Origin of the sequence: Actinoallomurus oryzae (assembly GCF_039541955.1) — a bacterium.
Classification (GTDB): Bacteria; Actinomycetota; Actinomycetes; order Streptosporangiales; family Streptosporangiaceae; genus Actinoallomurus; species Actinoallomurus oryzae.
The window spans coordinates 516,154-630,635 of the sequence record NZ_BAABHF010000019.1; the positions used below are offsets into that span (position 1 = coordinate 516,154).

At 71.6% G+C, this 114,482-nt stretch carries 102 protein-coding genes, 1 pseudogene and 2 riboswitches (2 of these 105 only partly in view); of the genes and pseudogenes, 57 read left to right on the plus strand and 46 right to left on the minus strand.

The features are described 5' to 3' along the window. On the minus strand, positions 1-655 hold the 5' portion of the coding sequence (locus ABEA10_RS16565) for an NADP-dependent oxidoreductase (protein ID WP_345464430.1). Its footprint begins 269 nt before the window's first position; only the first 655 of its 924 coding nucleotides appear in the window; the start codon lies at positions 653-655; its stop codon lies off the left edge, out of view. Between the two features lie 157 nt (positions 656-812). On the opposite strand from ABEA10_RS16565, the gene ABEA10_RS16570 reads away from it, so the two are divergent. After that, positions 813-1,676 (plus strand): helix-turn-helix transcriptional regulator, encoded by an 864-nt coding sequence (locus ABEA10_RS16570; RefSeq protein ID WP_345464433.1) that lies wholly within the window; start codon positions 813-815, stop codon positions 1,674-1,676. A gap of 27 nt (positions 1,677-1,703) precedes the next feature. Here the strand turns inward: ABEA10_RS16570 and ABEA10_RS16575 are convergent, their stop codons facing one another. The 4 genes from ABEA10_RS16575 to ABEA10_RS16590 all read right to left on the minus strand — a co-directional run bounded on the left by ABEA10_RS16575 (position 1,704) and on the right by ABEA10_RS16590 (position 6,382). Continuing rightward, positions 1,704-2,714 (minus strand): ABC transporter permease, encoded by a 1,011-nt coding sequence (locus tag ABEA10_RS16575; protein ID WP_345464436.1) that lies wholly within the window; start codon positions 2,712-2,714, stop codon positions 1,704-1,706. Beyond that, a complete protein-coding gene (locus ABEA10_RS16580; protein ID WP_345464439.1) occupies positions 2,711-3,679 on the minus strand; it encodes an ABC transporter permease in 969 nt (322 codons plus the stop codon). The genes ABEA10_RS16575 and ABEA10_RS16580 overlap by 4 nt, the downstream gene beginning before the upstream one ends. A 90-nt stretch (positions 3,680-3,769) precedes the next feature. After that, complete coding sequence (locus ABEA10_RS16585) at positions 3,770-5,308, minus strand: sugar ABC transporter ATP-binding protein (RefSeq protein ID WP_345464442.1); 1,539 nt, start codon at positions 5,306-5,308, stop codon at positions 3,770-3,772. Between the two features lie 9 nt (positions 5,309-5,317). Then, positions 5,318-6,382 carry an ABC transporter substrate-binding protein gene (locus tag ABEA10_RS16590; protein WP_329238699.1) on the minus strand — a complete coding sequence of 355 codons (1,065 nt, stop codon included), beginning with the start codon at positions 6,380-6,382 and terminating at the stop codon, positions 5,318-5,320. A 189-nt stretch (positions 6,383-6,571) separates the two neighbouring features. On the opposite strand from ABEA10_RS16590, the gene ABEA10_RS16595 reads away from it, so the two are divergent. The 3 genes from ABEA10_RS16595 (at position 6,572) to ABEA10_RS16605 (ending at position 12,451) form a co-directional block, all read left to right on the plus strand. Next, positions 6,572-9,082 (plus strand): LamG-like jellyroll fold domain-containing protein, encoded by a 2,511-nt coding sequence (locus ABEA10_RS16595; RefSeq protein ID WP_345464446.1) that lies wholly within the window; start codon positions 6,572-6,574, stop codon positions 9,080-9,082. Between the two features lie 51 nt (positions 9,083-9,133). Then, positions 9,134-11,581: a beta-L-arabinofuranosidase domain-containing protein gene (locus tag ABEA10_RS16600; protein WP_345464448.1), complete on the plus strand. Its 2,448-nt coding sequence runs from the start codon at positions 9,134-9,136 to the stop codon at positions 11,579-11,581. Between the two features lie 468 nt (positions 11,582-12,049). Continuing rightward, the gene (locus ABEA10_RS16605; RefSeq protein WP_345464452.1) at positions 12,050-12,451 is read left to right on the plus strand and encodes a TetR/AcrR family transcriptional regulator C-terminal ligand-binding domain-containing protein; all 402 of its coding nucleotides are present in this window, start codon (positions 12,050-12,052) and stop codon (positions 12,449-12,451) included. A 17-nt stretch (positions 12,452-12,468) separates the two neighbouring features. On the opposite strand, the gene ABEA10_RS16610 is transcribed toward ABEA10_RS16605, so the two are convergent. Together ABEA10_RS16610 and ABEA10_RS16615 are read right to left on the minus strand one after the other, a co-directional pair. Then, the gene (locus ABEA10_RS16610) at positions 12,469-12,954 is read right to left on the minus strand and encodes a carboxymuconolactone decarboxylase family protein (protein ID WP_345464454.1); all 486 of its coding nucleotides are present in this window, start codon (positions 12,952-12,954) and stop codon (positions 12,469-12,471) included. A 47-nt stretch (positions 12,955-13,001) separates the two neighbouring features. Continuing rightward, complete coding sequence (locus tag ABEA10_RS16615) at positions 13,002-13,553, minus strand: carboxymuconolactone decarboxylase family protein (RefSeq protein WP_345464457.1); 552 nt, start codon at positions 13,551-13,553, stop codon at positions 13,002-13,004. 98 nt (positions 13,554-13,651) lie between these two features. On the opposite strand from ABEA10_RS16615, the gene ABEA10_RS16620 reads away from it, so the two are divergent. After that, positions 13,652-14,569: an RNA polymerase sigma-70 factor gene (locus tag ABEA10_RS16620; RefSeq protein WP_345464460.1), complete on the plus strand. Its 918-nt coding sequence runs from the start codon at positions 13,652-13,654 to the stop codon at positions 14,567-14,569. A gap of 12 nt (positions 14,570-14,581) precedes the next feature. Here the strand turns inward: ABEA10_RS16620 and ABEA10_RS16625 are convergent, their stop codons facing one another. After that, positions 14,582-15,598, minus strand: a complete 1,017-nt coding sequence (locus tag ABEA10_RS16625) for an NAD(P)-dependent alcohol dehydrogenase (RefSeq protein ID WP_345464463.1) — start codon at positions 15,596-15,598, stop codon at positions 14,582-14,584. Between the two features lie 86 nt (positions 15,599-15,684). Between ABEA10_RS16625 and ABEA10_RS16630 the strand changes: the two genes are divergently transcribed. Next, complete coding sequence (locus ABEA10_RS16630) at positions 15,685-16,257, plus strand: TetR/AcrR family transcriptional regulator (protein ID WP_345464466.1); 573 nt, start codon at positions 15,685-15,687, stop codon at positions 16,255-16,257. Between the two features lie 120 nt (positions 16,258-16,377). Next, a pseudogene (locus ABEA10_RS51125) lies at positions 16,378-16,827 on the plus strand (zinc ribbon domain-containing protein); the annotation flags it as partial. A 273-nt stretch (positions 16,828-17,100) separates the two neighbouring features. On the opposite strand, the gene ABEA10_RS16635 reads toward ABEA10_RS51125, so the two are convergent. Next, the gene (locus ABEA10_RS16635) at positions 17,101-18,624 is read right to left on the minus strand and encodes a sugar ABC transporter ATP-binding protein (RefSeq protein WP_345464469.1); all 1,524 of its coding nucleotides are present in this window, start codon (positions 18,622-18,624) and stop codon (positions 17,101-17,103) included. Positions 18,625-18,799: 175 nt separating this feature from the next. Here ABEA10_RS16635 and ABEA10_RS16640 point away from each other — a divergent pair, with 175 nt between their 5' ends. The 3 genes from ABEA10_RS16640 (at position 18,800) to ABEA10_RS16650 (ending at position 21,433) form a co-directional block, all read left to right on the plus strand. Further along, positions 18,800-19,768, plus strand: coding sequence for a hypothetical protein (locus ABEA10_RS16640; RefSeq protein WP_345464472.1), 969 nt, complete (start codon positions 18,800-18,802; stop codon positions 19,766-19,768). A 26-nt stretch (positions 19,769-19,794) separates the two neighbouring features. After that, complete coding sequence (locus ABEA10_RS16645; protein ID WP_345464475.1) at positions 19,795-20,478, plus strand: helix-turn-helix domain-containing protein; 684 nt, start codon at positions 19,795-19,797, stop codon at positions 20,476-20,478. A 64-nt stretch (positions 20,479-20,542) separates the two neighbouring features. Further along, positions 20,543-21,433, plus strand: coding sequence for a hypothetical protein (locus tag ABEA10_RS16650; RefSeq protein ID WP_345464478.1), 891 nt, complete (start codon positions 20,543-20,545; stop codon positions 21,431-21,433). A gap of 51 nt (positions 21,434-21,484) precedes the next feature. On the opposite strand, the gene ABEA10_RS16655 is transcribed toward ABEA10_RS16650, so the two are convergent. Then, complete coding sequence (locus ABEA10_RS16655) at positions 21,485-22,369, minus strand: NAD(P)H-binding protein (RefSeq protein ID WP_345464481.1); 885 nt, start codon at positions 22,367-22,369, stop codon at positions 21,485-21,487. 83 nt (positions 22,370-22,452) lie between these two features. On the opposite strand from ABEA10_RS16655, the gene ABEA10_RS16660 reads away from it, so the two are divergent. Then, on the plus strand, positions 22,453-23,016 hold the full coding sequence (locus ABEA10_RS16660) for a TetR/AcrR family transcriptional regulator (protein ID WP_345464484.1): 564 nt from the start codon (positions 22,453-22,455) through the stop codon (positions 23,014-23,016). A 13-nt stretch (positions 23,017-23,029) separates the two neighbouring features. On the opposite strand, the gene ABEA10_RS16665 is transcribed toward ABEA10_RS16660, so the two are convergent. From ABEA10_RS16665 to ABEA10_RS16685, 5 genes are all read right to left on the minus strand, one after another. Continuing rightward, positions 23,030-23,836, minus strand: coding sequence for a DeoR/GlpR family DNA-binding transcription regulator (locus ABEA10_RS16665; RefSeq protein WP_345464487.1), 807 nt, complete (start codon positions 23,834-23,836; stop codon positions 23,030-23,032). 72 nt (positions 23,837-23,908) lie between these two features. Beyond that, on the minus strand, positions 23,909-25,192 hold the full coding sequence (locus tag ABEA10_RS16670; protein ID WP_345464490.1) for an alkaline phosphatase family protein: 1,284 nt from the start codon (positions 25,190-25,192) through the stop codon (positions 23,909-23,911). A gap of 145 nt (positions 25,193-25,337) precedes the next feature. Continuing rightward, the gene (locus ABEA10_RS16675) at positions 25,338-26,144 is read right to left on the minus strand and encodes an MBL fold metallo-hydrolase (RefSeq protein ID WP_345464493.1); all 807 of its coding nucleotides are present in this window, start codon (positions 26,142-26,144) and stop codon (positions 25,338-25,340) included. Between the two features lie 122 nt (positions 26,145-26,266). Further along, the gene (locus tag ABEA10_RS16680) at positions 26,267-26,827 is read right to left on the minus strand and encodes an ester cyclase (RefSeq protein ID WP_345464496.1); all 561 of its coding nucleotides are present in this window, start codon (positions 26,825-26,827) and stop codon (positions 26,267-26,269) included. 115 nt (positions 26,828-26,942) lie between these two features. Then, complete coding sequence (locus tag ABEA10_RS16685) at positions 26,943-27,605, minus strand: HAD family hydrolase (RefSeq protein ID WP_345464499.1); 663 nt, start codon at positions 27,603-27,605, stop codon at positions 26,943-26,945. A 98-nt stretch (positions 27,606-27,703) separates the two neighbouring features. On the opposite strand from ABEA10_RS16685, the gene ABEA10_RS16690 reads away from it, so the two are divergent. Then, positions 27,704-28,792 carry a baeRF2 domain-containing protein gene (locus tag ABEA10_RS16690; protein ID WP_345464502.1) on the plus strand — a complete coding sequence of 363 codons (1,089 nt, stop codon included), beginning with the start codon at positions 27,704-27,706 and terminating at the stop codon, positions 28,790-28,792. Between the two features lie 47 nt (positions 28,793-28,839). On the opposite strand, the gene ABEA10_RS16695 is transcribed toward ABEA10_RS16690, so the two are convergent. The 5 genes from ABEA10_RS16695 to ABEA10_RS16715 form a co-directional block, all read right to left on the minus strand. Next, on the minus strand, positions 28,840-29,016 hold the full coding sequence (locus ABEA10_RS16695) for a DUF3099 domain-containing protein (protein ID WP_345464505.1): 177 nt from the start codon (positions 29,014-29,016) through the stop codon (positions 28,840-28,842). Continuing rightward, positions 29,013-30,110, minus strand: coding sequence for a baeRF2 domain-containing protein (locus ABEA10_RS16700; RefSeq protein WP_345464508.1), 1,098 nt, complete (start codon positions 30,108-30,110; stop codon positions 29,013-29,015). The genes ABEA10_RS16695 and ABEA10_RS16700 overlap by 4 nt, the downstream gene beginning before the upstream one ends. A 33-nt stretch (positions 30,111-30,143) precedes the next feature. Then, complete coding sequence (locus ABEA10_RS16705; RefSeq protein ID WP_345464511.1) at positions 30,144-31,490, minus strand: vWA domain-containing protein; 1,347 nt, start codon at positions 31,488-31,490, stop codon at positions 30,144-30,146. After that, on the minus strand, positions 31,474-32,334 hold the full coding sequence (locus ABEA10_RS16710) for an AAA family ATPase (RefSeq protein WP_345464514.1): 861 nt from the start codon (positions 32,332-32,334) through the stop codon (positions 31,474-31,476). The genes ABEA10_RS16705 and ABEA10_RS16710 overlap by 17 nt, the downstream gene beginning before the upstream one ends. 81 nt (positions 32,335-32,415) lie before the next feature. Further along, positions 32,416-34,179, minus strand: a complete 1,764-nt coding sequence (locus ABEA10_RS16715) for a serine/threonine-protein kinase (RefSeq protein ID WP_345464518.1) — start codon at positions 34,177-34,179, stop codon at positions 32,416-32,418. A gap of 129 nt (positions 34,180-34,308) precedes the next feature. On the opposite strand from ABEA10_RS16715, the gene ABEA10_RS16720 reads away from it, so the two are divergent. The 4 genes from ABEA10_RS16720 (at position 34,309) to ABEA10_RS16735 (ending at position 40,169) form a co-directional block, all read left to right on the plus strand. After that, positions 34,309-35,028 carry a Clp protease N-terminal domain-containing protein gene (locus tag ABEA10_RS16720; RefSeq protein WP_345464521.1) on the plus strand — a complete coding sequence of 240 codons (720 nt, stop codon included), beginning with the start codon at positions 34,309-34,311 and terminating at the stop codon, positions 35,026-35,028. Positions 35,029-35,088: 60 nt separating this feature from the next. Then, positions 35,089-36,210: a 5-methyltetrahydropteroyltriglutamate--homocysteine S-methyltransferase gene (locus ABEA10_RS16725; RefSeq protein WP_345464524.1), complete on the plus strand. Its 1,122-nt coding sequence runs from the start codon at positions 35,089-35,091 to the stop codon at positions 36,208-36,210. A gap of 592 nt (positions 36,211-36,802) precedes the next feature. Continuing rightward, positions 36,803-38,323 (plus strand): hypothetical protein, encoded by a 1,521-nt coding sequence (locus tag ABEA10_RS16730; protein WP_345464527.1) that lies wholly within the window; start codon positions 36,803-36,805, stop codon positions 38,321-38,323. Positions 38,324-38,576: 253 nt separating this feature from the next. Further along, entirely contained in the window at positions 38,577-40,169 is a 1,593-nt protein-coding gene (locus ABEA10_RS16735) for a serine/threonine-protein kinase (protein ID WP_345464530.1), read from the plus strand. Positions 40,170-40,319: 150 nt separating this feature from the next. Here the strand turns inward: ABEA10_RS16735 and ABEA10_RS16740 are convergent, their stop codons facing one another. Further along, positions 40,320-40,658, minus strand: coding sequence for a MerR family DNA-binding transcriptional regulator (locus ABEA10_RS16740; protein ID WP_345464534.1), 339 nt, complete (start codon positions 40,656-40,658; stop codon positions 40,320-40,322). A 57-nt stretch (positions 40,659-40,715) separates the two neighbouring features. Continuing rightward, positions 40,716-41,159, minus strand: a complete 444-nt coding sequence (locus tag ABEA10_RS16745) for an ATP-binding protein (protein WP_345464537.1) — start codon at positions 41,157-41,159, stop codon at positions 40,716-40,718. Positions 41,160-41,393: 234 nt separating this feature from the next. Between ABEA10_RS16745 and ABEA10_RS16750 the strand changes: the two genes are divergently transcribed. Beyond that, positions 41,394-42,284: a helix-turn-helix domain-containing protein gene (locus ABEA10_RS16750; protein ID WP_345464540.1), complete on the plus strand. Its 891-nt coding sequence runs from the start codon at positions 41,394-41,396 to the stop codon at positions 42,282-42,284. After that, complete coding sequence (locus ABEA10_RS51130; RefSeq protein ID WP_425550910.1) at positions 42,271-42,384, plus strand: DUF397 domain-containing protein; 114 nt, start codon at positions 42,271-42,273, stop codon at positions 42,382-42,384. Before ABEA10_RS16750 ends, ABEA10_RS51130 begins: the two co-directional genes overlap by 14 nt. Before the next feature lie 170 nt (positions 42,385-42,554). Here ABEA10_RS51130 and ABEA10_RS16755 read toward each other — a convergent pair whose 3' ends face one another. Beyond that, the gene (locus tag ABEA10_RS16755; protein WP_345464543.1) at positions 42,555-43,691 is read right to left on the minus strand and encodes a helix-turn-helix domain-containing protein; all 1,137 of its coding nucleotides are present in this window, start codon (positions 43,689-43,691) and stop codon (positions 42,555-42,557) included. 30 nt (positions 43,692-43,721) lie between these two features. Then, a complete protein-coding gene (locus ABEA10_RS16760; RefSeq protein WP_345464546.1) occupies positions 43,722-44,444 on the minus strand; it encodes a hypothetical protein in 723 nt (240 codons plus the stop codon). Between the two features lie 130 nt (positions 44,445-44,574). Between ABEA10_RS16760 and ABEA10_RS16765 the strand changes: the two genes are divergently transcribed. Both ABEA10_RS16765 and ABEA10_RS16770 read left to right on the plus strand, forming a co-directional pair. Beyond that, positions 44,575-44,973: a pyridoxamine 5'-phosphate oxidase family protein gene (locus tag ABEA10_RS16765; RefSeq protein WP_345464549.1), complete on the plus strand. Its 399-nt coding sequence runs from the start codon at positions 44,575-44,577 to the stop codon at positions 44,971-44,973. Positions 44,974-45,086: 113 nt separating this feature from the next. Then, complete coding sequence (locus tag ABEA10_RS16770; RefSeq protein ID WP_345464552.1) at positions 45,087-45,671, plus strand: GNAT family N-acetyltransferase; 585 nt, start codon at positions 45,087-45,089, stop codon at positions 45,669-45,671. Positions 45,672-45,683: 12 nt separating this feature from the next. Here ABEA10_RS16770 and ABEA10_RS16775 read toward each other — a convergent pair whose 3' ends face one another. After that, positions 45,684-47,114 carry a gamma-aminobutyraldehyde dehydrogenase gene (locus tag ABEA10_RS16775; protein ID WP_329238841.1) on the minus strand — a complete coding sequence of 477 codons (1,431 nt, stop codon included), beginning with the start codon at positions 47,112-47,114 and terminating at the stop codon, positions 45,684-45,686. Between the two features lie 89 nt (positions 47,115-47,203). Here ABEA10_RS16775 and ABEA10_RS16780 point away from each other — a divergent pair, with 89 nt between their 5' ends. Further along, positions 47,204-48,430, plus strand: a complete 1,227-nt coding sequence (locus ABEA10_RS16780) for an RNA-guided endonuclease InsQ/TnpB family protein (protein WP_345464559.1) — start codon at positions 47,204-47,206, stop codon at positions 48,428-48,430. 83 nt (positions 48,431-48,513) lie between these two features. On the opposite strand, the gene ABEA10_RS16785 is transcribed toward ABEA10_RS16780, so the two are convergent. From ABEA10_RS16785 to ABEA10_RS16810, 6 genes are all read right to left on the minus strand, one after another. Then, positions 48,514-49,320 (minus strand): ABC transporter permease, encoded by an 807-nt coding sequence (locus ABEA10_RS16785; RefSeq protein WP_345464562.1) that lies wholly within the window; start codon positions 49,318-49,320, stop codon positions 48,514-48,516. Positions 49,321-49,384: 64 nt separating this feature from the next. After that, complete coding sequence (locus tag ABEA10_RS16790; protein ID WP_345464565.1) at positions 49,385-50,275, minus strand: ABC transporter permease; 891 nt, start codon at positions 50,273-50,275, stop codon at positions 49,385-49,387. A 10-nt stretch (positions 50,276-50,285) separates the two neighbouring features. Beyond that, positions 50,286-51,488, minus strand: coding sequence for an ABC transporter substrate-binding protein (locus ABEA10_RS16795; protein WP_329238850.1), 1,203 nt, complete (start codon positions 51,486-51,488; stop codon positions 50,286-50,288). Between the two features lie 110 nt (positions 51,489-51,598). After that, positions 51,599-52,657, minus strand: coding sequence for an ABC transporter ATP-binding protein (locus ABEA10_RS16800; RefSeq protein ID WP_345464570.1), 1,059 nt, complete (start codon positions 52,655-52,657; stop codon positions 51,599-51,601). Positions 52,658-52,665: 8 nt separating this feature from the next. Further along, positions 52,666-53,841, minus strand: coding sequence for an ABC transporter substrate-binding protein (locus ABEA10_RS16805; protein WP_345464573.1), 1,176 nt, complete (start codon positions 53,839-53,841; stop codon positions 52,666-52,668). 51 nt (positions 53,842-53,892) lie between these two features. Further along, positions 53,893-54,723 carry a sirohydrochlorin chelatase gene (locus ABEA10_RS16810; protein ID WP_345464576.1) on the minus strand — a complete coding sequence of 277 codons (831 nt, stop codon included), beginning with the start codon at positions 54,721-54,723 and terminating at the stop codon, positions 53,893-53,895. A gap of 412 nt (positions 54,724-55,135) precedes the next feature. Here ABEA10_RS16810 and ABEA10_RS16815 point away from each other — a divergent pair, with 412 nt between their 5' ends. The 15 genes from ABEA10_RS16815 (at position 55,136) to ABEA10_RS16885 (ending at position 75,314) form a co-directional block, all read left to right on the plus strand. Beyond that, the gene (locus ABEA10_RS16815) at positions 55,136-57,922 is read left to right on the plus strand and encodes a sensor histidine kinase (RefSeq protein WP_345464579.1); all 2,787 of its coding nucleotides are present in this window, start codon (positions 55,136-55,138) and stop codon (positions 57,920-57,922) included. Further along, positions 57,922-58,326, plus strand: a complete 405-nt coding sequence (locus tag ABEA10_RS16820) for a roadblock/LC7 domain-containing protein (protein ID WP_285632749.1) — start codon at positions 57,922-57,924, stop codon at positions 58,324-58,326. The genes ABEA10_RS16815 and ABEA10_RS16820 overlap by 1 nt, the downstream gene beginning before the upstream one ends. A 135-nt stretch (positions 58,327-58,461) precedes the next feature. Beyond that, entirely contained in the window at positions 58,462-58,824 is a 363-nt protein-coding gene (locus tag ABEA10_RS16825) for a DUF742 domain-containing protein (RefSeq protein ID WP_329238865.1), read from the plus strand. After that, a complete protein-coding gene (locus ABEA10_RS16830) occupies positions 58,805-59,419 on the plus strand; it encodes a GTP-binding protein (protein WP_285632744.1) in 615 nt (204 codons plus the stop codon). The genes ABEA10_RS16825 and ABEA10_RS16830 overlap by 20 nt, the downstream gene beginning before the upstream one ends. A 268-nt stretch (positions 59,420-59,687) precedes the next feature. Continuing rightward, on the plus strand, positions 59,688-60,254 hold the full coding sequence (locus ABEA10_RS16835) for a nucleotide exchange factor GrpE (RefSeq protein ID WP_345464587.1): 567 nt from the start codon (positions 59,688-59,690) through the stop codon (positions 60,252-60,254). A 1-nt stretch (position 60,255) separates the two neighbouring features. Beyond that, positions 60,256-61,839: an Hsp70 family protein gene (locus ABEA10_RS16840; protein ID WP_345464590.1), complete on the plus strand. Its 1,584-nt coding sequence runs from the start codon at positions 60,256-60,258 to the stop codon at positions 61,837-61,839. Between the two features lie 179 nt (positions 61,840-62,018). Next, entirely contained in the window at positions 62,019-64,631 is a 2,613-nt protein-coding gene (locus ABEA10_RS16845; protein WP_345464593.1) for a coiled-coil domain-containing protein, read from the plus strand. Positions 64,632-64,698: 67 nt separating this feature from the next. After that, positions 64,699-65,847 carry a TRAFAC clade GTPase domain-containing protein gene (locus tag ABEA10_RS16850; protein ID WP_345464596.1) on the plus strand — a complete coding sequence of 383 codons (1,149 nt, stop codon included), beginning with the start codon at positions 64,699-64,701 and terminating at the stop codon, positions 65,845-65,847. After that, positions 65,847-68,120: a GAP1-N2 domain-containing protein gene (locus ABEA10_RS16855; protein ID WP_345464599.1), complete on the plus strand. Its 2,274-nt coding sequence runs from the start codon at positions 65,847-65,849 to the stop codon at positions 68,118-68,120. Before ABEA10_RS16850 ends, ABEA10_RS16855 begins: the two co-directional genes overlap by 1 nt. 4 nt (positions 68,121-68,124) lie before the next feature. After that, positions 68,125-69,828, plus strand: coding sequence for a TRAFAC clade GTPase domain-containing protein (locus tag ABEA10_RS16860; RefSeq protein WP_345464602.1), 1,704 nt, complete (start codon positions 68,125-68,127; stop codon positions 69,826-69,828). Between the two features lie 44 nt (positions 69,829-69,872). Continuing rightward, on the plus strand, positions 69,873-70,802 hold the full coding sequence (locus ABEA10_RS16865; RefSeq protein ID WP_345464605.1) for an NADP-dependent oxidoreductase: 930 nt from the start codon (positions 69,873-69,875) through the stop codon (positions 70,800-70,802). A gap of 496 nt (positions 70,803-71,298) precedes the next feature. Continuing rightward, positions 71,299-71,447, plus strand: a riboswitch (cyclic di-AMP (ydaO/yuaA leader). Next, positions 71,446-72,408, plus strand: a complete 963-nt coding sequence (locus ABEA10_RS16870; protein WP_329238888.1) for a CHAP domain-containing protein — start codon at positions 71,446-71,448, stop codon at positions 72,406-72,408. It overlaps the preceding riboswitch by 2 nt. 338 nt (positions 72,409-72,746) lie before the next feature. Next, entirely contained in the window at positions 72,747-73,502 is a 756-nt protein-coding gene (locus ABEA10_RS16875) for an SDR family NAD(P)-dependent oxidoreductase (protein ID WP_345464611.1), read from the plus strand. A gap of 31 nt (positions 73,503-73,533) precedes the next feature. After that, a complete protein-coding gene (locus ABEA10_RS16880) occupies positions 73,534-73,902 on the plus strand; it encodes a MerR family transcriptional regulator (protein WP_345464614.1) in 369 nt (122 codons plus the stop codon). A 243-nt stretch (positions 73,903-74,145) separates the two neighbouring features. Further along, positions 74,146-74,301: riboswitch (cyclic di-AMP (ydaO/yuaA leader) on the plus strand. A gap of 68 nt (positions 74,302-74,369) precedes the next feature. Further along, entirely contained in the window at positions 74,370-75,314 is a 945-nt protein-coding gene (locus tag ABEA10_RS16885) for a C40 family peptidase (protein ID WP_345464617.1), read from the plus strand. A gap of 133 nt (positions 75,315-75,447) precedes the next feature. Here ABEA10_RS16885 and ABEA10_RS16890 read toward each other — a convergent pair whose 3' ends face one another. After that, positions 75,448-76,779 carry a class II 3-deoxy-7-phosphoheptulonate synthase gene (locus ABEA10_RS16890; RefSeq protein ID WP_425550911.1) on the minus strand — a complete coding sequence of 444 codons (1,332 nt, stop codon included), beginning with the start codon at positions 76,777-76,779 and terminating at the stop codon, positions 75,448-75,450. Positions 76,780-76,946: 167 nt separating this feature from the next. Between ABEA10_RS16890 and ABEA10_RS16895 the strand changes: the two genes are divergently transcribed. The 3 genes from ABEA10_RS16895 (at position 76,947) to ABEA10_RS16905 (ending at position 80,996) form a co-directional block, all read left to right on the plus strand. After that, positions 76,947-77,633 (plus strand): pyridoxine/pyridoxamine 5'-phosphate oxidase, encoded by a 687-nt coding sequence (locus tag ABEA10_RS16895; RefSeq protein WP_345464621.1) that lies wholly within the window; start codon positions 76,947-76,949, stop codon positions 77,631-77,633. A gap of 124 nt (positions 77,634-77,757) precedes the next feature. Then, positions 77,758-79,086, plus strand: coding sequence for a tetratricopeptide repeat protein (locus ABEA10_RS16900; RefSeq protein WP_345464624.1), 1,329 nt, complete (start codon positions 77,758-77,760; stop codon positions 79,084-79,086). A 164-nt stretch (positions 79,087-79,250) separates the two neighbouring features. After that, a complete protein-coding gene (locus tag ABEA10_RS16905) occupies positions 79,251-80,996 on the plus strand; it encodes a substrate-binding domain-containing protein (RefSeq protein ID WP_345464627.1) in 1,746 nt (581 codons plus the stop codon). A 9-nt stretch (positions 80,997-81,005) separates the two neighbouring features. On the opposite strand, the gene ABEA10_RS16910 is transcribed toward ABEA10_RS16905, so the two are convergent. Next, positions 81,006-82,130: a DegT/DnrJ/EryC1/StrS family aminotransferase gene (locus ABEA10_RS16910; protein ID WP_329238912.1), complete on the minus strand. Its 1,125-nt coding sequence runs from the start codon at positions 82,128-82,130 to the stop codon at positions 81,006-81,008. Between the two features lie 100 nt (positions 82,131-82,230). Between ABEA10_RS16910 and ABEA10_RS16915 the strand changes: the two genes are divergently transcribed. After that, positions 82,231-82,968 (plus strand): M50 family metallopeptidase, encoded by a 738-nt coding sequence (locus ABEA10_RS16915; protein ID WP_329238915.1) that lies wholly within the window; start codon positions 82,231-82,233, stop codon positions 82,966-82,968. A 3-nt stretch (positions 82,969-82,971) separates the two neighbouring features. Here ABEA10_RS16915 and ABEA10_RS16920 read toward each other — a convergent pair whose 3' ends face one another. The 4 genes from ABEA10_RS16920 to paaI form a co-directional block, all read right to left on the minus strand. Beyond that, positions 82,972-83,592, minus strand: a complete 621-nt coding sequence (locus ABEA10_RS16920) for a COG4315 family predicted lipoprotein (protein WP_345464633.1) — start codon at positions 83,590-83,592, stop codon at positions 82,972-82,974. A gap of 121 nt (positions 83,593-83,713) precedes the next feature. Continuing rightward, positions 83,714-84,292 (minus strand): COG4315 family predicted lipoprotein, encoded by a 579-nt coding sequence (locus tag ABEA10_RS16925; protein WP_345464636.1) that lies wholly within the window; start codon positions 84,290-84,292, stop codon positions 83,714-83,716. A 230-nt stretch (positions 84,293-84,522) separates the two neighbouring features. Beyond that, entirely contained in the window at positions 84,523-85,551 is a 1,029-nt protein-coding gene (locus ABEA10_RS16930; protein WP_345464639.1) for a hypothetical protein, read from the minus strand. 64 nt (positions 85,552-85,615) lie between these two features. After that, positions 85,616-85,996 carry a hydroxyphenylacetyl-CoA thioesterase PaaI gene (paaI, locus tag ABEA10_RS16935; RefSeq protein ID WP_329262830.1) on the minus strand — a complete coding sequence of 127 codons (381 nt, stop codon included), beginning with the start codon at positions 85,994-85,996 and terminating at the stop codon, positions 85,616-85,618. Between the two features lie 114 nt (positions 85,997-86,110). On the opposite strand from paaI, the gene ABEA10_RS51135 reads away from it, so the two are divergent. The 5 genes from ABEA10_RS51135 (at position 86,111) to ABEA10_RS16955 (ending at position 91,711) form a co-directional block, all read left to right on the plus strand. Next, positions 86,111-86,194: a putative leader peptide gene (locus ABEA10_RS51135; RefSeq protein WP_425550916.1), complete on the plus strand. Its 84-nt coding sequence runs from the start codon at positions 86,111-86,113 to the stop codon at positions 86,192-86,194. Between the two features lie 146 nt (positions 86,195-86,340). Beyond that, entirely contained in the window at positions 86,341-88,044 is a 1,704-nt protein-coding gene (locus ABEA10_RS16940; protein ID WP_345464642.1) for an ABC transporter substrate-binding protein, read from the plus strand. Between the two features lie 100 nt (positions 88,045-88,144). Beyond that, the gene (locus tag ABEA10_RS16945) at positions 88,145-89,098 is read left to right on the plus strand and encodes an ABC transporter permease (protein WP_345464645.1); all 954 of its coding nucleotides are present in this window, start codon (positions 88,145-88,147) and stop codon (positions 89,096-89,098) included. Positions 89,099-89,105: 7 nt separating this feature from the next. Then, positions 89,106-90,095 carry an ABC transporter permease gene (locus tag ABEA10_RS16950; protein ID WP_345464648.1) on the plus strand — a complete coding sequence of 330 codons (990 nt, stop codon included), beginning with the start codon at positions 89,106-89,108 and terminating at the stop codon, positions 90,093-90,095. Beyond that, a complete protein-coding gene (locus ABEA10_RS16955; RefSeq protein ID WP_345464651.1) occupies positions 90,092-91,711 on the plus strand; it encodes an ABC transporter ATP-binding protein in 1,620 nt (539 codons plus the stop codon). Before ABEA10_RS16950 ends, ABEA10_RS16955 begins: the two co-directional genes overlap by 4 nt. A 379-nt stretch (positions 91,712-92,090) precedes the next feature. Here ABEA10_RS16955 and ABEA10_RS16960 read toward each other — a convergent pair whose 3' ends face one another. Further along, a complete protein-coding gene (locus ABEA10_RS16960; protein ID WP_329238937.1) occupies positions 92,091-93,269 on the minus strand; it encodes a homogentisate 1,2-dioxygenase in 1,179 nt (392 codons plus the stop codon). Positions 93,270-93,330: 61 nt separating this feature from the next. On the opposite strand from ABEA10_RS16960, the gene ABEA10_RS16965 reads away from it, so the two are divergent. The 3 genes from ABEA10_RS16965 to ABEA10_RS16975 are packed head-to-tail and all read left to right on the plus strand — an operon-like array spanning position 93,331 to position 95,771. After that, positions 93,331-93,846 carry a MarR family winged helix-turn-helix transcriptional regulator gene (locus ABEA10_RS16965; protein ID WP_425550912.1) on the plus strand — a complete coding sequence of 172 codons (516 nt, stop codon included), beginning with the start codon at positions 93,331-93,333 and terminating at the stop codon, positions 93,844-93,846. 10 nt (positions 93,847-93,856) lie between these two features. Beyond that, entirely contained in the window at positions 93,857-94,273 is a 417-nt protein-coding gene (locus tag ABEA10_RS16970; protein WP_345464655.1) for a hypothetical protein, read from the plus strand. A 58-nt stretch (positions 94,274-94,331) separates the two neighbouring features. Next, positions 94,332-95,771, plus strand: coding sequence for a flavin-containing monooxygenase (locus ABEA10_RS16975; protein ID WP_345464658.1), 1,440 nt, complete (start codon positions 94,332-94,334; stop codon positions 95,769-95,771). Positions 95,772-95,812: 41 nt separating this feature from the next. Here ABEA10_RS16975 and ABEA10_RS16980 read toward each other — a convergent pair whose 3' ends face one another. After that, complete coding sequence (locus ABEA10_RS16980; RefSeq protein WP_345464661.1) at positions 95,813-96,046, minus strand: hypothetical protein; 234 nt, start codon at positions 96,044-96,046, stop codon at positions 95,813-95,815. A gap of 129 nt (positions 96,047-96,175) precedes the next feature. Here ABEA10_RS16980 and ABEA10_RS16985 point away from each other — a divergent pair, with 129 nt between their 5' ends. Then, the gene (locus tag ABEA10_RS16985; RefSeq protein ID WP_345464664.1) at positions 96,176-97,333 is read left to right on the plus strand and encodes an RNA-guided endonuclease InsQ/TnpB family protein; all 1,158 of its coding nucleotides are present in this window, start codon (positions 96,176-96,178) and stop codon (positions 97,331-97,333) included. A gap of 62 nt (positions 97,334-97,395) precedes the next feature. Here ABEA10_RS16985 and ABEA10_RS16990 read toward each other — a convergent pair whose 3' ends face one another. Next, the gene (locus ABEA10_RS16990; RefSeq protein ID WP_345464667.1) at positions 97,396-98,643 is read right to left on the minus strand and encodes a D-alanyl-D-alanine carboxypeptidase family protein; all 1,248 of its coding nucleotides are present in this window, start codon (positions 98,641-98,643) and stop codon (positions 97,396-97,398) included. A 125-nt stretch (positions 98,644-98,768) separates the two neighbouring features. Between ABEA10_RS16990 and ABEA10_RS16995 the strand changes: the two genes are divergently transcribed. From ABEA10_RS16995 to gap, 5 genes are all read left to right on the plus strand, one after another. Beyond that, entirely contained in the window at positions 98,769-99,503 is a 735-nt protein-coding gene (locus ABEA10_RS16995; protein ID WP_345464670.1) for an SDR family NAD(P)-dependent oxidoreductase, read from the plus strand. Positions 99,504-99,635: 132 nt separating this feature from the next. Beyond that, complete coding sequence (locus ABEA10_RS17000) at positions 99,636-100,421, plus strand: serine protease (protein ID WP_329238951.1); 786 nt, start codon at positions 99,636-99,638, stop codon at positions 100,419-100,421. Between the two features lie 96 nt (positions 100,422-100,517). Next, positions 100,518-103,754: a glucodextranase DOMON-like domain-containing protein gene (locus ABEA10_RS17005; protein ID WP_345464674.1), complete on the plus strand. Its 3,237-nt coding sequence runs from the start codon at positions 100,518-100,520 to the stop codon at positions 103,752-103,754. A 36-nt stretch (positions 103,755-103,790) separates the two neighbouring features. Then, the gene (locus ABEA10_RS17010) at positions 103,791-104,738 is read left to right on the plus strand and encodes a GlxA family transcriptional regulator (protein ID WP_345464677.1); all 948 of its coding nucleotides are present in this window, start codon (positions 103,791-103,793) and stop codon (positions 104,736-104,738) included. A gap of 186 nt (positions 104,739-104,924) precedes the next feature. Beyond that, positions 104,925-105,932 (plus strand): type I glyceraldehyde-3-phosphate dehydrogenase, encoded by a 1,008-nt coding sequence (gene gap, locus ABEA10_RS17015; RefSeq protein ID WP_345464680.1) that lies wholly within the window; start codon positions 104,925-104,927, stop codon positions 105,930-105,932. Here gap and ABEA10_RS17020 read toward each other — a convergent pair. Next, a complete protein-coding gene (locus tag ABEA10_RS17020) occupies positions 105,889-106,902 on the minus strand; it encodes an Lrp/AsnC family transcriptional regulator (RefSeq protein ID WP_345464683.1) in 1,014 nt (337 codons plus the stop codon). The two genes, gap and ABEA10_RS17020, sit on opposite strands and share 44 nt — an antisense overlap. A gap of 107 nt (positions 106,903-107,009) precedes the next feature. On the opposite strand from ABEA10_RS17020, the gene ABEA10_RS17025 reads away from it, so the two are divergent. Further along, positions 107,010-108,386, plus strand: a complete 1,377-nt coding sequence (locus ABEA10_RS17025; RefSeq protein ID WP_345464685.1) for an MFS transporter — start codon at positions 107,010-107,012, stop codon at positions 108,384-108,386. Here the strand turns inward: ABEA10_RS17025 and ABEA10_RS17030 are convergent. The 3 genes from ABEA10_RS17030 to pdhA form a co-directional block, all read right to left on the minus strand. Further along, positions 108,377-108,694 carry a GroES family chaperonin gene (locus tag ABEA10_RS17030; RefSeq protein WP_329238977.1) on the minus strand — a complete coding sequence of 106 codons (318 nt, stop codon included), beginning with the start codon at positions 108,692-108,694 and terminating at the stop codon, positions 108,377-108,379. The genes ABEA10_RS17025 and ABEA10_RS17030 overlap by 10 nt on opposite strands. A 63-nt stretch (positions 108,695-108,757) precedes the next feature. Further along, on the minus strand, positions 108,758-108,991 hold the full coding sequence (locus ABEA10_RS17035; protein ID WP_329238980.1) for a hypothetical protein: 234 nt from the start codon (positions 108,989-108,991) through the stop codon (positions 108,758-108,760). 184 nt (positions 108,992-109,175) lie between these two features. Beyond that, positions 109,176-110,234, minus strand: coding sequence for a pyruvate dehydrogenase (acetyl-transferring) E1 component subunit alpha (gene pdhA / locus ABEA10_RS17040; protein ID WP_345464689.1), 1,059 nt, complete (start codon positions 110,232-110,234; stop codon positions 109,176-109,178). A gap of 329 nt (positions 110,235-110,563) precedes the next feature. Here pdhA and ABEA10_RS17045 point away from each other — a divergent pair, with 329 nt between their 5' ends. Together ABEA10_RS17045 and ABEA10_RS17050 are read left to right on the plus strand one after the other, a co-directional pair. Beyond that, on the plus strand, positions 110,564-111,997 hold the full coding sequence (locus ABEA10_RS17045; RefSeq protein ID WP_345464691.1) for a selenium-binding protein SBP56-related protein: 1,434 nt from the start codon (positions 110,564-110,566) through the stop codon (positions 111,995-111,997). Between the two features lie 13 nt (positions 111,998-112,010). After that, positions 112,011-112,652, plus strand: a complete 642-nt coding sequence (locus ABEA10_RS17050) for a hypothetical protein (RefSeq protein ID WP_345464694.1) — start codon at positions 112,011-112,013, stop codon at positions 112,650-112,652. 103 nt (positions 112,653-112,755) lie between these two features. Here the strand turns inward: ABEA10_RS17050 and mgrA are convergent, their stop codons facing one another. After that, the gene (gene mgrA / locus ABEA10_RS17055; RefSeq protein ID WP_345464696.1) at positions 112,756-113,781 is read right to left on the minus strand and encodes an L-glyceraldehyde 3-phosphate reductase; all 1,026 of its coding nucleotides are present in this window, start codon (positions 113,779-113,781) and stop codon (positions 112,756-112,758) included. A gap of 332 nt (positions 113,782-114,113) precedes the next feature. Next, positions 114,114-114,482 carry the 3' end of a LacI family DNA-binding transcriptional regulator gene (locus ABEA10_RS17060; RefSeq protein WP_345464699.1) on the minus strand. Its footprint extends 597 nt past the window's final position, so the window shows 369 of its 966 coding nt (coding positions 598-966); its start codon lies off the right edge, out of view; it ends in the stop codon at positions 114,114-114,116.

The following is a 114,482-nucleotide window of genomic DNA, read 5'->3' on the forward strand; positions in this document are numbered from 1 at the left end:
CGGCGCCGAAGGTGTCGATGAATGCGTCGATCTTCCCGCCGTCGGCGGCGGCCCTGATGCGGTCGGCGACACCCTCGCCGTAGCTGACCGGGATCGCTCCGTGCGCGGCGAGCCACTCGTGGTTGCCCTCGCTCGCCAGGCCGATGACGGTCGCCCCGGTGTGGCGCGCGAGCTGGACCGCGATCGAACCCACTCCCCCGGCGGCGCCGGAGATCACGACCGTGTCGCCCGGTCCCGCCGCGACGGCCCGGACCGCCGCGTACGCCGTGGTTCCCGCCACGTACAGCGTTCCGGCCTGTTCCCACGGGACGTCCGCCGGCCGCGGGATGAGGTCGGCGGCCTCCACGACGACGAACTCGGCGTGACTCGCGCGGTTGTCCGTGAAGCCGATCACCTCGTCACCGATCGCGAACCCCTCGACTCCCGCACCGGTCTCCGCCACGATCCCGGCCAGGTCGCTTCCCTCACCGGAGGGGAACGTCGCGGGCCAGCGGTCGTGGAGCGCGCCGGTACGGATGTGCACCTCCCCCGGGTTGATCGCCGCCACGACGACCCGTACGAGGACCTGTCCGGGTCCGGGGACCGGCCGGTCGACCTCGACGACCCGCAGCACCTCGATGCCGCCGTACTGCTGGAACCTCACTGCCTTGGGCATTCCGAACTCCTCGATGCTCCATGCCGGTCCGTCCGGCATGTCCGTCGACGATGCTGCCGGGGTTCCGGGGCGGATACGAGCGGACGGTCTTCCCTAGGATCGGCGGTCCTTGGCTGCCCGTGCCGGTGCGGCGCACGGGCTCGGCGATGATGGGGGGATGGACATGGACCGCGCTGAGCTCGCCGACTTCCTGCGCCGCCGCAGGGGGCGGCTGCGGCCCGAGGAGGTGGGTCTGCCGGCCGGCTCCCGGCGCCGTACCCCCGGACTGCGGCGGGAGGAGGTCTCCCAGCTCGCCGGGATGTCCGCCGACTACTACATGCGCCTCGAACAGGCCAGGAGCCCCCAGCCCTCGGCCCAGATCCTCGCCTCGCTGGCCCGTGCGCTGCGGCTCACCGACGACGAGCGCGACCACCTCTACCTGCTGGCCGGGCACCGCCCGCCCGCGGGCCGCATGGCGGGCGACCATGTGCGGCCCGGTCTGCTGTACCTGCTCGACGAGCTCAAGGAGACCCCGGCCCACATCACCAACGACCTCGGCGACCTGCTCGCGCACAACACCATGGCCGAAGCGCTCCTCGGCTGCATCTGCTCGGTCCGCGAGCAGGACCGCAACTTCGTCTGGCGCTGGTTCACCGACCCCGCGATCCGCCGGATCTACTCACCCGACGAACGCCGGGAGCACAGCCGCGCCTACGCCGCGGACCTGCGCGCCTCCATCACCCGGCGCGGCGGCGACGCCGCCTCCACCCGGCTGGTCGCCGATCTCCAGGCCGCCAGTCCCGAGTTCGCCGCCCTGTGGGAGCTGCACGAGGTCGCCGTACGGCGCAACAGCCGTATCCGCGTCGACCACCCCACCGTCGGGCCGGTCGAGCTCGAATGCGAGACGCTCCTCAGCCCGGCCGAGGACCAGATGCTCGTGATCTTCACGCCGCCGCCGGGCACGCCCGCCCTCGACAAGCTGAGCCTGCTGCGCGGCCTGAACCACGACGAGTTCGCCGCCGCCGACCCGGCACGCCGCTGACGCGCGGACGGAGCCCGAGCCCACGCGTCAGCGCAGGCGCTGGACCCTGCTCAGGTAGGTCTGGACGACGACCACCGCCGCGAGGAAGGCACCGCTGACCACCTGCTGGTACGACGAGGACAGGTCGCCGATCTGGTTGATGAGGTTCTGGATCACGCCCAGCAGCAGGACGCCGGCGACCGTACCGCTCACCGAGCCCGCGCCGCCGGTCAGCAGCGTGCCGCCGATGACGACCGCGGCGATCACGTCGAGTTCCATGCCGGTGCCCAGGATCGTCACGCCCGAGGACAGGCGGGCCGCGTTCAGGGTGCCCGCCAGGCCCGCGAGCAGGCCCGACATGACGTACACCGCGACCTTCGTCCGGGTCACCGGGACGCCCATCAGCTCGGCCGCGTCCTCGCTGCCGCCGATCGCGTACACGCACTGGCCGAACCTCGTCCGCTGGAGCAGCACCGCGCCGGCGACGAACAGGGCCAGCGTCAGGTAGACCGGGTACCCGATGCCGAAGACGCTGCCCTGGCCGACCCGGGCGATCAGCGCGCCGTGCGGGATCAGGTACGTCGTCGAGCCCTCGCCCGAGATCGACAGCAGCAGGCCGCGCGCGCCCAGCAGGCCGGCCAGCGTGACGATGAACGGAGCGAGGCGCACCCGGGCGATCAGCAGGCCCTGGACCAGGCCGAACGCCCCGCACACCACGAGCGGCAGCAGCAGCGCGGCCAGCGATCCCCACCGCACCGCGTACGCGGCCAGCACCCCGCCCAGCGCGAACACCGAGCCGACCGACAGGTCGATGCCGCCGGTGATGATCACGAAGGTCATGCCGAGGGCGACCATCGCCAGGAACGAGGAAGTGATCGCGATGTTGCCGAGGTTCGCGCCGGTCGGGAAGCGGTCGAACGCGAACGAGCCGATCGCCACCAGCAGGACCAGCACGGCGGCGGCGCCGTGCCGCTGGATCAGGCCGAAGGCGCGCTCGCGGCCGGTGGGCCCGGCGGCGGGTTCGGTGACGGCCGCGGTCGCGGTCATGGATTCGGTCATCGCCGGCCCGCCCCTCGCGCGGCGTACACGGCCGCAAGAATGATCACTGCCTGCACCATCTGCGCGACCGAGTCCGCGAGGTCGTGCTTGATGAGCGTCGCGCGGACGAGCTGGATCAGCAGCGCCCCGGCGACCGTGCCCAGCACGCGGACGCGGCCGCCGGTCAGCGGCGTGCCGCCGACCACGACCGCGGTGATCGCCGACAGCTCCATCAGCAGGCCCAGCGACGACGGGTCGCTCGCCTGCAACCGGGCCGTGGCGAGCGTGCCGGCCACGGCCGCGAGCAGGCCCGACATCACGTACACGAGCAGCAGGACGCGCCGTACGGGCAGGCCCGACAGCTCGCTCGCCGTACGGTTGCCGCCGATGGCCACCAGCCGCCGGCCGAACGTCGTGCGGCGCACCACCGCCATGACCACGACGGTGAGGACGACGGCGACCACCACCGGCAGGGGAACGCCGAGCATGCTGGAGGAGCCCAGGTCCAGCAGCGTCTGATCGTGGATGTCCTTGAGCTGCCCGCCCGCGACGACGAGCGCGATGCCCCGGCCGCCGACGAACAGCGCGAGCGTCGCGACGATGGGCTGCACGCCGACGAACGCGACGAGCGAGCCGTTGACCAGCCCGACCGCGACGCCGCCGAGCAGCCCGGCCACGACGGCGGGCACGACGCCGTACCCGAGATAGAGCGGGATCAGGGCGGCGGTGAGCGCCATCACCGAGCCGACCGACAGGTCGACGCCCTCGGTGCCGATCACCAGCGCCATGCCGAGCGAGACGATGACGACCGGCGCCACCTGGACGAGCTGGGTGCGCAGGTTCTCCAGCGACAGGAACCGCGGGGTGATCGCGATGTTGACGAGGACGAGCGCGGCGATCGCGGCGTACACGCCGTAGTCCTGCAGCCACGCGAGCAGGCGGCCACGGTCGAGCCGCGAGACGGGTACGGCGGCGGTGTCGGTCATCGTCCCAGGCCTCCCCCGGCGATATCGGTCATCGTCGCGAGCCTCTCCCGGCGGTGTCGGTCATCGTCACGGGCCTCCCCGCGGTGTCGGTCATCGGCTCACGCCTCCCCCGGCGTCGGCGATCGTCGTCATCACGCGTTCCTCGGTGAGGTCGCCGCCGCTGAGCTCGCCGACGACCGCGCCGTCCTTCAGCACCACGACGCGGTCCGAGCCCTCGACCAGTTCCTCCAGGTCGGCGGAGATCAGCAGCACGCCCAGCCCGTCGCGGGCGAGTTCGTCGATCAGCGCCTGGACCTCGGCCTTGGCCCCGACGTCGATGCCACGCGTCGGTTCGTCCAGGAGCAGGATCTTCGGCTCGGTGGCGAGCCAGCGCGCGAGCAGGACCTTCTGCTGGTTGCCGCCGGACAGCTCGGCGACGCGCTGGTGCGGTCCGGCGGCCTTGATGCGCAGCCGCCGCATGAAGGTCTCCACGATGCGGTCGATGCGCGCCTCGGAGACCAGGCCGGCGCGGGACAGCCGGGGCAGCGCCGCGAGCGCGATGTTCTCGCGCACCGACAGGGTGCCGATGACGCCCTCGGACTTGCGATCCTCGGGCAGCAGGGCCACGCCCGCGCGGATCGCCGCGGCGGCCGAGCCCCGGCGCAGCGGCGTGCCGGCCACGGTCACCCGCCCGTCGTCGAGCGGCAGCGCGCCGGCGATCGCCTTGGCGGTCTCGGTGCGGCCCGCACCGAGCAGGCCGCCGAGGCCGACGACCTCGCCGGGCCGGATCGCGACCGACACGCCGTCCAGGACGTGCCGGCGGGTGAGGCCGGACGCCTCGACGACGGGGGTCTCGCGCGCCGCGTCGTGGCCACCGGAGAACCGGGTGACACCGCCCGCGCGGACGTCGGACACCGGACGCCCGAGCATCAGCGAGACGAGCCGCAGCCGTTCGAGGTCGGCGAGCGGGCCCTGGTGGACGACCCGGCCGTCACGCAGCACGGTGACACCGTCGCAGATCCGGTACAGCTCGTCCAGACGGTGGCTGACGTAGATCACCGAGACGGCCCGCTCGCGGAGCCGGCGGACGACGCCGAACAGCGTCTCCACCTCACGGGGTTCCAGGGACGACGTCGGCTCGTCCATGACGACCACGCGGGCGTCGACGGAGACGGCGCGGGCGAGCGCGACCATCTGCTGCACGCCGACGCCCAGCGACCGCAGCGGGCGGCGGACGTCGACGTCGATGCCGTACGAGGCCAGGATCCGCTCGGCCTCCCGGTGCATGCGCCCGACGTCGAGGGTGCCGAACCGGCGGCGCGGCTCCCGGCCGAGGAGCAGGTTCCGCGCCACGCTCAGCGCCGGGACCAGCCCGATCTCCTGGTGGACCGCCTGGATGCCCGCGCGCTGGGCCTCCAGGGGACCGGCGAAGTCGGCGGGCCGCCCCGCGAGGCGCATCGTGCCCTCGTCGGGGCGGTACACGCCCGTGATCACTTTGATCAGTGTGGACTTGCCCGCGCCGTTCTCGCCGACCAGCGCGTGCACCTCTCCGGGGGCCAGCTCCAGCGAGACCCGGTCGAGGGCGAGGACTCCGGTGAAGCGTTTGACGACGCCGCTCACCTCGAGCAGCGGACCCTCCTCATCCGGCACGGACACCCCTTAGTAGGCCGACGAGACGGACTGCTTCGCGTTGGAGGCGTCGTACTCGCGGTCGGAAATGATCACCTTCTGCGGGATGGCCTCGCCGTTCAGGAACTTGGTCAGGGTCTGGAAGGCGAGCGGCCCGAACCTCGGGTTGGACTCGATGACCGCGGAGATCCAGCCGCCCGGGATCTGCGACACCGCGTTGCGGGTGCCGTCCACCGACACGATCTTGATCTGGCCGGCCTTCTTGCCGGCGCCCTTGAGCGCGGTGACCGCGCCGAGGGCCATCTCGTCGTTCTCGGCGTACAGGCCGTTCACGTCCGGGTTGCTCTGGATGAGCTGCTCGGTGACCTGCTGCCCCTTCTCGCGGGCGAAGTCGCCGGTCTGCTGGAAGGTGATCTGGATGCCGGGCGCCTTCTGCTTCAGCTCGTCCTTGAAGCCGTTGGTGCGGTCGGTCGTGACGTTGTTGCCCGAGGCGCCGAGCAGGATCGCGACCTTGCCCTTGCCGCCGAGCGCCTTGATCATTTGATCGGCGGCGCGCTTGCCCTGCGTGTAGAAGTCCGACCCGATGAAGGTCACGTAGTCCTTGCAGGCGGTGGCGTTGATCTGCCGGTCCACCGTGATGATCGGGATGTGCTTGGCGGCGGCCTGCTGGAGCACCGGCTCCCAGCCGTCGGAGTTGAGCGGGGCGATGACCAGCGCCTGCGCACCCTGGGCGATGAGCTGCTGCACGTCGCTGATCTGCTTGTTGAACTGCGACTGGCCGTTCGTCGTCTTGAGGTTCGCGATGCCGAGCTTCTTGGCCTCGCTCTTGATCGACTGAGTCTCCGCGATGCGGAACGGGTTGGCCTCCTTCTCCGACTGCGAGAAACCCACCACCCCGCTCTTGAGGTCGAACTTGTGAGCGCCGAACTTGTCGATCGTGCACGTCGGCACATTGCCGGCCGGAGTCTGGGCCACCTGCTGCTGGCCCGCGGTGTCCTGGGCGCCGGCCTGCTTGTCGTCCTCGGACTTGGCGCAGCCGGCCGCGGCGAGCGTGAGGAGGGCGACGAACGCTGCCGCGCGTACGCGATGGGTCATGGGGCTGTCCTTCCAGGGTGAGGACGAGATGCCGGTATTGAGCCATTCTCGATCTCGTTCTGTCAATACCGATCGCAAGCTGACCGCAAACCGATCTGAATATTGCATTTGTGATCGGAGGCGTTCATGCTGCATCTGGCCCCGCGTGCCTCTCGCCGGCGCTGACCACCGGCAGATTGGAGCCTCCTCTTGTACGCGCGCAGATCCTCCCGGCGGACCCGTCCCCGGGGTCCGGCCTCCGTCATCGTCCTCGCTCTCGCGCTGGTCACCGCCCTCGCCGCACCCGCCGTGCCGGCCGGAGCCGCGGCGGACGCGCCGAAGGCGCAGACCCAGCTCACCACGCCCTGGACCCACGAAGTCTCGCCGACCAACGCGCTGCCCGACTATCCCCGGCCGCAGCTGACCCGCGCCCGCTGGCAGAACCTCAACGGCACCTGGCAGTTCGCCGAGGCCTCCGCCGCCGGCCAGGCGCCGCCGACGGGACAGACCCTGCCGGAGAAGATCCTCGTGCCGTACCCGGTCGAGTCGATGCTGTCGGGGATCCAGAAGCACGTCGACCACATGTGGTACCGCCGGACCTTCACGGTGCCGCGCTCCTGGCACGGCGACCGGCTGCTGCTGCACTTCCAGGCCGTGGACTACCAGACGGCCGTCTACGTCAACGGCACCAAGGTCGCGACGCACACCGGCGGGTACGACTCCTTCTCCGCCGACGTCACCGGCGCGCTGAAGGGCAGCGGCCCGCAGGAGCTCCTCGTCGCCGTCGACGACACCACCGACATCGACGGCCAGCCGGTCGGCAAGCAGCGCCAGACCGGTGACGGCATCTTCTACACCCCGTCCTCGGGCATCTGGCAGACCGTGTGGATGGAGCCGGTCGCCTCCGCGCACGTCGACCGGGTCGACGCGACGCCCGACCTCGCGGCGAAGGCGCTGCGCGTGACCGTCCAGGCCTCCGGCATCACCACGCAGACCGTCGAGGTCACCGCGTACGCCGGCAAGAAGAAGGTCGGCCGGGTCACCGGGCGGGCCGGGACCGAGCTGGAGCTGCCCGTCCCCCATCCGCACCTGTGGACCCCCGACGACCCGTACCTGTACACGCTGAAGGTGCGGATCCTCGACCGGCACCGCGCCGTGGACGAGGCGGGCTCCTACTTCGGCATGCGCTCGATCGGCCTCGGCAAGGGCCCGGACGGCAAGGTCCGCATGCTGCTCAACGGGAAGTTCGTGATGCAGGTCGGCACCCTGGACCAGGGGTTCTGGCCGGACGGCATCTACACCGCGCCGACCGATACCGCGCTGCGCTTCGACCTGGAGGCGCACAAGAAACTCGGCTTCAACATGGTCCGCAAGCACGTCAAGGTCGAACCCGACCGCTGGTACTACTGGGCGGACCGGCTCGGCCTGCTCGTCTGGCAGGACATGCCCTCGACGTTCGCCTCGCACACGCCGCCGGACACGGTGAAGGCGCAGTTCGAGAGTCAGCTGCACGCGGTCGTCGACCAGCACCGCAGCCACCCCTCGATCGTGACGTGGGTGCCCTTCAACGAGGGCTGGGGCGAGTACGAGCCCGGCCGCGTCGTGAGCGAGATCAAGTCCTGGGACCCCAGCCGGCTCGTGAACGCGGACAGCGGAGTCAACTGCTGCGACTCCCTGCCCGACAACGGTGAGGGCGACATCTACGACAACCACACCTACGTCGGGCCGGGCACTCCCGTCCAGCAGGGCGTCCGCGCGGCCGTGGACGGGGAGTACGGCGGCCTCGGGCTGAAGGTCGACGGCCACATGTTCGACCCGGCGAACGGCTTCGCGTACGAGATGGAGCCGGATCAGGCCACCCTCACCCGCCGCTACACCGAGCTGCAGGGCCAGCTGCTGAAGGTCGAGCAGCGGTGCGGCGTCTCCGCGTCGGTGTACACGCAGATCACCGACGTCGAGGACGAGCTGAACGGCATCTACACCTACGACCGCCGGGTGCTCAAGCCCGGCGCCGACCAGGTACGCGCCGCGAACCTCGCGCTGATCAAGGCGTCCGGCTCGGTCGGCGCCGGCGACGGCACGACCTACCCGCCCGGCACGCCCGGACTCGACGGCGTGAGCTTCTACCCGCTCGACGAGGGTTCCGGCACGGTCACCGAGGACACCGTGGGCACGCACGACGCCTCCCTGGTGAACGGCCCCGCCTGGACGACGGGGCACGCGGGATCGGCGTTGCAGTTCAACGGCTCGAACCAGTACGCCGACACGGGCGCGGCGATCCTGGACACGACCGGGAACTACAGCGTCTCGGCCTGGGTGAAGCTGGACCGGCTCGGCTCCTTCGCCACGGCGGTAAGCCAGGACGGCGACACCAACAGCGCCTTCTACCTGCAGTACTCCGGCCAGGACAACCGGTTCGCCTTCAGCTTCGCCGGCGTCCGGGCCCTCGCGCCGTCCGCGCCGCAGACCGGGCAGTGGTACCACCTGGTCGGCGTCCGCGACGCGGCGAGCGGCACACTCACCCTCTACGTCAACGGCCAGAAGGCCGGCACCGCGGCGGCCTGCCTCGGTGACGCCTCGACGGGCCACACCGTGATCGGCCGCGGCCGCTACGGCGGCAACCCGGTCGACTTCTGGCCCGGCGCCATCGACCAGGTGCACATGTACGACCGTGCCCTGTCGGCCGACGAGGTCGGGCAGCTCTACCAGTCCGGCAAGTGAGCCACGGGAGGGGCCGCCCGGCGGCCCCTCCCGCCCCCGATGGGAGTCCACGTGGAACGACGAACCTTCCTGCGGCGCGGCCTCGCGGCCGGTGGCGGCGCCCTCATCGGACCGGCGGTGACGCGGCCGGCCGCCGCGGAACGCCGCGACGGCGTACGGATCGTGCGCACGGTCGAGGCGCCCTCGGCCGGCGGGCACTACACGCCGAACCGGAACCCGCTGCGCCCCGAACCCTTCCTGCGGCTGCCGCCCGGCAGCGTACGGCCCGGCGGCTGGCTGCGACGCCAGCTCGACCTCCAGGTCGAGGGCCTGAACGGCCGGATGACCGAGGTGTCGGACTATCTGGTGTACGAGACGAACGGCTGGGTCGACCCGGCGAAAGAGGGCTGGGAGGAGCTGCCGTACTGGCTGCGCGGCTTCTCCGACCTCGGGCTGGTCACCGGCGACCGGCGCGTGCGCGACGAGGCCCGGCGCTGGATCGACGGCATCCTCGCCGCGCAGCAGCCGGACGGCTTCTTCGGCCCCGCCTCGCTGCGCACCTCGCTGGAGGGCGGTCCGGACTTCTGGCCGCACATGCCGGTGCTGGACGCGCTGCGCTCCTACGCCGACGCGACCGGAGACGACCGGATCGTCCCATTCCTGACCCGGTTCTTCGCGTTCCAGCACGCCCAGCCGTCCGCGGTGTTCGGACGCGGCTGGGGCGCGTACCGGTGGGGCGACACGATCGACAGCGTCTACTGGACCTACAACCGCACCGGCGAGGCGTGGCTGCTCGACCTCGTCCGCACGATCCACGCGGGGTCGGCCGACTACGTGGGTGGGATCCCGACCTGGCACAACGTCAACCTCGCGCAGGGTTTCCGCGAGCCGCTGCAGTACGGCGTGCTGGCGGGCGACCCGGCGCTGCGCGCGGCCACGTACCGCGACTACGCCACCGTGATGGGCACCTACGGGAGGTTCCCCGGAGGCGGGTTCGCGGGCGACGAGAACTGCCGGCCCTACTTCACCGATCCCCGGCAGGGCTTTGAGACCTGCGGGTTCGTGGAGTTCATGCACAGCTTCGAGCTGCTGACGCGGATCACCGGCGACCCGGTCTGGGCCGACCGCTGCGAGGAGATCGCGGTCAACTCGCTGCCCGCGGCCTTCGACCCCGCCCAGAAGGGCACGCACTACATCACCAGCGCCAACTCCATCGACCTGAGCGACGTCGCCAAGACCCACGGGCAGTTCGACAACGACTTCGCCATGCAGGCCTACAAACCGGGCATCCACCAGTACCGCTGCTGCCCGCACAACTACGGCATGGGCTGGCCCTACTACGCCGAGGAGCTGTGGCTCGCGACCTACGACGCGGGCCTGGCCGCCTCGCTGTACGCGGCCTCGGAGGTGACGGCGAAGGTCGGCGCCGACGGCACGGCCGTGACCGTCACCGAGGAGACCGGCTACCCGTTCGAGGAGACCGTCACGCTGCGCCTGTCCACGCCGCGACCGGTCTCCTTCCCGCTCTACCTGCGGATCCCGGGCTGGTGCGACCGGCCGGCCCTGCGGGTGAACGGCGAGACGCTCCCGCTGAAGGCGGCGCCGCCCTGCTACGCCGTCGTCTCGCGCCTGTGGCGATCCGGCGACCGTGTCGAGCTGCGCCTGCCGATGCGCGCCACCACCCGTACGTGGAACCGCGGGGCGACCTCGGTCTCGTACGGGCCACTGACGTTCTCCCTGGCGATCGAGGAGAAGTGGCGGCGGTCCGGCGGCACCTCGTCGTGGCCCGAGTACGAGGTCGGCGCCGGGTCGCCGTGGAACTACGGCCTGGACGGCTCGTCGTTCGGCGTCCGGCGCCGGGCCGCGACCGGCGACCCGTTCACGCGCCGCGGCGTGCCGATCGAGCTGCGCGCCAAGGCCCGCCGCATCCCACAGTGGCGGGCCGACGACGAGAACGTCGTACGCCCGCTGCAGGACGGCCCGGCGCGGTCGGACGAGCCGCTGGAGACGATCACCCTGGTCCCGATGGGTGCGGCGCGCCTGCGGATCACGACGTTCCCGGTGATCGGCCACGGGCCGGACGCCCACACGTGGATCGTGCCGCCGATCGCCACGGCCTCGCACCTGTGGTCCGGCGACACGACCGAGGCGCTGTACGACGGCGTCTCGCCGTCGAGCTCCGGCGACCAGTCGATCCCGCGGTTCACCTGGTGGGACCACACCGGGAGCCTGGAGTGGGTCCAGTACGACTACGACGAGCCGGTCACGGCCTCGGCCACCGAGGTGTACTGGTTCGACGACACCGGGCAGGGACAGTGCCGGGTGCCGGTGTCGTGGCGCCTGCTGTACCGCGACGGCGACACGTGGCGGCCGGTGGACGCCCCCTCGGCGTACGGGACCGCGCGCGACACCTACAACCGGACCACGTTCACGCCCGTACGGGCCCGGGGGTTCCGGATCGAGGCGCGGCTCGGCGCCGGGGTCTCCGGCGGCATCCTGGAGTGGCGGATCACTCCGTGACCGGAACTCCAATGAAATCGTTCCGTTCCGGGTCGGAACGATATTGAGGAGCGGCCGGCATGCGGACGGCGATCGTCAGGACGCCCGAGGAACTGGCCGTGGTGGACGCTCCGGCACCGGTTCCCGCGGCTCGCCAGGTGCTCATCGAGGTCGACGCCATCGGGGCCGGTTACGTGGACGTCATGGCCCGCCGGGGTGAGTACCGCACTCCCCTCGGCGCGGCGAGCGCCTGCGCGCGCTGGGCGCCACGCGAGTCGTCGACCGGACCCGCTCCGCCCTTCCCGACGATGAGACATACGACGTCATCGTGGACACGGTCGCCGGACCGGCGATGGGGAGGCACCTGCGACTGCTCGGGCCCAACGGGCGCTCGCGGATGGAAGCGCCTTCGGCAAGGTCGTCCTGACCCCTCGATAGGCTGTCCACGCCCCATCACGAGAGTTCGGTGCGGTTTCGGGGAGAAGAACCATGGCACGCCCGCGGGACGAACGAATCGACCACGCGGTCCTGGCCGCCACGAGCGCACTCCTGCGGGACGTGGGTTACCCGGCCCTGACCATGGAGGCCATCGCGCAGCGGGCGGGCACCACGAAGCCGGCCATCCGCCGCCGGTGGAAGAGCCAACGGCATGCCGTGTGGAGACCTCGGCGGGAAGCGTGCATCGCCTCACTGTCGAAGGGAAGAGAGCGCGGCGATCTGCGTCCCGATCTCGACGTCGACCTCGTCCTGGACCTGTTCGCGGCGCCGATCGTCTTCCGTGCGCTCTTCGGGCATCGCGGCCTTGAGCCACGGTTTCCCGAAGACGTGGCGCGCGCCGTACTGTCCGGCGTGGGGACCGGCGAGACCTGCCGCCGCCGGAAGAGCGGCTGACAGGTCCCGCCGGCCGGTCAGCCGGCCAGCTCGGCGAACCTTCCGGGTTCGTAGGAGCCGCCGGGGTTGCGGACGATCACGTTGAGCCGGTTGTTGGCGTTGATCATGGCGATCAGCGAGACCAGTGCGGCGATCTGGTCGTCGTCGTAGTGTTCGCGCACCCGGGCCCAGGTCTCGTCCGACACGCCGGGGTGGGCGTCGGCGATCCGGGTGCCCTCCTCGGTGAGCGCCAGCGCCGCGCGCTCGGCCTCGGTGAACACCGTGGACTCGCGCCAGGCGGCAACGAGGTTGAGGCGGACCGCGGTCTCGCCGACAGCCGTGGCGTCCTTGGTGTGGTAGTCGACGCAGAAACCGCAGCCGTTGATCTGGCTGGCGCGCAGCATCACCAGGTTCTGGATGGTCTCGGACAGCGGCGACTGGACGATGGCCAGGGCGACGTTGTAGATCCGCTTGGCGATTTTCGCGCCGAGCGGGTTGGCCATCAGGTCGAAACGGGCTTCCATGACGTGCTCCTCAGTGTTCGCTGAACGGGATGCCGGCTGTTGATGAGTCATCCGAGGTGGCCGGGCTGGTAGTCGCCACCGCGCTGCCGGACGACGACGCTCATGCGATTGGTGGCGTTGATGAGGGCGATGAGCATCACCAGGTCGGACAGCTGGTCCTCGTCGTAGTGCTCGGCGGCGTTCGCCCAGGCCTCGTCGGTGACGCCACCGGCCGCATCGGCGATGCGAGTGCCCTGCTCGGTCAGCTCCAGGGCGGCGCGCTCGGCGTCGGTGAACACCGCGGACTCACGCCACGCCGCGACCAGGTTGACGCGGGTGGCGGTCTCCCCGGCGTGCGTGGCGTTCTTGCTCCACACGTCGGTGGCGTAACCGTCGCCGTTGATCTGGCTCGCGCGCAGCAGCACGAGCTTCTGGGTCGCGGCGGGCAACGTCGACTCCGCCAGGATCGTCTTGCTCGCCAGGCCGAAGTGCCCGGCGGCCTTGGCGGCGGTCGCGGTGGGATCGCCGAAGAGGTTCAGACGAGCGGTCGTTGTGTGCTCCTTGCCGTTGTAGCCGGTCGAACAGGAGATGCCGGCGACCCCGGCCCTGTGACACCGCATTCGCGTGACGCACGCCACAGGCGCGGACGTCACAGAATGGGGGCCGGCGGCATCTGATGCGTGTGGCAACGTCGAGAAGCGACAGGCAGGAGCCGGAGATGAGCGAGCACGCAGCGGGCGGCACCGGCTCGCCCGCGCACGGGGACCGCACGGACACCGCCACTGAGGCGTTCGTCGCTCACCGCAACCTGCTGTTCACCGTCGCCTACGAGATGCTCGGTTCGGCCGCGGACGCCGAGGACGCCCTGCAGGAGACGTGGTTGCGGTGGGCGAGCGTCGATTTGGACGGAGTGCGCGATCAGCGGGCCTACCTGGTCCGGATCGTCACCCGGCAGGCGCTGATCCGGCTGCGTACGCTCCGCCGTCGCAAGGAGTCCTATGTCGGGCCCTGGTTGCCCGAGCCGCTGCTGACCGCGCCCGACGTGGCCGATGACGTCGAGCTGGCCGACAGCGTCTCGATGGCGATGCTGCTGGTGCTGGAGACCCTCGGGCCGGTCGAACGGGCGGTGTTCGTGCTGCGCGAGGTGTTCGACCTGGACTACGACGAGATCGCCGAAGCCGTCGGCAAGCGCCCGGCCGCCGTTCGCCAGATCGCCCACCGGGCACGGGCGCACGTCGCCGCGCGCCGCCCGCGTGACGTCGTCTCCCCGGCCGAGACCCAGGCCGCGCTCCAGGCCTTCCAACGGTCGGTCGAAACCGGCGACCTGCGGAATCTGCTGGACATCCTCGCGCCGGACGTCGTCTTGCTGACCGACGGCGGCGGCGTCGTGCGGGCCGCGCTGGATCCCGTCGTGGGCGCCGACCGCGTGGCCGCCGTACTGGGCAGGATCGCCGCCGCCGCGTCGCTGCGACCGGCCCGGGTCAACGGCCACCCCGCGTTGACGATCCGGCTGGACGGCGAGATCGACACCGTCCTGGCGGTACGCGTCGACGACGGTCTCATCACCGGTCTGTACGCCGTGCGCAACCCCGAAAAGCTGTCGCGTGTGGAGCGGGAGACCACCCTGCGCCGCTGAGCCGGCGGCCGGTCAGAACTCCAGTACGGCGCGGTAGCGGGCGCGTCCGTGCCGTACGTGGTCGAGCGCCTCTTCCATGCGTGCGACGGGGAAGGTCTCCACGGCCGGGCGGATACCGTGCCGGGCCACGAAGTCGAGCATGAGCCGGATCTGCGCCGGCGGGCCCGTGACACCGCCGACGACGGATCGCTCGCCGGGCAGCAGGCTCTGCGGGTGGACCTTCAGCGGCTCGTCGGGCATTCCGACGACGCAGAGTGTGCCGTGGGGGCGCAAGGTCCTCACGTAGTCGTCCCACGGCAGGTCCGCCGAGACGGTCGACAGGACGAAGTCGAACGCGTTCGCGACCCGCCGCAGCCCGTCCCCCTCCCCCGGCACGACGAAGTCGTGCGCGCCGAACCGGCGGGCGTCGCCCTCCTTGCCGGGGGTGGAGGAGACGGCGGTGACGTGACATCCCCACTTGGCGAGGAACTGGATCGCCAGGTGGCCGAGGCCGCCGACGCCCACGACCGCGACGTGGTCGGTCGGCCGCACGTCGTGCCGCAGCAGCGGCGTGAACACCGTCGTCCCGGCGCACAGGAGCGGCCCCGCCTGCGCGGAGGGGATGACGTCGGGGATGGGGTGGACGTATCGCCAGTCGCTCGCGCGGACGTGGCTGGCGAACCCGCCGCCGGTGCCGCGGACCGCCGTGTTGTCCTTGTCCGGGCACAGGTGCTGCCGGCCGTCGAGGCACCACTCGCACGCGAAGCACGCGCCCGCGGTCGCCCCGACGCCCACCCGCTGCCCGACGGCCAGGCGCGTACGGTCCACGGCGTCACCGAGGGCCGTGATCACGCCGATCGCCTCGTGCCCCGCGACGACCGGGAACGCCGAGATGCCCCACTCGTCGTCGATCATGCCGACGTCGGTCTGGCAGACGCCGCAGTGCGTCACCGCGACGTCGACTTCCAGGGGCCCCAGGGGCGCCGGCTCGTATTCGAGCACCTGAACCGGCCCGCCGGCCCGCTCGACCGCGTACGCATGCGTCGTCAACGTCGTCCTCCGTCATCGCAACTAACTGTTTAGTTGGAAACTATCGCTTCGACGCGAAGTAAACAACTGGTTGGTAAGCTCCCCTCATGCACGTCCGCGACGCCGAGGCCACCCGCCGGCGGCTGCTCGCCGCGGCGACGGCCGACTTCGCCGCCCACGGCATCGCCGGCGCCAGAGTCGACCGCATCGCGAGCGCCGCCGGCGTGAACAAGGCGCAGATCTACGCCTACTTCGGCGACAAGCTCGGGCTCTTCCACGCCGTGTACCGCATGCACGCCGACGCCGTCGTGGACGCCACCCCCTTTACCCCGGACGACCTCCCCGGCTACGCGGCCGACCTGTACGACGCGGCCGTCGCGCGCCCCGAACTGTTCCGCCTGGTCACCTGGGCACGGCTCGAAGGCGTGGGAGCCGACGGACTCGCGGCCGGGGGCGGCGCGGGCGCCTGGAAGGTGCAGGCCATCGCGGAGGCGCAGCGCACCGGCGCCGTCACCGCCGACCTCGACCCGGCCGACGTGCTGGCGCTGGTGACCGCGATGGCCCTGGCGTGGTCCGCGGCCGGCTGGTCCGTGGTCGCCGGCCCCGGCGACCCCGACGCCGACCACGAACGCCGCCGGCGCGCCCTGCGCACCGCCGTGTCGGGCGCCCTCGGAGCCTGACCTCACGCCGCGAGGCACGATTTCCAGCCCCACGGGGCCGTTGACGATGAACGATGCCAGGCTGGCGGGCGCCTGCCGGGACGGGCGAGCTAATGCCGTAGCAGGCAACGTTGCCCTGTTGTGGGTGCTGTCTGCGCACGGTGGCACGGCGGGCACCGAAACCGGGGCAGGCCGGGTCACGGAGATGGCGGAAACTTAAAGGCCCGGCAACGCAAGATCGAAGCCCGCCACAAGCGGCGGGTCCGCCAGGCCCAGCACGAGGCCGCCCGTCAGGTCATCACCTGGGCGACCGCACGCCGGATCGGCACACTCGTGGTCGGGGACCCGCGCGGCGTTCTCGCTCTCAAGGCGGGGCGAAGGCACAACCAGCGGGTCCATGCCTGGCGGATCGCGCACCTGCTCAAGTGTCTGACCGACAAGGCCGAACAAGCCGGAATCGGCCTGGTGCTGGTAGATGAGCGGGGCACCTCCTCGACCTGCCCCACCTGCCGACGGCGGGTTCCCAAACCTGCGAATCGGAACTTCACCTGCACCTGGTGCGGGTTCAGTGGGCACCGCGACCTGGTCGGCGGCGCCAACATCACCCGGCGCGGACCGGGCGACACCATCACCACCGGCAATCCGTTCCCGGTGGTGATCACGCACCGTCGAGCCGGACGGCACCTCCCCGGTGCCGGACGGTCCCGGCGTGACCCCAGACGGTCCCCCCCATCACGGCACCGCACCCGGGGTCCCCTGGCCGGCCGTGGCCCACCCCACCAAAAGTGGGGAGTCGCTCGCCCACCACAGCGAGGATCAGCCAACTCCACCTCCCCAACAAGGCAAACGTTGACTGACACGGCACTAAGGATTCTTGACCGGCGTGCGTGCCGAGGCCATGGCGGCGATGATGCCCTCCTCGGTGACCTCTGGGCCGGTCAGTTCGGCCGCGACAGCTCCGTCGCGCAGCACGACGACGCGGTCGCAGCCGCTGACCAGCTCCTCCAGGTCGGAGGAGATCAGCAGGATGGCGAGGCCACCCACGGCCAGTTCGTCCAGCAGGTCCTGGAGCTGGGCCTTGGCGCCGACGTCGATGCCGCGGGTCGGCTCGTCGAGCAGCAGCACCTTCGGCTGCATGGCGAGCCAGCGGGCCAGCAGCACCTTCTGCTGGTTGCCGCTGGACAGCTCGTCGACCCGCTGCTGCGGCGAGGCCGCCTTGATCTGCAGCCGCCGCATGAACGTCTCCACGATCCGGTCGATGCGCGCGGTGGAGACGACCCCGAACCGCGACAGCCGGGGCAGCGCGGCCAGGCTGATGTTGTCGCGGATCGACAGGCTGCCGATGATGCCCTCGGCCTTGCGGTTCTCCGGCAGCAGGCTGACGCCGGCGCGGATGGCGCCGGTGATGGACCGGTTGCGCAGCGGCGCGCCCGCGACCGTCACCTGCCCGGAGTCCAGCGTCAGCGCGCCCGCGATGGCCTTGGCCGTCTCCGAACGGCCGGCGCCGAGCAGCCCGCCGAGCCCGAGCACCTCGCCCTGGCGCAGCTCGATCGAGACGTCGGCGAGCGCGTGCCGCCGGGTCAGCCCGGTGGCGCGCAGGTACGGCGGGTCGTCCGGCCGCTCGTGCGCCTCGCCCGGGTGCGCCGCCGGCAGCCGTACGGGCGGCCGGCCGAGCATGAGCGAGACCAGGCCGGGCCGGGCGAGCGCGGTCAGCGGACCGGTGTGCACGACCTTGCCCTCGCGCAGCAGGGTGACCCGGTCGCAGATCTCGTACAGCTCCTCGAGCCGGTGGCTCACGTAGAGCACCGACCGGTTCCGTGCGCGCTGCTCCTCGATGACCCGGAAGAGCGTCTCGATCTCGGGCGGCTCCATCACGGCGGTGGGTTCGTCCAGCACGATGACCCGGGCGCCGGCCGCGACGGCACGGGCCAGGGCGACGAGCTTCTGCGCGCCCGCGCCGAGCGAGGCCAGGGGACGCCGCGGGTCGGCGCGCAGGCCGTACGCGGCGAGGATCTCGGCGGCCCGGTGGTGCATCCGCGCGGTGTCGATGAGGCCGAACCGCCCGCGCGGCTCCTCGCCGAGGAACAGGTTGCGGGCGATGCTCATCGAGGGGATGAGGCTGTCGTCCTGATGGACGGCCCGGATGCCGGCGCGCCGCGCGCCGAGGGGACCGTCGAGGGCGAGGGGCTCGCCGTCGCGGCGCAGCCGCCCGCCGTCGGGCCGGTGCACGCCGGTGAGGATCTTCACGAGGGTCGACTTGCCCGCGCCGTTCTCCCCGGCGAGCGCGTGCACCTCGCCCGGGGCGACGGACAGCGAGACGTGATCGAGGGCGAGCACGCCGGAGAAACCCTTGACGATCGCCGCGGCCTCGAGGGCTGGTCGTACCACGAGAGTCCTCCCGCGCTAGCCCGGACCGGTCGCCCCCTGACGATACGAATAGTTGCCCCTGCGGTCGCCTCCGGTCAACCGAGACGGCCGTCCGTCTCAGGATCACCCGTCCAGGGGAGGCGGATCCCCCGGCGTGGGGAGACGCTCACGGCCGCGCGCCGCCAACGTTGAGGGCGTGCGAAGCGAACGATCGTGGGTGAGGCCGGGGGCGCTGGCGTGGGCGTCGGTGTACGGCGGGTTCGGCGTGGTCTGCGCGTCGACCCGGACTCCCCTGTTCACCCGGGGCCCGCATCCCGGGCCGGCCGGGCTGGACTGGGCCGTGGTCGCGGTGGCCGGGGCGGCGGCCGTGGCCGTCCTCTCCCGTGCGCGCGGCCTGCTGTGGGGAGCCTGCGGGCTTTCCGCCGTGTGCGCGTTCGGCCTGCTGATGGACGTGGTCACCCTGCTCTTCGGCGAGGGCGTGGACGGTACGGCGGCGGCCACCGGCCACGCGCTCGCCGCGACCGGCACGGTCCTGCTCGCCGTGTCCGCCCGCCGTCCCCGGCCGGCCGGGCCCGCGGCGACGGGCGAACCGCCCGCGCCCGCCTCCCGGCGCGAACGGGCGGTCGCCTGGGCCGGGGCGCTGGCGTTCGTCCCGTACGCGGCGATGAAGACGGTCTGGGCGACGGGCGGCACGTTCGCGGGCATGGACGGCGCGCGGATGCTCGCCGCGGCCCGGCGCAACGGCACCTCCGGCCTGTGGCTGACGCTGGAGTCGTGGGGCGTGGACGCCACCGCGCTGCTCGCCGCGCTCGGCATCTTCCTGATCTTCGGGCTGGTGTACCCGTGGGGGCTGCGTTTCCCGCGCTGGGCTCTCGGGCTGCGCGGGCGGCGGGTGCCCCGCTGGCTGCCGCTGACGCCCGCCCTGCTCGGCGCCGCGACGCTCGCCCCGTACGGGATCGCCGGCGTCGGTTACGCCGCCCTCGGCACGGCCGGCGTCGTCACCGTGCCGCGCGGGGACTTCCCCACCTCGGCGGACGCCCTGGTGGTGAGCTGGATCGGCCTCGGCGCCTTCGGCATGTACGGCGTCGCGCTGGCCGTCGCCGCCCGCTCGTACTGGCTCCGCACCCGGGGAGACCGGCCGGGCGCCTCCGTACCCGGCCGTTAGATTGTTCAGTCAGGAGGTGACGTGGGGTGTCGGGGTACGCGGAGTGGCCTGGGCGTCTCGCCGGGGCGACGATGTGGCGGAACGTCGCCGCCGGCGACGAACAGCGCGTCGTCCCCGACGGCGTCATGGACCTGATGTGGTACGAAGATCGTCTCGTGGTCGCCGGCCCGGACACGGCCACCGTGGCCGTCGCGACCCGTCCCGGCGCCGCGACGTGGGGCCTGCGCCTCCCGCCCGGCGTCGCGCACGCGCTGCTTGGTGTCCCCGCCTGTGAGCTGACCGACCACCGCGTCGACCTGGCCGACCTCGCTCCGGTGCCCGGCGAGGCACTCGCCTCGGCCGAGGACGACGTCCCCGTGATGCTCGAACGCGTCCTCCTGGCGCTCTGGCGGCGGGCGGCCCCGGACCCGTCCGTCCTCCGCCTGGCCGCCTCGCTCGACCGCGCCGCACGAGGCCGCCGGTCCGTCCGGGAGATCGCCGCCGACCACGGCCTGTCGGACCGTACGCTGCGACGGACCGGCGACCGGTTGTTCGGCTACGGCCTGAAGACGCTGATGGGCATCCACCGATTCCAGTACGCCCTTCAGCTGGCCCGTACGGGCACCGCGTTGAGCGAGGCCGCCGCGACCGCGGGCTACTTCGACCAGGCGCACCTCAGCCGGGAGGCCCGTCGCCTCGCCGGAGCCACCCCGGGTGCCCTGCTGAGGTGAGACGCGTCGGCGGTGGCCGATTCGTCCAATCGCCGGGCGGCGGCGCCATGGCATCGTCTCGGTCATGAGCATCGATCTCGGCCGGGCGGCATCGTTCATGGCAGCGTACGGGCGCGTCCTCGACAGGCGCCGATTCGAACTGGCCCGCGGGAACGACACCGCGGACACCCGCGCGGCCGTCCTCGCCGCGATCGGCGGTTACCGGAATCCCGACGGCGGCTACGGGTGGGGGCTCGAGCCCGATCTTCGCGCGCGCGAAAGCCAGCCGGGCGGCGCCCTCCACGCGCTCGAGGCCATCGCCGACGCGGCTCCCGCGACCTCGCCGCACGCGGTCGCTCTTCTCGACTGGCTCCGGTCCGTCACCCTGCCCGACGGCGGGCTGCCCTTCGCGCTGCCCCTCGGCGACCCCGCCGCCTGTGCGCCGTTCTGGGCGCAGGCGAACCCGCGGGAGTCCTCCCTGCAGATCACCGCCGCGGTCGCGGCCCAGGCGCACCGGGCCGCCCGATCGGATGAGAACCTCAGGGACCATCCGTGGCTGGCCACGGCCACGCGATACTGCTTCGAGGCGATCCGCGCCATCGACGAGGCTCCCTTCGCCTACGTCCTGTCGTTCGCGCTCCAGTTCCTCGACGCCGCCGACTCCCAGCCCGAGGCCCATGAGCTTCTCGAACACCTCGCCCCGTACGTCCCGCCGGACGGCGCGGTCCCGGTCGCCGGAGGAGCCGAGGGAGAGACGCTTCACCTGCTCGACTTCGCCCCCGAACCGGGCCGTCCCGTACGCGCCCTGCTCGATGACCGCGCCGTCGCCGACGACCTCGACCGGCTGGAGCGCGGACAGCGGCCCGACGGCGGATGGGCCGTCGACTTCACCGCCTACTCCCCGGCGGCGGAGCTGGAGTGGCGTGGCCACGCCACCGTCCGCGCCGTCGCGGTCCTCAGAATGAACGGCCGCTGACCCGGGCCACCGCGGGCCCGATCCCGCGCGCCGGCCGCGAGCCCGGACGTGTCAGGAGGCCGGGGTGTCGACGGCCGGCTTGAGCACCTCTCTGCACCAGGTGCGGAAGTCCGTGGGGGTGGGCTCGGCGATCGCCCAGTCCGCGTCGTAGATGCCGTGGTCCTGCGCGGCGAAGGCCTCGGTCACGTCCTTGACCGTCCGGTCGCCGGCGCCCCGGGAGCGGAGCAGCGACGCGTAGTCGTCGACGCTCATGCGCCGGTAGGTGACCGGACGCCCGAGTTCCTGGCTGATCACCTCGGCCATACCGTCAGGGGTCAGCCGGTCGGGGCCGAACACGGGGAGGTTCTCCTGCCCGGTCCAGGACCGATCGGTGAGCAGGTCGGCGGCGGTGCCGGCGATGTCCCGCGTCGCGATCAGCGCCAGCGGCACGTCACCCGCACAGGTCAGGGAGAACGCACCCTGCCCGCGGATCGCGTCGAGTTGCCGGAGGAGGTTCTCCATGTAGAAGGGCATGGACAACGCCCGGTAGGCCGCACCGGACGTGCCGAGTTCGGCGTCCATCGCGAAGGCCGCCGACAGGACGCCCGCCGGGGTCGGCCAGCCGTGCCCGGCGCTGGACACTCCCACGACGTGGCCGACGCCGTGGCGGGCGATGGCGGCGGCGCCCGCCCGGGCGAAACCGAGATAGTGCTCCTCGGCGCTCGGCGCCCGCGGGTTCGGCGGGACGAGCCAGAACAGCGCTTCGGCGCCCGGCAGCGCCTTGTCGAGCACGGCGGGATCGTCGTGGGAGCCCTCGACGGTCTCGACTCGCTCGCGGACCGTGTCATCCAGACGCGAGGCGTCACGGGCGATGACCCGGACCTCCTTGTCCCGGTCGAGTAGCCGGCGGACCAGCGGGCCGCCGATCTGTCCTGTCGGTGTGGTGACGACGATCATCGAATCTCCTCTAACATGAACATGAACTCCGGTTCCGAATATAGGAGCGGCCTCCGTGGGGCGTCAACTAGAGTGAGGTGACCATGACCGCTCCCGAACGCTCGCTGCGCGCCGACGCACGGCGCAACCGCGAGGCCGTCCTCGACGCCGCCGGCGAGCTGTTCGCCCAGCGAGGCGACGCCGTGCAGATGGACGAGATCGCCGAGCGCGCCGGCCTGGGCGTCGGCACTCTCTACCGGCACTTCGCCGACAAGCAGGCGCTACTCGCGGCGATCATCGGCCGCCGGTTCGAGGCGATGACCGCCCTCGCCCGCACCGCCGACGAGGCCGAGGATCCCTGGATGGCGTTCGAGACGCTGCTCTACGGCTACCTGGAGTCCGCACAGGCCGACGCCGCGTTCCGCTTCGCGCTCCTCGGCCCGGAAGAGCCGAGCTGGAGTGACATCGCCGCCGAGAAGACGGATTTCGCGGCGATCACCGAACGCATCGTGCGGCGTGCCGTCGACGCCGGCCGCCTCCGTGCGGACTTCCGCGCCGATGACTTCATCCTCATCACCCGTGGCGCCATGGCGAACATGACCGGCGCCGACGGCTGGCGCAGACACGTCACGCTCGTGCTCGAGGGCATCCGCGGCCCCGGACGCTAACCCGGGCCGGGTCCTAGAGACGGGCCACGTGGAGACGGACGCCGCGGGCGCTCAGTTCGTACAGCTCCTCCTGGGGAGCGGCGTCGCCGGTGACCAGGTGGGCGATCTCGTCGGCGGGGACCGTCTGGACCATGGTGTTCACGCCGATCTTGGTGTGGTCGGCGAGCACGACGACCTCTTCGGCGGACGCGGCGAGGGCCTTGTCGGTGCTGGCGACCTGCATGTTCGGCGTGGACAGGCCGCGTTCGGCGGTGAGGCCGTTGCCGGAGATGAACGCGCGGCGCGTGCGCAGGCCCGCGAGCGAGCGTTCGGCGGCGCTGCCGACGAGGGCCTGGACGGGGCCGCGCAGCATGCCGCCGGTCATCACCACCTCGATGCGCGGCGACGCCGACAGGGCCTGCGCCACGAGGAGGGAGTTGGTCACCACCGTCAGGTCGGTGTGGCCGGTCAGCCGCTGGGCGAGCGCGTGCGTGGTGGTGCCGGGTCCGATCACCACGGCGTCGCCGTCCTCGACGAGCGCCACGGCCAGGTCGGCGATGGCCGCCTTCTCCGCCTTGGCCACCTGGGCCTTCTGCAGGTGGGTCGGCTCGCGCGACAGTTCCCCGGGCAGGGACGCGCCGCCGTGGTGGCGGTCGATCAGGCCGTCGGCCTCCAGCGCCCGTACGTCGCGGCGGACGGTGACCTCCGAGGACTGCACGGCCTCGGCGAGCTGCCGCAGGGACAGGGTGCCGTTCGCGCGGAGCAGTTCGAGGATCCGCACGCGCCGCTCGGCGCCGAAGACCGGCTTGCGCCCGTCCGCCGCTCCCTGGAGGTCGCTCACGCTTCTCCCATGCCCTGACCGAATGTGAACGGTTCCGATCGTAGTTCGGGACGGGGAGAGTTTCCCTACGGCCTACGATGTCGCGAAGCCGCGGCTGCGCGCGAGCGCGGCGAGCTCCGGCCAGTCCTCGCCCGAGTGGGCGTGGTCGGGCACCAGGCAACCGAGCGTGATCGGAAGCGGGATCCGGTAACGCGACGCCGTGAGGTTCGGCGCATCGGTGAAGTCCAGGACCTCGGCGAGGTTGTTCGCGGCGGCGTCGCGTACGGTCAGCGGCTCCAGGCCGAACCTCCACTCGATCATCTTCAGCACCGAGGTGTGGTCGTACAGGCCGTGCGCCACGTGACCGCGCCGCGCCCGCGGGGAGATGACCACGCACGGCACGCGGAACCCGCGCAGCCCGGCGCCCAGGTCGGGGTTCGGGTCGGGGCCGACCGGCGGCGGGACGTGGTCGAAGAAGCCGCCCCACTCGTCATAGGTGATCACCAGGACGGTGCGCTCCCAGTTCGGGCTGGTCACGATCGCGTCGTGGACCTTGCCGAGGAAGTGCTGGCCGAGGCGGATGTCGGCGAGCGGGTGCTCGTCCTCGGACATGCCGGGGACCGCCTCGCCGAGGAAGCCCGGGTCCACGTACGACACCGGCGGCAGCGTGCCGGTCGCCGCGGCCAGGTAGAACTCGGTGATCTGGCGGCTGATGCCCAGGTACTTGGTGCCCCACAGCGCGGTGATCGGCACGTCGCTGTAGAAGTAGCGGCCGGTGACGCCCTTGTCGGCGAGCCGGTCCCAGATCGCCGGCATGGTCGCGATCTTCTCGACCGAGGTCGTCGTCCGGTCGGTCTGGGCGGAGTGCAGGAAGAACCGGTTCGGGAACGTCGGAGCCATCATGGCGGCGAAATAACGGTCGCAGACGGTCCACTCGCGCGCCGCGCGCCCGTAGAAGGCCAGGTCGGCGGCCTCGAAGTAGCCGATGGACAGCTCGTCGTTGGACCCGGCCCGCAGCCAGCCGTCGCACGCGCCGTCGTTGAACTCCGTCCGGCCGCCCCCGTAGGAGTGGTCCGGGTCGTTGAAGCCGCACCCGGCCGGAGTGGTCAGGTGGTGGGTGTCGTGCGCGACGCCGTTCGCGTCCGTGTAGGTCAGCCCGGCCTGCCGGCCGTCCGCGCCCGGGAGCCAGCCGAGGTAGTGGTCGAAGGAGCGGTTCTCCATCATGACGACGACGATGTGGTCGATGCCGGACTCGCCGGGGTCCGGAAGCGCCGCCGCGGTCGCCTCGGCGGCCCGGGCCCGCCGGGGAGCGGCCACGCCCGCCGCGACCGCTCCCGCGGTTCCCGCGATGAATCCGCGCCGGCTCACATCGTTCACGGTCGTCTCCTCACGTCCCGGGGCTCGTCGCGCCCGAGCAGAGTACGACGGGAGGAGTTACCGACCGGTTAGGTCAAGCGGTCCACTTCCGGACAAGGCCGATCCGGGCCGCGCCGCTCCCGCACACCAGGCGGCCGTCGGGCCGCTATCCGGTGGGATCGGTCAGTTCCCGGGCTCGGTGCAGCAGGCTGGGGTCGTGTGCGTTCACCAGGAGCAACCGCGGATCGGCCGTTCGTGATAGCTCGGTGAGCCGGCGGTGGTTGGCCTGAACCTTTTTCCAGTCGTGCGCCATGAGGCGTTCCATCGCGGTGAGAGCGGTGGGCGCCTTGCCGGTCCCGTCGATCTGGGCATGGTGGTAGAACGAGTCGCCGGCGTGGAGGACCCAGTGGTCGGTGGCGTCGATGGCGACTGCGGCGTGGCCTCGTGTGTGGCCGGGAAGGTTGATGAGCACGATGCCGGGCGCGATGCCGGCGAGTTCCTCGGCCCCGGCGAAGCCGCGCCACGCCTGGCCCTCGGCGGGGGTGTGCTCGACCAGGATCGGGCGATGTCGCCGGTGGGAGGGCAGGTACCGCCCGCGTTCGACGGCTCCCTTGGGGTGGAGGGCGGCGAAGTTCTCGGCGGCGGTGAGGTGCACCTGGGCCCAGGGGAAGTCTGCCAGCCCTCCGGTGTGGTCGGCGTCGAAGTGGGTCAGCACGATGTGGCGAACGTCCTGGGGGTCGAGGCCGAGGCGCGTCACGTGGGTGATGGCCGCCTCCGCCTTGTCGAAGACGGGCCGCACGTAGAACCGTGCTGGACCGAACCGGGATGCCGGGTCGTCGGCATACTTCAGGCCGAGGCCGGTGTCGACCAGGACGAGGCAGGTAGGGGTCTCGGCGAGCAGGACGTGGCAGACCAGCCCTCCCGGAGTGCCCCAGGGGCGCATGGTGCCGCAGTTGAGGTGGTGGATCTTCATCCGGGTTCCTCAGGCACGGCCGCCGGCGCGGCGGGGTCGGCGCGGATCTCCTGGACCGGGTTGCCGCCGTCCCGGTCGGCGGCGAGCTCGCATCGTCATCGGTCGTCTCTCCTCCCCCTGCGTCAGTCGTCGAGGTCGGCGGCGACGGTGCGGGTCAGGCGCGGGTCCGGCTCTCCACCGGCCATCGCGAGCACTCCGGCGACGGCGCGACCGAGCTTGAGCAGGTCGGCGGGGTTCTTCTTGTCGAGCCCGCCGAGGAGCTGCTTGAGGATGGTGAGCTGGTCGAAGTAGACGCGCTCGGTGACCAGGTTCTCGTCCGCGTCGAAAATGAAGTACGCGGTCATCCGGGTACGGTGCTTTGAGCCGGTGGGTGGAATCTTGCCGAGCGGGCCCTTGTGGGTGCCCGTCAGCCAGAACTCGACGATCACGGCGTCGTGCGCGTGGCGGAGGGCAATGATCTCGTGGTCCTGGTCGGGGAAGGCCGTGCGGGTGTCGTGGTAGTACCCGCCGACCTCGTCGGCGCCGTCGTGCACGGTCATCTGGGCGATGAGCTCGTAATGGGGGTGCGGGAATGTCGACAGAACGGCATCCCAGTCCTGGAGGACCTCGTCGCGGAAGTGGTCCAGGACGAGTTTCTCGCGGGCGCGTAGAACTTCTTCGGGCGGCAGGGTAAAGCGGGACACCACGAGACTCCTTTTATCCACAGCGCGGTTTTAGTGCGGTAAACGCTATCTATATCCACGCTGTGGATCCGAGTTTCTCCTCGGCGCCCTCACCCTGCCGGAGCCACCCGCCCGGTCAGGAGGCGACGAGGGGGCTCTGGTCAAGGTTTCGCAGGAGGTCGGCGGTGTCCTCGTAGATCTCCACCGCACCCGCCGCGCGGAGGTCGTCGGCGCAGATGCCACCGGTGCGGACGGCGACGCAGGCGACGCCGGCCTTGCGGCAGGCCTGGACGTCCCAGATCGTGTCGCCGACGAAGACCGCGCGGGCGGGGTCCACGTCCGCGCGTTCGAGGGCGATGGACACGATGTCGGGCGCCGGCTTGCTCTCCTCCGCCTCGCTGGACGACGTGGCGGCGCTGATCGCGTCGTCGGCGTCGAGCGCGGCGCGCAGCGCGGCCAGTTCACCGGCGGCCGCGGAGCTGGCCAGAACGACCGTCATCCCGCGCTCGGCGCAGGCGCGCAGCAGGTCGGCGGCGCCGTCGAAGGCGCGCAGGCGGGTCCAGTACGTGGCGTACAGCGACCGGTGGGCGGCTCTGATGTCATCGTCGGCGTCGCGGTCGCGGTCGGCGGGCAGCAGGTGGTCGAGGAGCTTGTCCGACCCCATGCCGATCGCACCGTGGACATCGCCCATGTCCACGCCGTGCCCGTGCTGCCGGAACGCCTCCCACCAGCACACCGCGTGCAGGTAGTTGGTGTCGACCAGCGTCCCGTCCACATCGAAGATCACCGCGTCCGCCATGCCAGTCGCCTACCCGGGCGACGCCTCGGTAACCGCCCTCGGCGCCTCGCTCGCGGCGCGCATGTTTGGCCAGCCCAGAGCGGGTAACGGCGAGCCACATGGACCTTTCCTTTCTCCGACCGCTGTACGAACGGCCTGGTCCGTACGTGTCGATCTACCTCGACATGACGCGGACGGCCGAGGACTCCTCCAAGCTCATCGAGCTGCGCTGGCGCGCACTGCGGGAGAAGGCGGCCGCCGACGGCGCCCCGCGGGAGGCTCTGGCCGCCCTCGACGACCTGGTGCGCGAACACGACGAGCGCCGGACCTCGGGCGGGCTCGTGGCGTTCGCCACGGACGCGGGCGTGGTCCTGTCCGATGTACGGGACGAGCCGCCCGTCGCCGAGCAGGCGCACCACGGTCCGCTCCCCCACGTCATGCCGCTGCTCGCGGGCGGCCCTGAGCCGCTTCCGTACCTGGTCGTCGTCGCCGACCGGCAGGGCGCCGAGATCACCCGGGTGGGCCGCGACCGGGCGCGCCGGACCACCGAGGTGCGGCCCGAGTCCGAGTTCCCGATCCGCAAGCCGCACGGCGGCGACCTCAACCAGTCACGGATGCAGCGCGCGGCCGAGGACACCTGGCGCGCCAACGCCAAGGCCGTCGCCCGCAAGGTCGACGAGCAGGCCACCGGCGAGAAGGCGGCCGTGATCATCCTGGCCGGCGACCCGCAGGCGCGCAGCGCGGTGCTGGACGAACTCTCCAAACCCGCGCTCGCCCGCACGGTCGAGTCCCGCCACGCGGAAGGTGCCCCGCTGGCCGAAGAGGTGGAGCGCGCCGTCGAACTGGCCGAGACCGAGGACCTGACCGGCCGGGTCGAACGCTTCCAGCGGGAGCAGGGCGAGGGCGGGCGCGCCGTCACCGGGCTGAAGGCCGTCACCGAGGCCCTGCGCCGCGCCCAGGTCGACACGCTGGTCATCGAGGATCATCCGGAGTCCACCGACCGCCTGTGGTTCGGCCCGGCCCCGACCGACGTGGCCACCTCCGCCGCCGACCTGCGTGCGGTGAACATCACCGAGCCGGAACAGGACCGCGCCGACGCCGTCCTCGCCCGCGCGCTGGCGCAGACCGGAGCGGAGATCGTCGTCCTGTCCGAGGAGGGGCCGCCACTGGAACACGGCATCGGCGCCGTCCTGCGCTTCGCCGCCTGAGCCACTCCCGCCCCCGGCCGGCGTCCACGGCGCCGGCCGGGCGGCGGTCAGGTCGAGCCGTCGCGGTTGGCGATGATGACCGCGACGAGAGGGATGATCGACGCCACGCCCGTCAGCGCCACCGCCCACACCCGCGAGTACGGTGCGACCACCGTCCAGGAGATCAGGTAGAGCAGCGCGCAGATCCCCATCAGCGTCAGGTAGATCCGCCTGCGGCGCCTCACGGGACGGCGGCGCGGTCCCCGTACCGCAGGAGGGCGCCCAGCCCCTGGTGGGCGCGCCAGTCCTCCAACGTGATCAGCAGCAGTTCGCCGTCCGTGCCGGCCAGGGCCCGGACCAGGGCGGCGTCCGCGCGGTCCGGCACGGGATCGGAGACACCACGGTCGCGCAGCTCGTCCGGGGACGTCGCGAGGTCGGTGCACTGCGGGCCCGTCCACACCGGCGCGCGGGCGTCGGCGCGGCCGTCGAGGAGCAGGCTCGCAACCTGGGCGTTGCGGAGCGCGCCGACGACGGGCCGCAGGCCGTCCACGGCACGCCGTCCCTTCCTCAGCTGCTCGTTGAAGCGCTCCACGGCGGAGGTCATCCGGGCGGCCCGGGTCCGCCGTACGGTCTCGGCGACGTCGGCGTCCAGGTTCGGTCCGGCGGCGCGCGACTCGACGGTACGGGCGAGCACGGGCTCGGACAGGTGTTCCAGTACGGCGGCGCGCTCCCGTACGTCGCCCGCGATCACCACGAGCTCGAACCCGCAGGAGCCGACGGTCTGGTCGATCACGCGCGCGGTCTTCTTGGCGTTGGCGCGCCAGGCCTCCTCGGCGGCCTGCTGAACGTGCGGCTGGCGGAACATGTCACCGCCCTTGGGCTTGTGCACCGGGGCCTCCACCGACGGCGGCACGACGGCGCCCCATCGCGTGCCGTCCGCCGCGACGCAGGTGAGGTGGGCGCCCAGCCGGTTGACCACGGCGACGAGACGGGAGACCGGCTCCCCCCGCTGTTCGAGCAGGGGGACGACGTGCGGCAGCGGCGCGTACCGTGCCACTTCCTCGCACGGCGGGCCGTCCAGCAGCGCCGCGTACGCGACCTCGCCGCCGCACGCGAACACCGCCAGGCAACCGGATTCCCGCCGTTCCTTCTCATCGCGAACGACGCGTTCGACCGCCGCGATCGTCTCCGGCGGGGCCCCCTGGCCGGCCAGCTCCTTGCACTGGACGTGCCGGCGCACCTCGACGGCCCGCGGATCCTCCGTACGCCGCATGTCGAGATAGACCGATGCGAACGGCCCCGGGCGGTCATACAGCGCCCTGAGGAACGAAAGGTCCATATCGCATGCCATACCCCGTCATCGGCGGCGGGATCAGGCCAGAGTCTCGACGAACTCCGCGAGCTGGGTGAGGTTCCGGCACTCGTGCATCGGCAGCACCTCGCCGTACATCGAGGCAGCCGAGTCACCGGAATCCCAGTCCCGGGCCGGTTCGGGGTTGAGCCAGTACGCGTGCCGCGCCCGCCCGGCGAGCCGACGGACCGTGTCCAGGCCCGGATCCTGATAGTTCGTCCGGGCGTCGCCGAGGATCAGCAGGGACGTCTTGGGCGTGATCGCGTCGCCGTACCGCTCCTCGAAGACCGCGAACGCGCGCCCGTAGTCGCTGTGCCCGCTCACCCAGACGATGTCGGCCTCGTTCGTCATCCGGGTGATCGCCTCGACCACGTCGGCGCCGGGGGCGAAGAACCGGGTGACCTCGTCCAGCCCGTCGATGAAGGCGAACGCCCGCACCTTGGCGAACTGCTCGCGCAGCGCGTACGTCAGCAACAGCGTGAAGTGGGCGAAGGAGGAGACGGAGTCGCTCGCGTCGCAGAGCACGACCAGCTCCGGCTTGTGCGGGCGGCGCGGGCGGTGGTGCGTGGTCAGCGGCACGCCGCCGGTGGACAGCGAGGTCCGTACGGTACGGCGGAAGTCGAGGCGCCCGCGCCGACCGTGACGGTTGCGCACGGTGAGGCGCGTGGCGAGACGGCGCGCGAGCGGGTAGATCTCCCGGCGCAGGGCGGCCAGGTCGGCGCGGGTGGCCCGCAGGAAGTCGACCTGTTCGAGGGGCGGCCGCACGTTGGCGCGCGCGACCCGCTCCAGGCCGCCCTCCTCGGCGATCCGGCGGCGTACGTCCTGCCCGACGAGTTCCTCGAACCGGGCGATCCGCCGGGTGAACGTCCGCCGCGCGGTCTTCTCCTCCAGTCCGCCGCGCTCGGTGAGCACGGCGTTCAGCAGTCCGGCCATGAGCGTGTCCGCCGACACGATCCGCAGCACCTGGTAGGAGAACCACTGGCCGGACCCGCCGCCGCCCCGCCCGTACGCGCCCACGACCCCGCGGGCGAAGGCGCGCAGTGCCTCCTCGTCGCCGCTCAGCAGGATGCCGCTCAGCTCGTCGCGGAGCCGCCGCAGCTCCGGGTCGCCGTACGCGGGCCGGTCGCGCGCCTCCTCGGGGCTGCCCATGACCGGCGGGAACCACAGGTCGAAGAGCAGGTCGAACGCCTCACGGTGCGCGGGCCGCTTGACGAGTGTGGCCGCGTACGCCGCGCGCAGCGAGGCGCGGTCACCGAGGTCGACGGCCTCCAGCGCGTGGGCGGCGTCGAGGCCCTCGGCGAGCGACACCGGCAGTCCCGCCTCGCGCAGCGCGGCGACGAACCCGATGTGCCTATCGAGAAGAGCCATCGAGTTCCTTGCGGGCGCGCTCCTGGTCGGAGTTGTGCTTGAGGACGACTCCCAGGGTGGCGTTGATCGCGTCCGTGTCGAGGTGGTCGAGGCCCAGCGCGAGGAGCGTACGGGCCCAGTCGATGGTCTCGGCGATCGAGGGCGCCTTCTTCAGCTCCAGCGCGCGCAGCGTGGCGACGACCTGCGCGAGGCGTTCGGCGAGGGCGTCCTCGATGCCGGGGACGCGGGCCTTGACGATGTCGCGCTCGCGTTCGGGGCTCGGGTAGTCGAGGTGGAGGTACAGGCAGCGCCGTTTGAGCGCCTCGGACAGCTCACGGGTGGCGTTGGAGGTCAGCACGACGAACGGACGGCGTACGGCCGTGATCGTGCCCAGCTCGGGGACGGTCACCTGGAAGTCCGACAGCACCTCCAGGAGCAGTCCCTCGACCTCGACGTCGGCCTTGTCGGTCTCGTCGATCAGCAGCACGGTCGGGTCGGCGCGCCGGATGGCGGTCAGCAGCGGCCGTTCGAGCAGGAACTCCTCGGTGAAGATGTCGTCGTGCGTGGCGCTCCAGTCCTGGTCACCGGCGGCCTGGATGCGCAGGAGCTGCTTCTTGTAGTTCCACTCGTACAGGGCGCGCGGCTCGTCGAGGCCCTCGTAGCACTGGAGCCGGACGAGCCCGGACCGCGTGGTCTCGGCGACCGCCTTGGCCAGCTCCGTCTTGCCCACCCCGGCCGGGCCCTCGACCAGCAGCGGCTTGCCCAGCGCGGCGGCCAGGTAGACGGTCGTCGCGATGGCGTCGTCGGGCAGATATCCCACGGACGCGAGCCGCTCACGTACGTCACCGGGGGATGTGAAGGTCATCGGCCCTCCCGTGGCACTGTTCCGAACCGCGTTCGAAACTACCCCACACCCACCGGGCCGAGGCGTGCCGCCTCCGCGTCGTCAATGACAGCGGTTGTCGTCCTGCGGCTTCTGGCCGGACGGACAGGTGTACGGGCGGATGGTGCCGATGACCTTCTTGATCTCTTCGTCGGCGACCTGCCCGGAGACGTTCCGGTCGGCGAAGACGGTGAAGAAGACCGGCCCGGTCGACGATCCGGGCACCGACGCCATGGCGATCGTCTCCACCATCGCGTGCGGCGGGGTGCAGGCGTCGCCGCCGGGGGCGGTCGTCGCCGAGACGGTGGTGTACGCGGCGTCGACGCCGTTGAGCGTGATGCTTCCGCCCTGGCCGGTGCTGACCGTCGGCGGCCGGGGATGCGCGCCGGATCCACCGTAGGCGGCGTTCGCCCACTTGCGGGCCTCGTCGGCGGCCGCGTACTGCAGAGTGCCCAGCTGGGTCGTTGACGGCTTCTGCGTGGACAGCACGCCGCCCCGCACGCCGGCCACCGCCGACGTGCACTTGCCCTTGTCGACCTCGGCGACGCCCTTCTCCGCGGCGAGGATGTTGCTGTGCGCGTCCGGGAAATAGACCACGTAGCCGGGAGTCTTCACCGTCCAGGTCGGCGGCACGTCGTAGGCGATCCCGTACTGCGGGGCGATCGTCGTCTTCCAGCCGGCGATCAGCGGCCCCGTCTCCGCCCGCGGCGTCCGGCTCACAGCGCTCCTGGTCGGGGTGGGGCCGGGCTTGGGCGGCGGCTTGCCGTCCCACGTCAGGGCGACGGCCGTGCCCGCGGCGAGCGCCACCACCGCGGCACCGACCCCGACGACGAGGCCCACGCGACGGCCCCGCTTCGGCCGGGAGTTTCCAACGGTCGCCGGCGGCGCGTCCTGGCGGGTCGTCGCGTCACTCGGGAAGCGCTGGTTCGGTGCCCAGTCGGCGGTCGTCGCCGGCGCGGCCGGTGACCGCGGGTCGGCCGCCGGGCCGCGCAGGGCCGCGACGACCGCCGGGGCGCTCTGTGGCCGCGCGGCGGGGTCCTTGGCGAGCAGGTCCAAGGTCAGCCGGTCGAGATGGTCCGGGACGTCGGGCCGCCGTGACCGGGGAGGAGCGGGCGTCTCGTTGAGATGCCGGTACATGATCGCGGCGGGGTTCTCCCCCGAGTCGAAGGGCGGCGAGCCGACGAGCAGCTCGTACAGCACGCAGCCGAGTGAGTACAGGTCGGATCGCGCGTCGAGCCGTTCCCCGCGGAACTGCTCGGGCGCCATGTACAACGGCGTGCCGATGTAACTGCCGGACGCGGTGAGCTGCGTCGCGTCGCCGAGCCGGGCGATGCCGAAGTCGCAGAGCTTCACCCGCCCGTCGTCGAGCAGGAACAGGTTGGCGGGCTTGATGTCGCGGTGGACGATGCCACGCGAGTGCGCCGCCGCCAGCGCGTCCGCCGCCTGCGCCGTCAGCGAGACCGCCAGCTCGATCGGCACCCCACGGGGTTCCCGTGCGAGGACGGTACCGAGATCACGGCCGGTGAGAAGCTCCATCACCAGGAAGATCAGCCGGTCCTGCCCGTCGCGGTGCTCGTCGATGTCGAACGTCACCGTGATACCGGGGTGCTGGAGCGCCGCGGTGGTCTCCGCCTCGCGGCGGAAGCGCTCGACCGCCGACTCGTCCGTGGCCAGTTCGGCCGGCAGGACCTTGATCGCTACCGACCGCCGCAGCCGCAGGTCGACGCCGCGCCAGACGTCCCCCATGCCGCCCGCGCCGATCCGCTCTTCCACCCGGTAGCGGCCGCCGAGCTCCAGCCCTGGTTCGATATTCGACCTTCTGCGCACGATTCGACATTCCACCAGAACATCGGCGCCACCGTCGTGCGTGTCACCGAAAGTCGTTGATGGGGTTATATACAAGTAACCCCATTAGGGTTATGGTCACGGCACCTACGGATCCGAAGGGATGTCGTGATGCCGAAGATCAACGTCTACCTGCCCGACGACCTGGCCGAAGCCGTCAAGGACTCGGGCGTGCCCGTGTCCGCGATCTGCCAGCGCGCCCTGGACCAGGCGGTCCGCCGGGTCAACTCCATCCGCGCGGCGGTCCTCAGTGACACGGGCCCCGAGGACCTGGCCTCACGCCTGCCGAACTTCACCGAACGGGCGCGTACCACGCTCCGGCTCGCGGTACGGCAGGCCCGCGAGCAGGGCGCGCCCGAGGTCGGGACCGAGCACCTTCTCGGCGGCCTGCTGGGCGAGGGCGGCAACCTGGGCCTGCAGGTGCTGCGAGTGCTGGAGATCCAGCCGGACCAGCTGACCCGTGAGCTGGCGCGCGTCGCGCCGGCGGCGACCGTCGAGGAGGCGGGGCGGCGCTTCAGCGCGCCCGCCGCGAACGCGCTGGAACTCACCGCCACCGAGGCGATCGGGATGCAGCACAACTACATCGGCTGCGAGCACCTGCTGGTGGCTCTGGCGCTGGAGCCCGACGGCACGGCCGGCAAGGTCCTGCGCTCGCTGGGCGCCGACGCGCGCGCGGTGCGCCGCACGGTCACCGCGGCGGTCGCCGGCTACGCCCACCTGCGCTCGCAGAAACCGGCCGTCGATCCGCAGGCGGCGCTGACGGCGGCCGTACGCAAGGAGATCGAGCCACTGATCCGCCGGATCGAACGCCTGGAGAGTGCGACGCGGTGACTCGACGGTTCGGCGCGGGCGGAGCAGACTGATCAAACCGTCAACCATCTGGAGGCGACGATGCCGGCTCACGCGAAGCCCCCGTTCCGCGCCGACCATGTCGGGAGCCTGCTGCGGCCACCGGAGCTCCTGCGCGCCCGCGACGATGCCGCCGCCGGGCGGATCACCGCGGAGGAGCTCCGGGCCGCGGAGGACGAGGCCATCCGCTCGGTCGTGGCGATGCAGGAGGAGGTCGGACTGCAGACGGCCACCGACGGCGAGTTCCGCCGTACGACGTGGCACATGGACTTCATCTACCAGCTCGGCGGGATCGACCCGGCCACCGGCGAGCAGATGCGGATCCACTTCCGCAACGAGGCCGGCGAGCTGAACTTCACCTCGGCCGCGCTCAGCGTGCACGAGCGGGTCCGGCTCGACCACACGATCTTCGCCGACGACTTCCGCATGCTCCAGGGATGCGTCACGAGGAACACGCCGAAGCTGACCATCCCCTCCCCCAGCATGGTCCACTACCGCGGCGGCCCCGCGTCGATCGACCCGGCCGTGTACCCGGACGTGGAGGAGTTCTGGTCCGACCTGAGCGCGGCGTACGCCGAGCAGGTCCGCCGCATCGGCGAGCTCGGCTGCACGTACCTGCAGTTCGACGACACCAGCCTCGCGTACCTGAACGACCCGGCCCAGCGCGCCGAGATCGCGGCCCGGGGCGACGACGCCGAGCACATGCACCTGCGGTACATCAAGCAGATCAACGCGGCCCTGGCCGACCGCCCCGAGGGCATGACGGTCACCACGCACATGTGCCGGGGCAACTTCCGCTCCTCCTGGGTGGCCTCGGGCGGCTACGACTTCGTCGCCGAGGCGCTGTTCGGGGAGCTGAACGTGGACGGCTTCTTCCTGGAGTACGACGACGCGCGGTCGGGCGGATTCGAGCCCCTGCGGTACGTCCCCCGCGACAAGAGGGTCGTGCTGGGCCTGGTGACGACGAAGCACGGCGAGCTGGAGTCGAAGGACACGCTGAAGCGGCGCATCGAGGAGGCGTCGAAGTACATCGACGTGGACCAGCTGTGCCTGTCCCCGCAGTGCGGCTTCTCCTCCACGGTGGAAGGCAACGTGCTGACGTACGAGCAGGAGGTCGCCAAGCTCCGCCTCATCGTCGAGACGGCCGCCGAGGTCTGGGGCTGAGGCCCGGCCGGTCCGACGCCCAGGGCCGACGCCTTTACGCAGTAAGGTGCACACCGGCGTCAATGGTCCCGCTCGCCGTTCGCCTGGGCCGCCACGCCGGGCGGCATCGGCCCTTGGGCGTCGATCGGCAGCAGCACCGTCCTTGTACCTCCCCACCCGCAGGCCCTTCCGGGCGAGCGCGGCCTGGGCCTGGGCCACCGTCATGCCTCCCAGACCGGGCGTGGCGTCCTTCGGCGATGTGCCGGCCTACGGTTCACCGGGTGCGGCCCTGCGGCCGATGGAGATGCGGGCGTGCCCCTTGAATTCGAGCGGAACGCGCAGGCCGATCGAGCAGTCCGCGCCACTCGCGGTTCACGCGTGATCTCGGCCGCCGCGGCGAGCCTTACGGAGTTCCGGGAACCGCCGAGACGGCCGGTCAGCACGACGACGCCCGCCACCGCGGTCATCACCGGAATCACATGACAGATTGTCAGATCGTTGCCTTGACGGATTGTTCAACGATTTTTACAGTGAAACCGTTTGCACTCGGCGATCCATCCCTCCCCCGCTCCCCGGCCGACCCCGCCCGGGACACCCGTTGAAGAGGAACAGGATGAAACTTCCCAGCATCCGGTGCAGAGCCGCCGTCGGCGTCCTCGCCGTGCTCGCGGCGACGGGCGTCTCCCTCGGGACGGCCGGTCCGGCTTCGGCGCGGACCACCGCCGGGCGATGCATCGGCTCCACCGCGCCGCTGTCGGTCGAGGAGAGCCGGCTGTCCTGGGTACTCCCCGACAACGACGACCCGTCGGCTCCGCAGCCCACCTCGTTCGCCGAGCAGATGATCCAGGGCGGCGGCTTCCAGGCGTATGGTCCGAAGTTCACGCGGCTGCTCTGCCGTACACCGAGCCTCACGGCCGCGACCGCACTGGTGAAGAGCGAGGGCGAGGCGCTCTGGCGAGCGGCCGTGGCCCGCGCCCAGCGAAAGGGCCGCGTCACGGGCACCCTCCCGTACAGCGACGACCGCCCGCTCTACTGGACGCGCCTCCAGTCGACCGCCACCCTGCGCCGCTGGACCCCCGGCTTCCCCCTGTCCACCACGCAGCGGTCCGCGCTGATCACGGCGTACGACCGGGCGTCCCGCGGCATGTTCGACATCCGGTTCCCCGCCGGCAAGGGCGTCCGGCGCGTCATCATGAGCGGCTTCGACCCGTACACGCTCGACGGCGGCACGACCGGCAGCGCTCCGGGAACGGTGGGCAACAACATCCGGCACGGCAACCCGTCCGGAGCCACCGCCCTCGCCCTCGACGGCACCACGTACAAGACCAAGGACGGCCGGACCGCCTACGTCCAGGCGTACAACCTGCCGGTCAACTACACCGAGTTCGGGCAGGGCTATCTGGAGGACACCGTCGGGCCGTTCATGCGCCCCGGTCCCCAGCGGGTCGACGCCTCGATCACGGTCAGCCAGGCCGGCGACTCGGTGTTCGACCTCGAACAGTGGAACGGCCGCTACCACGGCGTCTCGCCGGGCAACGACCACAGCCAGCCGTGCCCGACGCTGGGCGGCGTGCCGCAGCTCGCGGTCGACGACCACGGCTGCGACTCGACGGTCGTGGACCGCTGGGGCGGCCCGAAGACCTTCAGTCTCACCGACCCGCCGCAGTGGACCACGACCACACTGCCGATCGCCCAGATGATCCACGCGAACACGGGCGCCTCGGTCCCCCGCCCGCCCGGCGACGAGTGGCCGGACCCGTCCGTGGCGTTCGGCGTCGTCTGGCACACGAACTACACCGAGTTCCCGGACTGCACCTCGACCCAGCGGGTGACGCGTAACAGCCCGCCGCCGACGGAGTTCCCGCCCCCGACCGCGCCGACGCCCCCGGACCCGGGCTCCTGCTCGTACAGCGGCGGAGGCGGCAACTACCTGTCCAACGAGAGCGCCTACCGCAACACGCTCCTACGCGACCGCATGGGCCTGCACACCCCGGCCGGCCACATCCACACGCCGGACATGCAGCACTTCGAGACGTCGTTCAAGGTGAGCGACGGCACCTTCGACGCCTGGCGACTGGCCATCGTCGCCCAGGCGAGCAACCTCATCCACGCCGTCGCGGACAACGCACGCTGAGGCGTCGGGCGGCCCCGGGAGAAGGACGGGGCCGCCCGATGAACACCCCCCGGTCTCGCTTACGCCTCCGCGCATTGAACGGCGTGAAGCCGCTGGGCGCCTCCGGCACCCGGTACGCCTACACCAGCGCCAACTACCTGATCCTCGCCGCAGCGGTCGAGTCGACGCAGTAAGGTGCACGCCCACCGGGGCAGTGGTGTTGCGGCCCACTGATCGCTTCTGCGATCCGGCGTGCGCGGCTATCGTTCGTCGGGTGAGCGATCGGAGGCGTCTTGCGGATCGGTACGTACTGCGTGAACCACCGATCGGTGCCGGTGGCATGGGGACGGTCTGGCGGGCGTACGACGAGTTGCTCCATCGCGAGGTCGCGATCAAGGAGCTGCGGCTGCCCGAGAGCCTGAGCGCGGCGGAACGCGAGGCGCTGCGGGAGCGGGCGATGACGGAGGCGCGCGCCGCCGCCGGTCTGCACCACCCGGGGATCGTGCCGGTCCACGACGTGCTCGAAGAGGACGACCGGCCGTGGATCGTGATGCACCTCGTGGAAGGGCGCGCGCTGGACGAGGAGGTGGCGGCCTCCGGACCGCTGGACCCGCGCCGTACGGCCGAGGTCGGCCTCCGGCTCCTCGGCGCGCTGACCACCGCGCACGCGAAGGGCGTCCTGCACCGCGACGTCAAGCCGCAGAACGTCCTGCTCGACGCCGACGGGAACGCCGTGCTCACCGACTTCGGCATCGCCGCGGTCGTCGGGGCCACCCGGGGCCTGACCCAGGACGGCTCGCTGGTCGGCACCCTCGGGTACGTCGCGCCGGAGCGGATGAGCGGCGGGAGGGCCGTACCGGCGTCGGACCTGTGGTCGCTCGGTGCGACGCTCTACCACGCGGTGGAGGGGCGGCCCGCCTACGGGGCGGAGGATCCCGCCGCGGTCGTCGCCGCCGTCCTCACCCGCGAGCCCGACGCGCCGCGACGAGCCGGACCGCTGTGGCCCGTCCTCGAAGGTCTCCTTCGGCGCGACCCGCACGAGCGCCTCGACGCCGAGGAAGCCCGGAGGCGGTTGCGGGCAGTGGCCTCAGGGCGGTCGGAGCCGGCCTCGGAGACGGCCACCGCTCAACCGCCCGGCCCGCCCTCGAACCGACCGACCAGGGTGGAGACCGCTCTCATGCCGTCGCCGAGCCTGAGGGCACGGCTTCGCGAGCGGACGGCGCTGGTGGCGACCGGAACGGTCGTCGTGCTCGCCGCCGTGGTTCTGGCGGCCTGGCTCGCGACGTCGAACGGCGGCTCCGCGACCGCGCAGGGCGACGGCGCCGGCACCACGCCGGGAACCCGGCCCTCAGCCTCCCAGGCCAGTCAGTCGGCGACCCCACCGGCCGCCCGCTTCAGACTGGCGCCGAACGTGTGCAAGGGCCGGTCCGCGAAGTCGACGCCGATCAGGCAGTTGATCCCGCGGGCCGCCCCGGATCGTTCCGAGTGGGAAGAGCTTTCGGACCAGGTGACCTGCGTATGGGAAAGCCAGGAGAAGGGAGGCGGCCTCTCAGCCTGGCCGGAACTGCAGATATCCGCTAAACAGTACGATCAGGTTGATAAAGCGGAATGGGAATTCGGGACGGAGCACTATCTCCACTCAAGAGATGACGTCATCAGGCCATTGAGCGGCCTCGGCGATGAGGCGTTTTTCGCACACAAGGAACGCGGACTTCCTGGGGTGGCGGTAGGCATCCGGATCTCCAACGTGTTCATCTCCGTGAGCTACGAGTATGACTCGGACAAGACCATCAAGAAATCCGATGAGGAAATGATCACGAAACTGGCCCGGCAACTGGCGAAGCAGACAGAAGCCGACGCCGGGTAAGCCCGATGTCCGGCTCGGACGAAAGACACTGGCCGAACTGCGGCGATCAGCTCGGCGCGTCCCGCGATCTTGGATTGTGAGGGTCACCCTCACCATGCTCCAGCCGGCACAAGGCGCCCCTCACACGCGTGCCGAACTGAGAGCGGACGGTCAGCGGTCTCTTAATGTCGTGCGCGTCAGGAGAATTCGGCGCATTCTTCCGTAGCCGAGCCCGAACTCTTCTGCGACGCGGCGGATCGACCAGCCCTGTTGGTAGAGGCGGACCGCGTCGCGCATCATCTCCTCATCGGCCGGATCCGGCTCCCGCGACCGGCGGTCATCTCGGAACGCCAGCACGTCGCCGCGGAAGTAGCGGCGGTGGCCGCCCGGCGTCCGGACGGCGGGCTTGAGGAATCCGAGGCGCGCCCAGAGGGCGACCGTTGAGGCCCGTACGCCCAGTGTGGCGGCCACCTCTCGCGGCGTCATCAGGTCGTCATCGGAAAAGGGCATGGCGAATACCAATCGTCACGGTGCGCTCTGGGGGAGGAGAGAGGGGCGGAGTCGCCGTCAGGCGGGTCGCGGGTCGGTGGTGAAGACGGCGGTGACCGTACGGCCGTGCTCGTTGCCGTGCCAGCCCCAGCTGTCGGCCAGAGCCGCGACCGTACGCAGGCCACGTCCCGACTCGGCGAGATCGTCTACATCCGTCGCGACCGGCTCGGTCGGACCGCCCTGATCGGTCACCGCGATGAGCACCTGGCCGGGCCGGCACCGTACCTCGACGGTGAACCCACCTTCGCTGCGGCCCGACTTGGTGTGGCGCAGCACGTTGACGACGAACTCGTCGGCGGCGAGAAGCAGGTCGTCGATGACCGGGCAGTCGGGCATCAGCGCGGCGATGAAGCCTCGCACGCGCGCGGCCTGGTCGGCGCTGCCGGGGAACGAACGGTGCCACCGCAGGGCCGTGGCGGGGTGATCGGTGGTGGTGTCGGCGCAGCAGGCCGCGGTGGTCATCGGCACCTCACAAGCACGAGAGGACTGGAGTTCCGAACCGTTGGGACACGGGTTCGGCCGCCGCACCATCGTCACACTTCTCTACCGATCACGTACGGGTTTTCTATACGTGATTCGTCATTCCGCTTGATTCGCACACCGGTTTGATGAACGTTCGTCCCGAACACGCAAGGTGACAATCTGAACACTTGATGACTGTGCAGGATGAGCACAGTGCAGAGGAGCCCCCCCAGCATGACCAGTCCTTTCGTACGCCGCCGGCGACTCGCCACCGAGCTGCGCACCCTGCGGGAGCGGCAGGGCATGACCGCCGACCGCCTGGCCAAACTCATCCACCAGTCACGGATGAAGATCAGCCGGTTGGAGAACGCGCACGGCCGTCCCGACCTCGCCGAGGTCATGAAGATCCTGGACCTGCTGGACGTCAGCGGCGACAAGTGGCAGGAGGTCGTCCGCATCGCCCGCGACGCCGCCGAACGTGGCTGGTGGGACTCCTACGGCGACGCCATGGGCGCCCGCCAACGCCTGTACGCCGACATCGAGTCCGGCGCGAAGACCATCCGCGAGTACCACCAGACCGCAATGCCGGGAGTCCTCCAGACTCCGGAGTTCACCTGGGCGCTGGTCGAACTGACCCAGGCGGAGGGTGCGATCGATTACGTCCCCGAGCGCATGGCCGAGGCACGACTGCAACGGCAGCGGACGATTCTACGTCCAGGCGGCCCGGAGTACGAGATCATCCTGGACGAGATCGTGATCCGGCGGCTGGGAGTCGCTCCGGACGTACTCGCCGCCCAGCTCCACCATCTCGCCGCCACCGCGCATACCGCCCCGAACATCACGGTGTTGGTGCTGCCGGTCGACGCGCGTCTTCCCGGTGCGCTGCTGCCGAAGTCGCCCTTCTTCCTCTACACGTTCCCCGACGTGGAAGACCCACCCATGGCGGTCGTGGACACCGTCACGACCGATCTCGTACACACCGACCCCGGGGAGGTCTCGTGGTATACACAGCGGTATGACCACCTCCGGCATGCATGCCTCTCCCCCGAGGACAGCGCCACCCTGCTGACGGAGGCGGCGGACGCCCTCCTCTCACGACGGGATCTCAGCCATGCCCAGCCATGATCTTGACTGGCGCAAATCGCGCCGCAGCGAGCCGAACGGAGCCTGCGTCGAGGTGGCGGCCACGACCGCCGTCGCCGGAGACAGGATGAACGCCGGCTGAACCGTCTCACTCGGAAGACGACCGAAGCGGTCCTGTCCGGGCATCCGGCCTTCGAGCCATAAGCCGCACTCCTGCTCCAGCCTCAAAGTCACTCAGACACGAGACCATTGATCCCTCCCGTAAGCGATCAGCGAGCCCATGACGCCAGTGGCTCAGCGCCAAGCGGAGCGTCAGCCCGGTAGGTCTGGGACCAGGGTCAGGCGGGGACGGTCGTCGGTGACGTGGCTCAGCAGTTCCCGCACCTCGGTGTACGGGAGGTTCAGGCGGGCGGCGAGGGACTGTTCGGTCAGGCCGCGTTCGGAGCCCAGCGCGACCGCCTCGGCGAGGACGGCCGGCCACTCCGTCGGGTAGTCGCCCCTCGGCTCGTCGCGGCGCCAGCCCAGCCGGGTCAGCGTCACCTGGGCCCGGCGGTACAGGTCGTCGCCGATGCGGTTCAGCTCCCGGCTGCGGCGCAGCAACGCCTGCACCGACACGCCCCACGCCCGCTGGATCTCCAGTAGTCGGGCGAAGTCCAGGCGGGTCGGTAGCAGGTCGGCGATCTGCGGGGCCGGGGTGAGGAACTCGGCGGCGAAGCGGTTCGCCTCGTGTTCGTGCCGGCGGTCGCCCGGCTGGGCCTCGTCGTGGAGCAGCAGGTGGCCGAGTTCGTGGGCGGCGCTGAAGCGGCGGCGCAGCGGGTTGCCGCGGTCGCGGGACAGGCAGATCAACGGCCGGTCCAGGCCCGACGGGCGGCAGGAGAACGCGTCGATCCGGTCTCCCGCGCCGAACCTCGCCATGCTCACCACCGCTCCGTTGGCCTCCAGCAGGCGTACAAGGTGATGGACCGGGCCGGCGGGCAGTTCCCAGGCGGCCCGCAGCTCGCGGGCGGCGCTCTCCGGGTCACGGCCGAGACGCGGAAGCCGCGGCTCCGGGAGGCGTACGACCGTTTGGATCTCGCGCACCGCCTCGGCCAGGTGGCTCATGGTCGCGCGCGCCTGGCGGCGTTCGTACACCCGGGTCGTACGGAGGCTGCGGAAGTGGGCGGCCTCCTCGGCGACCGGGAGCACGGGGCGGCCCGCGGCGAAGTATCCCACCGGCAGGCCCAGTTCGACGGCGAGCCGCTTCAGGGTCACCTCGGCGGGCCGTGCCTGACCGCGCTCGAAACGGGTGATCATCGCGGCCGTCACCCCGGCCCCGGCCGCCAGGTCGCGCTTTGTCAGGCCGCTCCGCTCGCGTGCCAGGACGAGCCGGGCCGGGTCGAACGCGTCGGCGACGTCGAGGGGCGGGACCGTGGACAGGTGCGGCTGACCACCACCGCGTCGGGTGTCCACCTACGGCCTCCTCCGTCTCCTTCCATGACCCTAGCCATCCGTCCCCGTCGCTTCGGGGAAATCCACGCCGCCGTCGATGAGGCTGAGGTCGAACTCCGGTGGCGGCGGAACGTCCGGCTCCTCCGCCGGAGACGGCCCGGACGGCAGGCCGTACGGATGGCGGCCCGCCTCCACGTCGAGTTCGACGAACCGGTCCTCGTTCCAGTAGACGAGGTCGCCGTGCAGGTGCGGCGTGGCGAGGAACGCCCGGACCAGGCCCTCGTGCCGGTTGCCGGCCCAGCCCAGCACGACGACGTTCGACAGCGGCACGGACGGCAGGCCCTCGTAGTCGAGCATCTGCTGGCCGGGCGGTCCGCCGCCGACGATCCGCGACCGGATGCCGGTCTCGTCGGTGACCGCCAGGCCCTGGTGCCGGTCGTCGCGCGTGCGGCCGTACCGCCAAGGGTAGATCAGCCAGTTGCCGGTCACGACGGTGAACGGCGTGCCGAGCCGGTCGGTGGGCAGGTGGACCTTGGCGCGGGGCAGCCGGTCCTTGACGATCCGGCCGAAGGTCTCGCAGAGACAGTGGTAGCGGTCGGTGCCGTACGTGGTGTCGTTGGTCCAGTCGGCCAGGCGGAACCGCCACAGCGCCTGCCAGTGCGCGTAGTGCAGGCACGGCACGGCGTACGTCGTGAGCACCCGCGCCGTACGCGGGCCGAGGAGTGTGCCGAGCCAGTCGCCCGGAGCGGCCTCGGAGGTCGCAGGGATGGACACGCGCCGGCCTCCTTCACTTGATCGTCTCTTGGCAGGCACCAGGCTCCCACTTGATCTTCGGCGAGGCCACCAGCGCCCCCGGCGTTTCGCCACACCGCGTGCGCGGCCACTTCGGCGATAGCGTGGGCGGATGACCAACGAGGCGCTGAGCGCGGAGGCGACGGAGTTCCTGCGCGAGCGTCACCTCGCGACGCTCAGTTCCCTGCGTCCCGACGGTTCGCCGCACGTGGTGCCGGTCGGGTTCACGTGGGACGCCGAGCGACGGCTGGCCCGCGTGATCACCGACGGCGGCAGTGTCAAGGCGCGGCTCGCCGCGGGCGGCGGGCGCGTGGCCCTGTGCCAGGTCGAGGGCCGGCGCTGGCTCACGCTGGAGGGCACGAGCACGGTCAGCGCCGACCCGGAGCGCGTGTCCGAGGCGGTGGCCCGGTACGCCGAGCGCTACCGCACGCCGCGGGAGAACCCGACGCGCGTCGTCATCGAGATCACCGTGGACCGCGTGCTCGGCTCGTCCGACCTGTTCCCCGCCTGACCGCCGTCGCGCGGGGCGCCTGGAAAGTTTGCCACAGGTCGGGACGATACTGGCCGGATGCGGCGATCAAGGACGGGCCATCCACCGCCCGTCGCTGTCTAAGCTCTGCGGGCATGAGCGATCAACTGCGGCTGCGGCCGGTGGCCGAGGAGGATCTCGCGGTGATCGAGCGGCTCACCGGCGACCCGGAGGCCGCAGGAGAGCACGGCTGGCACGGGTGGCTCGCCCCACGGACGTACCGGCGGCACTGGGAGGAGACGGGCCTGCTCACCGACGACGGCGGCACGCTGATGGTCGTCGGCCCGGCCGAGCCGCTCGGGTTCGTCCAGTGGCACCGGCAGCGGACGAACCGCGTCTCCCACTGCTGGAACATCAGCATCGGGATGCTGCCCGAGGTGCGCGGCCTCGGGTACGGCACGGAGGCGCAGCGGCTGCTCGTCGACTACCTGTTCGCCCACACGCAGGTCAACCGGGTCGAGGCGGTGACCGAGATCACCAACACGGCCGAGCAGTGGGCGCTCAGCAAGGCCGGCTTCACCCGTGAGGGCGTGCTGCGCGGCTACGGGTTCCGCGACGGCGGGTGGCATGACGCGGTGATGTACAGCGTCGTGCGCGAGGACCTCGGCAAGGAACGCGGCGACATGGCGGTCCTGCGCCCGTCGCGCCGCGGCCAGAACGGCCCGCGGCGCGACGGATAGCGGATCTCCGACTCAGGCCTCGATGTTGGACATCACGTGCTTGACGCGCGTGTAGTCCTCGAAGCCGTACATCGACAGGTCCTTGCCCTGGCCGGAGTGCTTGAAGCCGCCGTGCGGCATCTCGGCGACCAGTGGGATGTGCGTGTTGATCCAGACGCAGCCGAAGTCGAGCCGCTTGGCCATGCGCATCGCGCGGCCGTGGTCGCGGGTCCACACCGAGGAGGCGAGGCCGTAGCGCACGCCGTTGGCCCAGCGGACCGCCTCGTCCTCGTCGGAGAACCGCTGCACGGTGATGACCGGGCCGAAGATCTCGTCCTGGATCGCCTCGTCGTCCTGCCGCAGCCCGGACACGACCGTGGGCTCGTAGAAGAAGCCCTGCTCGCGGGCGCGCGAACCGCCGGCGCGGACGGTGGCGTGCGACGGGAGCCGGTCGACGATCCCCGAGACGCGGTCGAGCTGGTTCGCGTTGTTCAGCGGGCCGTACAGCACGTCCTCGTCGTCCGGCAGGCCCGTCCTGGTCTCGGCGGCGACCGCGGCGAGGGCGTCGGCGAAGTCGTCGTGCACGCCGGGACCGGCGAGCACGCGCGTCGCGGCGGTGCAGTCCTGGCCGGCGTTGAAGTACCCCGCCTCGGCGATGGCCGCGGCGGCGGCCTCGACGTCGGCGTCGTCGAACACCACGACCGGCGCCTTGCCGCCGAGCTCGAGGTGGACGTTCTTCAGGTCGTTCGCGGCCGAGCGCGCCACCTCCATGCCGGCGCGTACGGACCCGGTGATCGAGACCATCTGCGGCGTCGGGTGGTCGACGAGGAGGCGCCCGGTGTCACGGTCGCCGCAGACGACGTTGAACACGCCCGGCGGCAGGAACTCCGCCGCGATCTCGGCCATCAACGCCGTCGTGGCCGGAGTCGTGTCGGAGGGCTTGAGCACGACCGTGTTGCCCGCGGCGATCGCCGGCGCGAACTTCCACACCGCCATCATCATCGGGTAGTTCCACGGCGTGACCTGGGCGCACACGCCGATCGGCTCCCGCCGGACGAACGAGGTGTGGCCGGCCATGTACTCCCCCGCCGACCGGCCCTCCAGGACGCGCGCCGCGCCGGCGAAGAACCGGATCTGGTCGACCATCGGGGGGATCTCTTCTGAGGCGGTCAGGCCGAGCGGCTTGCCGGTGTTCTCCGACTCCAGCGCCACGAGCTCGTCGGCGCGGGACTCGATGGCGTCGGCGATGCGCAGCAGCGCGAGCTGCCGCTCGGCGGGCGTCGTGTCCCGCCAGCCCTCGAACGCGGAGGCCGCGGCGGCGAAGGCGGCGTCGACGTCGGCCTGGCCGGAGACCGGAGCCGTGCCGAACGCCTCACCGGTGACCGGGCTGATCAGGTCGGCGGTACGTCCGTCGGCGGCGTCGGAGTACGAACCGTTGACGAAATTGCGGACGGTGCGCTTCATTGCGTGCGCGGCGTGAAGGTCCCGGTCTTCAGACCGGGATAAAACGCCGCTCCCTCCTTTGTATCGGTGGTGGCGGTTAGCGTGCTGGCATGCGGTTCCGGCTTGAGCCCACGCCCACCCAAGAGGCGGCGCTGCTGGAGTACTGCTCGCATGCCCGGTATGTGTGGAATCTTGCCTGTGAACAGCACCAGCATTGGCGGCCGGGCCGGGCAAGCGCGCCAAGCTACGTCGAACAGTGCCGCCGGTTGACTGAAGCGAGGAAGGAGTTCGCATGGCTGGCAGCGGGGTCGCAGACGGTGCAGCAGCAGGCGGTACGGGATTTCGCCCAGGCCATGGCGAATTTCTTCGCCGGCACGCATCGGCGGCCGACGTGGCGTAAGGCGGGCGTGCACGAAGGGTTCCGGATCGTCGGACGGCGCGGCAGCCACTGGGATGTGCGCCGCCTGTCCCGCAGAGTGGGTCAGGTGAGGATTCCGAAGGTCGGCTGGGTGCGGTTCCGCTGGTCCCGTCATGTTCCCGACCAGGCGAAGTCGTTTCGGGTGAACCGGGACCGGGCGGGCCGCTGGCACGTCTGCTTCGCGGTAATCCCAGCACCGATCGACGGGCCGGGTACCGGTGAGGTCGTCGGTGTGGATCGTGGCGTGGCAGTCTCGGCCGCCCTGTCCACCGGCGAGTTGCTGTCCGTGCCCGGCCTGCGCGAAACCGAGGCCGAACGCCTGCTGCGATTGCAGCGCAGGCTGGCTCGCGCGAAGCCGGGGTCGAGGCGTCGTGCACGTGTCAAACTCGCCATCGGCCAGGTCAAGGCGCGCGAGACCGATCGGCGTAAGGACTGGGTGGAGAAGACCTCGACCCGCCTGGCCCGCCGCTTCGACCTGATCCGCCTCGAAGATTTGAAGATCAGCCCCATGGTCCGTTCCGCGCACGGCACGATCGCCGCGCCGGGGGTGAACGTGCGGGCCAAGGCCGGGCTCAACCGATCCATCCACGCAGCCGGATGGGGCCACCTGGCGACCCGCTTGGAGCGCAAAGCCGCCGGCCGGGTCGAGAAGATCAATCCCGCCTACACATCCCAGACCTGCCATGCCTGCGGGCACTGCGCAGCGGACAACCGCGAGAGCCAAGCGGTCTTTCGCTGTCGCGCCTGCGGGCACACCGATCACGCGGATGTCAACGCGGCCAAGAACATCGCCGTCGGACGGACGGTGACGTTCCTGCCCCGACCAACCGACCCCGGCCGACCTCCCGAGCGGGGAGCCCTCCAGCCGCTGGGCGGGGCTATGAACCGCGAACCTCAACCTGTTCTCTCCTCTGCATAGGGGAAGCGGGTTGAAATCCCCCGCCCTCAGGCGGGGGAGGACGTCAATGCGTCCTCCCTTGTGGGGGGCGGTGTCGGCCATCACTAGATGGCGCGGGTGTCCCCGGAGATGCGCTGGGCGATGTAGACGGGCACGACCGACAGCACGATGAGCGCGGCGGCCACCACGTTGACGATCGGTGCCTGGTTGGGCCGGAAGAGGTTGTTGAAGATCCAGATGGGCAGCGTCTCCACGCCGGCGCCCGCGGTGAAGGTGGTCACGATGATCTCGTCGAACGACAGCGCGAACGACAGCAGGCCACCGGCCAGCAGCGCGGACCGCAGCAGAGGGAACGTAACGTACCGGAAGGTCTGGAAGGTGTCCGCGCCAAGGTCGGCCGAGGCCTCCTCGACGTTCGTCCCCAGCCTCCGCAGCCGCGCCAGGACGTTGTTGTAGATGGTCACGATGCAGAACGTCGCGTGCCCGACGATCACCGTGAACAGGCCGAGCTGGATCCCCAGCGGCGACAGCACCGTGCGGAAGGCGTTGTTGAGCGCGATGCCGGTGACGATGCCGGGCAGCGCGATCGGCAGGATGACCAGCAGCGACACCGTCTCCCGGCCGAAGAACCGGTACCGCTGCACCGCGAACGCGGCCATCGTGCCCAGCACGCACGCGACCGCCGTGGCACCCAGGCCGGCCTTGACCGAGGTCCACAGTGCCGACCGCACACCGCCGTTCTGCCAGGCGCGCGACCACCACTCGCCGGTGACGTGGGTGGGCGGCCAGGCGAACGTCTTGTCGGCGTTGAAGGAGTTGATCAGCACCACGAACAGCGGCACATAGATGATCGCGAGCCCGACGATCATCGCCACGCGCAACGCGATCCGTGTTCCCCTCGAAAGGTTCACGACGCCTCCTTCGCCGGCGGAGTGACCTGGATGCCGTGTTCACCGGTTCGCTCGCTGCGCTCGCTCACAGATTCTCCAGGGCTCCGGTACGGCGTACTGCGAGCAGGTAGATGACCATGATGGCCACCGGGATGGTCGCGACCGCGGCGGCGAACGGCAGGTTGTTCGCCGTGCCGACGTTGTCGTAGACCACGTTGCCGATCAGCTGGCTGCGCCCGCCGACGATGCGCACCGCGATGTAGTCGCCGAGCGACAGCGAGAACGTGAAGATCGAACCCGCGACGACGGCGGGGAAGACCGTCGGCCACACGACCGTGCGGAACGTGCGGAAGGAGCGCGCGCCCAGGTCTCCGGCCGCGTCGAGCAGGGAGTTCGGCAGCCGCTCCAGCCCCGCGTAGATGGGCAGGATCATGTACGGCAGCCACAGGTAGGCCAGGGTGACGGTGGTGGCGGGCAGGCCGTACCCCGGGCCGTGGCCGCCGACCGGGCTCAGGAACCAGTCGAGCACGCCCGAGCCGGAGAACATGATCCGCCAGGCGTACGCCTTGACCAGGTAACCGGCCCAGAGCGGTGTCAGCACGGCGATGACCAGCCAGCGCTGCGCGCGCGGCGAGGCGATCTTGGCCATGTAGAACGCCATCGGGAAGGCCACCAGGCTGTCGATGACGGTCACCGCGGCCGCCACGCCGACGCTGCGCAGCGTGATGGTCCGGTAGACGCTCTCGTTCACCAGGTCCTGGAAGTTGCCCAGGTCGAAGACCTTCACCACGTCGCCGGTGAACTCGTTCGTCGTCCAGAACGCCGTGACGAACAGCGCCGCGAGCGAGCCGAGGTAGGCGATCACGAGCCACAGCAGCGGCACGGACAGCAGGCCGGCGAGCCGGATCGACGGCCGCCGGTGGAGCAGCCCGGCGAACCGGCGAACCGGCCCGCCGGGCGAGGTGACGCTCATCATCAGGGGATCGTCAGCCCTTGATCTGCGTCCAGGCCTGCGTCCACTTGGCGTAGTCGACGCACTTGACGTTCTTGCGTCCGTCAAGGCACTGGGAGATCGGGGTGTTCCAGTAGTGCACCTTGTTCCAGTACGGCTCGTCCGCCGCGTGGAAGGTGTCGCAGAACTTCTTGTCGCTGGTCTCCGCGCACGCCTTGCTGTTGGACGGCGCCTCACCGAACCACTCGGCGACCTGGGCGTTCGCCTTCGGGGAGACGATCCAGTCCATCCACTTGTAGGCGCAGTTGGGGTGCTGGGCCTTGGCCGCGACCATCCAGGTGTCCGACCAGCCGGTCGAGCCCTCCTTGGGCAGGGTCGTCTCGACCGGCACCTTGTCGGCGGTCAGGCCGTTCGCGATGACCTGCCACGTGGTGCCGAGGACGGTGTCGCCGCTCTTGAAGGACTGCTGGGACTTCAGGTAGTCCGACCAGTACTCGCCGACGTTGTTCTTCTGCTGCTTGAGCAGGTTGACCGCGGCGTCGAACTGCTTCTGGTCCAGCGCGTACGGGTCCTTGATGCCCAGGCTCGGCTGCGTCGCGGACAGGTACAGCGCGGCGTCGGCGATGTAGATCGGCGAGTCGTAGGCGGTGATGTGGCCCTTGTACGGGGAGTTCGCGTCGAAGACGACGCCCCACGAGTCGGGGGCGGGCTTGACCTTGTCCGTGCGCCACATGAGGAGGTTCGCGCCCCGGCCGTGCGGGATGCCGTACGCGACACCGTTGACCGAGTTCCAGGGCTTCATCTTCAGGCCGCTGAAGATGTCCTTGTAGTTCGGCACCAGGTTGGTGTTGACGGGCGCGACCGAGCCGGCGGCGATGAGGCGCAGCGACGCGTCACCCGAGGCCGACACGGCGTCGTACTGGCCGGTCTTCATCAGGTTGACCATCTCGTCGGACGTGCCGGCGATCTTGGTGTTGACCTTGCAGCCGGTGGCCTTCTCGAACGGGTGGACCCAGTCGACCGACTTGTCGTTCGAGCCGTCTTCGGCGTAGCCCGCCCAGGCCACGAGGTTGACTTGTCCTTCGCCCGGACCGAGGGACTTCAGTGCCGGGATCTTCGGAGGCGTGAAGCCGGCGACGCTGTCGCCACCGCCCTTGGAACTGTCGCTGTCGCCGCAACCGGCCGCCAGCAGCGAAACGGCAGCCATCGCGACGACCGCGAGGCGCGTGAACCGCATGGGGACTCCGATCAGGATGGGGGGTATCGGATATCGGATGGGGGAATTCCGGTAGACGCCGCGATGGGGGCACCGCGACGCAGCGGTCGGCCGGACCCGCCGACCGCGTGTCACATCGGACCGGTGATGGAGAACTCGTGCTCCCGCCGCCATGCGAGCCTGACCCGGGCGTCGCGCAGCTTGAGCACATCCATCGATGAGGCCTGCAGATTCTGCTGCACGGCCACCAGCCGGCCGCCCGCGTCGAGGTCCACGACGAATCGGGTGGCCGCACCCGCGTAGACGACCTCCGCCACCGTGCCGGTCGCGGAGTTCTCGCCTTCGCGCAGTTCCGCGTCGACCTGGGTGTCGACGCGAAGCTTCTCCGGGCGGACGCTGTAGACGCCCTCCCGCCCGAGGATGTCGAGGGCCGCCTGGCCCTCGATGAGGTTGGAGGTGCCGACGAAGCCCGCGACGAACGACGACGCCGGCCGTTCGTACACCTCCGCGGGCGTGCCGACCTGCTCGATCCGGCCCGCGTTGAACACCGCGATGCGGTCGCTCATCGTCAGGGCCTCCTCCTGGTCGTGTGTGACGAACAGGAACGTGATGCCGATCTCCCGCTGGATGGCCTTCAGCTCGACCTGCATCTCCTCGCGGAGCTTGAGGTCGAGCGCGCCCAGCGGCTCGTCGAGCAGGAGGACCTTGGGCCGGTTGACGAGCGCGCGGGCCAGGGCGACGCGCTGGCGCTGGCCGCCGGAGAGCTGGCCGGGCTTGCGCTTGTCATAGCCCTCGAGGCGTACGGTCCGCAGGGCCTCCAGCGCGCGCTCGCGGCGCGCCCTGGCGGGCACCTTCTTGACCTTGAGGCCGTACTCCACGTTGGCCAGGACGTTCATGTGCGGGAAGAGCGCGTAGTCCTGGAAGACCGTGTTGACGTCGCGGTCGAAGGGCGCCAGCCCGGTCACGTCGTGCCCGCCGAGGCTCACGCGGCCCTCGGTGGGCGTCTCGAAGCCGGCGATCATCCGCAGGACCGTCGTCTTGCCGGAGCCGGACGGGCCGAGCATCGCGAAGAACTCACCGTCGCGCACGTCGAGGTCGACGCCGTCGACCGCGGCGACCTCGCCGAAGACCTTGCGGACTCCACGCAGGCTCACCGCGGCCGACACGTCGCCGCTCTCGTCAATCGTCATGTCACTCGTCAACCCTTGATCTGCGACCAGAGCTCGGTCCATTTGGAGTAGTCGACACAGACCGCACCGCGCGAGTCGCCGCAGTCCGCGACGGGAGTCTTCCAGAAAGCCAAGCGACGGTAAAAATCGACGTCGTTCGCGTGGAATTGGGCGCAGAAACCTTTCGCGGCGTACGAGCATGCCTTAGGATTCGCCGGCGCCTCGCCGAACCACTGCGCGACGGCGGCCTGGATCTTGGGAGCGCTGATCCAGTTCATCCACTTGTACATGCAGTTCGGGTGCTCCGCCCGGGAGGCGATCATCCAGGTGTCCGACCAGCCGGTGGCGCCCTCCTGAGGGATCGTCGTGCCGATCGGCGCGCCCTCGGACTTGGCGAGCTGCGCGGTCACCTGCCAGGCGGTCCCGGCCCAGTTGTCGCCCGCCTTGAACGACTGGATCTCGTCCAGGTAGTTCGACCAGTACTGGTTGACGTTGGGGCGCTGCTGCTTCAGCAGGGCGACCGCGGCGTCGAACTGCTCCTGCGTCAGCTCGTACACGTCGGTGATCTTCAGATCCGGCCGGTGGGCCTTCAGGTAGAGCGCGGCGTCCGCGATGTAGGTCGGCGAGTCGTAGTCGACGACGTGGTCGGCGGCCGGCGACTTCGGATCCCAGACGATGCTCCACGAGGTGGGCTTCTGGCTGATCTTGTCGGTGCGGTACGTGAGGTAGTTCGCGCCGTAGCCGTGCGGCACGCCGTACATCTGGCCCTTGACCGAGTTGTACGGCTGGTTGCGCAGGTAGGGGGCGATGTCGCCGTAGTTGCGCAACAGGTTGGTGTTCACCGGGGCGACCGTGCCGCTGTAGATGAGCCGCAGCGAGGCGTCGCCGGAGGCCGAGACGCCGTCGTACTGCCCGGTGTTCATCAGCGCGACCATCGAGTCGGACGTGTCGGCCACCTTGGCGTTGACCCGGCAGCCGGTCTTGCGCTCGAAGGGGGTGACCCAGTCGACCTTCTTGTCGGTCGAGCCGTTCTCGGCGTAACCCGCCCAGATGACCAGGTTCAGGCTGCCCTCGGACGCGCCGATCTCCTGCTGCATGGCGACCTTCGGCACCGCCGCCTGCTGCCCGGAGCCGGAGTCCGACCCGCACGCTCCGGCCGCGAGAACGAGCGCCACCGCGCAGGCGAGCCTTGTGAGTCGCATCATTTTCTGTTCAGGCCCCTCACTCGCTCACTCCTGTTCAGGCCCCTCACTCGCTCACTCCTGCACCTCACCGATGAACGGTTCCATCGCCACTTCGTAACGGAGGTTGACGAGGCGGACCACCGATCCGTGCGCACCGAGCGGCGCCCCGCATCCGAGGCCGGCCTCGGCCGCGAGCTTGGCGAGCTGCTCGTGGTCGAGTTCCGGGCCGATGACGTACGGCGCCACGGCGATCCGCTGGGCGCCCGCCTCGCGGAGGCGGGTCACCGCCTCGGCGACCGTCGGGGGGCCGTCGACCGCGGCGGCGACCACCGGGACCGCGAGCCGGGCGGCGAGGAGGACGGCCGTCATGTCGGCCTCACGCGCGGCCTCCGCCCCGCCGGTCGCGGCCACGATCACGGCGTCCGTCGCGGCGCCGATGCTGAACTGCCGGATGCGGTCCGCCCGGGCCAGTCCGGCGTCCGCGAGCCGTACGTGCAGGGCCTCGGCGAGAAGGGGGTGCGGGCCGAGCGGGTCGGTGACGACCACGCGGTCCGCCTTCACCCCCGCCTCGTCGATGCCGGCCTGGATCTGGGCGTACGTGCGGGCGTGCGGGCCGGTGATCAGGGGCACCACCACGGCGGCGCGGTCCTCGGGCAGTCCGCGCACCACGTCGGTGAACGTGGAGCCGAGGAGTCCGACCCGGACGTCGAGTTCGGTCCGCGCGGTACGGGTGGCCGAGGCGATCTCCTCGGCGATGTCCGGGTCCTCACCGGGAACCGCCAGCACGAGGACGGGGGCGTCCGGCGGAAGGTCTGCGGACGCCGGCCGGCGGTGTCGCCCGCTGGGCAACGATGAGCGCCCGCGTACAGGGAGCGTCTCCGGGGGCTGGTCGTCATAGATCACGATGGCGGAGTCTAGAGGTTGTCAAAGCAGCTCGTGGGGCCCTTGTGACCGAACGTCCGATATTTATGTCTTGGGCGGACCGCAGCGCACAAACCCGTCAGATGCCGCGCCACCAGGCATTATCTGAGCTGCTGACCCACTGTTTCGCCCCAGGTGGCAAGCGCTCGTTAGGGACATATTTACGGACATGGTCGGGCTTCAGACCCGTGCGTAGTAGAGTCCTGCGCGTTCGCTCGGGTGCCCCTCCGTCATCGGTGTCCCCTCCGTCTAACTGAAAGTCGAGCCTGTCGCGGTGCAATCTAAGGACCGTCGAGTGGGATCAGATGCCAGTCAGCGGCCGCCCCGGTTCCAGGCCGGCCGCGTTTTCCGTTCAGTCCGCTTCAAGATCATCTTGCTGTTGATCGTGCCTTTGGTGTCGTTGAGCACCCTGTGGGCGTTCGCGGCGAGCATCACGCTGGGCGACGGATTGAACCTGCGCCATGTGAACACCATCCAGGACCACCTCGGATATCCCTCCGGCGCGCTGGGGAGCGCCCTGGAGACGGAACGACGGCTGTCGATGGTCTATCTCGGCAGCAAGTCGGACGGCGACCGGGCCGCGATGGAGTCCGCGCGGCTCGTCACGGACCGGCAGGCGGAGCAGTTCCGCCGGCTGGCCGTCGACAAGAGCACCCAGAATGTGATCAGCGCGCAGTCGCGTGAGTGGACCAAGGAGATCCTGGGATCCCTGGACGACCTGCCGGCCCGGCGCCGGCAGGTCGACACCCGCTCCACCAGCCGTGCCCAGGTCTTCACCCGCTACACCGGCGTCGTCTCCACCATCAACCAGCTGCAGGCCTCGCTCGCGACCCTGAGCGACCCGGGGGTGACCAAGGACTCCGGCACCGAGGTCGCGCTGGCCCGCGCCCGGGAGGTGCTGTCGCAGGAGGACGCGCTGCTGTCCGGCGCGCTCGCGGCGGGCCGGCTCACCTTCGCCGAGCACGTGCAGTTCACCAAGCTCGTCGGCACCCAGCACAATCTCTACAACGACCTGCTGCCCGACCTGCGCTCCGACGACCGCGCCCTCTACCAGCGGATCATCTCGACCCCCGAGTACGCCCGGCTCGAGTCGCTGGAGAACCGCTTCACCGACCACATGCCCGCGTCCCCGCCGAAGACCATGGGCGGCATGCAGGGCATGAACAACACGCCGCCCAACCCGCAGATCACCGCCGAGACGCCGGTGCAGTGGAAGACGACCGTGTCGTCGGTCCTCACCCGGTTCCGCGGCCTGGAGCTGGTCGCGACCTCGGCCGCGAACGACCGCGCCAAGCCGATCGCGAACGGCATCATCCTGCGCGTCGCCCTCGCCGGGGCGCTCGGTCTCGTCGCGGTCATCGCCTCGCTGATCCTGTCGCTGTGGGTCGGCCGCTCGGTCATCCGCGAGCTGACCGGGCTGCGGCGCGCCGCCCTCGACCTCGCCAACGAGCGGCTGCCCGGCGTCATCCGCCGGCTGCGCCGCGGTGAAGACGTCGACGTGGCCGCCGAGGCGCCGCCGCTGTCGTTCAGCACCCGTGAGATCGACCAGGTGGGCCAGGCCTTCAACGCCGCGCGGCGCACCGCCATCCAGGGCGCGGTCGAGGAGGCCGCGCTGCGCCGCAGCATCAGCGACGTCTTCTTGAACCTGGCGCGCCGCAACCAGGCGCTCCTGCACCGCCAGCTCAGCCTGCTGGACACGATGGAACGCCGGATCGCCGAGCCGGATGAGCTGGAGGACCTGTTCCGCCTGGACCACCTCGCCACCCGCATGCGCCGTCACGCGGAAGGCCTGATCATCCTCTCCGGCCAGGCGCCCGGCCGAGGCTGGCGCAACCCGGTGCCGGCGGTCGACGTCGCCCGCGCCGCCGCGGCCGAGGTGGAGGACTACGCGCGCGTCACCGTCACCACGATGCCGCAGGTGTCCATCGCCGGAACGGCCGTCGCCGACCTCATCCACCTGCTCGCCGAGCTGATCGAGAACGCCACGCTCTACTCACCGCCCGACACGACCGTGCAGGTCACCGGGCAGATCGTCGCGCACGGCTTCGCGATCGAGGTGGAGGACCGGGGCCTGAGCATGGATCCGGCGGCGCTGGCGGAGGCCAACGAGAAGCTGGCCCGGCCGCCGGACTTCGACCTGTCCAACAGCGCGCAGCTCGGCCTGTTCGTCGTCGGCCGGCTCGCCCAGCGGCACTCGATCCAGGTCACGCTCCGCACGTCGCCGTACGGCGGGACGACCGCGATCGTGCTGCTGCCCGACGGCATCGTGGTGCGCAGCGGCGAGCAGGGCGAGCTGGAGTCCGGCAGCCCGCTCGCGGTGACCCGCCGCGGCGAGGACGCGCTGGTGCCCATCGGTGCCATCGGCCCGCCGTCCTTCGGCGACCGGGGCAGCGGCCCGGAGACCGGTCCGATCCAGCTGACCGGCGGGGGCGAGCGTCCTCCGCTGCCGCACCGTCACAACAACGGCACGCCGGCCTCCTTCAGCGGGTCGAGCAACGGCTCGCACCCGGCGCCGCAGGACACCGGATCGTTCGGCACCTCCTCGTTCGGCACGCCCGCGAACCACTTCGACACCGGGCCGGCGGACCCGTACGAGGCGGACCCGCGCGGGACCGGCCACGACACGACGCCGTACGAGACGAACGCCTTCGACTCCGGTCACCCGGACTCCTCGTCGTTCGGCGGCGGCTTCGGGCCCGGTGACGGCGGTGGCCACGGATCCGGTGAAAGCGGATACGGCGGCGGCTCCGACACCGGCCGGTGGAACGTCCCGTCGACGACCGAGGACACCGGCGGGCGGCCGCCGCTGCCGCGGCGCCACAACGAGCCGGGAACTCCGGACCCCGCGGCCGGACAGCGCCGTTCGCTGTTCGAGCCCGCGGACGAGCCACCGGCCGACCCGGCCGAGCCGTCGAGCCCGGCCCGGGACGAACCGCCGGCGCCCGCCCCATCGGCCGACGCGCCGAGCGGTTCCGGCAAGCCCGCGCTGCCGCGGCGCGTGCGCCAGGCGAGCCTGGCGCCGCAGCTGCGGGAAGAGGTCGAACCGGTCAGTGAAGCCGCGAGCGAAGAACGTTCGCCCGAGGAGCTCCGCACCATGCTGAGCTCCATCCAGAAGGGCTGGCTGCGCGGTCGCTCGGACGCCGAAGACACCGCCACCGGCCACGAAGAGGAGGACATCTGATGTCAGCGGGTTCTGCGGGGGAACTCAACTGGCTGCTGGACAATCTCGTCAACCAGGTCGCCCAGGTGCACCAGGCGGTCGTCCTGTCCAGTGACGGTCTGCTCGTCGGAGCGTCGACGGGTCTGACGCGTGAGAACGCCGAGCATCTGTCGGCGGTCGCGGCCAGCTTCCAGAGTCTGGCGCGCAGCGCCGGACGGCAGTTCGGCGGTGGCGCCGTGCGCCAGACCATCGTCGAGATGGACCATGCCTTCCTGTTCGTCACCGCCGCCGGGTCCGGCGCGTGTCTCGCCGTACTCGCCGGCTCCGACGCGGACGTGGGCATGATCGCGTACGAGATGGCGATGCTCGTCAAGCGGGTGGGCCAGCACATGTCCACGCTCCCCCGCTCGGCCGTGGAATCGTGACGTCGGATGAGCGATCACATCGAAGCGGCGGTAACGGCACGGCGACGCCGGGCCATCGATCCGAGAGGCAGACGCGGACCCCGGGACGCGACCGGCCCGGTTCCCCCGCGCGCGGCCTGCGGGCGGGGCGGTTGAATGAGCGAATGGCTCGACGACGAGGCCGGGCCGGTCGTCCGGCCGTACGCACTGACGAGGGGCCGGACACGCTCGTCCCGAGAGGGCTTCGAGCTGATCGCCATCATCGCGACGGCCGCCACCTCGCAATTCGCACCCGCGGGAGCCGGGCCGGAGCACATCGCGATCCTCGAGATGTGCGTCCGGCCGCTTTCCGTGGCCGAGATATCGGCGAGGATGAAACTTCCCCTCGGCGTTGTCCGGGTGCTGCTCGGTGACCTACTGGACCACGGGCTGATCGCCGTCCGACGGCCCGAGCCGGACAATCGTCTCCCCAATGAACGGCTTTTGAAGGAAGTGCTGAATGGACTCCAAGCGCTCTGACCCCTCGCGGGGCGCTGCCATGCCGCTCGCCGTGAAGATCCTGGTGGCGGGCGGATTCGGTGTGGGCAAGACCAGCATGGTCGGCGCGGTCAGCGAGATCCGGCCGCTGCGGACCGAAGAGCAGCTGACCGACCGCAGCGTCGGTGTCGACGACGTTTCCGGCGTCGAGCGCAAGACCACGACGACCGTGGCGATGGACTTCGGCCGCATCACCATCCGCGACGGTCTGGTCCTGTACCTGTTCGGCACGCCCGGTCAGGACCGGTTCTGGTTCATGTGGGACGAGCTCGCCCTGGGCGCGCTCGGCGCGGTCGTGCTCGCCGACACCCGGCGTCTCGCCGACAGTTTCCCCTCGATCGACTACTTCGAGCGCCGCCGGCTCCCGTTCATCATCGGGGTCAACTGCTTCGACGGCGCCGTCCGGTACGACACCGAGGAGATCCGGGCGGCGCTGGACCTGGACCCCAAGATCCCGGTCATCCTGTGCGACGTGCGCAAGCGGGAGTCCGGCAAGCAGGTGCTGATCACGTTGGTGGAGCACGTGCTGGAGGTCATGGCCGAGCGCCAGCGCCAGCCGGGCGCCGCCCTGCGATAGGAGCTGTTTCACAGGCCCGCCGTACGCGCCTTTCCACCGGCCCGCCGTGCGGGCGGGGCCTGTGAAACATCTCCCGGTGGATACGCGCCCGATCAATACCCTTTTGTCATATTCGGGCGCGGTTTGGAAGTCAACAGGGGGTCAAGGCTCGCCGACCGGGGTCTTCGCCAGAGCCAAGTGAAGTGCCGATAAGGCTGGTGTCCGCATCCGGGCATGGACACAATGGGACTGGCGAGTTCGCTCACTCAGAGTTATGGTGCGAGATCCAATGCCCGAAGACCCCTCTTCCCCCAAAGACGGGACCACGCCCCCGCCGGCCTCCGCCGACGGGGCGATCGCGGCATCTCTCGCGCAGATACACAGTGTGCTGGCCGACCTCGCGAAGGCGGCGGGCCGTGAGCACGACCGGGCCGCACACCGTGAGCGCGTCATCGACCGGCTGCACGAGGAGAACGGCCGGCTGCGGCACAACGAGCTGCAGGCCGCCTTCGAGCCGGTGCGCACATCGCTCTACCGCCTCTATGACCTGGTCCGGCGCGAGTCGGAGCGGGAGAGCGCGGACCCAGCACACACACCCAAGCTCCTGGCGGCGATCGCCGACGAGCTGGCCGAGATCATCGCGCGGACGGGGGTCGAGCGCATGCCCGTGCACGAGGGCGAGCCGTTCGATCCGGCACGGCACCGCCCTGCCGGCACGTGCGATGTGGGCGACGCCGAGCTGGACGGCACCGTCGCGACGGTCCAGCGCGAAGGCTTCGTCCGCGGCGAAAAGGTCGTACGACGGGCCGAGGTGATCGTCGCCCGAACGGCGGCCGACCCGGTCGGAGGGGATTGACATGGCTGTCTACGGAATCGATCTGGGCACGACCCATTCCTGCATCGCACGCATCGGCGACGTCGGCCGTCCCACCGTTCTGCGCAACATGGAGGGCACCGACACGACGCCGTCCGTCGTCTACTTCGAGTCCGCCGACAACGTCGTGGTCGGCGCTCCGGCGAAGGACACCGCCGTGCTCTCCCCCGATCTGGTGGTGAGCCTGATCAAGCGGGACATGGGCCACGACGTCACGCGCGAGCTGCACGGGCGCGACCACTCCCCCGAGGAGATCTCGGCCTTCATCCTGCGCAAGCTGGTCGCCGATGCGAAGGCCACCACCGGCGAGGACGCCGACGACGTCGTCATCACCGTGCCCGCCTACTTCGGCGCGGCCGAGCGCGACGCGACCCGCAAGGCCGGCCACATCGCCGGGCTCAACGTCATCGACATCATCTCCGAGCCGGTCGCGGCCGCGATCACCCACGGCGTGCTCAACCCCGACCAGGACCGCACGATCCTGGTCTACGACCTCGGCGGCGGCACCTTCGACACCACGGTCATCACGTTGCGTGACGGCGACATCGGGGTCGTGTGCACCGACGGCGACCACGAGCTGGGCGGTGCCGACTGGGACGCGCGTGTCGTCGAGCACCTCGCCGAGCGCTTCGCCGAAGAGCACCCCGACGTGAGCGACCCGCTGGAGGACCCGCACACCGAGCAGCAGCTCCGGCACGACGCGGAGGAGGCGAAGAAGGCCCTGTCGCTGCGCACCCGGCACGTCGTGCGCGTCATGCACGAGGGCCGGGTCGCCACGGTGGAGCTGACGCGGGACAAGTTCGAGGAGATCACCAAGGACCTGCTCGACCGCACCATCGAGATCACCGGGCGCACGCTGGCGACCGCCGCCGAAAAGGGCGTCAAGGACTACGACGACCTGGTGCTCGTCGGCGGCTCCACGAAGATGCCCGCGGTGCCGCAGCGCCTGGCCAACGAGCTGTCGCTCAAGCCGAAGCTGCAGGACCCCGACCTCGCGGTGGCCAAGGGGGCGGCGCTGTACGCCTTCGAGGAGACCTACCGCCAGCTGCTGGCCAAGGGCGAGACCGACAAGGCCCTCGACCTGGCCTCACGCGCCGGCCTGTCCGAGGCCGAGCAGGAGCGCATGGCGTCCCGGCAGATCACGACGGTCGCCTCGCGCGCCTTCGGGGTGATCGCGCTGGACCCGGTGACCGCGCAGGAGCACGTCGTCCACCTCGTCCACGCCAACGACGCGCTGCCCCGTGGCAAGTCCCGCGAGTTCGGCACCGTCGACGAGGACCAGACGATCGTCAAGATCATCGTGGTGGAGCAGGCGGGCAGCGCCGAGTCGACCGAGGTCGCGCACAACAACCCGATCGCGGACGGCGAACTGAAGATTCCGCCCGGAAAACCGGCGGGCTATCCGATCGAGGTGACGTTCGCCCTCGACACCTCCGGGCTGCTGCACGTCACCGCGGTCGAGAAGGAGACGGCCGAAGAGCTCACGCTCGACGTGCGCGTCGGCGGAATGTCCGAAGACGAGGTGCAGGAGTCCCGTACCGACCTGGCCCACGTACGCGTCGACTAAGAGACTGTTGGAGAACCCCATGCCCTACTGCGCGGCGCCCAGGAGGCGCCTCGCCGCGTTGTCGTCGGTCGCCAGCCAACACCGGGCTGGCTCCCTCCTCCGCCTTGCGACGCGCCTCCTGGCCGCCGCTCGCGACGGGCGAGGGCTCTCCCACAGTCTCTGACTGCGACCCGGCTCACATGGTCTTTGACGAGCAGCGCTATGTCCGAGAGGTGCTGGAGCCCGCCAGGGCGGCCGGCAACCAGCCGCCCGACGACCTGCGTGTCCGTTATGCCCTGGTCGAGCCCCTCAACTGCCGTGAGGTGGCCGAGAGCGTCAAGCGGGTGCGGATGTGCTGGCGCAAGTCACGTGGGCAGTTGCGCTTCCGCCGGCTCATCGACCGTCTCGAGGGCGACCATCTGAGGCTCGCGCCGCTGTTCGAACGGGCCGCGCTCGGCGACCTGGCGCCCCTGCGCGCCGAACTCACCACGACCGCCGACCGGGCCGGCCGGCGCCGCGCCGAGTTGCGCACCCGGCTGCTCGACGCCGCCGGGGAGATGAAGACGCTCGCCCCCGGCGACCTGCGCGAGATCGGCGGCGAGGCGGCCGAGCTGGCCCGCGAGGCCGGCATCGAGATCCGCGAGCCCGACGTGCTGCCCGCCGCGCCCCCGTACGCCGGCTATCCGCGCGCCCGCGACGCGCTCGACGCCCTCGGCATGCGCCACCTGCGCGAGTTCGTCACCGGCGAGGCGCGGGCCGGCCGGGTCCTCAGCCCGGTGCCGGACCTGCGGCCGGCCATCCGGCGGGTGAGCGAGCAGTGGAGCCGCCGCCCGCACGACGGCAACCGCACCAACGCCGACACCGTGCTGGTGGCGCTCAAGAGGGCCGGAGCGAGTGAGGAGGCGAGCGCGACCAGCGAACACGCGGCGAGCTCGGCCGTCGAACGCGAGGCGAGCGCGACCGGCGAACACGACGCCGTCGCCGAGCTCGTCCTGTACGACGTGGTGGCGCGGCTGCGCGAGCGGCACCAGCAGCGTGCCTCCGAGGGCGCGCTGCTCCGGTTCGCCACCGACGACCTGGGCGTGGACGTGGACGACGCGCGGCGGCTGGTGTTCTCGGTCATCCGGGAGGGCGGCGTGGCCGGCGGCCTGGCCGCGCGGCTGCGGGACCTCATCGACGCCGGGGAGATCCACGCCGCCGCCGAGCTGGCGTCGGTGGCCGGGCCGGCCGAGCTGACCGGCGATGCGGAGCTGCTGGCCGCCGAGGCGCGGCGCCGCATCTCCTCCGCGACGGCGCTGCGCCAGGAGGCCGCCGCCCTCGTCCTGACCGATCCGGACGAGGCCTGGCTGCGGCTCGCCGACGCGCTGCGGCTCGTCGGCGACCTGCCGGGCGCCGCCGACCTGCAGGCCGGGCTGCCGCCACGCGCGCCCGGGCGGCTGGAGGCGGTGGTCGAGGGCACCGAGGTCACGCTGTCGTGGCCGCCGAGCCCGTCGCGGGTCGGCGAGATCGGCTACGTCGTCACCCGCTGCCTCGGCCGTGTCCCCCGGCACCCCGGTGACGGCGAGACGCTGCCCTCCGGCGGCGGCTTCGCCCGCGACCCGGCGCCGCCGCTCAACGCACCTCTCTTCTATGCCGTGTTCGCGGTGCGCGGCACGGCGGCGTCGGCGCCCGCATTGGCCGGTCCGCTGCACGTACGCCCCGAGCCCGCCGACGTGTTCGTCCGGGCCGCCGACGGCGTGGTCGCCGGGCGCTTCACCGCGCCGCCCGAGGCGGTCCGCGTGCTGGTCACCCGCGACGGCACGCCCGTCCCGGCCGAGCGGAACGGCTTCCGTGACGAGACGGTGACCAACGGCACCACCTACCACTACCGGGTCGCCGCCGCCTATCTCAGCGCCGACGGCCACGAGACCATCACCCCCGGCGTGCACGTCGCGGCGACGCCCGCCGCCCGGCCCGACCCGGTCGGCGATCTCAACGTCGAGCAGGACCCCGCCGGGCACCTCGTGATCACCTACGACGAGCCGCGGCACGGTCAGGTGGAGATGGTCGCGATGCCCGGCCCGCCGCCGTGGCCGGCCGGCACGACGCTCGCCGTCGAGGAGGTGCACCGCGCCGGACGCGTCCTGCGCACCGCGCCGGTCCCGGGCGGCGTGGCGCTGCACACCGGTCCCGGCGTGCTCCTCGCCGTGTCGGTGAGCGGCGACGTCGCGACGATCGGCGCTCACCGCGAGCACGTGAACCTCACGCCGCCGCGCGAGCTGATCGCCGAACGCCGCGGCGAGATGATCACCTTGGGCTTCGACTGGCCGGCGGACGTCACCGAGGCCGAGGTCCGCTGGCGCTGTGGCGACGGCGAGGAGCGACGCCTGCCGGTCGGCCGCGCCGGGTACGACGCCCACGGCGGCGTCCGTCTCCCCTCGCCGGGCGGCGAGGCGGTGACCATCGAGGTCGCCGCCGCCGCGACGGCGTACGGCCGCCGCGTCACCGGCGTGCCGGTCCGCACCGTGGTGCCCGGCCGCACGATCGTCGGGTACGAGCTGCGGCGGTCCCATCTGCGCGGCCCGCTGATCGTGACGCTCACCGCCGCGGCGCCGGCCCGGCTGCGGCGGCTGGTGCTGGTCGCCCGTTCGGGTCCGATGCCGCAGCGTCCGGCGGACGGGGAGACGGTGATGACCTGGGACGACGTCGAGGTCCCCGCACGCCTGTCGGCCGGGCTGCCGCGGCTGAGCCGCCCGTACTGGCTCCGCTGCTTCGCCGAAGATCCCGCGGTCGAACTCCGCGACCCTCCGGTCCGCCGCCTGAAGGTGGGTTGATGCCGTCCCGTTCCCGCTCCGCTCCTCCGGCCGCGCCCGCACACCCGACACGGGTGGGGGTGCGCTGATGCCGTCGATCACGTGTCCGTACTGCTTCGCCCGGCTGGCGCGCGAGCGGATCGGGTTCCGCTGCGCCGGCAGTCCCGGACGCGGTCCCGGCTGTGCGCCGCGGCTGGACGAGAAGCTCGCCGCCTACACCGGCTCGGCCGCGTCCGCGTCGCTGCCGCCGGTCTTCGACCCGCCGCCGGCGACGCGCCGGCTCGGGCGCGGGCTGCCGCGCCGGGCGGCCTGCCCCGAGTGCGGGCAGGACACCGCCCGCCGCGTCTGTCCCGAGTGCCACAACCCGCTGCCCGGGGCGTACTGCGAGACGCCCGGAAAGATCGTCGCCCTCGTCGGGGCGAAGAACTCCGGCAAGAGCACCTACATCGCCGTGCTGCTGCACGAGCTGTCGCACCGCATCGGGGCCGAGCTGGGCACCGCGCTCGTGGCCTGCGACGACCGCACCATCGAACGCTACAAGCGTGACTTCCACCGCCCGCTGTTCGGCGACCGGCGGCTGCTGCCCGCCACGGCGAGCGCGGTGACCACCCCGCGCGACCCGCTCGTCTACCTGCTCACCCGCACCCGCCGGCGGCGCCTGCGGCAGCAGGACATGTCGCTGACCCTGGTGCTGTTCGACACGGCCGGCGAGGACCTCCGCAGCCGCGACGTGGCCGACCTGCACCTGCGCTACCTGGCGGCGGCCGACGCGATCATCTTCCTGGTCGACCCGCTGGAGCTGAAGGCGGGCGGCGGCGACCCCGACGCCGAGCCGATCAACGTCATCGCCCGGGTCACCGAGCTGCTGCACACCGGGCGCGACCTCCCCCACGGCCGGCGCCTGCCCGTACCGGCCGCGGTCGCCCTCACCAAGATCGACGCACTGCCGCTCGACGGCGCGCTCCAGCGGAACCGCACCGCGACGGCCGCGCTCGACCTGAACGACCGCGAGGCGGTGCACGAGCAGGTGCGCGCGCTGCTGTACGACTGGCAGGCCGGCGCGCTGGACCGCTACCTGAGCCACGAGTACGCCGAGTACGGCCTGTTCGGCGTCTCGGCACTCGGCGGCGTGCCCCGCGAGGGCGCGGTGGGCACGGGCGGCATCCGGCCCTACCGGGTCGAGGACCCGCTGCTCTGGCTGTTGCACCGGTTCGGGATGCTCGACGGGGCCCGCTGATGGCCTGGGACCTGCGGTACACCTCGGTGGAGTCCGGCCCGACCGGCAGATCCGGTTTCCAGTTCGTCGCCACGACTCCGGGCACGCCGCCGGACGTCGTCCGCACCGTCACGCCGTACATGAGCTACCGGCCGCCGCCGTCCGCGCCGTCCGCGCCCGCGCCGGAGGAGCTCGCCGCCCTCCCGGTCGCCTTCGCGTACGGGCGGGAGGGCGACCACGCGGTGCTGGCGCGGTGCCGCTACACCGGCCGCGACTACTCGGGCCGGTACGGCAACTTCTCCGGGCACGCCGTGGTGGCGGCACCGCACGAGCTGGAGGGGCTGCGGCCGATCGAGCTGTGGGAGTCGCCGGTGTGGGACGGCCCGCCCGAGGCGGCACCGGACCTGGTCCCCGGCACGGCGTTCGACCCCGACTCCCTCGTCGCCTGGCTGCGGCGTGAGGACGCCCACGACCGGCTGGCCGTCCTGCTCGACGCGGTGACCGCCGCCCTGGCCGGCGGGCACGGGCGGGTCGTGCTGGTCGCCGACGACGCGGGGCTCGTCGCGCGCTGGATCGCGCTGGTGTCCTACTCCCTGCCGGCGGCGCTGGCCGCCCACCTGTCGTTCATCACCTACACCGCCGACCCGGAGTCGGCGCCGCAGCTGGTCGTGGGCACGGTGCCGGAGGCGTGGCCGCGCGGGGGCTTCCGTCTCGGCGAGCCCGTGCCCGGCGACGGCGACCGCCCCGGCCGCTTCTCCCGCGTGATCGCGGACTGCTGGCGTACGGGCGACCTGGACGGCATCGACGCCGTGGGCGAGCTGCTGACGTCCGGTGCGGGGGAAGCGGACGGCGTCGCCCCGCCGGGCGTCGACCTGACCGGACGGCTCCGAGCCGGGGTCTCGCCGGCCGGCGAGCGAACCGCCACCGCGCCGGTGGGCGTGGTGGAGCCGCCGCGCGGCTTCCCGGCCGGTGGCCTTCCCGTGCTCGCGTCGGCCGACGGGGCGGCGGCGCTGCTCGCGCTCTGCCGCGGAGAGACGTCGGTGTCCGCCGCCGAGGAGTCGGCCGCCGCCGCGCTCGTCCGGTGCGGCGGGGCGCCGTCCTGGCTGTGGCCGGCGCTGGCGCCGGCCCTGCCCGGTCTCGGGTTCGAGCTCGCCGCCGCGCTCGCGCACGTGGCGCCGGAGATCGCCGAGCGGTGCGTGCTGCTGGCCCTGGCCGATCCGTCGCTGCGCGCACGCCTGCCCGTGCTCCGGCTCCGCGACGGCCTGCCCGCGCGCTTCCGCGCCGCGCTCGCCGAGGCGCCGAGGCTGGACGCGCTGGCCGACGTCGTCCGGCTCGCCGACCAGGTCGGCGGCCGGATCACCGGCGATGACGTGACCGCGGCCGCCGCGGCGTGCGCGCGGCGCGGCGCGGGCGACATCGCCGCCGCCGTACGCGCGACGCCCGGCGTCTGGCGTGCCGCTCTGGTCGGCGGCGTCCTGTCGGGTCTCGAACGCGCCGAGTCCGGCACCCGCCGGGCGATGCTCACGCCGGACGCCCGCGCGGCCCTCGGCGAGCGCGACTGGACCCGCGCGCCTCGTACCGGTGGGCTGATCCTGTCCGCGCGCGCCGACCGGCACGAGGCCACGGCCCGCCTGATCGAGCTGGAGCCGTACGGCCTGCCGGAGATCGAGGAGCTGCTCGGCGCGCTGTGGGACGCTGCGCCCTCGCCCGGCGAGTGCGAACGCCTCGTCGAGCGGCTCGGGCCGTCGATGGCCCGGTTCGCCGTGCTCCGTGACCTGCCACGGCGGGTCTTCGAATCCGCGCCGCTCGACGCGGCGGAGACCGTACGCCTCGCCGAGCTGATCCGCGATCGGCTGCCCGAGCTGGCCGGTCCGGCCCGGATCGTGCTGGCGCACCGCGAGGCGCTGCGGGCGGGGACCGAGCCGGAGATGGCCCGCGTCCTCGGCCGGATGGACGCCGGCGACCCCCTGACCGACCGGGTGTGCGCGAGCGTGGCCGGGGCGCTCACCGCGCGGCCGGCGCGGTCGCGCGCCGAGGTGCTGGCCGCGGCCACCGACGCCGTACGCCGGGAGCTCGCCGGCCACTGGCTCGACGCCGGTCCCGACCGGGACGACCGGGTGGACCTCGCCGAGATCGAGGTGCGCCTGCACCGGGCGCGGACACCGGTCCCCCGGCTCACGGCGTGGGGCGACGGGCTCGGGCGGTTCGCCCGGAGGCACGTCGAGTCGGCGCTCACCGACCGCGACCCGGCGCTCGCGTCGGCGTGGCGGGCGCTGCGGCGACGGGGAGCGTGACGCCGTGCCGGTCGTGTACGTGCTGGTCGTCATCGTGTGGCTCGGCCTGGTCGCGGCCGAGTGCGTGTTCGTCCTGCCGGTCGCGCTCGCGCTCGCCCTGCTCGCCGGGTTCGGCCTGGGGCTCGGCCGCTTCTTCACCGTCGCCTGGCGTGCCCTCACCGCCACCGGTGTGGACGGCCCGTCCCCGGTCCGGCGCCCCGCGCCCGGGCCGCCCGACCCCGCCTACCCGCACTACCTGCTGGTCCAGGTGTGGCGCGACATGGCGGCACTCGAACGCCGCACCCTGCCCTGGTGCGTCACGCAGGCCCGGTGGGCGGCCGCCACACTGACCGAGACGCTGCTGAAGCCGCCCCAGGGGCTCGCGCTGTTCCCGCTGTGGTTCGGGCTGTGCGCCGGCATGGCGCTGTCCGTCGTACCGCTCGCCGTCGCGGTGCTGGCGTTCGCCCTGGCCACGGCGGTGATGGCGGCGGCCGGGCTGGTCGTCTGGTCGGTGTGCGTGGCGGTGCTCGGCGCGGTCGAACGCGTCTGGATGGCCTACCGCCGGATCCTGCTGGCCTGCCCGCACGCGGGCTGCTACCAGCGGTTCGCGCTGCCGGAGTACTCCTGCCCCCGCTGCGACGAACGCCACTCCCGGCTCGTGCCGAACCGCCTCGGCGCGTTCCGGCACGTCTGCCGCTGCGGCGCGCGGCTGCCCACGACGATCCTGCTGGGGCGGTTCCGCCTCGGGGCGTACTGCCCGCACTGCCACCGGCGGCTGCCCGGCCGGATCGGACGGGCGCGCGTCGAGCCGCTGCCGTTCGTCGGCGGTCCCGCGGCCGGCAAGACGACGCTGATGTTCCTCGCCGTACGCGCGCTGCGCGCGAGCGCCGCCGGCGCCGGGGGCCGCGCGGAGTTCGTCGAGGCGCGCGACGCGCGGGCGTACGCCGGGGCGGTGGCCGAGCTCGACCGCGGTGGACGCCTCGCCAAGACCGGCCCCGAGCTGCCCGTGGCGACCATGCTCGACCTGACGCTGCCGGCCGCGCACCGGATCCTCTACCTGTTCGACCCGGCCGGCGAGCTGCACACGGGCGCGACGCGGGTCGAGCGGCTGCGCTACCTGGACCACGGCGAGGCGTTGCTGTTCGTCATCGACCCGTTCGCCCTGCCGGAGCTGCGGGCCGCGCTCACCACGGACGAACGCCGCCTCGTGGAGCAGACGACCGCGACCTCCGACGAGGACCCCTCCGACACCCTGCAGCGGCTGCTTGCCGAGCTGCGGTCGCGCGCCGACCAGGGCCGGCAGCGGCGCATCGCGGTCGTGGTGACCAAGGCCGACGTGCTGCGCCGCACGGCGGTGGGCGCGAGTCTCGGCGGCGACACGCGCGGCTGGCTGGAGGGGCTCGGCCTCGGCAACACGATCCGTACGCTCGAGCGCACGGCCGCGGAGGTCCGCTACTTCGCGTCCGGCCTGGACATCCCGCCCACGGCGCTGGCCGAGCTGTTCGGCTGGGCGGCCGGGCTGCCGCTGGGCGGCCGGGTCGACCCGGGGTTCGACGACCGGCCGGCAGCGGACGAGCTGCGCGAGCCCTGGCCGGTGGCGGGCCGCCCGCCTTCGCTGGTGCCGTACGGGCACCAGGCGGGGCGCAGCGCGCTGTTCGCCGCGCTGACCGTGCTGGGGCCGCTGATCATGATCGTTCTCGGCCTGTCCGTGTACACGCGGTTTCGATGAGCCGCCGGTGGTGAATCCCCGCGTCGTGGGGTAACGGTGACGGTGTGAAAGCCATCGTGATGAACCAATACGGCGGTCCCGACGTGCTCAAGCTCGCCGAGGACGCGCCGGAGCCGAAGGTCGGGCCCGACTTCGTCCTCGTACGCGTCAAGGCGGCGGGGGTGAACCCGGTGGACTGGAAGATCCGCGAGGGCCGCCTGGACGGACTCTTCCCGACGGACTTCCCGGTCGTCCCGGGCTGGGACCTGGCGGGCGTGGTCGAACGCGTCGGGCCGGCCGTCAGCGAGTTCTCACCGGGCGATGAGGTCATCGGCTACGTGCGCGAGGACCACGTGGGCCGCGGCACGTACGCCGAGCTGGTGTCCGCACCGGTGCGCACGCTCGGCCGCAAGCCGGCGCGGCTGTCGTGGGCCGAGGCGGGCGGCCTGCCGCTCGCGGGCCTGACGGCGTACCAGGCGCTCGTCAAGGCGCTGGGGGTGAACGAGGACGACACGGTGCTCATCCACGCGGCGAGCGGCGGTGTCGGGTCGTTCGCCGTGCAGATCGCGCTGGCGCGGGGCGCCCGGGTCATCGGCACGGCCGGCCCGCGCAACCACGACCATCTGCGGTCGCTCGGCGCCGAGCCGGTGGCGTACGGGCCGGGGCTCGCCGATGAGGTGCGCCGGCTCGTCCCGGGCGGCGTCTCGGCGGCGCTCGACCTGGTGGGCGGCGAGGCCCTCGAGGTGACGCCGAAGCTGCTGACCGGCAAGGGCCGGTGGGCGTCGATCGTGGACCCGTCGGTGACCGAACGCGGCGGGCGATACGTGTTCGTCCGCCCGGACCCGACGGACCTGGCGGCGCTGGCGCGGCTCGTCGACGACGGCCGCCTGACGGTCCCGGTGGCGAAGACGTTCCCGCTCGCGGAGGCCGCGGAGGCCCAGCGCCTGAGCGCGGAGGGACACACACGCGGCAAGATCGTGCTGACCGTGGACTGAGTCTCCGCGTCCGGCTCCGTCCCTCTCCCGGCGGGCCGGAGCCGGGCGCTTCCCCCGCCGCTCGCCCGTACCGGGCACGGTGATCATTGACTTTCTTCTGCCTTTGTTCGAAAGTTTTTGACGACGACGCGACGCATCCGATTCGTCGCACCTTGTGGCGTTCTGTCGCGCTTCATCGGGGCACCTCCGGCCCGCCTGGATGAACTGCCGCATCTCCCGACAAAGCCGGTCGACTCGGTCCAGCGAGCATCGCCCTGGCGTGGGTTCGGTCACTACGCTGCGCGCCGGGCCTCATTGGCGCCGCGATTGGCCACTCTTCCATTTCCGCAGATGAGAGCCGCAATTCCGCCGTTGCGCAACGATCAGTCCCAGGGCTTGGTTACAGTGGGTAAGTAGTTCGCTCCATACTTTCCGCTCCGAACGCGTTGCCGTTCTCGCGACACTTCAGATACATTGCGCCGTAATCGGGCTGTGACTTACCTCCACCCGGGAGGTGACAGACCGACCGCCGAATCCGGCTGCACCCCCAGTGCAGCGGGAGCCGGGGACCCACGTAGTCCCTTGGGGTGAATCCGTCTCGCACGGTAGGGCTCCTCCTGGCCCGAACCCGTCAGCTAACCCGGTAGGCGGCGTTAGGGGAGACATGGATCCGATAGGTCACAAACTGCTGCAGGTCGCCAAGGGCCAGCTCGGCTATCACGAGAAGGCCAGCGGGTACACCAAGTACGGCGACTGGTACGGCAAGCACGTCGGCAAGGACCCCGTCTTCAAGGACGCGGCCTGGTGCGACATGTTCCTCGCCTGGGCGGCGGACAAGGCCGGAGTCAAGGACTGGACCGGCGAGTTCGCCTCCACGCCCGACCACGCGAAGTGGTTCAAGAAGCACCACGCGTGGGGTCACCACCCCGAGCCGGGCGCCATCGTCTTCTTCTCGTGGAACGGCGGGAAGAGCATCGGCGACATCGAGCACGTGGGCATCGTCGAGTCGGTCCACGGCCACACGCTGCACACCATCGAGGCCAACCACAACGACCAGCTCGGCCGCGCCACCCGCGACGTCAGCCAGGTCGTCGGGTACGGCTACCCGTCGAAGGTGAAGGTCAAGGCGGCCCCGGCCGAGCAGAAGTACGTCCCGAAGCACTCGGCGCCGCCGCCGGCCGCCAAGGAGATCGGTCAGCAGCCGGCCACCCCCATGCACGAGACGCAGACGACGGCCCAGCACGACTCCGCGCCGCCGCTGCCGGACCAGCAGGCCGCCCTCACCGGGCTGCTGGCCGTCGTGGTGTTCGGCACGGTGACGCTGGCGCTGAGCAAGGCGAAGGTCCGCGTGCCGGTGCCGACCCCGAACGTCCGCGTCCGCAAGCGCGGCAAGCACCACCGCACGCCGGTCGAGATGCCCGCCGACATGAGCGTGGCCGACCTGGACGCCGCGGACGCCGGCACGGCGGTCATGCCCGTCCTGTCCGCGGAGGCCGCCGCGCTGGCCGAGGACAAGGAGTTCTGGGGCAAGATCACCGAGCTGGAGGAGGACGTCGAGCTGGCGTTCTGGAACACCCTCCACGCCGCGGTCTCCCAGCCCAGCTCCGAAGAGTCGCTCAACGTCTGAGAGCGGGCTCTGAAGCCCGAGCCGGCCCTCCCCGCCCGTGGGAGGGCCCTCGGTCATCGCCCGGGCCTTCTTCTCCGAGCCCGGCACTGCCGCTTTCCCCCGGTCCGCACCGAGCCGGACGTCCGATCTCAACGGTCGGCTCGGCACGTGGACCCGTTGCAGGCCGACCCTGCCCCTGGAGCGCGCGCTCGCGCTCGGTCGGCCTGCGCCGGCGGCCTCCCCGTCTCCGCCTGTTCTCCCTCGCGCTTGACCCTGACGCCGGGGTCAACGTTTAGCGTCGTCGCGGCATCGTTCGGCACGGCCGAGCGGACCCAGCGACGACAAGGAACGGGCAAGATATGACGAAGACGTCACTCCAGGGTCAGAGCGTGATCGTGACCGGTGGCGGCACCGGGATCGGCCGGGCGACGGCGCATCAGTTCGCACGTGAGGGTGCCCAGGTGCTCGTCGTGGGCCGAAACGCGGAGAACCTCGAGCGGACCGCCGAAGGACGACCCGGCATCCGCACGTTCGTCGCCGACGTCGCGGCGCCGAAGGCGCCCGCCCGGATCGTGACCGCCGCGGTCGAGGCGTTCGGGCGGCTTGACGTCCTGGTGAACAACGCCGCCGTCACCCGGCCGGCGCCGCTCGGCACGATCGACCGGGACGTCGCGCAGCAGCAACTCGACACGAACCTCATCGGCCCGCTGATGCTCGCTCAGGCCGCCCTGCCCCGGCTGGAGGACGGCGGCGGCACGATCGTCAACATCACCGCCAACGGCCCAGGGCGCGCCTTCCCGGGCAACTCCGTCTACGGGTCCACGAAAGTGGCCCTGGACTTCCTGACCCACACCTGGGCCGTCGAGCTGTCTCCGCGGAACATCCGGGTCGTCTCGGTCGCTCCTGGGATCACACAGACGCCCGTGCTGACGCACGCCGGGTTCACCCCCGAGGAGATCGCCGCGAGCCGCGACGAGATCCTCGCCCGCGTCCCGCTCGGGCGCGCCGCACGGCCCGAGGAGATCGCCTGGTGGATCGTGAACGTCGCGCGCCCCGAGGCCGGCTACCTGACCGGTTCGGTGATCCGCGTCGACGGCGGGATCAACATCGCATGAGGAGCGTTCACCCGAAAGGTAATCTCCGACCGTGTTGATCGGCGAACTGGCCCACGAGGCGGGAACCACCGTCCGCGCCCTGCGCTACTACGAACAACAGGGCCTGCTACACCCCCGGCGTACGGCGAACCGGTACCGGGACTACGGCGAGAACTCCATCCTGCGGGTCCGCAACATCCGGCTGCTGCTCTCGCTCGGCTTCACCGCCGAGGACCTCCACGCGTTCCTGCCCTGCCTCGACCAGGACATCGAGGCGAACCGGTGCCCGGGGAGCGCTTCGGTCATCGCGGGCAAGCTCACCGAACTCGAGGGGAAGATCACCGCGCTGGCCGAGATACGGGACCGTCTGAGCGTGTTCCTCGACCGCGTCAACGGCGGTTGCGACAGGGACGGGCTCTGACCGTACGCCGCCCGCACGGGTCGCCGGGGCGTTCGCCGAGATATCGGTGTACATCCCGCCTTTCGTGGCCGGGCTTCGCTCTGCGCTAGGCGGAAAGAACCAGAGCGGCATCACCCACAGTGACCATCCTTGAAGACGCCAGGCCATCTCCGCATGTTCCGGTTGGCCATCACGTCACGGTCCGTTAATGTCCCACGGTGTCACCGGCCGGTTCCCGGCCGGACCGCCGAGTCGCCTCGCGCGCAAGCCAGCGCGCCGGGCGAGCCGGGGACCCACTCGCGGAGCGCTTCACGGGACTCTCTCCCATCGCGCTCGGTCCCGGGGTGAATCCGTAACCGGTAGGGCTTCTCCTTGGCCCGAACCCGTCAGCTAACCCGGTAGGCGGCCCAGGAGAAATGAGGAGCACCTGAATGGAGCCTTCGCGAACCGCGAAAGCGCATCATAGGCCGCACCGCAGCCGCAACACCGTGGTCGCCGGCATTCTTCTCACCGGCGGACTGATCCTGCCGTCGCCGGCGGCCGAGGCGAAACCGGCACCCCGGATCGACGCGCTCCGGCAGCAGGCCGACCAGCTGAACACCCAGCTCGAACAGCTCACCGAGCAGTACGACGGGCTGCGCGTCCGGCTTCGGCAGGCCCAGCGCGCCAGCACGATCGCCAAGGCGACCTCACAGCGCGAGACCAAGGCCCTCAAGGCCATCCAGCAGCGTGTGGGCCGGCTGGCCGCGCTGCGCTACATGCACAGCGCGCCCGACGAGGCCCCGGCGCTGTTCTCCGCCAAGGACCCGCAGGCGCTGCTGGACCAGGCCGCGACCCTGCACTTCTTCACCCAGCAGGACGACACCCAGGTCCGCCAGCTCACCCAGGCGATCCAGAACGCCGAGCGCGCCTGGCAGAACGCCCGTGACCGGGCTTCGCGGTCGGCGCTGCTCAAGGCGCAGCTTGCGCAGAAGAAGGCGACGATCGGCAAGACGCTCGACAAGCTGCGCAGGCCGCTGCTCAAGGACGCCGTCGAGCGTGCCGAACGCGGCGAGAGCGTGCCGGAGATCCCGGGCGGGTCCACCAAGGCCATCGGCGCCGTACGCGCGGCGCTCACGCAGCTCGGCGTCCCGTACGTCTGGGGCGGCGCCACGCCCGGGAAGGGGTTCGACTGCTCCGGCCTGACCATGTGGGCGTACAAGCAGGTCGGGGTGAACCTCCCGCACTACGGCGGCGACCAGTGGAACGCCGGCGTCCACGTCTCACGGAGCCAGCTCCAGCCCGGCGACCTGGTGTTCTTCTACTCCGACATCCACCACATGGGGATGTACCTGGGAGACGGGAAGTTCATCCACGCGCCGCACACCGGCGATCACGTACGGGTCGCCGACCTGGCCACCCGCCCGTTCGCCGGAGCCGTACGCATCGTCTGATCGACGTAAGCGCCGTCTTGAGAGTCGTACGCATCGCCTGACCGGCGCACGCGCGATCTTGAGGGACGCACGCATCGCCTGGACGACGCACGCGCCGTATGAATCGAGGGGCCCCGGGCACGGGGCCCCTCGCTCACTTCGTCGTGCGGTACATCTCCGCGACCATGAACGCCAGGTCGAGCGCCTGGCTGCGGTTGAGCCGCGGGTCGCAGGCGGTCTCGTACCGCTGGTGAAGGTCGTCTTCGACGATCTCGTGGCCGCCGCCCACGCACTCGGTGACGTCGTCGCCGGTGAACTCCAGGTGGACTCCGCCCGGGTGGGTGCCCAGCGACCGGTGGACGTCGAAGAAGCCCTCCACCTCGGCCACGACGTCATCGAACCGGCGGGTCTTGTAGCCGCTCTCCGCCTCGAAGGTGTTGCCGTGCATCGGGTCGCAGATCCACGCGACCTGCGCCCCGCTCGCGGTGACCTTCTCCACCAGCGGCGGCAGCGCCTCGCGTACGCGGCCGGCGCCCATGCGGATCACGAACGTCAGGCGGCCCGGCTCGCGCTCGGGGTCGAGCTTGTCGATGAGCGCCAGGGCGTCCTCGGCGCTGGTCGTCGGGCCGAGCTTGACCCCGATGGGGTTGCGGATGCGCCGCATGAACTCCACGTGCGCGCCGTCGAGCTGCCGGGTGCGCTCGCCGATCCACAGGAAGTGCCCGGACACGTCGTACGGCAGGCCGGAGCGCGAGTCGATGCGGGTCAGCGCCCGCTCGTAGTCGAGGATCAGCGCCTCGTGGCTGGAGTAGAGCTGGACGCGGTGGAACTCCTCCGGGTCGGCGCCGGCCGCGTGCATGAACGCCAGCGCCCGGTCGATCTCGCCCGCGAGCCGCTCGTAGCGGCGCCCGGCCGGGCTGTTCGCCACGAAGTCCTGGTTCCACGCGTGGACCTGGCGCAGGTCGGCGTACCCGCCCTGGGTGAAGGCGCGGCAGAGGTTCAACGTCACCGCGGCGGCGTGGTAGGCCCGCAGCAGGCGTCCCGGGTCCGGCGTGCGGTCCTCGGCGGTGAAGCCGAAGCCGTTGACCATGTCGCCGCGGTACGCGGGAAGCTCGACGCCGTCACGGACCTCGACCGGCTTCGACCGCGGCTTGGCGAACTGGCCCGCCATCCGGCCGATCTTCACGACCGGCACGCTCGCGGCGTACGTCAGGACCACCGACATCTGGAGCAGGGTCTTGAGCTTGTTGCGCACGTCGTCGGCGGTGGCGCCGGAGAACGTCTCCGCGCAGTCGCCGCCCTGCAGCACGAACGCCTCGCCCCGCGCCACGGCGGCGAGCTGCGCGCGGAGCTGGTCGCACTCGCCCGCGAACACGAGCGGCGGAAGCTTGGCGAGCTGGTCGGCGACGACGCGCACCTGAGCGGGGTCGGGCCAGTCGGGCTGCTGGGCCGCGGGAAGATCGCGCCAGGAGTCAAGGAGGTCCACGGGCACCTAGGGTATCGACCATTACGCCATGCCCGGGCAGCCGGCCGCCCACGACGCGGCGCCCTTGCCCGGTCTTGGGGAGACCCATACGTTCCGGGCCGCCGTCCCGGCCCCTCGGTAGGGTCGAGGGGACTCACAGCCGGGGACAGCGATGGCCAGGGGGCATGATGGGCGCAAGTGACGATCTCGGGCAGGCCGGAAGTGTGCGGGAATGGCTGCGGGGTCTGGAGGTGTTCGCCGGCCCGCTGGCGGACTTCGATCCCGCCGGCGCCCCGGCCGAGCCGGTCGACCTGTTCCTCGGCTGGCTGACAGCGGCGGTCGAGGCCGGTGTTCCCGATGCGCACGCCATGACGCTGTCGACCGTCGGCGAGGACGGCGGCCCCGACGCCCGGGTCCTCATCCTCAAGAACGTGGACGCCGACGGCTGGCAGTTCGCGGTGCACGCCGGCAGTCCCAAGGGCCGTCAGCTGGCGGATCTGCCCCGCGCGGCGCTCACCTTCTACTGGCCCCTGCAAGGCCGCCAGGTACGGGTGCGGGGCACCGTGGAGCCCGCGTCCCCCGAGCAGAGTGCCGCCGATCTGCTGGCCCGTGCGCCCTCCGCCCGCGCCGAGGCGCTGCTGGGCCGGCAGAGCGGCCATCTGGAGAGCGCCGGAGAGCGCGACCGCGCCTTTCGCGCGGCGCTGGCCCGGATCGAGTCGGACCCCGCCCTGATCAGCACGGAGTGGACGCTCTACACCCTCGTTCCGATCGCGATCGAGTTCTGGCAGGCCGACAAGGACCGCGTTCACACCCGGCTGCGTTACGAACGTCCCGATCGCCACAGCCCATGGGAACGCCACATGCTGTGGCCGTAGTTTCCTTCCCACCGGTCCGGTTTCGGGCCGGATCGCAGTTGATCGCCTTCATCACGGGCGCGGCCCGCGTCTGCGATGATGGGCCGACTCCCCGCAGACAGCCGACGACGCATGAGGTTCTGACATGAGCACCACCAGCCGCGCCTACGACATCTGGCTCCGCAAGCCGGAAGAGGCCCAGCAGCTCCTGGAGTCGAAGCGGGCCGATCTCGAAGGCGACGGGCTGTCGCTGCTGTCCTGGCTCGTCCTCACCAACGAGCGCGACGACCGGAAGACCGAGCAGATCGCCAACGCGGCCATCGCGGCGGGCGGCGACACCCGTTTCGCCACCGCCGCGCTCGCCGAGGTGTACAAGTGGCGGGGCGACTACAACCGCGCCGCGGACATCGTCCGCGCGGCGCGCGAGAAGTACCCCACCATCCCCTGGTACGCCCTGACGCTGGCCGACATCCTCAAGGACGGCGGCCGTATCGACGAGGCCGAGGCGCTCCTCGAGTCGGTCGTGAACGACTCCCAGCTGCGCCGCCACGCGCTCAAGCGCCTGTCGAAGTGGGCGGTGGACCGGGGCGACAAGCCCCGCGCCCTGAAGTACCAGACCGACCTGATCGCACTGGCGCCCGACTACCTGGTCTACGCGTCGGACTACACCCTGCTGGCCCACCTGCGGCTCGAGGCGGGCGACCCCGCGGGCGCCCGGGACGTCCTCCAGCGCGGGGCGTCCATCTACGCGGGCAACATGCAGATCAGGGAGATGCTGCACCAGCACTTCGGCGAGACCGCCCCGGCCAAGCCGCCGACGGTGGCGCCGGTCGACGAGCGGACCGTCGGCGCCCGCCGCATCCCCATCAAGACCAGAATGATCACGCTGCGCTCCGGCATCCTCCCGGTGATCCAGGAGGCCACCGCCGGGCAGCTGCGCCCCGACGACATCCTCGCGCTCTCCGAGAGCCCCGCCTCGGCGGGCCAGGGCCGGATGATCCCGCTGGAGATGATCACGCCGGAGGGCATGGCCAAGCAGCTCAGCAAGTTCGTCGGCAAGATCGGGCCGCTGCACAGCCCGGCCGGCATGCAGGGCGCGATCATGGAGGCCGGGCGCGCGAAGGTCCTGCTCGGCGCCGCCGCGGGCGCGGCCGGCAAGCTCGTCGGCAAGCGCGGCTGGTTCTACCGCGTCGCCGGGCCGGGCGCCGCGATGATCGACGACGTGGCCGCCGCCCTGCCGCCGCACGACCACCACCTCCTCTTCGGCCCCGGCCGTCCGGACAAGCTGTCGGAGGAGCTCGCCGCGGCCCTCGGCTGCCACGTCTGCGTCGTCGACGCCAACAACCTGACCGGCGCGTGGGTCGTCGGCGCGTCGGCGGGCGTCGACCGCAAGTGGGTGGAGAAGGTCCTGTCGGACAACCCCGCCGGCAACGAGGACGAGCAGACCCCCATCGTGGTGATCCGCAAGATCTGAACGCACGTCGGCGGGCCCGGGAACGCCCGGGCCCGCCGACCACCGGAGTGCACGCACGTTCCGGGTGCGTGAAGGGCCGGTGAACTCTCCGTGCCACCCCGCCGGATCGGGCCGGCGCGAGCCTACGATCTCCTGATCGCGGGGCGGGCGGGGAGGCGGGATTCATGGGCGGCGTGCTCACGATGGCTCAGGCGATCGCCGAGCTCATCGCCCAGCGCCAGGAGAACCTCTTCATCGGCGTCCTCATCATCGTGCTGGTGACCACGCCCATCGCCGACCGCTACTTCATCCGGCGCCGGCGGATCGACTACCGGGTGCTCTACAACTCCAAGATCGGCTTGAACCCGGTCGCGCTGCGCGACGACGCCTCCGGCCCATCCGACCCGGACGACCCGAGGGACCCACGCCGGCGCCTGAGCCTGTACGCCGACCTGCTCGACCGGATGAGCATCGTGATCGTCCGGGTGCGTAACACCGGCGGGTACGACATCGAGCCCGGCGACTTCGGCACGGCGATGTCGTTCACGTTCGGCAAACGCGTCATCTGGGACGCGCGGATCTCCGACGCCTCGAGCGACGAGCTGCGCAGGAACATCCGGGACGGGATGGAGTTCTTCTCCCAGGCGCCGGGAGACGGCGCGCAGGCCGCCGACGACGACAAGGGCATCAGGGCGGTCCGCCGGCTGCTCGGGGACCGGCTCCGGCCCATCCTGCTCGGGCCCGCGCCGTCCGGCCCGGACAAGGCCGCCGCCCCGGAGTGGCACGGCGTGCGGCTGCCCGAGCTCGCGCTGCGCCGGCGGGAGAAGTTCAAGCTCGTCGTGGTCCTGCACGAGCCGGGGGCTCCGGAGGACCGGGCGGGCCAGAGAAAGATCACCAAGGACTTCGACGTCCGCGGGGCGATTCACAGCGGCGTGGTCAAGAACGAGAAGGACCGCCGCCGGATCAGCTGGCCGCGCGCCGCGTTCGCGCTCGGCGCCCTTCTCGCGGTCGTCCTGGTCTTCAACGTGGTGGGCGCCTCACTCGGGTCCTCCCCCGAACCGGCGGTGCGGTGCGCGAGCGGTCACCTGCGGCTGGAGGGGTCCAGCGCCTTCTCCGAGCCGCTCGGCTTCATCTCCGGCGAGTACACGAAGGCCTGTCACTCGGCCGCGATCGACCTGCGGCTCACCGGCAGCCGTGCCGGCATGCACGACCTGATCGACGGAGGCGCACCGGCGCCGGACGGGCTCGCCGTGCTCAACGACGGCCCGAACACCACCGGGCCGGCCGCCGACCTGCGGACGCACCCGGTCGCCGTGATCGTCTACGGCGTCATCGTGTCGGACTCGACCGGCGTCACCGATCTGCGCGCCGACCAGATCAGGGACGTCTTCAGCGGTCGTTTCCACTGGTGGGACCAGCTCGGCGGCCGGCATGTGCCGATTCGCATCGTCGGCCGCGACGGTGAGTCCGGCACCCGCCAGATCCTCCAGGACAAGCTGCTGCTCGGGCGTTCGGAGGGCGCGGCGTCCTCGACCGAGTGCGCCGAGCAGAGCCCGCCCCCGCACGCCGCGACCATCCGGTGCGAGTTGCGTACGACGGGCGAAGTGATCGACAAGGTCGCCACCACGCCCGGCGGGATCGGCTACGCGGACGCGCCGACCGCCAAGACCGAGGCCGCGCGGCGGCAGACCTTTCACGTCGTGACCCTCGGCGGCAGGCTGCCGGAGGCCACGAGCATCGCGCAGGGCTATCCGTTCTGGACCGTGGAGTACCTCTACACCGCGGGCGATCCGGCCCCGGGCTCGCTGCTGCGCCGCTTCATCGACTACCTGGGCGGCGCCGGCGCCCGGGCCGAGCTGAGCGTCCGCGGCTACCCGCCGTGCATCGACCGGAACGGCGACCGCAACCCCCTGTGCGCGAGCCCGCCCTGAGCCCGCCGGTCAGCGGTGGGCGGCGATGACGGCCTCGCGCGCCGCGCGGGCGACCTGTTCGACGTGCCACTCGCTCAGGCCTTGGTGGACCGGGAGCGCGAGCATCTGGTGACGGAGCGGCTCGAGCTCGGCGAAGCGCGCACGGTCGAGCAGCGGATGGGCCACCGGCCAGATCTCGATCGAGCGTACGCCGCGTTTTTGCAGCTCGGCGATGGTGCGGTCGCGCTCGGGCACGCGTACGGGGAAGTAGAGCGGCGCGACGCCGTCGGGCAGCCCGCGGAACCGGTCGAGGCAGATGTCGGGCAGGGCGTTCAGCAGGATCTGGTAGTTGCGGCGGCGCAGCTCGCGGATGCGCTGGCCGTCGGCGCCGTGCACCGCCCACTCGGTCATGCGGGAGGGCTTGGACGCGGCGTTCTCCATGTCGGCGACCTCGAGGTCCCACTCGCCGATGACGACCTCGGTGAGCGTGCCCGCCTGGACCGCCTGCTCGGTCTTGCTGACCTTGCGGAAGACCTTGGTGGCGGGGGCGCGCAGCACGCCGGCGCGCGACTGGGCCGCCCAGCCCATGCCCTGAGAGGCGATCGAGCGCGCCATGCCCTTCCACGGCGGCCGGCCGGTCGCCTCGATGGACCCGCCCCGGATGAGCACCGCGCCGCCGTCAGGCACGCCCAGCGACTTGCGCGGGCAGAAGATGGCCGCGTCGCCGCGTGAGCCGATCGCCCCGCCGCCGTCGTAGGAGAACAGCGCGTGCGCGGCGTCCTCGATGACCCGGGTGCCGGGCGGCAACGACGGCATCGGGAAGCCGTAGTAGGAGATGAGGTAGGTGGCATGGCACTGCCGCGCCACCCGCATCAGGTCTTCCTCGTCGACCTGCAGCGTCGGGAAGACCCGGTAGAAGAGGACCTCACAGCCGGCGAGCCGGGCCGCCTCGACCTCCGAGCCGCAGTGGTAGGCGGGCATCGCGATGCGGGTGCCGGCGCCCAGGCCGAGCGCCTTCAGCGCCAGCCAGATGGCGCCACGCCCCAGGTGAGTGAGGGTGAGCCCGTCTCTGTCGAACGGGAAGAGCCGAGACCGCCGCGTCACCAGGGAGGCCGGCTCGAGTGGCGGATAAACGCTCATCAACGGGTCGCTCATAGTGGCAACACCTTACTGGCCGACTTGAGCCAAGATATGGGTTCGCCCGCCGGAGAAACTTCACGGCGGCCCGGCACGTCGTACCGGTCAGAGGTGATGCATGGACCTGTCCACACTCGGCGACGTCTGGCACGACGTCATGGGCACACAGCCGCACCCCCCGTGGTGGCTGGTCACGCTGACGGGCGTGGCCGCGCTCGGGGCGGTGTCGGTCCGTTCGGTGTGGCACGTGCTGCGCAACGTCGTGACCATCGCGCACGAGGGCGGGCACGCGCTCGCCGCGCTCGTCACCGGCCGGCAGCTGCACAGCATCCGGCTCCACTCCGACACCTCGGGCGTGACCGTCTCCAGCGGCAAGCCGTACGGCGCCGGCATGATCGTCACGGCGTTCGCCGGCTACGTCACGCCGCCGCTGCTCGGCCTCGGCGCGGCCGGGCTGCTCGCGACCGGGCACATCACGGCCATGCTCTGGGCCGGCATCGTCCTGCTGGCCGCGATCCTCCTGCTGATCCGCAACGTGTACGGCGTGGTGTCCGTCGTCACGACCGGCGCGGTGATCTTCGCGGTGTCCTGGTTCGCGTCGCCGACCGTGCAGGCGGCGTTCGCGTACGCGTTCACCTGGTTCCTTCTGCTCGCGGGCGCGCGCCCGGTGGTGGAGCTGCAGACCAAGCGCGCGCGGGGCCGCGCGCCCGACTCCGACGCCGACCAGCTGGCCCGGCTCACCGGCATGCCGGGCCTGATGTGGGTGTTCGGCTTCGGGATCGTCGCCGTCATCGCGCTGGTGGCGGGCGGCGCCTGGCTGCTGCCGGACTCGCTGCCGCAGCTGCCGAACTGGTAGCCGTCACTTCACCGGCCGGCCCCGTTCGGCGTCGACGATGTACCAGGTCGTGCCGTACGCGTTGATGCCCTGGCCGTTGATGTCGCCGGGCCCGACGTCGCGCGCCGAGTAGTACAGCGGCCAGCCGTTGTACTCCACCTGGGTCGGCCCGTCGGTCCGGCCGATCGTGCCGAGCCAGGCCGAGTTCACCCCGGGCCCGGCGTTGACCTGGCCGTTGGTGAACAGCGGCGGCCAGTCCTTCGTGCAGGCGCCGGTGCAGTGGGACTCGAAGTCGGCGTTGTCCTTGGCGGCCACGTAGATCGTCTTGCCGCGGCCGTCCTCGAGGATCCTGCCGTACCGCGTCTGCCTCGACCGGATCTCCAGCGGACCGGCGCCGGGCGGTGCCGACGAGACCGGCGGTGCGGACGAGACGGGCGGCGGCGTCTCGCCGGACGGCGCCGGCCGAGGCTCCGGCGACTCGGCCGGCGGGGACGCCGACTCCGGCGCCGGCGACTCCGGAGCGGCCGACGACGGCCCGCCGTACCCGCCCGAGACGGGTACGGCCCGGTGTCCTCCGCCGCAGCCCGAGGCGAGCAGGCCGAGTCCGACGGCCAGCGCCCAGACGGCCCTGACTGCCTTGCGCATGAAAGTCCGTTCCTCGACGTGAACGTGGACAGTGGGCGGTGAGCGCGGGGCCGACGGTCGCCGTGGCGGCGCCGCCCACGGGCGTGGCCGCCACCGGCGAGACGCACGGCCCGCGCCGCGGCTACTTCTTCTCGATCTTTTCGCCCTTGGTCGCGTCCACGACGTACCACTTGGCGCCGAAGGCCTCGACACCCTGGCCGTTCATGTCACCGGGCTTGGTGTCCTTGGCGAAGCGGTAGAGCGGATGGTTGTTGTAGGTGACCTGCTTGGTGCCGTCGGTCCGGTCCGTCGTGCCGAGCTTGCTCGCGTCGACGCCCTGGCCCGCCGTGGCCTTCTCGGTGGTGAGGACCGGCGGCCACTGCGTCGCGCACTCGCCGGTGCAGGACGACTTGCCGTCCTTGTCCTTCTCGAACAGGTAGAGCGTCATGCCCTTGTCGTCCACCAGGATCTTGCCGAGGCTGGTGTCCTTGGCGTTGATCGTCACCGGCCCGGGCGCGGGTGACGTCGTCGCCCCGGGCGACTCGGTCGAGGTCGGCGGCGACTGGGGTGACTCCGTCGCCGGTGGGGACTCCATTCCGGGTGAGGTGGGCTGGGCGAGGCCGCCGGACGACGGCACGGCCTTGTGTTTGTCGCCGCACCCCGCCGTCAGCAAGCCGAGGCTGGTGGCCAGCACGCAGGCGGCCATGACTCCCTTGCGCATTACTGTCGCTCCTTTCACACGGTGACGTGGAAGGCACCAGCAGGCGTCCGGCGTGGTGCGCCGTCACGCCCCGCGTTCGCCGTAGCCGGGAACGTCTGGCCTGCTCGTCGAGGCCGTCCCCCCGTGTGCCCCCGCACGGAGGTCCCTGCCCGTCCGTTGTTAAACGGGAACCGATCCGATTCTTAACTGAGCTTGGGAAAGCGCGGCGCGCCATTCCCGGCGCGCGGGGATCAGGAGTTCAACTCGGCCAGGGCTTGCCGGAAAAAGGCGAGCGCGGTCTCCCGCTGGTCGTCGGCGGACAGGAGCGTGGCGTAGGTCAGCGACGCGCCGCCGAACGCGGTGTCGTTCCAGAAGCGGCCCGCGCGCCGGTGCCACGGGGCGACATAGAGGTACGGCTCGGGGTGGGCACCGTCGCCCGGGGAGGCGCCGAAGGTGGCGCGCCGTCCGGCGGCGTCGTCACCGAGCTCCACGGCGGCGTCGAAGTGCTCGGGCCACAGCTGCACGCGGCCGGGCGCGCAAGGGCGAGCCGAGGAGCGAGTGGAGTGGCCGGTGAGGGACGAACCGGCCGCGGAGGGAGTAGCGAGGGGAGCCCGGGGGTATGACTTGCGGCCCTCGAAGCGGAGCTGTTCGAGCACCGACCAGGCGAAGCCGAACCAGGCGCCCAGCGCCTCGGCGGCGGCCGGGTTGACCGGCAGATGCGTGTCCGGGGCGGCCGGCGTGGCCGGAAGGTAGACCTCCGGCGGCATGCCGAGCCGTACGCCGGCGAGCGAGGCGGCCTCCCCGAGCGTCGCGGGCGTGTGGACGGCACCGCCCACGACCAGCCGGCCGGCCTCGACACGGACCTGTTCGTCGTCGCCGAAGTAGGGGGTGCCGAAGCCGCCACGGGTGAACCGCAGCCCGATCTCGCCGTTGGCGGCGTGCCGGGCGGGCGCGACGACGTGCTCGGCGAGCGCGTGCAGCGACCGCCGGGTCGCGACGAACGCGCGCGGGAGCGGCGCGAGCCGGCGCCACGCCCCGAGCCAGCGGTCGGCGCAGAAGGAGGCCAGGTCCGGCCGCTCGGCCGCGAGGTCGTCCCAGCTGCGGCCCAGCCCGGACACGGGCGTCACCAGCCGGACGCCGTACGGCCCGGCGAGGGGGTCGTCGGCGTACCAGGGCGGCTCGGTGACGGCGGGCGGCGACGGCTCGAGCACCCGGACGTCGTACTCGCCGCCGAGCAGTTCCCACGCCTCGCGCCGCGGGCTCGTCGTTCCCCCGGTCATGAATCCCCCCTCGTCGGAGGATGTGACCACAGGGACACGTTTCCGGTTCTTTCGCTTCGCTCGGTCATGGGGTTTCCGGGCGCAGGGCGCGGCTGTTGCCGCGGAACTCGGCGATGACCTCGCCGCCGGCCCGGCGGACGGTCACGTCGTACACCCCGGAACGGCCGAAGCGGACGCGTTCGACGGCCTCGGCGACCAGTACGTCGCCCGCCCGCGCCGGGGCGACGAAGACCACGTCGGCGGCGGCCGCGACGGTGACGATCTCGTAGGTGTTGCAGGCGAAGGCGAAGGCCGTGTCGGCCAGCAGGAACACGTAACCGCCGTGCGCGATGCCGTGGCCGTTGACCATCGTGTCCGCGACGGTCATGGTCGCGCGGGCGCGGCCCGCCGCGACGTCGCTGATCTCGATGCCGAGGTGCCGTGACGAGCGGTCGGCGGCGTACATCTTCTCGGCGCAGCGCCGCGCCACCTCATCGGCCTCCGTCACGCCCCCAGTGGACCACGCTTCGTTGATCAGGGGAACACCTCTGAGCCCATGATCCCCGCATGAGATATCTTCATGATTGTGTATCGGAGCGAGCCCCTCGTCGCACGCCTGCACGTCGACCTCCGGCGGCAGGCCAGCGCGCTGTGTGCGGCCTGATCTGAAGTCTCTGAGCCTCCCGCCCCTGATCAACGGACGTCTCGCGTTCCGGTCTTGATCTCCCCCTTTTCCGGTCAACCCACGGCTGTCATCCTCTGTGGCAGTCGTGTCATGCCGCCGCCGTCCCCCTGAATGGGAAACCTGTGATGCGAAGAAGCGCTGCCCTGCTCACCACCGCCGCCCTGCTGGCCGCCGCCGCGGCCTGCTCGTCGGACAACGGCTCCTCCTCGTCGGGGAGTGGGGCGTTCGACCCGAAGAACTGCCAGGGAGGAACGCTCTACATCCTCAACCAGAGCGACCCCACCTCCCACCACCTCGACCCCGCCCGGATCTACACCTCCGGCGGCGGCGCGGTCCCCTCTCTGATCTTCCGCACGCTCACCACCCGGCACCGGGTGCCCGGGGAGGCGGGCGACCAGGTCGTGCCCGACCTGGCCACCGACATCGGCAAGCCGAGCGACGACGCCAAGACCTGGACCTATCACCTGAAGGACGGGCTGAAGTTCGACGACGGCACGCCCATCACCGCCAAGGACATCAAGTGGGGTGTGGAGCGTTCGTTCGCACCCGAGCTGCCCGGCGGCATCCCGTACCTGCGCGACTGGCTGGTCGGCGGCGAGGACTACAAGGGCCCGTACAAGGGCAAGGAACTGGACTCGATCCAGACGCCGGACGACAAGACGATCGTCTTCAAGCTGCGCAAACCCGAGGGCGACTTCCCGTACGTGGCGACGGCGACGCAGTTCGCCCCCGTACCCAAGGCCAAGGACGACGGCACCGGGTACGAGAAGCACCCGGTGGCCAGCGGGCCGTACAAGGTGCAGTCGCACGAGCAGGACAAGAGCATGGTCCTGGTCCGCAACCCGTACTGGTCGCGCACGGTCGACGACCAGCGGCTGGCCTGCCCCGACCGGATCGAGGGCACCTACGGGCTGAACGCGGCCGTGATCAACCAGCGGCTCAGCTCCAGCGCCGGCAAGGACGCGAACGCCATCACCACCGACACCGACCTGTCCCCCGCCGAGCTGGCCCGGATCACTAACGACCCGAACCTGAAGAAGCGCGCGGTCAAGGGTGAGTTCGGCGAGACCGACTACATCGCCTTCAACCCCAAGGTGAAGCCGTTCGACGACATCCGGGTGCGAGAGGCGGTCGCGTACGCGATCAGCCGCCAGTCGGTGGTCAACGCGGCGGGCGGCAGCTCGCTCGCCAAGGCCGCGACGACCTTCCTGCCCGACCAGGCCGCGTTCGGCTACCAGCCCTACGACTACTTCCCGGCCGGACCGGGCGGGAACGCGGCCAAGGCGAAGGAGCTCCTCGCCCAGGCCGGGCACCCGAACGGGCTGACCGTCACGCTCGCGCACCGCAACGCCGACTACAACCACGACGGCCCGGCCGTCGCCACCGCCGTGCAGGCCGCGCTCAAGCAGGCCGGCATCAACGTGAACCTCAAGGCCTACGACGACGCCTCGTACGGCGACACCATCCAGAAGCCCTCGACCGAGCCGGGCATGTTCGTCACCACCTGGGGCGCGGACTGGCCGACCGGCGGGCCGTTCCTCGGGCCGATCTTCGACGGGCGCCAGATCCTCAAGGACGGCGGCAACTTCAACGCCTCCCAGCTGAACGACCCGAAGATCAACGCCGAGTTCGACGCCATCAACAAGATCACCGACCCGGCCCAGGCCCGGCCGCGCTGGGGCGCCCTGGACGCCGAGATCGGCAAGCAGGCGCTCACCGTTCCGCTGATCCACCCGATCTACATCCGGCTGACCGGCAAGAACGTCAAGAACGCCTACCTCGACCAGTGGCGCGGCTCCTACGACCCGGCGATGGTCTCGGTCAAATGACCGCGAGTGAGCCCGACGCAGCGAGCGGAGTGGTCGGCGTCCTCCCCCGGAGGACGCCTCCCGCTCCGCCCGCGGAGCGAGTGAGGAGGGCGAGCGGGCGATGACGGCTGAGCTGGTCACCGAGGTCGGCGCCGCTCCGGAGGCGCCGACCCGGGGCCGTCAGGTGCGCCGCCGGTTGTTCGCCGACCGGATGGCCATGACGGGCCTCGTGGTGGCGGTCGTGATGATCGTCGCCGCGATCACGGCGCCGCTGCTGATCCACCTCGAGGGTCAGGACGCCACCACCTACCACCCCGAGCTGCTGAACTCCGCGCGCGGCGGCGTGCCGCGCGGGGCGTTCGGCGGCGCGAGCGGCGCGCACTGGCTCGGCGTGGAACCCACGACCGGCCGTGACCTGTTCGCCCGCGCACTGGGCGGCGCGCAGATCTCGTTCGTGGTCGCGATCGGCACGCTGGTCGTGCAGCTCCTCCTCGGCGTCGGCATCGGGCTGGCCGCCGGGCTGGGCGGCAAGATCGCCGACTCGTTCCTCGGCCGGCTGATCGACCTGTCCATCTCCTTTCCGCAGCTCATCTTCGCGATCGCGCTCCTGGCGATCGTGCCGGGCGACTTTCCCCGGCCGCTGCTGCTGATGATGGTCATCGGCCTGTTCGGCTGGGGCGGCACGGCGCGGCTGGTCCGCGGGCAGGTCCTGTCGCTGAGGACCCGCGACTACGTGGCCGCCGCGCGCCTGTCCGGAGCCGGCCGGGCGCGCATCGCGCTGCGGGAGATCCTGCCCGGTGTCTCCGCACCGGTCCTGACGTACGCCGCGCTGCTGCTGCCCTCGAACATGATCTCCGAAGCGGGCCTGTCCTTCCTCGGTGTGGGCGTGCGCCCACCCGCGTCCTCCTGGGGTCAGATGCTGTCCACCGCCACGACCTGGTTCCAGGCCGACCCGACGTACGTCCTGGTGCCCGGCCTGCTGCTGCTCGTCAACGTGCTGGCGTTCACGCTCCTCGCCGACGGGTTGCGCACCGCCCTGGACCCCAGGGCCGGTCTGCGCGCGGGACGGCGGTGAGCCGGCGATGACGCGCTACCTGCTGCGGCGGTTCGTCAGCACCGTGGTGCTGCTGCTGGTGATGGTCGCCTTCGTGTACGTGATCTTCTACGCGCTGCCCTCGGACCCCGCGGTGCTCGTGTGCGGGAAGGGCTGCGGCGGTGGCCAGCTCGCCGCGATCGACCACAAGCTGGGGCTGGACCAGCCGGAGTACGTGCAGTTCTGGCACTTCCTGGAGGGGATCTTCGTCGGCCGCGACTACAGCTCCGGCCCGGACGTCTCCCACTGCGCGGCGCCCTGCCTCGGGTTCTCGTTCCAGAACGACCAGCCCGTGCTGTCGCTGATCGGGCAGCGGCTGCCGGTCTCGCTGTCCCTGACCGCCGGCGCGGCGGTCCTGTGGCTGCTGATAGGCGTCGGGGCGGGCGTGCTGTCCGCGCTGCGCGTCGGGCGCTTCACCGACCGCGCCGTGACGGCGGCCTCGATCCTCGCGTTCGGCGCCCCGATCTTCGTCAGCGGCATGCTGCTGCTGATCCTGTTCTGCGGTGTCCTGCACTGGACGAACTTCCCCGTGTACGTGCCGCTGAGCGACGACCCGGCCGCGTGGGCGAAGAACCTGCTGCTGCCGTGGTTCACGCTCGCCATCGCCCAGGCGGCCATCTACGCGCGGCTGACCCGCACCGGGATGCTCGAGACGCTCTCGGAGGACCACATCCGCACGTTCCGCGCGTACGGACTGCGGGAGCGCCGGATCGTCGGCCGGCACGCGATCCGCGGCGCGCTGACGCCGGTCATCACCATGAGTGCGCACGACTTCGGGTACGTCCTCGTCGGCGCGATGCTCACCGAGACGCTGTTCGGGCTGCCCGGTCTGGGACAGCTCATCGTGCAGTCATCCAACAACGTCGACCTGCCGGTCGTCGCCGGGCTCACTCTCGTGGCCGGCGCGGCGATCGTGGTCGCCAACACCGTCGCGGACCTGCTGTACGCGGTGGTCGACCGAAGGGTCGTGTTGTCGTGAGCGAGACATCGGTGCCCGGTGCCGTGCTGTCGGTCCAGGACCTGTGCGTGGAGTTTCCCACCGGCGACGGCGTGCTGCGGGCGGTCGACGGGGTCTCCTTCGACCTGGCCGGCGGCGGGGCGCTGGGCATCGTCGGGGAGTCCGGGTCGGGCAAGAGCACGACCGCGCTCGCGCTCCTCGGCCTGCACCGGGGCTCCAGCGCCCGGGTCTCGGGCGGGGTCCGGCTCGGCGAGGACGACGTCAACGCGCTGGACGACGAGTCCGTACGCCGGCTGCGCGGGCGGCGCATCGCGATGATCTTCCAGGATCCGCTGTCGGCGCTGGATCCCTACTTCCGGATCGGAGACCAGATCGCGGAGGTGTACCGCACGCACACCGGCGCCGGCCGCCGGCAGGCGTGGGCGCGCGCGGTGGAGGTGCTCGACCGGGTGGGCATTCCGGATGCGGCGCGGCGGGCCCGGTCCCGGCCGCACGAGTTCTCCGGCGGTATGCGGCAGCGAGCGCTGATCGCCATGGCGCTGGCGTGCGAGCCGGAGATCCTCGTCGCCGACGAACCCACCAGCGCGCTCGACGTGACCGTGCAGGCGCAGATCCTCGACCTGCTCGACGAGCTGCGCGCCGACACCGGCATGGCGCTGCTGCTCGTGACGCACGACCTCGGTGTCGTCTCCCGGTCGGTGGACCGGGTGCTGGTCATGCAGAACGGGCGGGCGGTCGAGGAGGGGCCGGTGTCCGAGGTGCTGACCTCACCGGCCGCGCCGTACACCCGGGCGCTGCTGGAGGCCGTTCCCCGCCTCGACGCGCCGCGCCCGGAGCGACCGGCCCACCACAACGCCGGGAAGCCGCTGCTGGTGGTGAGCGGGCTCAGCCGGGAGTTCCGGCGGCCGGGCGGGGGGCTGCGGCGTGACGTGCTGCGGGCGGTCGACGACGTGTCGCTGGAGATCCTCGGCGGCGAGACGCTCGGCGTGGTCGGCGAGAGCGGCAGCGGCAAGACCACGCTCGCCCGGATGATCGTACGGCTGCTGGAGCCGACCTCGGGCGCGATCACCTTCGGCGGGCGCGACATCACGCGGCTGCCGGAGCGCGCGCTGCGGCCGGTGCGCCGCGACCTGCAGATGGTCTTCCAGGACCCGGTCTCCTCGCTCAACCCCCGGCGCACGGTCGGCGACAGCATCGCCGACCCGCTGCGCGTGCAGGGCACCGGCGGCCGCGAGGCGCTGCGGACCGCAAAGGAGCTGATGGAACGCGTCGGCCTGGACCCGTCGCGGCACGACCGGTACCCGCACGAGTTCTCCGGCGGCCAGCGGCAGCGCATGGGCATCGCCCGCGCCCTGTCACTGCGGCCGAAGCTGCTGGTCTGCGACGAGCCGGTGTCGGCGCTGGACGTCTCGACGCAGGCGCAGATCCTTGATCTGCTGCGCGACCTGCAGGAGGAGTACGAGCTGACGATCGTGTTCGTCTCGCACGACCTGGCGGTCGTGCGGCAGGTGAGCGATCGGGTGGCGGTCATGCGGAACGGCGCGCTGGTCGAGCTGGCGGACGCGGAGGAGCTGTACACGTCGCCGCGGCACGAGTACACCCGTACGCTGCTCGCCGCCGTTCCGGTCCTGGCGTAGGGACCCGGGGCGCGGGGGACGCCGACGCCGGCCGTCCCGGCGTCCCGGGAGGGCCGGCGTCGCTGTTCGTGAGAGATGGGCTCCGCGGCCCGCTCGCGCCGGCGGACCGCAAGGAGACCGATGTGTCCGCGCCCTAGAACGCGCAGATGGCGTGCACGCCCAAGCCGGGCGTGCACAGTTCGCGCATGCGTTATCTCCGTTCCGGGTAGAAGACGGCCGTGCGTTGAGGAATCGGATGACCCGGCGGAAACAGCGAACAGCCGAGCATCCGGATCCGGTGCGACTTCTACCCGGACCGGCTTTGGTCACACGCCGTGACCACGCATTTTCATTTCGCCGGGAAATACCCTCCGGGATCTGCGGAAAATGCGCGGGACGTCTAGCGCGCCCACGTCCAGGCGTAGTCTCCCACCTCGACCGATGACGCCTGGTGGCCGATGTTCAGCGGCCGGAAGGTGTCCACCATGACGGCCATCTCGGTCGTTTCCGTGTGCCCGTTGCGGACCGCCTCGATCACGCCCTCGACCGCGCCCGGCGCCGGGCCGTGCGTGAATCCGGACGGATGCAGGCTGATCGAACCGACATCGATGCCGGATCCCTTACGCGCCGAATAGTCGCCGCCGACATAGAACATCATCTCGTCGGAATCGACGTTGTGGTGGTTGTACGGAATGGGAATGGCTTCGGGGTGGAAGTCCAGTGGCCGCGGACAGAACGAGCAGATCACGAAATTGGGACCCTCGAACGTCTGGTGGACCGGCGGCGGCGCATGCGTGCGCTTCACCACCGGCTCGAAGTCGTTGATGTTGAACGCGAACGGGTAGAGGAAGCCGTCCCAGCCCACGACGTCGAGCGGATGGTTCTTGTACGTCAGGCGCGACAGCCCGCCGCGGTGGCGGACGAGCACCGGCACGTCCTCGCCCTCCAGCACGAGCGGCTCGGCCGGCGCGCGCAGGTCGCGCTCGCTGTACGGCGCGTGCTCGAGGAACTGGCCGTACTGCGACAGATAGCGCTTCGGCGGCCGGATGTGCCCGGAGGCCTCGAACACCATCAGCCGCAGCAGGTCCTCTCCCGTGCGGACGAAGCGGTGGATCGTGCCGGTCGGGATGACCACGTAGTCGCCCGGTCCGACCTCCAGCGCGCCGTAGGTCGACTCCAGCCGGGCCCTGCCGCTCTCGACGTACACGCACTCGTCACCGACGGAGTTGCGGTAGAGGTCGCCGTCGGCGTCCGCCGCGACGTAGGAGATGCGCACGTCGTCGTTGGCCATGAGCAGGCGGCGGCCGAGCACCGGGTCGCCGCCCGCGGTCAGGTCGTGCGGCTTGAAGTGGCGCGGCATCAGCGGGTGGTTCGGGCTCGCGCCGGCGGCGTGCGCGGGCAGGTCCACGCCCTCGCTCTTGACGATCGCGGTGGGCAGGTGCACGTGGTACAGCAGCGAGGAGTCGGAGGAGAAGCCCTCCTCCCCCATGAGCTCCTCGGCGTACAGGCCGCCGTCGGGCCGGCGGAACTGGATGTGACGCTTGCGGGGAACCTCCCCGGTGACGCGGTAGTAGGGCATTTCGCCTCCCGCGGTTAATCAAAGCTTTGATTACTACTCATCCGACTCTAAGCTGTGGTCCGTGACCGCACAAGACCTGGACTTCTGGTCATTCGTCGACGCCGCGGTCGAGCGCACCCGGGAGCGGCTCCCGGGGATCGACCCGGAGGCCATGCGCCTCATCCTCACCCTCTACCGGGTGACCAACATGGTGGTGTACGACATGGAGTCGGTGGTGCACCGCCCCCGCGGCTGGAGCTATCCGGGGTTCCGGCTCCTGTTCACGCTCTGGGTCGCCGGCCCGATGGAGGCCAAGCGCGCCGCCGAGCTGTCCGGGATGAGCCGGCAGGCGGTCTCCGCGCTCGTCGGCACGCTCAGCCGGGACGGCCTGGTGAGCAAGGTGCCCGACGTGAAGGACCGCCGGGCCGTACGCCTCAGCCTCACCACCGGGGGCGAAGAGGCCATCAGCGCGGCGTTCAGCACGCACAACGACCGCGAGCAGCTGTGGGCCGGCACGCTGTCCGCCGAGGAGCGCGACACCCTCGTACGCCTGCTGGCCAAGCTCGGTGCCCGCGAAGGGGTACGCCGGCGCCGATAGGGTTTGCCTCGTGTTCCAACGAGTGATGCGCGGAGGCGTACGGCTGCCGGCCATGATCGTCGCGATCGGGATGCTGGCGGGGTGCAGCGACCCGGCGGACGCGGTGCGGCGCGAGCGCGCGGCCGCGCGGAAGGCCTCTCCGAGCCCCTCGGCGTCGGCCGGCGCCGGGCACCGTACGGCCACGTGGTGGCAGGCCCCGGGCGGCCTGAAGACCGTGAACGGTCTCCGCGTGCACACGGGCGCGCTGCGCGCCGGGCGGATGCGCGTCGCGATCACCGACGTCGCCGGCCGGACCCACCGGACGATCACCGCCACGACCGTCCCGCACGGGGCGACGATCGGCGATTTCACCCTCACGGAGATCAAGGTCGCCAAGTCCCCCAAGGCCGGGACGTACGGCGTGACCTTCCACTACCGGAAGCGCTGACCCGGCCGGGGTTTCCAGCCGAATCCCGCTCTGGTTTCATGCGGGTGGGAGGCTACTCATGTCCGAACCGCTCAGCGTCGTCATCGTCGGGGCCGGCTTCGGGGGCATCGGCATGGCCATCCGGCTCAAACGCGCGGGCGTGCGCGACGTCACGGTGCTGGAGAAGGCCGGCGACCTGGGCGGCACCTGGCGCGACAACGTCTACCCGGGTGCGTCCTGCGACGTCCCCTCCCACCTGTACTCCTTCTCCTTCGAACGCCGGCGCGACTGGTCACGCCGCTACCCGCCGCAGGAGGAGATCCTCGACTACCTGCGCGCCTGCGCCGCCAAGTACGGGATCGAGCCACGGTTCGGCACCGAGGTCGAGGAGGCGGCCTTCGACGAGGAGCGCGGGCTCTGGCGGATCCGTACGACCGCCGGGGAGGAGTTCACCGCGCGGGCCCTCGTCGCCGCGTGCGGGCAGCTCAACCGGCCGGCCTACCCCGACCAGCCGAACGCCTTCGCCGGCACGGCCTTCCACTCCTCCCGCTGGAACCACGACTACGACCTGACCGGCAAACGGGTCGCGGTGATCGGCACGGGCGCGAGCGCGATCCAGTTCGTGCCGCGCGTGGCGGAGCGGGCCGCCGCGGTGCACGTCTTCCAGCGGACGCCGCCGTACGTCATCGAGAAGGCCGACCGGCCGTACGCGCCGTGGGAGCGGCGCCTGCTGCGGTGGCTGCCGGCGCTGCGGACGCTCAGCCGGGCGAACCTGTACACACGGCTCGAGGCGCGCGGCCTGGCGTTCGTCACCGCGCCGCGCCTCATGCGCCTCGTCGAGCAAGCCTTCCTCCGGCGGCTCGCCGAGCAGGTCCCCGACCCGGATCTGCGCGCCGCGCTGACACCGGCGTACGTCATGGGCTGCAAGCGCATCCTGCTGTCCGACGACTACTACGCGGCCCTGCGCCGCCCGAACGTCGAGCTGGTCACCACGCCGATCGAGCGCCTCTCCGAGCGCGGCGTCGTCACCGCGGACGGCCGGGAGTACCCGGTCGACGCGGTCATCTACGGCACCGGGTTCCGCACGCAGGCGTTCGTCGCGCCGATGACCGTACGGGGGCTGGGCGGGCGCACGCTCGAGGAGGCCTGGCGCGGAGGCGCCGAGGCGTACCTCGGCATCGCGGTGAACGGCTTTCCCAACCTGTTCCTGCTCTACGGGCCGAACACCAACCTCGGCCACAACTCGATCATCTACATGCTGGAGTCGCAGTTCAACTACATCGTCGGCTGCGTCCGCGCGCTGTCCCGCGCCACGTACATCGACGTACGGGCCGACGTGCAGAACGCCTTCAACGAGGAGTTGCAGCAGCGGTTCCGCCGCACGGTGTGGACCAGCGGCTGCCGGAGCTGGTACATGACGGCCGACGGGAAGATGGTCAACAACTGGCCCGGCCACACGTTCGCCTACCGCCGCGCCACCCGCCGCCCCGACCCCCGCGACTTCCGCGTACGGGCCTGACGGGCCGGCCCGGGGTCACTCCGGGGACGAACGGCGGCTGATCATCGTGTCAAAGTCGGCGGCCTCCGCCCGAGACGCTCTAGCACGCGTAGCGCGTACGTATCGTCGGTCTGGATCTCGGCGAGCGGCACGACCGGCAATCTGATGCGTGTCGCGAGGGGGATCTTCCGGAAAAGGAAGATCGGCGCCACGCCCGGTTTGGGGAGATCTTCCAGTTCAAACCACACCCTCGGCCTGAGTTCATCGACCAACAGCACATGGAACTCACCGTGCATGCATCGACACCGCGCCGGCCGGTCTTCCGAGTCGCGAGGATCAACGGCCGGCCCGGCCCAGTCTCGCAGGCGGACCAGTCCCCCTCGGCCCTTCACCAGTAACACATAAGAACACTACGGTTACCTTCTGTGAAGATCGTTGTGCAGGTCAAACTCATGCCAGATGCCGGGCAGGCACTGGCGCTTGAGCGGACCCTGCACGTGGTCAACGAGGCGGCGGACTGGGTATCGGCCGTGGCGTTCGAGCGCGGTGTGCCGCACGTGTACGAGCTGCGCAGGCACACCTATGCGGAGCTGAAGTCGCGGGGGCTGGGGGCACAAGCCGCCCAGCATGTGATCAAGAAGGTCCGCGACGCCTACACCACGTTGAAGGCGAATATCCGCGCTGGGAACCTCGGCAAGCCGGGCTCCCATCGCCGCGTCAAGGCCGAGGCCAAACCGGTCGTGTTCCGCCCGGAGGCGGCGCAGCCGTATGACGACCGGTTCTTGTCCTGGCAGTACGACGCCGGGACCGTGTCGGTGTGGACCGTCGAGGGCCGGGTGAAGAACATTGCGTTCGCCTGCTCGGCGGGTGCCCTCAAGACGCTGCAGGAGCACCGGCAGGATGAATCGGATCTGGTTCGGCGTGATGGTGTGTTCTATCTGAGCGCCACGTGTGAGGTGCCCGAGGCCGAGCGGTACGAGCCCGGGCGGTTCATCGGTGTGGACCTGGGCGTCGCCGCCATCGCGACCACTTCGACCGGTTACCAGGCCGCGGGGCGGGGACTCAACCGGCATCGCAGGCGGCAGCTCGAACTACGCCGCAAGCTTCAGAACAAGCGGACCAAGTCCGCCAAGCGGCTGCTGAAGAAGCGCAGCCGGAGCGAGAAGCGCCACGCGGCGAACCAGAACCACATCATCGCCAAGACGATCGTGACCGAGGCTGAACGCACCTCATCCGGAATCGCCCTGGAAAACCTCACAGGGATCCGGCAGAGGGTACGGCTCCGCAAGCCCCAACGGGTCACGCTGCACTCCTGGGCCTTCGCCCAGCTCGCAGACTTCATCGCCTACAAGGCCAAACGGGCCGGCGTGCCCGTGGTCTTCGTCGATCCGGCCTACACCTCACAGCAGTGCTGCGAGTGCGGCCACATCGACGACAACAACCCGGCAAGCCAATCGGTTTTCATTTGCCGGAACTGCGGGGTCGTTGCCCACGCCGACCGCAACGCCTCCCGCAACATCGCCCGCAAGGGCGAGGCTGTGTGGACCGCGGGGCGTGAGTCACGCGTCCCTGCCACCCCATAGGGGCGGTTGGACGGAGGAGCCCACCCAGCAGCTACCTCCAAGCCCGGTCCTCTAGGACCGGGTCAAGTTGACCCCAGGCGGGTGAGGCGGTCGAGCAGGCTCGGGGGGTGCAGCGGGCGGGTCAGGCGCAGCGGTGTGCGGTCGGGGCCCGCCGTGACCGAGGCGACCGTCCGGCCCGCCGGGGCGTGGCGCGGCACCTCGCCCACGACGCGCAGCCTCACCGTGAGGCCCGGCCAGCCCGTCGTCGTGACCGGTGTCGTCGCGGCCAGGGGGATCCGGTGGCCGAAGCCGTCGTCGACGCGGGCGAGCACGGCGCCGCTCCGTGCCAGCGTCACGCGGGTCAAGGCGTTCTCCGCCGCCACGAGCAGCGGCTGGGCGGCGGAGATGGCGACGGCCGAGCTCGTGGCCTGCGGCTGGGCCATCACCGCGCCGACGAGCAGCCGGCCGCCCGAGCGCGCCGCGAAGACGTAGTTGCCTCCGGCCTTGCTCGTGTAGCCGGTCTTGCCGCCGATGACGCCGTACGAGCCGAGCAGTGTGTCGCTTCCCGCGCGGGTCTCGCCGCCGGTGCGCGGCGTGAAGCTCGGCTTGCTCACCACCTCGGCGAAGGCCGGGACCCGCATCGCCGCGCGGAACAGGCGCACCTGGTCGGCGGCGGTGCTGACGGTGGTCGGGTCGAAGCCGCTCGGATCGGTGTAGCGGGTGGCGGTCATGCCGAGCCGGCGCGCCGTGGCGTTCATCTTGGCGGCGAACGGCGCGTCGCCGCCGGCGTCCCAGCGGGCCAGCTCGTGCGCGATGTTGTTGGCCGAGACGACCATCAGCGCCTCGAGGGCCTCGCGCTCGGTGAAGGGCTGGTTCGCCACCACGTCGACGTGGCTCTCGTCGCGTGCGATGCGCCAGGGCAGGCGGGCGGCCTCCTCCGGGGAGATCCGGTACGTCGGGCCCTCCTCGCCGGCGCGGAGCGGGTGGTCCTGCAGGAAGACGTAGGCGGTCATCACCTTGGCGACGCTGGCGGTCGGCGTCGGCGTCCCGGTGCCGGAGGCGCCCATCCGGCCGACGCCGTCGACCTCGATCACCGCCTGGCCGGCGGCGGGCCAGGGCAGGTGCAGCGCTCCGGGGACCGTGCGGCTCGCGGGCGTGACCAGGCGCAGCCTGGCCGACGGCAGCGGCCGTACCATCTGGAAGACGACGAGCGCGAGCAGCAGCAGGCCCATCGCCCCGCAGACGATCGCCAGTATGCGGCCGGTGTGCCGCCTCGGGCCGCCGGCCTGTTCGGCGGGTGGCAGCAGCATGCGTTCCGCGATCCCCGTCACCGCAACCCCCGTCGTTCTTCAGAGCGGCGCAGAAATGCTCCGTGACCAGATTAGATGCACGCCGTGCCGTTTCGGTTCGGACCGGGACGGTGAGTCGCGGAGAACCGCGCAGTAACGTACGCGGCATGCCCACCGCACTCATCACCGGCGCGACGGCCGGCATCGGCGCGGCGTTCGCCCGCCGCCTGTCCGCCGACGGCTTCGGCCTGATCCTGCTCGCCCGCGACGCCGAACGCCTGGCCGGCGCCGCCGAGGAGTACGGGAACTCCGAGGTGGTGGTCGCCGACCTGGCCACCGAGGAGGGGATCGCCAGGGGCGAGGAGGCGGCGCGCCGCGCCGACCTGGTGGTGAACAACGCCGGGTTCGGGCAGAAGGGCCGGTTTCTCGACGTCCCGCTGCACGACGAGCTGAGCATGCTCCGGGTGCACTGCGAGGCCGTGCTGCGGCTGACGTACGCGGCGCTGCCCGCGATGCGCGAGCGGGGCCGCGGCGGGGTCATCAACGTCGCGTCGGTGGGGGCGTTCTTCCCGCGCGGCACGTACGGCGCCTCAAAGGCGTGGGTGGTGAGCTTCAGCCAGGCGGTCGCGCAGGACTTTCCGGACGTGCCGGTCATGGCGCTGTGCCCGGGATTCGTGCACACCGAGTTCCACGAGCGGGCGCGGATCGACATGTCCCGGCTGCCCTCGGCGCTGTGGCTGGACGCCGACGACGTGGTCGCCGCCGGGCTGCGCGACTTCCGCCGCGGCCTCACCGTCAGCGTGCCGAGCCTGCAGTACAAGGCCCTCGTCGGCGCCGGCCGGCTCATCCCGCGCGGCCTCGCCGCGCGGTTCTCCAGCCGGACCGGGCGCACGTACCGCTGAAGCACCGCGTGGCGACCCCGGGCCGGAGCGCGCCACGAGCCGGGACCTGGCGCGGACGGCACGGTCCCGTCACCGGGTCGCGCACGGTGTCCGGTACCGCTAGGTTTGCCCCATCCGGACGGAGGTTCCCCCATGCCCCTGTTCACCCGTCGTCTCGCCGCCCTCGTCTCGGCGGCGCTGCTGGCCGCGGGTCTGCTCGCCGGCCCGTTCACCGCGCCCGCCGCGAACGCGGTCGTGGGCGGCGACGCCGCCGCCCCGCCGCCCTGGCTCGCGGCCGTGGGCACCCCGGCGTTCCTCATCCGGCCGTCCGGGCAGTTCTGCGGCGGCACGCTGGTGTCGGCGGACAAGGTGGTGACGGCCGCGCACTGCGTCGACTTCCTGCGCTCGGTGCCGAACCTGATGAGCGTCACGTTCGGCCGCGCCGACCTGACCAAGAAGGACGGCGAGAGCGTGCAGGTGAAGTCGGTCTGGGTGCAGCCGAACTTCAAGGAGACGGAGTTCAAGGGCGAGACGGTCGAACACCATGACGTGGCCGTGCTGACGCTGAACCGCCCGGTGCTGGACCGCCAGCCGCTGCCGGTGATCGACCGGGCGGGCCTGTACCCGCCGGGCGCGCCCGCCCAGGTGCTCGGCTGGGGCACGACCTCCGAGCTCGACCTGCTCAACGCGCGCCTGCGCCAGGCCACGATCCCCCTGGTGTCCGACGCGCGCTGCGCCGCCGCGTACGGCTCGTCCTTCGACCACCGCGACATGGTCTGCGCGGGCTCGCCGAAGGCCGACACGTGCCAGTTCGACAGCGGCGGCCCGCTCGTGGTGAACGGCCGGCTCGCGGGCATCACGTCGTGGGCGTACGGCTGCGCCCGCGAGGGCTACCCCGGCGTCTACACCCGCCTGGCCCCCTTCACCCTCCCCCTCTGACCCGTCCGGATCCGGGCCTCACGGCCGGATCCGGACGTTGACAGAAGATCAGCGGCGGGCCTTTGCTGGGCGGCACAACAAATGCCGGAGGCTCCCATGCGTCGTCCGCATATCGGTGTGCTCGCCGTCGCCCTCACCGTGCCGCTCGCCGCGGTGCCCGCCGGCGCCGCGCACGCGGCGGACGGGCCGGGTGCCGAGTCCCACTTCGACCTCGCGCGCAAGGACTGCGTCGGGACCGCGCACGGCGGGTCGAAGATCTGGTTCACCGTGGCGGGCGGTGTGCTGTCCGACGTGTACGAGCCGACGGCCGACAACACGAACGTCGAGTCGATGCGGTTCGCGGTCACCGACGGGCGGACGTTCACCGAGTTGCAGGGCCGGGACACGACCTACAGCGTCGCGACCGATCCGACCGGCATGGCCTGCACGGTCACCACCGCGAGCAAGGCCGGGCGGTACCGCCTCGTCACGACGTACGTGACCGATCCGCGCCGTGACGCGGTGGTGGTGCGCACCCGCCTGGAGGCGAAGACCCCGCTGCGGCTGTACGTCCGGCTGGACACGAGCATCAACGGCAACGGCGGCGGCGGGGACGCGAACGCGGGCGGCGACACCGCGACGGTCCGGCACGGCGTGCCCGTCGTCGGCGACGAGAACACCCTCACCAGCGCCACGAACCGCGACTACGCCGTCCCGACCTACGTCGCCCTGCGCGCCGGGCGGGCGCTGCCGGAGGCGAGCGTCGGGTACGCCGGCACCGCGAGCGACGGCGCGGCCATGCTGGACGCACGTCACGCGCTCGGCCCGAACGACTCCGCGCCCGACGGCAACGTCGTCGCGACCGCACGCCTGCCGCTGAGCCACGGCGAGACGACCTTCGCGCTCGGCTTCGGGCGTACCGCGGACCAGGCCGCCGGTACGGCCGGGGCCTCCGTGTCACGGCCGTTCGCCGCGACGGAGAACGACTACCTCGGCGGCTGGCGGGCCTACGACCGCGGTCTGCGCCGCCCGCCCGCCGCGTACGCGAACGCGTACTACCCGTCGGCCAACGTCATCAAGGCGAGCGAGGACAAGACCTTCCCCGGCGCGGTCGTGGCGTCCCTGGCCAGTCCGTGGGGACAGGCGATCGGCGCGGCGGGCCGCTCCGGCGGGCGGCCGTTCTACTTCGGCTCCTACCGTGAGGTGTTCTCCCGCGACCTGTACGAGGCCTTCACCGGGTTCCTCACCGACGGGGACCTGGCGACGGCGCGGGCGACCGCGCGGTTCCTGCTGGAGCGCCAGCAGCTGCCCGACGGGCGGCTGCCGCGCAACTCGCTGCTGAACGGGCAGGTCGCCCCGGACACCGGCGGCGACCAGCTGGACGAGACCGCCTACCCGATCCTCATGGCCTACCAGGCGGGGCTGGGCGGGGACACCGCCCTGTGGCGCGACCACGTGCGGAAGGCCGCGGACTTCCTGGTCGCGCACGGCCCGTCGTTCGGCGTGGAGCGCTGGGAGGAGCAGTCCGGGTACTCCCCCTCGACCATCGCGGCCGAGATCGCCGGGCTGGTCGCCGGCGGGGAGATCGCGGCCCGGCACGGCGACGACGCGCGGGCCCGGCTCTACCGGGCGACCGCCGACCACTTCGCGCGTTCGGTCCAGGGCTGGACGGTGACCACGACCGGGCCCTACGGCAAGCGGTACTTCCTGCGGCTGTCCAAGAACGGCGACCCGGACGCCGCGACGTCGTACGGGCTGGGCAACGGCGGACCTGCCGAGGACCAGCGGCGGGTGGTCGACGCGGGGTTCCTGGAGCTGCCCCGCCTGGGCGTGCTCGCCCCGGACGATCCGGACGTGACCGCCTCGCTGCCGGTCGTGGACAAGGTCATCGGGCACGCCACGCGGACCGGCCCGGCCTGGTACCGCTACGGCTCCGGCACCGGAGGCTCCGAGGACGGGTACGGCGACTGCCACGTGGCCGACCCGACCGCCTGCGACCCGGAGGGCCGGCCGTGGCCGACCGGGAACACCGGATCCGGGCACGTGTGGCCGGTGCTGTCCGGCGAGCGGGCCGAACACGACCTCCAGGTCCACGACACCCGGTCGGCCTCGGCCCTGCTCATCTCGATGAGCCGCTACTCCCCCACCGGCCTGGTGCCCGAACAGGCCTGGGAGGACCCGGACCTGCCCGCGAGCCCGTACGGCGCGGACCCGGCCACCGCGTCGATCGGCTTCACGAACGGGCGGGCGGCCGGCTCGGCCTCGCCGCTCACCTGGGCGCAGGCGCAGGTCGTACGGCTGGCGCTCGACCTCGGCGCCGGGCGCGTGCTCGAACGGCCCGCCGTGGTCCGTGACCGGTACGCCCACGCGCCCGCCGCGCTGCCCCTGACCGTCACCGGCCCCGCGGACGGCACCTCGGTCTCCGGGACGACGGCCGAGGTCACCGGCACGACGGAGCCCGGAGCGCGGGTCGAGGTCGCCTCGGCCGGCACGGACGTCGGCGCCGGCGCCCGGGTCGCCTCGGCGCGGGCCGGCGCGGACGGGACGTTCACGGCCGACGTGCCGGTGAGCTTCGGCACGACCGTGCTCACCGTGGCGGCGACCGGCCACGGGCGCACGGCGTACGCACAGCGCACGGTCGTCGGCGAGCTGACCGGCGGCACCACCGCGCTGGACGTGACGGACCCGGACGGCGACGACCACGGGCCGGGCACCTTCGCCTACCCGACCGCGGCCGACTTCCACCCCGGCGCGTACGACCTGGAGCGGTTCCAGGTGATCAGCGACGCGACGACGGTGTACCTGCAGGCGCGGCTGCGCGACCTGACGCCGACGTTCGGCAGCCCGATCGGCGCGCAGCTCCTCGACGTCTACGTGCGGCAGCCCGGCGTCTCGCCCGCCTCCGACCAGGCCGCGTCGGCCGCGCGGAACTACACGCTCGGCGACTCCTGGACCCAGCGCGTGGAGGTGCAGGGCTTCGCCGCGCCGGTCTGGGTGGACGCGGCGGGCGGCGCGAGGAGCGGCGCGGCCGTACGGTCGTCGCAGGCCGCCCGGACCATCACGATCGCGCTGCCGAAGGAGACGTTCGGCACGCCGGGCCCCGGCTGGAGCTTCGCGGTCGTGCTGCACGGCCAGGACGGCTACAGCGCCGACCAGGCGCGCGGCTTCGCCGCGACGCCACAGCCGTACGCGTTCGGAGTCTGCGGGCCGGACGCCTCGGGCCCGATCTGCGCAGCCGACCCGGCGACCGTGCCACGGGCGATGGATGTGATCACCCCGCCGGGCGTCTCCCAGTCCGACGAGCTGGACCCGGCCAAGGGCGCCGTGAACGTACGGTCGGTCCCGATCCCCTGAGCCTCGCCTCCCCGTGCCGGGCGAGATGATGGCGGGATGAGCCGGGAGAACCACCGCATCGCCGTACTCGTGCTGGAGGGGGCGAAGCCGCTCGACGTCGGCATCCCCGCGCAGGTGTTCTCCAGTCGGCCGGGCATGCCGTACGAGGTGCGGGTGTGCGGTGCCGCGCCCGGGCCGGTGACCGGCGGCGACGGCCTGTCGTATCACGTGGCCGACGGCCTGGAGGCCCTGGAGCGCGCCGACACGATCTTCATCCCCGGCTATCGGGAGCCGGCGACCACCGATCCGCCGGCGGCGGTCGTCGGCGCGCTCCTGGCCGCCCATGAGCGCGGCACCCGGCTCGCGGCCATCTCGACCGGGGCGTTCGCGCTGGCGGCGACGAGCCTGCTCGACGGCAAGCGGGCGACGACCCACTGGCACTACACGAAGATCCTGGCCGAACGGCATCCGCTCGTGCGGGTGGACGAGAACGTGCTGTTCGTCGACGAGGGCGGCGTGCTCACCTCGGCGGGCGCGGCCTCCGGCATCGACCTGTGCCTGCACCTGGTGCGGCGCGACCACGGCGTCGCGCTCTCCAACCGCGTGGCGAGACGGCTGGTGGCGGCGCCCTACCGCAGCGGCGGCCAGGCGCAGTACGTCCCCCGGAGCGTGCCCGAACCGCTCGGCGACGTGTTCGCGAGCACACGCGAGTGGGCCCTGAAGCACCTCGACGAACCCCTGACCCTGGAGGCGCTCGCCCGCAACGCGCGGGTGTCGGCGCGCACCTTCTCCCGGCGGTTCGTGGAGGACACCGGCTACACGCCGATGCAGTGGGTGCTCCGCGCGCGGGTGGACCTGGCGCGCGAGCTGCTCGAACGCACCGATCTGGCCGTGGGGCAGATCGCCGACCGGGTCGGGCTCGGCACCGCCGCGAACCTGCGCCTGCACTTCCAGCGCATTCTCGGCACCTCGCCGACGGAGTACCGGCACACCTTCTCGGCCTGAGGTCCGTTGACGCGTCCGTTGTCGCATCCGTTGATGCGCCCGTTGACCGTTGATGCGTCCGTTGGCGCGATCCTTGCGGTCAGTGGCGAAAATACTGGCGAGATCCTTGCGTACGTTGTCTCCCAAGCCACTGTCCGCCCGCCGCCGCGATGTCGAGCATGGAGAGGCGTAACGAAAGGAGTCTCCATGACCCGCATCGCCGTCAACGGATTCGGCCGCATCGGACGCAACACGCTCCGGGCCCTGCTGGAGCGCGACAGCAAACTCGACGTGGTCGCCGTCAACGACCTCACCGCCCCCGAGACGCTCGCGCACCTGCTCAAGTACGACAGCGCGCTCGGCCGCCTTGGCCGCTCCGTGGAGGTCGACGGATCACAGCTCGTGGTCGATGGCCGCCGCATCACGGTGCTCGCCGAACGCGACCCCGCCGACCTGCCGTGGGCCGACCTGGGCATCGACATCGTGCTGGAGTCGACCGGCCGCTTCACCTCGGCGGACGCCGCCCGCGCGCACATCCGCGCCGGCGCCGGACGCGTGCTGGTGAGCGCCCCCTCCGCCGGCGCCGACGTCACACTCGCCTACGGCGTGAACACCGACGCGTACGACCCCGCCGAGCACGTGATCGTCTCGAACGCCTCGTGCACCACGAACGCACTGGCTCCCCTGGCGTCCGTGCTGGACGACCTGGCCGGCATCGAGCACGGCTTCATGACCACGGTGCACGCCTACACCCAGGAGCAGAACCTCCAGGACGGCCCCCACCGCGACCTGCGCCGCGCCCGCGCCGCCGGGGTGAACATCGTGCCCACCACCACCGGGGCCGCCAAGGCCATCGGCCTGGTGCTGCCGAACCTCGACGGCAAGCTGTCGGGCGACTCGATCCGCGTGCCGGTGCCGGTCGGCTCGATCGTGGAGCTGAACACCACGGTCTCCCGTGAGGTCACCCGCGACGAGGTGCTCGCGGCCTACCGCACCGCCGCCGACGGCCGGCTCGAGGGCGTCCTCGACTACGCCGACGAGCCGCTGGTCTCCAGTGACATCACCGGCCACCCGGCGTCAGCGATCTTCGACGCCGCCCTCACCCGCGTCGACGGCAGGCACGTCAAGGTGGCTGCCTGGTACGACAACGAGTGGGGCTTCTCCAACCGCCTCATCGACACGCTGGAGCTGCTCGCGTCGGGCCTGGATTCCTGACGTCGAGCGGGAGCAGGGCTCCGGCCCGCTTCACCGTACGGATGATCGGAGCCGTCTCGACCGCGCGGATGTCGTCCAGTGAGGCGACGCTCTCGGTCAGATAGCGGGCCAGGTCCATCGAATCCCGGCAGTTCACCGCCGCGAGCAGGTTCGTCGGGCCGGTGGTCAGGGCCACCAGGGAGACCTCCGGGTGCTCGGCCATGGCCGCCGCCACGGCGGTGAGCCGGGACGGGCGTACCGACATCCACAGGCGGGCCTCCGCGCGGAAGCCCAGCGCCGACGGGGGGATATCGACGAGGAAGGTGAGCACCCCGGACCGGCGCAGGGCGGTCATACGGCGTCGTACGGTCGCCTCCGACCAGCCCGTCGCCTCGGCGAGTTCCGCGTGGCCGGCCCGGCCGTCGCGGGACAGCAGGTCGAACAGCGGGCGGTCGGCCGGGCCGAGGGTCACCTCGCCGTCCTCGGCGGGCGGTGGGGCCAGCAGCGCGGTCTGTTCGGGGCTGAGCCGGGCGGGCCCGGCCCAGGTGCTGGGCAGCGCGTGGTGGCCGAGGAGCAGGTGGGCCGAGACGGACGTGACGCGGCTGGTCCTGGGGAGCCGGTGCAGGAGCAGGGCCTCGCTCTCTTCGGGGCCGGGCGTCTGCGCGCTGCAGGAGATCTCGGTGCCGCCGGAGAGCAGGTGGACGTAGGAGGTGTCGGGGCGGGCGGCGATCGCCCGGGCGATGGCGTTCGCGGCGTCCGGCGTGCACTGCAGCCGGATGGTCCAGTTGCTGTAGCCGAGCCGGCCTCCGTTGAGGGTGCCGACGACGCGGAGGACCCCGGCGGCGCGCAGCCGGCGGTAGCGGCGGGCGACGGTGTTCTCCGAGACGCCGAGGACCTCGCCGATGGCGCGGAACGGAGCACGGCCGTCGATCTGCAGCGCGTGCACGAGGCCCTGGTCGACCGCGTCCAGCGAGACGGTATCCGTCTTCATTCACGGAAGTATGCCGGTATCCGTCGCGAATCGGCATCACACTGGCGGCATCGGCCTGCCGGTCACGAACGTAAGGGACGTCCCGCCTCTCCCGGCAAAGGAGTCTCATGCGTTCGTGGTGGCCTCTGGTGGCCGTCTGCCTCGGCACCTTCATGTTCCTGCTCGACACCACCGTGCTGTCCGTCGCGCTGCCCGCGATCGGCACGGGCCTGTCGGCGCCGCTGTCCACGCTCTCGTGGGTGGCCGACGTCTACACCCTGGTGCTCGCCGTCCTGATGCTCACGATGGGGTCGCTGGCGGACCGGCTCGGCGCGCGCCGCCTGTACCTCGCCGGGCTGGCGGTCTTCGGCGCCGCCTCGCTGGCCTGCGGCCTGGCGTGGAGCCCGATGGTCCTGGTCGGCGCCCGCGGGGTGCAGGGCGTCGGCGGCGCGGCCATGGCGGTGACCGCCTTCGCGCTGATCGGATCCGTCTACCGGGGGCCGGACCTGGGCCGGGCGATGGGGGTCTTCGGCGCGGTGACCGGCCTTTCGGCCGCGATCGGGCCGATGCTCGGCGGCGTCCTCACCGAGTACCTGAGCTGGCGGGCGATCTTCTTCCTCAACGTGCCTCTCGCCGTCGCCACGATCGCGCTGTCCTCGCGGGTGCTGGAGAAGGGACGGCGGCCCGCCGAGGCGCGCTTCGACCTGACCGGAGTGATCACCTTCGCCCTGGGCGCCGGCGCGCTCACGTACGGCCTGACGGCCGGCCAGCAGGGCCGGGCCGCGGCCCTCGTCGTCGCGGTGCTCGCGCTGGCCGTCTTCGCGTACGCCGAGCTGCGCAGCCGCACGCCGCTGCTGGACGTCCGGCTGTTCGCCCGCGCGTCGTTCTCCGCCGTGATGGCCTGCGTGCTGGCCTCGACGGCGGCCTTCGCCGCGCTCGTCTACACGTCGGTCTGGCTGCAGTCGGGGCTCGGGCTGGGCCCGGTGCGCGCCGGGCTCGCGCTGATGCCGCTCGCGCTGGCGTCCTTCGTGACCTCGCTGGCCGGCGGGCGGCGGTTGCGCGGCCGGTCTCCCCGGGCGCTCCTCGCCTGGGGCCTGCTGCTGAGCGGGATCGGCTGCGCGCTCCAGGCGGTGCCGGGCGCGAACGCGTCCGCCGCCACGCTCGCGGTGGGGCTGGCCGTCACCGGTGTCGGCGTCGGCCTGGGCGGGCCCGCGATGGGGGCGGCGGTGTTCGCGGCGCTGCCACCGGAGCGGAGCGGCATGGCCGCGGGCGCGATGACGACGTTCCGGCAGCTGGGGCAGACCCTCGGCGTGGCCGTCTTCGGGGTGCTGTTCCAGCGGCACGGCGCCGGGACGTCCGGCGGCCTGGACCGGGTGATGATCGCCGCGGCGGTGATCGGGGTGGTCGGGTCCGTCCTCGCGCGCGCCTTCGTGCCGAGGCCCGCGGTGGAGCGGGCCGCGGCACCGCCGCCGCGGGACCTGACCGGCCCCGGCGCTCAGAGGTAGAGGCCGGTGCCGTACTCCGGGCGCTCGCTGGCCACCGCGTGCAGGTCGCGCTCGCGCATCACCAGGTAGATCGCGCCCTGCACCTCGACCTCGAACTGGTCCTCGTCCTTGAACAGGACCTTGTCGCCGACCTTGACCGAACGAACGTGATGGCCGACGCCGCACACCTCGCCCCAGACGAGGCGGTTGGCCATCTCGGCCGTCGCGGGGATGACGATGCCGCCGGTGCTGCGGCGCTCGCCCTCCTTGTCGGGGCGCACCATCACCCGATCGCCCAGCATCTGGATCTCGAACTTCGCCTCGGACACGGTGCGGAGTCTACTTTGTGCCGAAGGGTTCGGCGCAGTCGAGACGACTCACGGCCGGCCGCGTCACTGCTCGGCGAGGGCGAGGCGCTCGAGGAACTCGATCGCGGGCCGGCGCACCTCGACGGGCTGGATGCCCCCGAGGACGTCGATCGCCTCTTCGTAGGTGCGGGTCGTGGCGCAGGTGATGGCGACCGATCCGGCGACGGCCTTCTCCAGTGATCCGGCCGGTGCCTGGTCGGCCATCTCCCGTGCGGTCGTGGCCAGGTCGAGGTTGTCGGGCGTTCTCGGAGTGCTCAACGTTCCTCCTCCGGTGACGATGGCCCGGTGGCCCCGACGGCCGGGCCGCCGCGAATGTCGAGGGAAGCACATCCTAAGCAAGAACCCACAGCGTGCGTACACCGAGGTCACCGAAAGGGTACCGAAGACGTCTCCCAGGGACCGCCCGGGGGCCTCGCCCGTCGCAGAGGGGCCGGGCGGCCGCTCAGCCGGCGAAGCCGTCGAGGTACGCGGTGAACGCCGCGCACTCCTCGGCGAGCTGCTCGTGCACGCCCGCGTACACGTGCTCGAAGATCGCCTGCGGCTCCGGGTCGGGCAGCGCGCGGCAGTCGGCGCGCACCTGGCGGCCCAGGGCCTCGGCGTCGGCGTCGACGGACTCGAAGAAGTCGTCGCCGGCCAGCCGGTTCTTGGTGAGGTACGCCCGGACGCGCTCGATCGGGTCCTTCAGCCGCCAGGCCTCCAGCTCGGCGCCGGTACGGTAGCGGGTCGGGTCGTCGGAGCTGGTGTGGGCGCTCATCCGGTACGTGAAGGCCTCGATCAACGTCGGCCCCTCACCGTCGCGCGCCCGCTCCAGCGCGGCGCGCGTCACCGCCAGGCAGGCGAACACGTCGTTGCCGTCGACGCGCACACCGGGGAAGCCGAACCCGAAGCCGCGCCGGTAGAGCGGCACGCGCGTCTGGGTCTCCAGCCGGGCGGAGATCGCCCACTGGTTGTTCTGGCAGAAGAAGACGACCGGTGCGTTCTGCGCGCCCGCCCACACGAACGCCTCGTTGACGTCGCCCTGGCTGCTCGCGCCGTCACCGAAGCAGGCGAGCACGGCCTCGTCGGCGCCGTCGCGCTGCACGCCCATGGCGTACCCGACCGCGTGGAGCGTCTGCGCGCCGATCACGATCGCGTAGAGGGCCATGCGGACCTTCTCGGCGTCCCACCCGCCGTGGTCGGTGCCGCGCCAGTTCTTCAGCAGCTCGCCGACCGTGACACCGCGCGCCATGGCGATGGCGTGCTCGCGGTAGCTGGGGAAGACGTAGTCGGTGGACGCCAGCGCGCGGGCGGCGCCGACCTGCGCGGCCTCCTGGCCGAGCAGCGGCGCCCAGAGCCCCAGCTCGCCCTGCCGCTGCAGGGCCATCGCCTCCGTGTCGAGCCGCCGCGCCAGCGACATGTCCCGGAAAAGCTCCTGGACCTGACCGGCGGTCAGATCCAGGGGGTAGTCGGGGTGGTCGAGTCGCTCGCCCTCCGGGGTGAGCAGCTGCACGAGCTCGGTCACGGGGCCTCCTTCGCCGGCCTCGCGGCCACGGTGCGGCGCCGTCCGGTCGCCTCGCTTCACCCGGTCGCGGGACGTCCTTCCGCGACCACGGTGCGGTGCCCTCTGGCTCTCTCGCTGCTCGATCACGTAGTCCGATTTTGCCAGCCCTCCGGTAGGCCCGGCATGTGTCCGGGTACAAACCGGAGGAACCATGACCTGTCCAGAACCGACAGATGCTCGGACCCCCTAGCATATTCCCTATTGATCAGATAGGGAATATGCGTCAGGATGGCGTTGGCCCTGGTCACCTCGCGGTATTCGACGATGCCGCCGTGCGAAGGAGTTGTGGCGTGGCCCTCTGGAAGCCCGACCCGACCTTCTACCCCTCCCCCCGCGACGCGGTCGCCGCGCCGCCGGAGTCCCTCGCGTACGTGGCCGCCTTCGACCGTGCGGCCGAGAAGCCCGACGCGATCGCGGTGATCGACGTCGACCCCGGATCCATGTCGTACGGCTCGGTGGTCGGCTGGACCGACCTGCCCTACACCGGGGACGAACTGCACCACTTCGGGTGGAACGCCTGCAGCAGCGCGCTGTGCCCGTACGCGCCGCACCCGCACATCGAACGTCGCTACCTGGTGGTCCCGGGGCTGCGCTCCTCGCGCGTGTACATCATCGACGTCAAGAGCGACCCGACCAAGCCGGCGATCACCAAGATCCTCGAACCGGACGAGCTGGCCAAGCAGGCGGGCTACTCGCGCCCGCACACGGTGCACTGCGGGCCGGAGGGGCTTTATGTTTCCGCCCTCGGCGGCGTTAACGGGCCGGGAGGTCGGTCGGGGTCGGTTGGTCGGGAAGGAGACGACGGGCCCGGCGGCATCGCGCTGCTGGACCACACGTCCTTCGACGTGCTCGGGCGGTGGGAGGTCGACCGGGGCCCGCAGTACCTGGCGTACGACTTCTGGTGGCACATCGCGCACGACGTCGCGGTGACCTCCGAGTGGGGCACGCCGTCGATGATCGAGGACGGCGTCAACGCCGATCTGCTGCTCGGCCGCAAGTACGGGCACGCCCTGCACTTCTGGGACCTGCGTAAACGGCGTCACGTCCAGCGCGTCGACCTCGGCGACGAGCACCAGATGGTGCTGGAGCTGCGCCCGGCGCACGACCCGACCAAGACGTACGGCTTCGTCGGCGTCGTGGTCAGCGTGGAGGACCTGTCCGCCTCGGTCTGGGTCTGGTACCGCGAGGACGGGGAGTTCAAGGCCCGCAAGGTCATCACGATCCCCGCAGAACCCGCTGTGGCGGACGACCTGCCGCCGGTGATCGCGCCGTTCGGGGCGGTTCCGCCGCTGGTCACCGACATCGACCTGTCCGTGGACGACCGCTACCTGTACGTCTCCTGCTGGGGCACGGGCGAGCTGAAGCGCTACGACGTGAGCGACCCGTTCCACCCGGTCGAGGCGGGGTCGGTACGGATCGGCGGCATCGTGAACCGCACGCCGCACCCGTCGGCACCGGACCGGCCGCTCGCCGGGGGCCCGCAGATGGTCGAGGTCAGCCGCGACGGCACACGGGTGTACGTCACCAACTCGCTGTACGGGGCATGGGACGACCAGTTCTACCCGGACGGCGTCGGAGCGTGGATGGCCAAGGTCGACTCGGGCGAGGACTTCGCCTTCGACCAGCGCTTCTTCCCCAACGGCGACGACTTCCGCGGCCTGCGGCCGCACCAGACCCGGCTCCAGGGTGGGGACGCGTCCTCGGACTCCTACTGCTACCCGTGAGCCGGGAGGGCCGATGAAGGACGGCTCGCTGATCGCGCTCGTGGCGCTGGGAGCCTTCCATGGCCTCAATCCGGGGATGGGGTGGCTGTTCGCGGTCGGCCGCGGGCTGCAGGAACGGTCGCGGGCACTCGTGCTCCAGTCGCTGCCGGCGATCGCCGCCGGGCACGCCGCGTCGGTGTTCGTCGTCGCCGCCGTCGTGACACTGACCGGGTCGGTGCTGACCTCGCGCGTGGTCTCGATCGGCGGAGGAGTGGTGCTCGTCGGGTTCGGCCTGTGGCGGCTGCTGTCGAGCCGGCACTTCCGCTGGGTGGGCATGCGGCTGTCGCTGTGGCAGCTCGCCGGCTGGTCGTTCCTGATGTCGTCGGCGCACGGGGCGGGCCTGATGCTGCTGCCGGTGCTGACCCATGGTTCGGTGTCGGTCCCCCACGCCCACTCCCACGGGATAACCGGGGGCGCCGGCGACGCGGTGTCCGCGGCGATCTTCGTGACGATCGTGCACACGCTCGCGATGCTCGCCGTCGCGGGGATCATCGCCGTTCTCGTCTACGAGGTGGTGGGCCTGACCATCCTGCGGCGCGCGTGGTTCAACCTCGACCGGCTCTGGGCGGCGGCGCTCATCGCGGCCGGAGCGACCACGCTGCTTCTCGCCTCCTGAGCGGTGCCCCGCCCCCGGCTCCGTACGCGCCGGGGGCGGGCCGTCCGTCAGTGACCTTCCGGAGGCGAACCACTGACCAGGCCGCTCCGCACCGGATACCCGGTCAGTGGCGGCTGGACGCGGCCCACAGGTTGATGCCCGCCTCGACCGCGTCGGCGTCGATGGCGGCGAGTTCCTCGTCGGCGAAGCCGAGGTTGTCCAGGGCGCCGAGGCTGTCCTCGAGCTGGGCGACGCTGCTGGCGCCGATCAGCGCCGAGGTGACCCGCGGGTCGCGCAGCGTCCAGGCGAGCGCCATCTGCGCGAGCGACTGGCCGCGCTCGCCGGCCATCGCGTTGAGCTTCCGGACGTGGGCGAGGGTCTCGTCGGTGAGCAGGTCGGGCGACAGCGACTTGCCCTGGCTGGCCCGCGACCCCTCGGGGACGCCGTTCAGGTACTTGTCGGTCAGCATGCCCTGGGCCAGCGGCGAGAAGGCGATGCAGCCCGCGCCCACCTGCTCCAGCGTGTCGAGCAGGCCGCCTTCGATCCAGCGGTTGAGCATGGAGTACGAGGGCTGGTGGATCAGCAGCGGGGTGCCCATGTCCTTGAGGATCGCCGCGGCCTCCTCCGTACGCTCCGGGGAGTAGGAGGAGATGCCGGCGTACAGCGCCTTGCCCGACCGTACGGCGTGGTCCAGGGCGCCCATCGTCTCCTCGAGGGGCGTTTCGGGGTCGAAACGGTGGCTGTAGAAGATGTCGACGTACTCGACGCCCATCCGCTTGAGCGACTGGTCGAGGCTCGCCAGGAGGTACTTGCGGGACCCCCACTCGCCGTACGGGCCGGGCCACATGTCGTAGCCCGCCTTCGTGGAGATGATCAGCTCATCCCGGTACGGGCGGAAGTCCTGGGCGAAGATCTGCCCGAAGTTCGTCTCGGCCGAGCCGTACGGCGGCCCGTAGTTGTTGGCGAGGTCGAAGTGGGTGACCCCGAGGTCGAACGCCCGGCGCAGAATGGCCCGCTGCGTCTCGATCGGCTTGTCGTCCCCGAAGTTGTGCCACAGCCCGAGGGAGATGGCGGGCAGCTTGAGCCCGCTCCGCCCGGTGCGGCGGTAGGAGATCTGGTCGTACCTGTTGTCGGCGGCCTCATAACTCATAACACGCAGTCTGCCGTGCGGCCTGACGCACCAGAACGGCGAGGTCGGTGTACGACGCGCGAACGATGCCGCAAGATGGGGAGAGACAGGGGAATCGTCACAGGAATAAGCTGAATGAGCACGCATCGTGACGGAGACGTACCTCATATGCACGACGTGACCAGCGCACTGGAGTACTGGCCGTCTCCGCCACCTTGGGGATGGACCGCCGACGACATGGATCGTCTGCCCTCCGACGGCCCGAACGGCGAGCCATGGTGTTCACCACGGCAAGCTGAGCGTCGCGGCGCCGGTCGAGATGACCGTCGACCTGGACGCGCTGCCGCGGTAGGTCAGCGCCGCGGTGGGGCGGTGGAGCCGCGGACGATGAGCTCGCCGGGCAGGGAGACGTCCGGCGGTGCGTGGCCGTCGAGGCGTTCGAGGAGGGCGGCCATCGCCCGGGCGCCGAGGCGTTCGGCCGGGAGGCGGATGGTGGTCAGTTCCGGTTCGAGGGCGCTGGCGACGAGGATGTCGTCGAAGCCGGTGACCGACACGTCGCGCGGCACGTCCAGGCCGAGGTGGCGGGCGGCCTTGTAGGCGCCGGCGGCGATCAGGTCGTCGTCGCAGACCACGGCCGTGGGCCGGTCCGGGCGGTCGAGCAGTGCCAGCGCGGCCTCACGGGCGGCGGCCACGTCGATCGCGCAGTGTTCGCGGCCGGTCAG

Coding starts and splice junctions, on each gene's coding strand:
- ABEA10_RS16925 (WP_345464636.1), bottom strand. CDS start 84,292: ATGCGCAAGGGAGTCATGGCCGCCTGCGTGCTGGCCACCAGCCTCGGC.
- ABEA10_RS16705 (WP_345464511.1), bottom strand. CDS start 31,490: ATGGCTCTTCTCGATAGGCACATCGGGTTCGTCGCCGCGCTGCGCGAG.
- ABEA10_RS16855 (WP_345464599.1), top strand. CDS start 65,847: ATGGCCTGGGACCTGCGGTACACCTCGGTGGAGTCCGGCCCGACCGGC.
- ABEA10_RS16875 (WP_345464611.1), top strand. CDS start 72,747: ATGACGAAGACGTCACTCCAGGGTCAGAGCGTGATCGTGACCGGTGGC.
- ABEA10_RS16840 (WP_345464590.1), top strand. CDS start 60,256: ATGGCTGTCTACGGAATCGATCTGGGCACGACCCATTCCTGCATCGCA.
- ABEA10_RS16765 (WP_345464549.1), top strand. CDS start 44,575: ATGACCAACGAGGCGCTGAGCGCGGAGGCGACGGAGTTCCTGCGCGAG.
- ABEA10_RS16870 (WP_329238888.1), top strand. CDS start 71,446: ATGGATCCGATAGGTCACAAACTGCTGCAGGTCGCCAAGGGCCAGCTC.
- ABEA10_RS16660 (WP_345464484.1), top strand. CDS start 22,453: ATGACCGCTCCCGAACGCTCGCTGCGCGCCGACGCACGGCGCAACCGC.
- ABEA10_RS16995 (WP_345464670.1), top strand. CDS start 98,769: ATGCCCACCGCACTCATCACCGGCGCGACGGCCGGCATCGGCGCGGCG.
- ABEA10_RS16615 (WP_345464457.1), bottom strand. CDS start 13,553: ATGCGGTGTCACAGGGCCGGGGTCGCCGGCATCTCCTGTTCGACCGGC.
- ABEA10_RS51135 (WP_425550916.1), top strand. CDS start 86,111: ATGATTGTGTATCGGAGCGAGCCCCTCGTCGCACGCCTGCACGTCGAC.
- ABEA10_RS16690 (WP_345464502.1), top strand. CDS start 27,704: ATGGACCTTTCCTTTCTCCGACCGCTGTACGAACGGCCTGGTCCGTAC.
- ABEA10_RS16895 (WP_345464621.1), top strand. CDS start 76,947: ATGGGCGCAAGTGACGATCTCGGGCAGGCCGGAAGTGTGCGGGAATGG.
- ABEA10_RS16915 (WP_329238915.1), top strand. CDS start 82,231: ATGGACCTGTCCACACTCGGCGACGTCTGGCACGACGTCATGGGCACA.
- ABEA10_RS16720 (WP_345464521.1), top strand. CDS start 34,309: ATGCCGAAGATCAACGTCTACCTGCCCGACGACCTGGCCGAAGCCGTC.
- ABEA10_RS16745 (WP_345464537.1), bottom strand. CDS start 41,159: ATGACCACCGCGGCCTGCTGCGCCGACACCACCACCGATCACCCCGCC.
- ABEA10_RS16845 (WP_345464593.1), top strand. CDS start 62,019: ATGGTCTTTGACGAGCAGCGCTATGTCCGAGAGGTGCTGGAGCCCGCC.
- ABEA10_RS17010 (WP_345464677.1), top strand. CDS start 103,791: ATGAGCCGGGAGAACCACCGCATCGCCGTACTCGTGCTGGAGGGGGCG.
- ABEA10_RS16930 (WP_345464639.1), bottom strand. CDS start 85,551: ATGACCGGGGGAACGACGAGCCCGCGGCGCGAGGCGTGGGAACTGCTC.
- ABEA10_RS16795 (WP_329238850.1), bottom strand. CDS start 51,488: ATGCGGTTCACGCGCCTCGCGGTCGTCGCGATGGCTGCCGTTTCGCTG.
- ABEA10_RS16800 (WP_345464570.1), bottom strand. CDS start 52,657: ATGACGATTGACGAGAGCGGCGACGTGTCGGCCGCGGTGAGCCTGCGT.
- ABEA10_RS16910 (WP_329238912.1), bottom strand. CDS start 82,130: ATGAGCGACCCGTTGATGAGCGTTTATCCGCCACTCGAGCCGGCCTCC.
- ABEA10_RS16710 (WP_345464514.1), bottom strand. CDS start 32,334: ATGACCTTCACATCCCCCGGTGACGTACGTGAGCGGCTCGCGTCCGTG.
- ABEA10_RS16940 (WP_345464642.1), top strand. CDS start 86,341: ATGCGAAGAAGCGCTGCCCTGCTCACCACCGCCGCCCTGCTGGCCGCC.
- ABEA10_RS16770 (WP_345464552.1), top strand. CDS start 45,087: ATGAGCGATCAACTGCGGCTGCGGCCGGTGGCCGAGGAGGATCTCGCG.
- ABEA10_RS16945 (WP_345464645.1), top strand. CDS start 88,145: ATGACGGCTGAGCTGGTCACCGAGGTCGGCGCCGCTCCGGAGGCGCCG.
- ABEA10_RS17000 (WP_329238951.1), top strand. CDS start 99,636: ATGCCCCTGTTCACCCGTCGTCTCGCCGCCCTCGTCTCGGCGGCGCTG.
- ABEA10_RS16750 (WP_345464540.1), top strand. CDS start 41,394: ATGACCAGTCCTTTCGTACGCCGCCGGCGACTCGCCACCGAGCTGCGC.
- ABEA10_RS16950 (WP_345464648.1), top strand. CDS start 89,106: ATGACGCGCTACCTGCTGCGGCGGTTCGTCAGCACCGTGGTGCTGCTG.
- ABEA10_RS16780 (WP_345464559.1), top strand. CDS start 47,204: ATGCGGTTCCGGCTTGAGCCCACGCCCACCCAAGAGGCGGCGCTGCTG.
- ABEA10_RS16675 (WP_345464493.1), bottom strand. CDS start 26,144: ATGAAGATCCACCACCTCAACTGCGGCACCATGCGCCCCTGGGGCACT.
- ABEA10_RS16980 (WP_345464661.1), bottom strand. CDS start 96,046: ATGCACGGTGAGTTCCATGTGCTGTTGGTCGATGAACTCAGGCCGAGG.
- ABEA10_RS17020 (WP_345464683.1), bottom strand. CDS start 106,902: ATGAAGACGGATACCGTCTCGCTGGACGCGGTCGACCAGGGCCTCGTG.
- ABEA10_RS16700 (WP_345464508.1), bottom strand. CDS start 30,110: ATGGACCTTTCGTTCCTCAGGGCGCTGTATGACCGCCCGGGGCCGTTC.
- ABEA10_RS16830 (WP_285632744.1), top strand. CDS start 58,805: ATGGACTCCAAGCGCTCTGACCCCTCGCGGGGCGCTGCCATGCCGCTC.
- ABEA10_RS16805 (WP_345464573.1), bottom strand. CDS start 53,841: ATGATGCGACTCACAAGGCTCGCCTGCGCGGTGGCGCTCGTTCTCGCG.
- ABEA10_RS17025 (WP_345464685.1), top strand. CDS start 107,010: ATGCGTTCGTGGTGGCCTCTGGTGGCCGTCTGCCTCGGCACCTTCATG.
- ABEA10_RS16580 (WP_345464439.1), bottom strand. CDS start 3,679: ATGACCGACACCGCCGCCGTACCCGTCTCGCGGCTCGACCGTGGCCGC.
- ABEA10_RS17050 (WP_345464694.1), top strand. CDS start 112,011: ATGAAGGACGGCTCGCTGATCGCGCTCGTGGCGCTGGGAGCCTTCCAT.
- ABEA10_RS16730 (WP_345464527.1), top strand. CDS start 36,803: ATGAAACTTCCCAGCATCCGGTGCAGAGCCGCCGTCGGCGTCCTCGCC.
- ABEA10_RS16575 (WP_345464436.1), bottom strand. CDS start 2,714: ATGACCGAATCCATGACCGCGACCGCGGCCGTCACCGAACCCGCCGCC.
- ABEA10_RS16570 (WP_345464433.1), top strand. CDS start 813: ATGGACATGGACCGCGCTGAGCTCGCCGACTTCCTGCGCCGCCGCAGG.
- ABEA10_RS16905 (WP_345464627.1), top strand. CDS start 79,251: ATGGGCGGCGTGCTCACGATGGCTCAGGCGATCGCCGAGCTCATCGCC.
- paaI (WP_329262830.1), bottom strand. CDS start 85,996: ATGTACGCCGCCGACCGCTCGTCACGGCACCTCGGCATCGAGATCAGC.
- ABEA10_RS16920 (WP_345464633.1), bottom strand. CDS start 83,592: ATGCGCAAGGCAGTCAGGGCCGTCTGGGCGCTGGCCGTCGGACTCGGC.
- ABEA10_RS16630 (WP_345464466.1), top strand. CDS start 15,685: ATGCACGTCCGCGACGCCGAGGCCACCCGCCGGCGGCTGCTCGCCGCG.
- ABEA10_RS16825 (WP_329238865.1), top strand. CDS start 58,462: ATGAGCGAATGGCTCGACGACGAGGCCGGGCCGGTCGTCCGGCCGTAC.
- mgrA (WP_345464696.1), bottom strand. CDS start 113,781: ATGAGTTATGAGGCCGCCGACAACAGGTACGACCAGATCTCCTACCGC.
- ABEA10_RS16610 (WP_345464454.1), bottom strand. CDS start 12,954: ATGGAAGCCCGTTTCGACCTGATGGCCAACCCGCTCGGCGCGAAAATC.
- ABEA10_RS16655 (WP_345464481.1), bottom strand. CDS start 22,369: ATGATCGTCGTCACCACACCGACAGGACAGATCGGCGGCCCGCTGGTC.
- ABEA10_RS16850 (WP_345464596.1), top strand. CDS start 64,699: ATGCCGTCGATCACGTGTCCGTACTGCTTCGCCCGGCTGGCGCGCGAG.
- ABEA10_RS16790 (WP_345464565.1), bottom strand. CDS start 50,275: ATGATGAGCGTCACCTCGCCCGGCGGGCCGGTTCGCCGGTTCGCCGGG.
- ABEA10_RS16820 (WP_285632749.1), top strand. CDS start 57,922: ATGTCAGCGGGTTCTGCGGGGGAACTCAACTGGCTGCTGGACAATCTC.
- ABEA10_RS16725 (WP_345464524.1), top strand. CDS start 35,089: ATGCCGGCTCACGCGAAGCCCCCGTTCCGCGCCGACCATGTCGGGAGC.
- ABEA10_RS16975 (WP_345464658.1), top strand. CDS start 94,332: ATGTCCGAACCGCTCAGCGTCGTCATCGTCGGGGCCGGCTTCGGGGGC.
- ABEA10_RS16960 (WP_329238937.1), bottom strand. CDS start 93,269: ATGCCCTACTACCGCGTCACCGGGGAGGTTCCCCGCAAGCGTCACATC.
- ABEA10_RS16900 (WP_345464624.1), top strand. CDS start 77,758: ATGAGCACCACCAGCCGCGCCTACGACATCTGGCTCCGCAAGCCGGAA.
- gap (WP_345464680.1), top strand. CDS start 104,925: ATGACCCGCATCGCCGTCAACGGATTCGGCCGCATCGGACGCAACACG.
- ABEA10_RS16605 (WP_345464452.1), top strand. CDS start 12,050: ATGGCACGCCCGCGGGACGAACGAATCGACCACGCGGTCCTGGCCGCC.
- ABEA10_RS16590 (WP_329238699.1), bottom strand. CDS start 6,382: ATGACCCATCGCGTACGCGCGGCAGCGTTCGTCGCCCTCCTCACGCTC.
- ABEA10_RS51130 (WP_425550910.1), top strand. CDS start 42,271: ATGCCCAGCCATGATCTTGACTGGCGCAAATCGCGCCGCAGCGAGCCG.
- ABEA10_RS16620 (WP_345464460.1), top strand. CDS start 13,652: ATGAGCGAGCACGCAGCGGGCGGCACCGGCTCGCCCGCGCACGGGGAC.
- ABEA10_RS16685 (WP_345464499.1), bottom strand. CDS start 27,605: ATGGCGGACGCGGTGATCTTCGATGTGGACGGGACGCTGGTCGACACC.
- ABEA10_RS16835 (WP_345464587.1), top strand. CDS start 59,688: ATGCCCGAAGACCCCTCTTCCCCCAAAGACGGGACCACGCCCCCGCCG.
- ABEA10_RS16650 (WP_345464478.1), top strand. CDS start 20,543: ATGAGCATCGATCTCGGCCGGGCGGCATCGTTCATGGCAGCGTACGGG.
- ABEA10_RS16740 (WP_345464534.1), bottom strand. CDS start 40,658: ATGCCCTTTTCCGATGACGACCTGATGACGCCGCGAGAGGTGGCCGCC.
- ABEA10_RS16775 (WP_329238841.1), bottom strand. CDS start 47,114: ATGAAGCGCACCGTCCGCAATTTCGTCAACGGTTCGTACTCCGACGCC.
- ABEA10_RS17005 (WP_345464674.1), top strand. CDS start 100,518: ATGCGTCGTCCGCATATCGGTGTGCTCGCCGTCGCCCTCACCGTGCCG.